Origin of the sequence: Burkholderia sp. LFS061 (genome assembly GCF_047978125.1) — a bacterium.
Classification (GTDB): Bacteria; Pseudomonadota; Gammaproteobacteria; order Burkholderiales; family Burkholderiaceae; genus Burkholderia; species Burkholderia pyrrocinia_C.
Genome location: NZ_JBFPFS010000005.1, coordinates 114171 through 229513 on the forward strand (window position 1 = coordinate 114171; position 115343 = coordinate 229513).

The 115343-nt window shown below is 65.1% G+C and carries 74 protein-coding genes, 5 pseudogenes and 2 riboswitches (2 of these 81 cut by a window edge); of the genes and pseudogenes, 40 read left to right on the forward strand and 39 right to left on the reverse strand.

All coding sequences use genetic code 11. From position 1 onward, the window contains the following. From ACNQQL_RS06295 to ACNQQL_RS06315, 5 genes and pseudogenes are all read left to right on the forward strand, one after another. Positions 1-2888, forward strand: partial view of an amino acid adenylation domain-containing protein gene (locus ACNQQL_RS06295; protein WP_347063594.1) — the 3' portion only. Its footprint begins 1027 nt before the window's first position; the window shows 2888 of its 3915 coding nt (coding positions 1028-3915); its start codon lies beyond the left edge, outside the window; the stop codon is at positions 2886-2888. Further along, positions 2885-9835 (forward strand): annotated as a pseudogene (locus ACNQQL_RS06300) (amino acid adenylation domain-containing protein); the annotation flags it as partial. The gene ACNQQL_RS06295 and the pseudogene ACNQQL_RS06300, both read left to right, overlap by 4 nt. Next, a complete protein-coding gene (locus tag ACNQQL_RS06305) occupies positions 9783-10391 on the forward strand; it encodes an acyl-homoserine-lactone synthase (RefSeq protein WP_131949441.1) in 609 nt (202 codons plus the stop codon). The pseudogene ACNQQL_RS06300 and the gene ACNQQL_RS06305, both read left to right, overlap by 53 nt. A gap of 8 nt (positions 10392-10399) precedes the next feature. Next, a complete protein-coding gene (locus ACNQQL_RS06310; protein WP_347063595.1) occupies positions 10400-11377 on the forward strand; it encodes a phosphopantetheine-binding protein in 978 nt (325 codons plus the stop codon). A 12-nt stretch (positions 11378-11389) separates the two neighbouring features. Further along, the gene (locus tag ACNQQL_RS06315) at positions 11390-11980 is read left to right on the forward strand and encodes an acyl-homoserine-lactone synthase (protein WP_038635110.1); all 591 of its coding nucleotides are present in this window, start codon (positions 11390-11392) and stop codon (positions 11978-11980) included. A gap of 31 nt (positions 11981-12011) precedes the next feature. On the opposite strand, the gene ACNQQL_RS06320 is transcribed toward ACNQQL_RS06315, so the two are convergent. Continuing rightward, positions 12012-12737, reverse strand: a complete 726-nt coding sequence (locus ACNQQL_RS06320; RefSeq protein WP_038635113.1) for an autoinducer binding domain-containing protein — start codon at positions 12735-12737, stop codon at positions 12012-12014. A 329-nt stretch (positions 12738-13066) separates the two neighbouring features. On the opposite strand from ACNQQL_RS06320, the gene ACNQQL_RS06325 reads away from it, so the two are divergent. The 6 genes from ACNQQL_RS06325 to ACNQQL_RS06350 all read left to right on the forward strand — a co-directional run bounded on the left by ACNQQL_RS06325 (position 13067) and on the right by ACNQQL_RS06350 (position 28171). Beyond that, entirely contained in the window at positions 13067-14371 is a 1305-nt protein-coding gene (locus ACNQQL_RS06325; protein WP_347063596.1) for a condensation domain-containing protein, read from the forward strand. Between the two features lie 87 nt (positions 14372-14458). Continuing rightward, positions 14459-23956: an amino acid adenylation domain-containing protein gene (locus ACNQQL_RS06330; protein ID WP_347063597.1), complete on the forward strand. Its 9498-nt coding sequence runs from the start codon at positions 14459-14461 to the stop codon at positions 23954-23956. Continuing rightward, the gene (locus tag ACNQQL_RS06335) at positions 23953-24609 is read left to right on the forward strand and encodes a glycosyltransferase family 25 protein (RefSeq protein WP_204421151.1); all 657 of its coding nucleotides are present in this window, start codon (positions 23953-23955) and stop codon (positions 24607-24609) included. The genes ACNQQL_RS06330 and ACNQQL_RS06335 overlap by 4 nt, the downstream gene beginning before the upstream one ends. A gap of 63 nt (positions 24610-24672) precedes the next feature. Further along, positions 24673-25152 carry a hypothetical protein gene (locus ACNQQL_RS06340; protein ID WP_239483162.1) on the forward strand — a complete coding sequence of 160 codons (480 nt, stop codon included), beginning with the start codon at positions 24673-24675 and terminating at the stop codon, positions 25150-25152. Between the two features lie 16 nt (positions 25153-25168). Next, positions 25169-26869 (forward strand): cyclic peptide export ABC transporter, encoded by a 1701-nt coding sequence (locus ACNQQL_RS06345; RefSeq protein ID WP_347063598.1) that lies wholly within the window; start codon positions 25169-25171, stop codon positions 26867-26869. A 465-nt stretch (positions 26870-27334) separates the two neighbouring features. Continuing rightward, on the forward strand, positions 27335-28171 hold the full coding sequence (locus ACNQQL_RS06350) for a helix-turn-helix transcriptional regulator (protein ID WP_347063599.1): 837 nt from the start codon (positions 27335-27337) through the stop codon (positions 28169-28171). Positions 28172-28189: 18 nt separating this feature from the next. On the opposite strand, the gene ACNQQL_RS06355 is transcribed toward ACNQQL_RS06350, so the two are convergent. The 3 genes from ACNQQL_RS06355 to ACNQQL_RS06365 all read right to left on the reverse strand — a co-directional run bounded on the left by ACNQQL_RS06355 (position 28190) and on the right by ACNQQL_RS06365 (position 29668). Next, the gene (locus tag ACNQQL_RS06355) at positions 28190-28417 is read right to left on the reverse strand and encodes a hypothetical protein (RefSeq protein ID WP_347063600.1); all 228 of its coding nucleotides are present in this window, start codon (positions 28415-28417) and stop codon (positions 28190-28192) included. 67 nt (positions 28418-28484) lie between these two features. Beyond that, positions 28485-29297: a helix-turn-helix transcriptional regulator gene (locus ACNQQL_RS06360; protein ID WP_347063601.1), complete on the reverse strand. Its 813-nt coding sequence runs from the start codon at positions 29295-29297 to the stop codon at positions 28485-28487. Positions 29298-29473: 176 nt separating this feature from the next. Beyond that, positions 29474-29668, reverse strand: a complete 195-nt coding sequence (locus ACNQQL_RS06365; RefSeq protein WP_143155746.1) for a hypothetical protein — start codon at positions 29666-29668, stop codon at positions 29474-29476. A gap of 978 nt (positions 29669-30646) precedes the next feature. Here ACNQQL_RS06365 and ACNQQL_RS06370 point away from each other — a divergent pair. The 4 genes from ACNQQL_RS06370 to ACNQQL_RS06385 all read left to right on the forward strand — a co-directional run bounded on the left by ACNQQL_RS06370 (position 30647) and on the right by ACNQQL_RS06385 (position 38639). Further along, a complete protein-coding gene (locus ACNQQL_RS06370) occupies positions 30647-32395 on the forward strand; it encodes a cholesterol oxidase substrate-binding domain-containing protein (protein WP_175962967.1) in 1749 nt (582 codons plus the stop codon). A 507-nt stretch (positions 32396-32902) separates the two neighbouring features. Further along, complete coding sequence (locus tag ACNQQL_RS06375; RefSeq protein WP_347063602.1) at positions 32903-34060, forward strand: efflux RND transporter periplasmic adaptor subunit; 1158 nt, start codon at positions 32903-32905, stop codon at positions 34058-34060. Beyond that, positions 34057-37248 carry a multidrug efflux RND transporter permease subunit gene (locus ACNQQL_RS06380; RefSeq protein WP_347063603.1) on the forward strand — a complete coding sequence of 1064 codons (3192 nt, stop codon included), beginning with the start codon at positions 34057-34059 and terminating at the stop codon, positions 37246-37248. The genes ACNQQL_RS06375 and ACNQQL_RS06380 overlap by 4 nt, the downstream gene beginning before the upstream one ends. Further along, on the forward strand, positions 37245-38639 hold the full coding sequence (locus tag ACNQQL_RS06385) for an efflux transporter outer membrane subunit (protein WP_347063604.1): 1395 nt from the start codon (positions 37245-37247) through the stop codon (positions 38637-38639). Before ACNQQL_RS06380 ends, ACNQQL_RS06385 begins: the two co-directional genes overlap by 4 nt. A gap of 123 nt (positions 38640-38762) precedes the next feature. Here ACNQQL_RS06385 and ACNQQL_RS06390 read toward each other — a convergent pair whose 3' ends face one another. The 3 genes and pseudogenes from ACNQQL_RS06390 to ACNQQL_RS06400 all read right to left on the reverse strand — a co-directional run. Beyond that, complete coding sequence (locus ACNQQL_RS06390) at positions 38763-39665, reverse strand: LysR substrate-binding domain-containing protein (RefSeq protein WP_347063681.1); 903 nt, start codon at positions 39663-39665, stop codon at positions 38763-38765. Positions 39666-40093: 428 nt separating this feature from the next. Then, entirely contained in the window at positions 40094-41299 is a 1206-nt protein-coding gene (locus tag ACNQQL_RS06395) for an MFS transporter (RefSeq protein ID WP_347063605.1), read from the reverse strand. Positions 41300-41457: 158 nt separating this feature from the next. Continuing rightward, positions 41458-41946 (reverse strand): annotated as a pseudogene (locus tag ACNQQL_RS06400) (LuxR C-terminal-related transcriptional regulator); the annotation flags it as partial. Positions 41947-42238: 292 nt separating this feature from the next. Here ACNQQL_RS06400 and cqsA point away from each other — a divergent pair. Beyond that, positions 42239-43516, forward strand: a complete 1278-nt coding sequence (gene cqsA, locus ACNQQL_RS06405) for an alpha-hydroxyketone-type quorum-sensing autoinducer synthase (RefSeq protein WP_347063606.1) — start codon at positions 42239-42241, stop codon at positions 43514-43516. Between the two features lie 43 nt (positions 43517-43559). On the opposite strand, the gene ACNQQL_RS06410 is transcribed toward cqsA, so the two are convergent. The 3 genes and pseudogenes from ACNQQL_RS06410 to ACNQQL_RS06420 all read right to left on the reverse strand — a co-directional run. After that, positions 43560-44585: a response regulator gene (locus ACNQQL_RS06410; protein ID WP_347063607.1), complete on the reverse strand. Its 1026-nt coding sequence runs from the start codon at positions 44583-44585 to the stop codon at positions 43560-43562. Continuing rightward, positions 44585-45955: a sensor histidine kinase gene (locus ACNQQL_RS06415; RefSeq protein ID WP_239483161.1), complete on the reverse strand. Its 1371-nt coding sequence runs from the start codon at positions 45953-45955 to the stop codon at positions 44585-44587. Before ACNQQL_RS06415 ends, ACNQQL_RS06410 begins: the two co-directional genes overlap by 1 nt. A gap of 502 nt (positions 45956-46457) precedes the next feature. After that, positions 46458-46688 (reverse strand): annotated as a pseudogene (locus tag ACNQQL_RS06420) (ISNCY family transposase); the annotation flags it as partial. On the opposite strand from ACNQQL_RS06420, the gene ACNQQL_RS06425 reads away from it, so the two are divergent. The 6 genes from ACNQQL_RS06425 (at position 46655) to ACNQQL_RS06450 (ending at position 53782) form a co-directional block, all read left to right on the forward strand. Next, positions 46655-46825: a hypothetical protein gene (locus tag ACNQQL_RS06425; protein ID WP_347063684.1), complete on the forward strand. Its 171-nt coding sequence runs from the start codon at positions 46655-46657 to the stop codon at positions 46823-46825. The pseudogene ACNQQL_RS06420 and the gene ACNQQL_RS06425 sit on opposite strands and share 34 nt — an antisense overlap. A gap of 326 nt (positions 46826-47151) precedes the next feature. Next, positions 47152-48849: a M4 family metallopeptidase gene (locus tag ACNQQL_RS06430; RefSeq protein ID WP_347063608.1), complete on the forward strand. Its 1698-nt coding sequence runs from the start codon at positions 47152-47154 to the stop codon at positions 48847-48849. 38 nt (positions 48850-48887) lie between these two features. Next, positions 48888-49196 carry a hypothetical protein gene (locus ACNQQL_RS06435; RefSeq protein ID WP_347063609.1) on the forward strand — a complete coding sequence of 103 codons (309 nt, stop codon included), beginning with the start codon at positions 48888-48890 and terminating at the stop codon, positions 49194-49196. Positions 49197-49439: 243 nt separating this feature from the next. After that, positions 49440-50930, forward strand: coding sequence for an L-asparagine permease (gene ansP, locus ACNQQL_RS06440; RefSeq protein WP_347063610.1), 1491 nt, complete (start codon positions 49440-49442; stop codon positions 50928-50930). A gap of 318 nt (positions 50931-51248) precedes the next feature. Continuing rightward, positions 51249-52604 carry a nitrate- and nitrite sensing domain-containing protein gene (locus tag ACNQQL_RS06445; RefSeq protein WP_347063611.1) on the forward strand — a complete coding sequence of 452 codons (1356 nt, stop codon included), beginning with the start codon at positions 51249-51251 and terminating at the stop codon, positions 52602-52604. A gap of 335 nt (positions 52605-52939) precedes the next feature. Continuing rightward, entirely contained in the window at positions 52940-53782 is an 843-nt protein-coding gene (locus ACNQQL_RS06450) for a formate/nitrite transporter family protein (protein WP_072439687.1), read from the forward strand. A gap of 72 nt (positions 53783-53854) precedes the next feature. Here ACNQQL_RS06450 and ACNQQL_RS06455 read toward each other — a convergent pair whose 3' ends face one another. From ACNQQL_RS06455 to ACNQQL_RS06480, 6 genes are read right to left on the reverse strand one after another with little or no spacing between them, the layout of a single operon-like run. Then, complete coding sequence (locus tag ACNQQL_RS06455) at positions 53855-54769, reverse strand: ABC transporter ATP-binding protein (protein ID WP_204421237.1); 915 nt, start codon at positions 54767-54769, stop codon at positions 53855-53857. 45 nt (positions 54770-54814) lie between these two features. Next, on the reverse strand, positions 54815-55789 hold the full coding sequence (locus tag ACNQQL_RS06460; RefSeq protein ID WP_347063612.1) for an ABC transporter permease: 975 nt from the start codon (positions 55787-55789) through the stop codon (positions 54815-54817). 48 nt (positions 55790-55837) lie between these two features. Next, complete coding sequence (atzF, locus tag ACNQQL_RS06465) at positions 55838-57688, reverse strand: allophanate hydrolase (RefSeq protein ID WP_347063613.1); 1851 nt, start codon at positions 57686-57688, stop codon at positions 55838-55840. Continuing rightward, positions 57685-61281, reverse strand: a complete 3597-nt coding sequence (uca, locus tag ACNQQL_RS06470; protein WP_347063614.1) for an urea carboxylase — start codon at positions 61279-61281, stop codon at positions 57685-57687. The genes atzF and uca overlap by 4 nt, the downstream gene beginning before the upstream one ends. After that, positions 61278-61934 (reverse strand): urea amidolyase associated protein UAAP2, encoded by a 657-nt coding sequence (locus ACNQQL_RS06475; RefSeq protein ID WP_072439681.1) that lies wholly within the window; start codon positions 61932-61934, stop codon positions 61278-61280. Before ACNQQL_RS06475 ends, uca begins: the two co-directional genes overlap by 4 nt. 11 nt (positions 61935-61945) lie before the next feature. Further along, positions 61946-62701 (reverse strand): urea amidolyase associated protein UAAP1, encoded by a 756-nt coding sequence (locus ACNQQL_RS06480; protein ID WP_175962984.1) that lies wholly within the window; start codon positions 62699-62701, stop codon positions 61946-61948. A gap of 58 nt (positions 62702-62759) precedes the next feature. Then, positions 62760-62895: riboswitch (guanidine-I (ykkC/yxkD leader) on the reverse strand. 457 nt (positions 62896-63352) lie between these two features. Next, a riboswitch (guanidine-I (ykkC/yxkD leader) is annotated at positions 63353-63475 on the forward strand. Between the two features lie 136 nt (positions 63476-63611). Between ACNQQL_RS06480 and ACNQQL_RS06485 the strand changes: the two genes are divergently transcribed. Next, complete coding sequence (locus ACNQQL_RS06485; protein WP_072439862.1) at positions 63612-64643, forward strand: ABC transporter substrate-binding protein; 1032 nt, start codon at positions 63612-63614, stop codon at positions 64641-64643. Here ACNQQL_RS06485 and ACNQQL_RS06490 read toward each other — a convergent pair. From ACNQQL_RS06490 to ACNQQL_RS06540, 11 genes and pseudogenes are all read right to left on the reverse strand, one after another. Then, on the reverse strand, positions 64583-65041 hold the full coding sequence (locus ACNQQL_RS06490; RefSeq protein ID WP_416392533.1) for a hypothetical protein: 459 nt from the start codon (positions 65039-65041) through the stop codon (positions 64583-64585). The two genes, ACNQQL_RS06485 and ACNQQL_RS06490, sit on opposite strands and share 61 nt — an antisense overlap. Positions 65042-65094: 53 nt before the next feature. Beyond that, positions 65095-66027 (reverse strand): hypothetical protein, encoded by a 933-nt coding sequence (locus ACNQQL_RS06495; protein ID WP_347063615.1) that lies wholly within the window; start codon positions 66025-66027, stop codon positions 65095-65097. A gap of 272 nt (positions 66028-66299) precedes the next feature. Further along, positions 66300-66488 (reverse strand): CsbD family protein, encoded by a 189-nt coding sequence (locus tag ACNQQL_RS06500; protein ID WP_175742599.1) that lies wholly within the window; start codon positions 66486-66488, stop codon positions 66300-66302. A 177-nt stretch (positions 66489-66665) separates the two neighbouring features. After that, on the reverse strand, positions 66666-67091 hold the full coding sequence (locus ACNQQL_RS06505) for a PRC-barrel domain-containing protein (protein WP_072439675.1): 426 nt from the start codon (positions 67089-67091) through the stop codon (positions 66666-66668). A 643-nt stretch (positions 67092-67734) separates the two neighbouring features. After that, positions 67735-67905 carry a hypothetical protein gene (locus ACNQQL_RS06510; protein WP_347063616.1) on the reverse strand — a complete coding sequence of 57 codons (171 nt, stop codon included), beginning with the start codon at positions 67903-67905 and terminating at the stop codon, positions 67735-67737. A gap of 754 nt (positions 67906-68659) precedes the next feature. Continuing rightward, positions 68660-68833 carry a CsbD family protein gene (locus ACNQQL_RS06515; RefSeq protein ID WP_072439673.1) on the reverse strand — a complete coding sequence of 58 codons (174 nt, stop codon included), beginning with the start codon at positions 68831-68833 and terminating at the stop codon, positions 68660-68662. 142 nt (positions 68834-68975) lie between these two features. Then, the gene (locus ACNQQL_RS06520) at positions 68976-69446 is read right to left on the reverse strand and encodes a PRC-barrel domain-containing protein (protein ID WP_072439860.1); all 471 of its coding nucleotides are present in this window, start codon (positions 69444-69446) and stop codon (positions 68976-68978) included. A 406-nt stretch (positions 69447-69852) separates the two neighbouring features. Next, entirely contained in the window at positions 69853-70476 is a 624-nt protein-coding gene (locus tag ACNQQL_RS06525; RefSeq protein ID WP_347063617.1) for a BON domain-containing protein, read from the reverse strand. Positions 70477-70774: 298 nt separating this feature from the next. Continuing rightward, complete coding sequence (locus ACNQQL_RS06530; protein WP_072439669.1) at positions 70775-71221, reverse strand: hypothetical protein; 447 nt, start codon at positions 71219-71221, stop codon at positions 70775-70777. A gap of 37 nt (positions 71222-71258) precedes the next feature. After that, positions 71259-71465: pseudogene (locus ACNQQL_RS06535) on the reverse strand (hypothetical protein); the annotation flags it as partial. Between the two features lie 99 nt (positions 71466-71564). Beyond that, on the reverse strand, positions 71565-71720 hold the full coding sequence (locus ACNQQL_RS06540) for a DUF3309 family protein (RefSeq protein ID WP_072439665.1): 156 nt from the start codon (positions 71718-71720) through the stop codon (positions 71565-71567). 665 nt (positions 71721-72385) lie between these two features. Between ACNQQL_RS06540 and ACNQQL_RS06545 the strand changes: the two genes are divergently transcribed. From ACNQQL_RS06545 to ACNQQL_RS06585, 9 genes are all read left to right on the forward strand, one after another. Next, entirely contained in the window at positions 72386-74368 is a 1983-nt protein-coding gene (locus ACNQQL_RS06545) for an AI-2E family transporter (protein ID WP_347063618.1), read from the forward strand. Positions 74369-74600: 232 nt separating this feature from the next. Beyond that, entirely contained in the window at positions 74601-75083 is a 483-nt protein-coding gene (locus ACNQQL_RS06550; RefSeq protein WP_347063619.1) for a Spy/CpxP family protein refolding chaperone, read from the forward strand. 71 nt (positions 75084-75154) lie between these two features. Continuing rightward, positions 75155-75553, forward strand: a complete 399-nt coding sequence (locus ACNQQL_RS06555) for a hypothetical protein (protein ID WP_347063620.1) — start codon at positions 75155-75157, stop codon at positions 75551-75553. A gap of 176 nt (positions 75554-75729) precedes the next feature. After that, positions 75730-76281, forward strand: coding sequence for a DUF1003 domain-containing protein (locus tag ACNQQL_RS06560; RefSeq protein WP_347063621.1), 552 nt, complete (start codon positions 75730-75732; stop codon positions 76279-76281). Positions 76282-77056: 775 nt separating this feature from the next. Further along, entirely contained in the window at positions 77057-77644 is a 588-nt protein-coding gene (locus ACNQQL_RS06565) for a YSC84-related protein (RefSeq protein ID WP_072439854.1), read from the forward strand. Between the two features lie 473 nt (positions 77645-78117). Continuing rightward, positions 78118-78837 carry a Crp/Fnr family transcriptional regulator gene (locus ACNQQL_RS06570; protein WP_072439659.1) on the forward strand — a complete coding sequence of 240 codons (720 nt, stop codon included), beginning with the start codon at positions 78118-78120 and terminating at the stop codon, positions 78835-78837. A gap of 1294 nt (positions 78838-80131) precedes the next feature. After that, complete coding sequence (locus ACNQQL_RS06575; protein ID WP_072439656.1) at positions 80132-80917, forward strand: PRC-barrel domain-containing protein; 786 nt, start codon at positions 80132-80134, stop codon at positions 80915-80917. 93 nt (positions 80918-81010) lie between these two features. Further along, positions 81011-83086, forward strand: a complete 2076-nt coding sequence (gene tkt / locus ACNQQL_RS06580; protein WP_347063622.1) for a transketolase — start codon at positions 81011-81013, stop codon at positions 83084-83086. Positions 83087-83257: 171 nt separating this feature from the next. Then, a complete protein-coding gene (locus ACNQQL_RS06585; protein ID WP_347063623.1) occupies positions 83258-84547 on the forward strand; it encodes a cation:proton antiporter in 1290 nt (429 codons plus the stop codon). A gap of 126 nt (positions 84548-84673) precedes the next feature. On the opposite strand, the gene ACNQQL_RS06590 is transcribed toward ACNQQL_RS06585, so the two are convergent. Next, positions 84674-84832, reverse strand: coding sequence for a DUF3309 family protein (locus tag ACNQQL_RS06590; RefSeq protein WP_089448652.1), 159 nt, complete (start codon positions 84830-84832; stop codon positions 84674-84676). 494 nt (positions 84833-85326) lie between these two features. Between ACNQQL_RS06590 and ACNQQL_RS06595 the strand changes: the two genes are divergently transcribed. Then, a complete protein-coding gene (locus tag ACNQQL_RS06595) occupies positions 85327-85506 on the forward strand; it encodes a hypothetical protein (RefSeq protein WP_072439650.1) in 180 nt (59 codons plus the stop codon). 201 nt (positions 85507-85707) lie between these two features. Here ACNQQL_RS06595 and ACNQQL_RS06600 read toward each other — a convergent pair whose 3' ends face one another. After that, the gene (locus ACNQQL_RS06600) at positions 85708-85854 is read right to left on the reverse strand and encodes a DUF3096 domain-containing protein (RefSeq protein ID WP_072439647.1); all 147 of its coding nucleotides are present in this window, start codon (positions 85852-85854) and stop codon (positions 85708-85710) included. 163 nt (positions 85855-86017) lie between these two features. Further along, positions 86018-86291, reverse strand: a pseudogene (locus ACNQQL_RS06605) (twin-arginine translocation pathway signal); the annotation flags it as partial. Positions 86292-86569: 278 nt separating this feature from the next. Between ACNQQL_RS06605 and ACNQQL_RS06610 the strand changes: the two are divergent. Continuing rightward, complete coding sequence (locus ACNQQL_RS06610) at positions 86570-86746, forward strand: CsbD family protein (RefSeq protein ID WP_204421123.1); 177 nt, start codon at positions 86570-86572, stop codon at positions 86744-86746. 113 nt (positions 86747-86859) lie between these two features. Here the strand turns inward: ACNQQL_RS06610 and ACNQQL_RS06615 are convergent, their stop codons facing one another. Beyond that, positions 86860-87195, reverse strand: coding sequence for a hypothetical protein (locus tag ACNQQL_RS06615; protein ID WP_072439848.1), 336 nt, complete (start codon positions 87193-87195; stop codon positions 86860-86862). A 535-nt stretch (positions 87196-87730) separates the two neighbouring features. Between ACNQQL_RS06615 and ACNQQL_RS06620 the strand changes: the two genes are divergently transcribed. Next, complete coding sequence (locus tag ACNQQL_RS06620) at positions 87731-88003, forward strand: hypothetical protein (protein ID WP_347063624.1); 273 nt, start codon at positions 87731-87733, stop codon at positions 88001-88003. A 75-nt stretch (positions 88004-88078) separates the two neighbouring features. Beyond that, the gene (locus ACNQQL_RS06625; RefSeq protein WP_204421121.1) at positions 88079-88258 is read left to right on the forward strand and encodes a hypothetical protein; all 180 of its coding nucleotides are present in this window, start codon (positions 88079-88081) and stop codon (positions 88256-88258) included. Positions 88259-88324: 66 nt separating this feature from the next. Here the strand turns inward: ACNQQL_RS06625 and ACNQQL_RS06630 are convergent, their stop codons facing one another. From ACNQQL_RS06630 to ACNQQL_RS06645, 4 genes are all read right to left on the reverse strand, one after another. Then, positions 88325-89506 (reverse strand): fatty acid desaturase, encoded by a 1182-nt coding sequence (locus tag ACNQQL_RS06630; protein ID WP_347063625.1) that lies wholly within the window; start codon positions 89504-89506, stop codon positions 88325-88327. Positions 89507-89595: 89 nt separating this feature from the next. Next, on the reverse strand, positions 89596-89814 hold the full coding sequence (locus tag ACNQQL_RS06635) for a glycine zipper 2TM domain-containing protein (RefSeq protein WP_072439846.1): 219 nt from the start codon (positions 89812-89814) through the stop codon (positions 89596-89598). A gap of 161 nt (positions 89815-89975) precedes the next feature. Next, positions 89976-98612, reverse strand: a complete 8637-nt coding sequence (locus ACNQQL_RS06640; RefSeq protein WP_347063626.1) for a GH36-type glycosyl hydrolase domain-containing protein — start codon at positions 98610-98612, stop codon at positions 89976-89978. Positions 98613-98662: 50 nt separating this feature from the next. Continuing rightward, entirely contained in the window at positions 98663-99115 is a 453-nt protein-coding gene (locus ACNQQL_RS06645) for a type II toxin-antitoxin system HicB family antitoxin (protein ID WP_416392544.1), read from the reverse strand. 594 nt (positions 99116-99709) lie between these two features. Between ACNQQL_RS06645 and ACNQQL_RS06650 the strand changes: the two genes are divergently transcribed. After that, entirely contained in the window at positions 99710-101080 is a 1371-nt protein-coding gene (locus ACNQQL_RS06650) for an MFS transporter (RefSeq protein ID WP_347063628.1), read from the forward strand. 19 nt (positions 101081-101099) lie between these two features. On the opposite strand, the gene ACNQQL_RS06655 is transcribed toward ACNQQL_RS06650, so the two are convergent. Further along, complete coding sequence (locus tag ACNQQL_RS06655) at positions 101100-103859, reverse strand: UPF0182 family protein (RefSeq protein WP_347063629.1); 2760 nt, start codon at positions 103857-103859, stop codon at positions 101100-101102. Positions 103860-104185: 326 nt separating this feature from the next. On the opposite strand from ACNQQL_RS06655, the gene ACNQQL_RS06660 reads away from it, so the two are divergent. Continuing rightward, entirely contained in the window at positions 104186-104605 is a 420-nt protein-coding gene (locus ACNQQL_RS06660) for a DUF1810 domain-containing protein (protein ID WP_347063630.1), read from the forward strand. A 229-nt stretch (positions 104606-104834) separates the two neighbouring features. Here ACNQQL_RS06660 and ACNQQL_RS06665 read toward each other — a convergent pair whose 3' ends face one another. Continuing rightward, positions 104835-108428: a YadA-like family protein gene (locus tag ACNQQL_RS06665; RefSeq protein ID WP_347063631.1), complete on the reverse strand. Its 3594-nt coding sequence runs from the start codon at positions 108426-108428 to the stop codon at positions 104835-104837. Between the two features lie 1145 nt (positions 108429-109573). Between ACNQQL_RS06665 and ACNQQL_RS06670 the strand changes: the two genes are divergently transcribed. Continuing rightward, entirely contained in the window at positions 109574-110380 is an 807-nt protein-coding gene (locus ACNQQL_RS06670) for a response regulator (protein ID WP_072439632.1), read from the forward strand. A 21-nt stretch (positions 110381-110401) separates the two neighbouring features. On the opposite strand, the gene ACNQQL_RS06675 is transcribed toward ACNQQL_RS06670, so the two are convergent. Both ACNQQL_RS06675 and ACNQQL_RS06680 read right to left on the reverse strand, forming a co-directional pair. Continuing rightward, the gene (locus ACNQQL_RS06675) at positions 110402-112609 is read right to left on the reverse strand and encodes a TonB-dependent siderophore receptor (RefSeq protein ID WP_347063632.1); all 2208 of its coding nucleotides are present in this window, start codon (positions 112607-112609) and stop codon (positions 110402-110404) included. Positions 112610-113108: 499 nt separating this feature from the next. Beyond that, positions 113109-114134, reverse strand: a complete 1026-nt coding sequence (locus ACNQQL_RS06680; RefSeq protein ID WP_072439627.1) for an AraC family transcriptional regulator — start codon at positions 114132-114134, stop codon at positions 113109-113111. Between the two features lie 353 nt (positions 114135-114487). Here ACNQQL_RS06680 and ACNQQL_RS06685 point away from each other — a divergent pair, with 353 nt between their 5' ends. Next, positions 114488-115343, forward strand: the 5' portion of a protein-coding gene (locus ACNQQL_RS06685; protein WP_347063633.1) for a dienelactone hydrolase family protein. Its footprint extends 392 nt past the window's final position; 856 of the gene's 1248 nt are visible here — the first part of the coding sequence; it begins with the start codon at positions 114488-114490; the stop codon falls past the right edge of the window.

Below are 115343 nucleotides of genomic sequence, written 5' to 3' on the forward strand. Positions count from 1 at the left end.
AGCGGCTGCGCTTCATGATCGAGGACGCGAAGGTCAAGGCGCTGCTGACGCACTCGGAACACCTGCCGTTGCTCGCCGATTTCTGGGCGATCCCGATGTTCGCCCTCGACTTCCAGCTCGACACGCTGGCGCCTGCATCGGCGGCGGCGCAGGTCGAGGTCCGGCCGGACGATGCGGCGTACATCATCTACACGTCCGGCTCCACGGGTGTGCCCAAGGGCGTCGTGCTCGAACACGCAGGGCTCCTGAACATGGCGCAGTACCATGTGGACACCTTCGGTTTCGATGCCGCAGACCGGTTCGTGCAGTTCTACTCGCCGGGCTTCGACGGCTCGATCATGGAGATTTTCGTCACGCTGCTCGCGGGCGCGCGCCTGGTGCTGGCGAAGCCCGCCGTGATCCGGGACGTGCCGCGTTTCGTCGAATATATCGCGCAGCAGGGCGTCACCACCATCAACGCGACGCCCGCCTATCTCGCCGCGCTCGACTGGAACGCGCTCGGCGCCGTGAAACGCGTCATCAGCGCGGGCGACAACGCCCGCGCCGCGGATCTGCGCGAGCTGGCCCGGACCCGCACGTGCCACAACTCGTACGGCCCCACCGAGGCAACCGTGTGCATCGCGGACTACGTGGTCGACCCGGCAACCGCCTATGGCGCCCGCCTGCCGGTAGGCCGCCCGATCCACAATACGCACCTGTACCTGCTCGACGAGCACGGGGCGCTGGCCCCCGAGGGCTGCACGGGCGAGATCTGCGTGTCCGGCATCGCACTGGCTCGCGGCTATGTCGGCCGGGACGACCTGACGGCCGCCGCTTTCGTCGACCACCCGTTCGACGCGGGCGAGCGCCTTTATCGCACCGGCGACCTCGGCGTCTGGCTGCCGGACGGCAACCTGGAAGTCACCGGGCGCCGCGACACGCAAGTGAAGATTCGCGGCTATCGCATCGAAATGGGCGAAATCGAAGCGGCGCTCAGGCAGCACGCCGACGTCGCCGACGCGATCGTGTTCGTGCGCGAGGACGCACCGCAGCACAAGCAGCTGGTGGCCTGCGTCGCGACGGCGACGGCCAGCGTCGCCAGCCTGCGGGAACACCTGAAGGAACGCCTGCCCGAGTTCATGGTGCCGGCGTCGATCGTGACGCTCGAACGCCTGCCGCTGACGCCGAACGGCAAGCCCGACCGCAAGGCGCTCGCCGCGCTGGAACTGGCGCCCGTGCCGGGCGAAACCGCGTATGCCGCGCCGACCAATGACGTCGAAGCGCGCCTGGGCAAGATCTGGTCCGAGGTGCTGGGCCGCGAGCCGATCGGCGTGCACGACAATTTCTTCGAACTGGGCGGCGACTCGATCCTGCTCATCCAGGTGATGTCGCTGGCCCAGCAAATCGGCCTCAAATTCACCGCCGACCAGTTTTTCGCGCATCCGACCATCGCCGATCTGGCGCAGGTTGCGGTGGAGGCGCCGTCGATCCGGATTTCGCAGGAGCCGGTGGTCGGCCCCGCCCCGCTGACGCCGATCCAGCATTGGTTCTTCGCGCAGGACGTGGCCGATCCGCACCACTACAACCAGTCGACGATGATCGAGGTGCCCGCGTCGCTGCGGCCGGACGTGATCGAACACGCGCTGGCGGCCGTCGCGACGCATCACGACGCGCTGCGGCTGAGTTTCGAGCGCGTCGCCGGCGTGTGGCAGCAATCGCATGCGGCGCCGCCGCTGGCGATTCCGCTCGGCGTCACGTCGCTGGCCGGCACGGCGCCCGCCGCACGGCAGGCCGACATGCTCGCGACCGCCACCCGCATGCAGGAAAGCTTCACGTTGTCCGTGGCGCCGCTGCTGCGCGCTCACCTGTTCCAGTTCGGCCCCGACGAACCGCAACGCCTGCTCGTGGTGGCGCACCATCTGGTGATCGACGGCGTCTCGTGGCGCATCCTGTTCGAAGACCTGTACACCGCGTGTCGCCAGCTCGAAGCGGGCGAAGCGGTGCGGCTCCCGGCCAGGACGACGGCCTGGCGCGACTGGTCGGCGCGTCTGTCCGAACTCGGCGCGACCGCGCTCGACGAGCTGGGCTACTGGCTCCGGGAGCACGCCGACGAGCACGCGTGCTTCGACGACATGCCGGTCGGCACCGTCGCCGACGCCGGCACGGCGATCATCGAGTTCGACGCGCAGCAAACGCTTGCGCTGTTGCAGGACGTGCCGCGCGCGTTCAATACCCAGATCAACGAAGTCCTGCTGACGGCCCTGCTGCTCGCGTTCGGCGACTGGACCGGCAACGCGTCGCTGGTCGTCGATCTCGAAGGCCACGGCCGCGAGGACCTCTTCGACGGCGTCGATACGTCACGCACGATCGGCTGGTTCACCGCGCACTATCCGGTGTTCCTGAACGCCGGCGACGCCACCGTGGCGGTCGAGGCGCTGCGCCACGTCAAGGAGCAGCTGCGCGCGGTGCCGATGCGCGGGCTCGGCTACGGCATCGCCCGCTACCTCGGCAACGACGCCGGCATCGCGGCGGCGCTGGAACGGCAGCCGCCGGCGCCGGTGCGCTTCAACTATCTCGGCCAGGTCGATCGCGTGCTGGCCGACGACACCGGCTGGAAACCGGTGCTCGACTTCCAGAGCCCCGAGCACAGCCCGCGCGCGCGTCGCGGCCATCTGTTCGAGATCGACGGGATGGTGTTCGACGGGCGTCTGCACCTGACCTGGCGCTATAACCGCGAGGCCTGCGCGCCCGGCGTCATCGAGCAGCTGACGCAGTGCTACCGCAGCCGTCTGCTGTCGATCGTCGCGGCCAGCGGCGACGGCCCGCGCGGGCTGAGCCCGTCGGACTTCCCGGCCGCGCGCATCAGCCAGGAAGCGCTGGACGCCCTTGTCTCAAGGATCAAATCGTGACATCCCCCACCATCGCCGATATCTACGAGCTCTCCCCGATGCAGGAGGCGATGCTCTTTCATGCCGTGCACTCGCCCGGCACGAGAAGCAGCTTCAACCAGCTCGGTTGCCGGATCACCGGCAGCCTCGATCCCGTGCTGTTCCATGCCGCATGGCAGCAGCTCATCGATCGGCATCCGGTGATGCGCACGTCGTTCCATTGGGAGGAATTCGACAAGCCCATGCAGGTCGTGCACGCGCACGCCACGCTGCCGTGGGTGCAGGACGACTGGCGCGACCTGCCGGAACACGAACAGCGCACGCGGTGGCGCGCGCATCTCGAAAACGACCTGGCCGAGGGCTTCGCGCTCGATCGCGCGCCGCTCGTGCGCTGTCGCCTGGTGCGCGTCGCCGCTGACGCATACCTGTTCAGCTGGAGCCACCATCACATCCTTGCCGACGGCTGGTGCCTGTCGCTCGTCATCGAGGAGATCTTCCAGGTCTATGGCGCGCTCGCGCGCGGCGTGCCGCCGGCGCTCCCCGCGGTGCGCCCCTATCGCGACTATATCCAGTGGCTGCAGCAGCGCGAGCCGCAAGCCGCGCAGCAGTACTGGACACGCTATCTCGAAGGTTTCCACTCGCCGACCCCGCTGCCCACGGCCGCGCGCGCGGACGCAGGCGAGCGCTTCGGCCAGGGTCTCGCGCAAGTGCGGGCCGACCTGTCGGCCGACCTGAGCGCACGCCTGCGGCAGTTCGCGGCCCGGCATCACGTCACCCTCAATACCCTCGCGCAAGCAGCCTGGGCGCTCGTGCTGTCGCGTTACAGCGGGGAGACCGACGTGGTGTTCGGCGCCGTCGTGTCCGGACGGGGCGCCAACCTGCCGGGGATCGAAACCATGCTCGGCCTGTTCATCAATACGGTTCCGGTGCGGGTGCGGGTCGATCCACGGCAGCCGCTGGTGCCGTGGCTGAAGATGATCCAGGCGCGCGTGGCCGCCCGTGCGCAATTCGAGCACACCCCGTTGCCCGACATTCAGCGCTGCAGCGAAGTGCCGCTGACGACGCCGCTGTTCGAGAGCAACATCACGTTCATGAATTACCCGCTCGACGCGTCGCTGACGCACGGCGCGCACGGGCTGGCGGTCGACGAGGTGCTGCTCTACAACCGCGCCGACATTCCGCTCGAATTCGTGGTGACGGCGCGCGACGACTGGAAGATGGAACTGTCGTTCGACCCGCGGCGCTTCGATGAAGACACCATGCAGCGGATGCTGGGCCACGTGGCCGCGACGCTCGACGCCTTCGCGGCCGATCCGAACCGGCTGCTCGGCCGCCTGCCGATCCTGCCCGAGGCCGAACGCCGGCAGTTGCTGGAGACCTTCAACGACACCGCCGTGCCGTTCGACGCCGCGCGCACCGTGGTGCATCGCCTGGAACAGGCCGCCGCGGACCACCCCGAGCGGCCCGCGGTCGAGTACCGGGACGACGTCCTGAGCGCGGGCGAACTGAATGCGCGCGCCAACCGCACCGCTCACCGCCTGCTGGCCGCCGCCGAGCTGGGGCCGGACACGCTGGTCGCGATCTGCATGCACCGGTCGGCGCGCCTGATGGAGGCGATCCTCGCCGTGTGGAAGTGCGGCGCCGCCTATATTCCGATCGACCCCAACTATCCGGCGGCCCGCATCCGCACCATTCTCGAGGATTCCGGCGCCGCCCTCGTGATTACCTGCGACGGCCTGCTTCCTCCCGAGCTGGCCGCGCTCGCACCGGTCGTGTCGCTCGACGCCGCCACCGATATCGTCGACGACACCAATCCCGGCCGCCCCGTATCGCCCGACAGCCTCGCCTACGTGATCTACACGTCCGGCTCCACCGGCAAGCCCAAAGGGGCGATGGTCGAGCACGCCGGCATGCTGAACCACATGCTCGCCGAGATCGACGAATTTTCGATCTCGGCGTCGTCGGTGATCGCGCAAACCGCGCCGCATTGCTTCGATATTTCGGTCTGGCAATTTTTCACGGCGCCGCTCGTCGGCGGCAGGACCGTGATCGTCGACGACGAATGCATTCGCGATCCCGCGAGTTTCGTCACGACCCTGGAAGCCGCCCGGATCAGCATCGTCGAACTGGTGCCGTCCTATCTGTCCGCCGTGCTCGACCGCGCATCGGAACAGCCGGCGCTGATGCGGCACCTGCGGCACCTGCTCGTCACCGGCGAGATGGTCAGCCCGGCTTTGGTGAAACAGTGGTTCGACGTGTTCCCGGACATCCCCATGGTGAACGCGTACGGCCCGGCGGAAGCGTCCGACGACGTCGCGCAGCACCGCATGACGTGCGCGCCGACCACGCCTTACGTGCCGGTCGGCAAGCCGATCCGCAACGTGCGCATCTACGTCGTCGACCCGCAGATGAACCTGTGCCCGATCGGGATTCCCGGCGAACTTTACGTGTCCGGCGTCGCCGTCGGCCGCGGCTATCTGAACAACGAAGCCGCTACGCGGGAGGCTTTCGTCGAGGATCCGTTCCATCCGGACCGCGGTGTCCGCCTGTATCGCACCGGCGACATCGGCTGCTATCTCCCCGATGGAACGATCGTGCTCCACGGCCGCAAGGACCACCAGCTGAAGATCCGCGGCTACCGCATCGAGCTCGCGGAGATCGACAACGCGCTGGCCGCCATTCCGGAAATCCGCCAGGCGGCCGCGCTCGACTATCGCGACGAGACCGGCCGCGCCGCGCTGTGCGCGTATGTCGCGTTCCGCGACGGCGCGTCGCTGAGCGACGGCGAGATTGCCGCCGCGTTGTCCGCCACGCTGCCGGACTATATGGTGCCCGGTATCTACGTGGTGCTCGACGCGCTGCCCCTGAGCAGCAACGGCAAGATCGACCGCAAGGCGTTGCCCCCGCTGGACCGGTCGCGGCTGTCCGCCGCGGCACACGCGCCGACGCTGCCCCGCACGCCCACCGAGACGCTGCTGTGCCGCATCTGGGGAGAGGCGCTGGGCATTCCGTCGCCCGGCATCCACGACAACATCTTCGCGCTGGGCGGCGATTCGATTCTCAGCATGCGCATCGTGTCGCTGGCCGCCAAGGCGGGCCTGAAGCTCACCACCCGGCTCATCTTCCAGCATCCGACGGTCGCCGAGCTCGCCGCCGTGGCTATGCGCGGCACGGTCGGCGCAGCGGAGTTCGTCGCGTCGTCCGGCCCGCTGCCGCTGACGCCCATCCAGAAGCGTTTCTTCGCACAGCGCAAGGACGACCCAGACCAGTACAACCAGGCGGTCCTGCTCGACGTGCCGGCGGATTTCGATCCGGTCCTGCTGCGCCACGCGCTGCGGCACGCGGTCAAATGGCATGACGCGCTGCGGCTGCGCTTTCGCGCGGGCGCGTCCGGCCGGGTCCAGGAAGTCGTCGACGATCCGGAGGTCCCCGTCGGCGTGTTCGACATTCCGCGCGATCGGCTCGCGCAGCACGTCGCGCAGTCGCATGCGAGCCTGAATCTGTCGGACGGCCCGGTCTTGCGCGCGGACCTGTTCCGCCTCGACGAAGGCCGTTCGCTTCGTCTGCTGCTGGTCGCCCATCATCTGGTCGTCGACGGCGTGTCGTGGGGCGCACTGCTCGAAACCATGTACGACGCCTATACCCGCCTGCGCAACGGCCAGGCGCCCGAATTCGCGGGCGGCAGCGCGACGTGGACCGCATGGACGCGTGCCATCTCGAACTGGGCCGGCTCCGGCGCCGCCGACGCCGACATCGCCCATTGGCAGGCCCTGGCGCGTTCCGCGCTGCCCGGCCTGCCGCTCAATCGCGCCGCGTCGGCCGACGCCAATACCGTGTCGTCCGCCGAAACGATCGTGGTCGAGCTGGGTGAAGCCGCCACCGCGGCCTTGCTGGGCGCGGCGCCCCGGGCCTACGACGCGCAGATCAACGACGTGCTGCTTGCCGCGCTCGCGCGTGCCGTCAGCGACTGGAGCGGATGCGCCGACGTCCTGCTGGATCTCGAAGCGCACGGTCGCGAGGAACTGATCGAAGACCTCGACATCTCGCGCACGGTGGGCTGGTTTACGTCCGTCTTCCCGGTCGTGCTGACGGTCGATGCCGGTTCGCACGATCCGGCTCGCCTGGTTGCGTCGGTCAAGACGCGACTGCGCGCGGTGCCGACCGCGGGCATCACCTGCGGCCTGCTGCAAGACCGGCTCGACGGCCCGGCTCCGCAGCCGCAACTGCTGTTCAACTACCTGGGCCAGACCGACCAGTTGTTCACCGCCGCACGCGACTGGAAACAGGCCGCTGAGCCAAGCGGAGACGGCCGCAATGCGAACCAGCTGCGCGAGCACCTGCTCGACGTCAACGCCTACGTGACCGGCAACCGCCTGCACGTCGCATGGGAATTCAGCCGGGCCTGCCACGACACGGACACCATCCGGCGCGTCGCGCAAGCCTACATCGCGGCGCTCGAAACCCTGGTCGCCGACCATGCCGTCCAGTCCGCATCGCCCCGGCCCGCGGCCGGTCTGCCGCAGGCGCCGGCCTCGGTCATGCCGGACGAGATCGCCGACGTCTACGCGCTGACGCCGACCCAGCAGGGCATGCTGTTCCACGGCCTGTACGAACCCGCGTCGGATGCCTATTTCAGCAGCCTGAATTTCCGTATCGACGGGGCGCTCGACGTCGAACGGTTCCGCAGCGCGTGGGATACCGTGGCGCACCGGCACGACATCTTGCGAACCTCGTTTCACTGGGAAGAAATCGAAAGCCCCGTGCAGGTCGTGCATCGCCGTATCGACTTGCCGTGGCACGAGGAGGATCTGCGCGCGGCGTCCGCCGTGGAGGCCGGGCAGCGTTGGGAAGCCTACGTGGCGCAAGACCGGGCGCGCGGCTTCGACTTTACCCGCGCACCGCTGATGCGGCTCGCGCTGTTCCGCGTGGGCGATCACGCATGGCGCTTCCATTGGAGCCATCACCACCTCCTGCTCGACGGCTGGAGTTCCGCCCGGCTCCTGAGCGAAGTGGCCGCCGCCTATCAGGCGCTGCCGGCCGAACGTGCCCCGGAGCGGGACGCGCCGCCCGCCTTCGCCGATTACGTGCGCTGGCTGGCGCGCCAGGATGCCGCCGCGGCGGAACGCTTCTGGAAGACGAAGCTGGCGGATTTCCCGGCGACGACGACGCTCGTGCTGGGGCGCCCCGAACTCGACGGCACGGCCGCGCCGGGCGCCTATGTGGAAGAGCCGCTGCTGCTCTCCGAAAGCGACACGCAACGGCTCGTCGCGTTCGCGCAAACCCATCGCCTCACCCTCAACACGCTCGCGCAGGGCGCGTGGGCGCAGTTGCTGAGCCGCTATAGCGGCGAAGCGGACGTCGTGTTCGGCACGATCGTTTCCGGTCGCCCCGCGTCGCTGCCGGCGTCGGACGAGATGGTCGGGCTGTTCATCAACACGCTGCCGGTGCGGGTCCGCATCGACGCGCGCCCGACGTCCGCGTGGCTGGCGCAATTGCAGATGGATCTCGCGCAGCAGGAGGAATATGCGCACTATCCGCTGGCCGACATCCAGAAATTCGCCGGCCTGCCGCCCGGCGTGCCGCTCTTCGAAAGCCTGCTCATCTTCCAGAACTATCCGGTCGAGGAAGCGCTGGCCGATGCGCTGCCCGGCCTGCGGATCGGCGAATTCCAGGTGTCCGATCCGAACAATTACCCGCTGACGCTGGTCGTGACGCCGGGCAAGCGCCTGTCGCTGCAGGTGCTGTACGACGACGGCCGGTTCGATCGCGAAACGATCGTCCGCCTGCTGCGCCATGTCGAAACCCTGCTCGTCGGCCTGGCGGGCGCGGCAGATCGCCCGAACCGCGGCGTTGCGCTCCTCACCGCCGCCGAGCGGGACGCCATCCTGCTGGGCTGGAACGATACCCACGCGCCGATTCCGTCCGACCGGACGCTGGCCGAACTGATCGAGGCCGTCGCCGCCGCTCATCCGGAGCGCATTGCGATCCGCCACGGCACGGAGGTCCGCACCTATCGGGACCTCGTCGAAGGCGCCAACCGGATCGCCGGCCATCTTCTGCAGACGGCGCCGATCCGGCCGGACGACCGGATCGCCGTCTGGATGCCGCGCTCGCCGCTGATGCTGGAAACGATCCTGGCCATCTGGAAGTGCGGCGCGGCGTATGTTCCGGTCGATCCCGCCTATCCGGCCCAGCGGGTCGAGACCATCCTGACGCTGGCCCGGCCGACCATCATCGTCGGCACCGACTGCCAGCCGCCGCCGGCGCTGGCGTCGATCCCGCTGGTCGATCCCGCCCGCCTGCCCGTCCGTCACGACGCGGGAGCACCGACGCCGCGCTGCCGGCCCGCGGACCTCGCCTACGTGATCTTCACGTCGGGTTCGACCGGCCAACCGAAGGGCGCGATGGTCGAGCATCGCGGCATGCTCAATCACGTGCTCGCGATGGCGCGCAGGGTCGGGCTCGGCGCGCAGAGCGCGGTCGCCCAGACCGCTTCGCACTGCTCCGATATTTCGGTCTGGCAGTGCTTCGCGGCGCTGGCGTCGGGCGGCACGACGGTGATCTATCCCGATGCCGTCATCCTCGAGCCCGCGCGCCTGATCGACAGCCTGCACCGCGACCGCATCACGGCGATGCAATTCGTGCCGTCCTATCTGGCGACCTTTCTCGGCGAGCTGGAACGGCACGCGACGCCAGCCTTCCCGCACCTCGAAACGCTGCTGACGATCGGCGAAACCCTGCAGCCCGCCGCCGCGCAAGCCTGGTTCCGCCTGAATCCGGCGGTCCGGCTCATCAACGCCTATGGGCCGACCGAAGCGTCGGACTCCGTCGCGCATTACCGCATGGAGCGTGCGCCGGATCTGCCGGCGATTCCGATCGGCCGACCGATCGAGAACCTGCGCCTCTACGTCGTGGATGCGGACCTTCGTTCACGAAGAAGGGCGGTTACCACACGAACTTGCAGCGGATCTCGGGCGCTACCGGCGCCGCGTGTTCGTCGAACAACTCGGTTGGGAGCTCCCGTCGGCGAACGAAAGCTTCGAGCGCGACCAGTTCGATCGCGACGATACCGTGTACGTGTTCGCGCGAAATGCCGGCGGCGACGTGTGCGGATGTGCGCGCCTGCTGCCCACGACGCGCCCGTATCTGCTGCAGTCGCTGTTCGCCGACCTGATCGCCGCAGACATGCCGCTGCCGCAATCGGCGGCCGTCTGGGAGCTGTCCAGGTTCGCGGCGACCGACGACGAAGGCGGGTCGGGCAATGCCGAGTGGGCCGTGCGGCCGATGCTCGCGGCCGTGGTCGAATGCGCGGCGCAGCTCGGCGCGCGGCAGCTGATCGGCGTGACGTTCGCGAGCATGGAGCGGCTGTTCCGCCGGATCGGCATACACGCGCACCGCGCAGGCCCGCCGAAGCAGGTGGACGGACGTCTGGTGGTCGCATGCTGGATCGATATTGATCCGCAAACGTTTGCGGCATTAGGAATCAAGCCGGGGCAGGCAGCCCGGCAAGCCATCGCCGCCTGAATGCCGACATGAATCCGTGCCCGGCCGGTGTCAAGGGCGAGATCTGCATCGGGGGCGTCGGCGTCGGGCGCGGCTACCTGTTCGACGAAGCACGCACCCGGGCGGTGTTCCGCGACGATCCGTTCAGCCCGGAACCGGGCGCGCGCCTGTATCGCACCGGCGACATCGGCTGCTTCGGGCCGGACGGCAATCTCCACTTCTTCGGCCGCCGCGACTTCCAGGTCAAGATCCGCGGGTATCGCATCGAGCTCGGGGAAATCGAAGCCGCGCTGACCAGTCTCGCAGGCATCTCCAACGCCGTCGTGGTCGCCCGCGAGACGTCGGGCCCGGAAAAGACCCTGTGCGGCTACGCGTCGGGTACCGGCTGGACGCCCAAAGGCCTGCGCGACGCACTGCGCGAAAAGCTGCCGGCGCATATGGTGCCCGACACCGTGATGCTGCTGCCGGCGCTGCCCGTCATGCCGAACGGCAAGATCAACCGCGCCGCGCTGCCGCTCCCGGATGCCGCGTCCGTCCCCGACGGCGTGCCGGCCGAACCGCAGACGCCTGTCGAAGCGGCGCTGCTGCGCATCTTCGCCGAGGTGCTCGGCCGCCGGCCGAACGGCATCGACGACGATTTCTTCGAGCATGGCGGCCAAAGCCTCAAGGCGATCCAGATGGTCAGCCGGATCCGGCGCGAACTGAAACTGAACGTCGCGGTCGCCGACATCTTCCATGCGCCGTCGCCGCGCGCGCTCGCGCAGAAGCTGGCTGCCACGCCCGTCGACGGTGCCGGCGGCGACGCGATCATCCCGGCGCTTGCCGTGCAACCGTCCTACGCGGTGTCTCGCGCACAGAAGCGGATCTGGCTCGCCAGCCGCAGCGCGGATCCGTCCACGTACAACCCCCCAACGAATGGCTTGACCTCGATTCCACCGAAGCCCCTACCAGATCTTGCAGGTGCCAAGCCTGTGCAAGTCCTCTATAAAACTGCACTCCATCCCTAAGGAACCCCAGCAATGCACATGGAAGAGCACACACTGAGCGAAATGGACGATGAGCTGAAACTCATGCTCGGCCGCTTTCGGCACGAACAATTCGTCGAGAAACTCGGATGGCGGCTGCCCGCCCATCCGAGCCAGGCAGGTTGTGAATGGGATCAATACGACACCGAACACGCCCGCTACCTCCTGGCGTTCAATGCAGACCGCGCCATCGTTGGCTGCGCCCGGCTGATTCCCACCACGCTCCCCAACCTGCTTGAAGGGGTGTTCAGCCATGCCTGCGCCGGGGCGCCGCCCAAGCATCCAGCCGTCTGGGAAATGACTCGCTTCACCACCTGCGAACCGCAATTGGCGATGCCGTTGTTCTGGAGAAGCCTCAAGACGGCCGCCCTGGCGGGCGCAGAGGCCATCGTCGGGATCGTCAACAGCACCATGGAGCGCTATTACAAAATCAACGGAGTCCACTACGAACGGCTGGGCCCGGTCACGGTGCACCAGAATGAGAAAATCCTCGCCATCAAACTCTCGGCCCACCGCGAGCACCATCGCAGCGCGGTCGCACCGTCAGCCTTCATGTCCGGCACATTATTGAAAGAGACAGCTTGATACGGGCCGAGTCGTCCTTTTTGAATGCCCCTCAGATATAGCCCATCGCGACTGCGTAAGACACTGCCTGCACGCGGTTACTGGCGCCGATTTTGCGCTGGATGTTGCGGTGATGGTAATTCACGGTATCGGTGCACACCCCCATGATCACGCCGATTTCCTCCGAGGTCTTGCCGTCGGCCGTCCAGCGCAGCACATCACATTCCCTCCCACTGAACGCCACGCCCGTATTGAAGACACGCACGTCGCTCTCCAGCTCGGAAATTTTCTCGTGGGCCGCGGCGGCAAAGGCTCTGGTCACCGGCTTCAAGGCTTCAAATTCCTGAAGGCTGATGGGGTTGTTCTTGCGCGCCAGGCTTAACACCCCGACCCTCCCCTGGGCGTTGAACGAGGGTTGTGCCAGGCCGTGGCATAAATGTGAATCCTTGGCTTCAGACCACAGGTCCGCGCATCCCCGGAACAACTCATTGCTCCATAGAATGGGGGCCGACGAGACTTTGCTGTGCTTCACCGTGGGATCGATCACCGCGTAGTTAGCCGCCTGATATCGCTGCACCCAGTCCTCGGGGTAATTGCCGTACATATAAGTCCTGGGCCGCATGAACGGGGTCACGCTGCACATGCCGTAGGCAAAAAAATCAAACCGTAGTTCGCGCAAGGCCCTCAACGCGACAGCCGTAAACTCCTGCATATCCATGGTTCGCGCAAAGATACTATAAAAGTACGCATCCCATCCCAACTGCTGCCCTAATTCCATTTTGAGCACCACTAAAGTTGAAAACAGGCCGTTAGACTAGACCAACCTGAATCTCTGTCAACAAGCAAAATCACATCGTCATAGAAGGCTTTGCGCTAGCACTAGATTCATTGCGCCTAATCCAACCAACTACTTAGAACATTGCATCCCGGCGATGTTAGTAAGCCATTACCGCCTCTCAGCCGACGAATGAACCTGCCTCTTCACAATAATGCAACAGTTCATTCGGTGGGCTGCAGCCAACCCGTTCATACGCTAATCACTACAAGATCTGGTAGTCCACCCCCAAGAAACGCAGGTGTATAAACAACACCCGCTCAGCACCGCCAATGGCAGGCGCGCTGCAGCTGGACGGCGCTGTGGATACGGCGCGCCTCGTTCGCGCGTTTGACGCGCTGGTCGATCGCCACGAGAGCCTGCGCACCGTGTTTGCGATGATCGAGGGCGAGCTGCGGCAACGCATCCTCGCCCGCGACGCATCCGGATTCCGGGTCGAGCAAATGGATCTGGCGGACGATGCCGGGCCGCAAGCGATCGATGCGCTGATTCGCGCGGAAAGCGAGCAGCCGTTCGATCTCGCGTCGGGACCGCTCTTTCGCGTCAAGCTGGTCCGGCTCTCGCCGACGAAACATCTGCTGCTGCTGAACATGCACCACGCGATATCGGATGCGTGGTCGATCCGCGTGCTGACCGACGACCTGCATGCGCTGTACGCGGGGCACCACCTGCCGCCGCTGTCGATCCAGTACCGCGACTACGCCGCGTGGCACAACGCGAGCCTCGCAGGTCCGCGCGCCGCCGCGCATCGCGCGTACTGGCTCGAGCAACTGGCGCCGCCGCTGCCCCGCCTGCAGCTGGCGTCTGACTACCCGCGTCCCGAGCGGCTCGGTCATGCCGGGCAGACGCTCGAAGTCGAACTGTCGGCCCCGCAGGTGGAAGGGCTCGCGCAGCTGGCCCGCGCTCACCATACGTCGCTCTATGCAGTGCTCCTCGCGTCGTTCTGCGTGCTGATGCACCGCTACACGGGGCGCGAGGACATCGTCATCGGCAGCGTGTCGGCCGGGCGCGACAGCGAACAGCTCGAATCGCAGATCGGGGTGTACCTCAACACCGTCGTGCTGCGCGTCCCGGTGCGGAAATCCGCGACCGTCGCCGAGGTGATCGACGGTGTGGCGAAGGCCTCCACGCAAGCGCTGGAGCACGCGTCCTATCCGTTCGACGTGCTGCTGGAAGACCTGAAGATCCGCACCCCGGCGAACCATTTCCCGATCTTCGACATTCAAGCGAACTACGTTTCGATACCCGCGCCGCAGCCCGGTCTGCACATCACGGACATCTCGCAGACGGACAGCACGGCCAAGTTCGACCTGTCCTTCCAGATCGTGGAAAGCGAAGGCAGGCACCTCATCCAGTTCATCTACAACACCCGCCTGTTCCGCCCCGCGACCATCGCCGCGATGCGCGATCGGCTGCTCGCGATCCACGACGTCTTCCGCCGCGATCCGACCACGCCGGTCGATCGCATCCCGCTCCCCGGCGACGCGCCCGCCGCCAGCGCCCGGGTCCGGGTCGGCCTGCGCCTGAAGCGCGCGCCTGAAGTCACGGCCGACGACGCGCTCGAGGAGAAGACGTGATGCGGGCCGGCCGGAGTTCGAGCAGCGGGCGCCGTGCGCGCCGCTTCGGGTTGTTTCAGGTGAACAAAACGTCTCAAGGAGTTTCCTGTGCAAGACAATAACGTGCTGGTCACCGACCATCGCTATGCGCAAACCGCGCGCTTCTGGCGCGAAAGCCTTTCCCTGGTCGCCGGCGTCTACCGGATCGCAGCGCACGCCCCGGCACAGCAGCCGGGTCGCCTGCTGTCCCGCACGGTGCCGCTCACGCCCGCGTCGCTCGACCTGTTGCGGCGCATCGGCGACGGCGAGCTGGCCGAATTCGCCGTCACGGCCGCGGGCATTGCGTTCCTGCTCTGGAAATACTTCCGGATTCCGGTCACGGTGCTCGGAACGCCGGGGCTTGCCGAGCATCCGCCGGCCCGGGCCGCCACCGTTCCGCTGATCATCGAGGTACGTCCCGACGAGCGCATCGAGGACTACCTGTCGCGCGTGGCCGGGATCGTGGAAGACAGCTACGCCGAGCACCATTTCCCGCTGGAAACGCTCGTGCGCAACGAAAAGGACATGGATCTCGCGCAGCTCACGAAAGTCGCGCTGGTGGACGATCGGGTGCACCACGCGCCGACCGGTCGGGACGACGACCTGCAGTTGCACCTGCGGCTCGCGCGCGGCGAAATCGAGCTCCGTCATACCGGCGCCATCGAGCCGTTCGTCATCGACGGTTTCGCGAACAGCCTCGGCGCGGTGCTGGAGGCATTCGAACACCTCGACAAGCCCGTCGGCGACATCGAATCGAGCCCGCCGGAAGAGCGCCGGCGGCTGGCCGCCTTCAACGAAACCGCGGCGGCCGGGCCCGGCCACCTCACGGTCGTCGACATGTTCGAGGCGCAGGTCGCCCGCACGCCGGCGGCGCCGGCCCTGGTCACCGACAGTTCGCTGATGACCTACGCCGACCTGAACGCCCGGGCCAACAGCCTCGCGCATCAATTGCGCGACCACTACGGCGTCGGCCCGGAATCGCTGGTCGGCGTCATGCTCGACCGTTCCGAATGGATGATCGTCGCGATTCTCGGCATATTGAAGGCGGGTGCGGCGTTCGTTCCGCTGGACCCGGCGTATCCGGCCGAACGGATCAATCACATCCTCGGCGACACCGGCCTGTCGCTGCTGGTGACCCAATCGAGTCAACTGGCGCAGTGGTATGAATTCTCCGGCGCGACGCTGCTGCTGGATCAGGAACTCCCCGGCTGGACGCCGCTGCCGGACAATCCGCCGCGCCGCGCCGAGCCGTCGCAGTTGGCCTACGTGATCTACACGTCCGGCTCGACCGGGCGACCGAAAGGCTGCCTGCTCGAACACCGGAACCTGGCCCACTACATTGCCTGGGCCGCCGGGTATTACTTTCCGGAAAGCACGACCGGCAGTTTCGGCCTGTACAGCTCGCTGTGCTTCGATTTCACGCTCACCAACATCTTCTGCCCGCTGGTGCGCGGCAAGACGCTGCGCATCTATCCGCAGTCGGAAAGCATCGACACCATCCTGGCCCGGATGTTCCAGCCCGGCAGCGGCGTCGACACCCTAAAGCTCACGCCCACCCACATTCACCTGCTGGAATACATGAACCTGGCACGCTCCGGCGTGCGCAAGGTGATCGTCGGCGGCGAGGAACTGACGCCCCAGCACATCGCCACGCTGCGGAAGATCGATCCCGCGATCGAAATCTACAACGAATACGGTCCCACCGAGGCGACGGTCGGCTGCATCGTCGAGCGCGTCGAGGACGCGCCGTCCACGGTGCTGATCGGCCGGCCCATCGCCAACACCCGGGTGTACATGCTCGACGACGCCCTGCGGCCGGTTCCGATCGGCGTGCCGGGGGAAATCTGCATCGCCGGCGACGGCCTCGCGCGCGGCTACCACCAGCGGCCGGACGTCACCGCCGCGAAATTCGTCGAGCATCCCTTTCCCGGCGAAGCGCGCCTCTATCGCACCGGCGACATCGGCCGCTGGTTGCCCGACGGACAGATCCAGTGTTACGGACGCGTCGACGATCAGGTCAAGATCCGTGGGCACCGTGTCGAGCTGGGCGAGATCGAGGCCGCGCTCACCGCGCATGAGGATGTCGTCGGCGCAGCGGTCATGCTGCGCGAAACCGCCCAGGGGTTGCGCAAGCTGGCGGCCTACGTCAAGGGTTCCGCGAGCTTGAGCGTTGCGGACCTGCGGGCCTTTCTGGCCGGGAAACTGCCGGACTACATGGTCCCGTCCGACATTTTCCCGATCGCCGAATTTCCGCTCAACGCCAACGGCAAGCTGGATCGCCCGGCGCTCCTGGCCATGGAGCCTGCCGTCGCCAGTCTCGACGCCGCCAGTCTCGACGCAACGCCGATCCAGCTCGAGCTGGTGCGCATCTGGCGCGAAGTGCTCGGCAATCCGGCCGTCGATCTCACCGGCCGCTTCTTCGACTACGGGGGAGATTCGCTGCAGGCCATGCAGCTCGTCTCGCGGATCTGGAGCAGTTTCTCCGTCGAGATCGGCATCGACGCGATCTTCGAACTCCAGACCATCAGCGCGGTGTCCGACCTGATCGAAGCGTCGTCGCCCCGGACCGGTTCGATGGCCGGCAACATCCTGCCCCGATCGCGCGCGAACGACCTGCCGCTGTCCTTTCCGCAGCAGCGCCTGTGGTTCCTCGCGCAACTGGAAGGTCCGTCGGCAACCTACAACATCTCGAGCGCGCTGCGTTTCGACGGCGACCTAGACATCCCGCGCCTGCGCGCCGCCGTGTCCGAAATCAGCCGGCGTCACGAGATCCTGCGCACCACGTTTCCCGCCGTCGACGGCCGCGGGGTTCAACGCATCGCCTCACCGGCACCGGTCGCGCTTGACGTCATCGACGTCGGCACCGAGTCCGACACGCTCGCGCTGCTCGCCGAGGAAGCCGACCGCCCATTCGATCTCGCCGCCGGCCCGCTCTATCGTGTCGTGCTGTATCGCGTGCACGAGCGCCTGCACGTCTTCGGCATCACGATGCATCACATCATTTCCGATGCATGGTCGTCCGGCATCCTCATCGGCGAACTGGCCGCGCTCTATGCCGGCCAGTCGCTGCCGGAACTGGCCGTCCAGTATGCGGACTACGCCGCCTGGCAGCACGAACGACTGGCGTCGGCCGACACGCATCGGGAACTGGCGCTCGTGAGCGCGGCGCTGGCGGACGCGCCGGACCTGATCGAACTGCCCACCGACCGCCCGCGGCCCGCGATCCAGCGTTTTCACGGCGCGGTTCTGCCGTTCCAGTTGAACGGTGAGCGCGCCGACGGCCTGCGCGCGATCGCGCGTGCGTCCGGCACCAGCACGTTCATGGTCGTGCTCGCCGCGTATACGCTGCTCCTTTCGCGGTACAGCAACCAGCAAGACCTCGTCATCGGCTCCCCGATCGCCAATCGGCGTTCCAGCATGACCGAGCCGCTGATCGGCTTCTTCGCGAACATGCTCGCGCTGCGCGTGGATCTGTCGGGCAATCCGACCTTCGGCGAACTGCTGGCGCGCGTGAAGCGCGTCGCGCTGGACGGCTATAGTCGCCAGGAAATTCCGTTCGAGCAGGTGGTGGACTCGCTCAAGCTCGAACGCAACCTGAGCCGCACGCCGGTTTTCCAGGCCGTGTTCGCGTATGAGAAAGCGCAGCCCCATGCGGTGAACTTCCCCGGTCTCGTGGCAACGCCTGTGTCGGTGGAGACCCACACCGCCAAGTTCGACCTCACGCTGCATATCCAGGATGCCGAGCACGGCCTCGCGGGCTCACTGGAATACAACCTCGACCTGTTCGACGCCGCCACGATCGATCGCATGGCGGAACACTTCCGCACGCTCGTCGATGCCGTGGTCGCCGATCCGGACCGGCCGCTCAGCGAGCTTTCGTTGACGAGCGATGCGGAGCGGGATCTGCTGACCGTCGAATGGAACCGGACCGAGATGGATTTCGGCGATGACGCCGCGCAACCGCTGCATCGGCTGTTCGAACAGCAGGTCGAGCGCACGCCCGACGCCGTCGCCGCCGTCTGCGACGACGCCTCGCTCACCTACGCCGAACTCAACCTGCGCGCCAATCGCCTCGCCCATCGGCTCATCGAACTCGGTGTCGTTCCCGATGCTCTCGTCGGCGTCGCCATGGAGCGCTCGCTCGACATGATCGTCGCGCTGCTCGCCATCCTCAAGACCGGCGGCGCTTACGTCCCCGTCGATCCCGACTACCCCGCCGAGCGCGTGCGCTTCATGATCGACAACGCCCAGTTGCGCTGGCTCCTCACCCAGCAGCATCTGCTTGCCGCGCTGCCCGACACCGACGCCCGCGTGATCGTCGTCGATCGCGACACGCTCGACCTCGACGCCGCGCCCGCGTCCAACCCCGCGCCTGCGCTGAGCGGCGAGAACCTCGCCTACATGATCTACACCTCCGGTTCGACCGGCAGGCCCAAGGGCGCGCTCAACACCCATCGCGCGATCACCAACCGCATCCTGTGGATGCAGCACGCCTACACCCTCGGCGCCGACGATGCCGTGTTGCAGAAAACCCCGTTCAGCTTCGACGTCTCGGTCTGGGAATTCTTCTGGCCGCTCATCGTCGGCGCGCGCCTCGTGTTCGCCCGCCCCGGCGGCCAGCGCGAGACCGACTACCTGGTCGAACTCATCGAGCGCGAACGGATCACCACGGTCCATTTCGTGCCGTCGATGCTGCGCGCCTTTCTCGACCATCCGGACCTCGACGCGCACTGCGCGTCGCTGCGCCGCGTCGTGTGCAGCGGCGAGGCCCTGCCGTTCGATCTACAGCAGCGTTGCCTCGCGCGCCTGGACACCAAGCTGTTCAACCTCTACGGCCCCACCGAGGCTGCCGTCGACGTGACCGCCTGGGAATGCCGGCGCGACGACCCGCACCGCATCGTGCCGATCGGCCGGCCCATCGCCAACACCCGCCTCTATATCGTGGACGCGCAGTTGCAGCCCGTGCCGGTCGGCGTGGCGGGCGAGTTGCTGATCGGCGGCACGCCGGTCGGACGCGGCTACCACGGCGAGCCCGAACTGAGCGCCGAGAAGTTCATCGCCGATCCGTTCTTCAACGACCCGCACGCACGCCTCTACCGCACCGGCGATCTCGCGCGCTACCGGCCCGACGGCAACATCGAGTTCCTCGGCCGCATCGACCATCAGATCAAGCTGCGCGGCCTGCGCATCGAACCCGGTGAAATCGAGGCGGCGCTGCGCGAGCATCCGTCGGTCGACGACTGTATCGTGATCGCGAAAACCGACGGAGCCCGAACGTTCCTCATCGCCTATGTCGCGACCGCATCGCCGGACATCGCCGATCTGCGCGGCCATCTGAGCGGCAAACTTGCGGACTACATGGTGCCGTCGAGGTTCGTCGCGCTCGAATCCCTGCCGATGCTGCCCAACGGCAAGATCAACCGCAAGGCGCTGCCCGTCCCGGCGGACACGGTCGACACGGCCCGGTTGCACGCGCCTGCCGTCACACCCAGGGAAGTCCTGCTGGCGTCCATCTGGCAAGACGTGCTGCAACTGCAGTCCATCGGCATCCACGACAATTTCTTCGAACTTGGAGGCGACTCCATCCTGAGCATCCAGGTGATCTCGCGCGCCAATCAGGCGGGACTTCGCGTGACGACGAAACAACTGTTCCAGTATCAGACGGTCGCCCAGCTGGCCGCCGCGCCTGAAGAACGGGCAGCGCATGCGCCGAGCGTCAGCCCGCTGGGCGATGCGCCGCTCACCCCGGTCCAGCACTGGTTCTTCGAACAGGAGATCGATGCGCCGTCGCACTACAATCAAACGGTCCTGATTCAGGTGCCGTCGGATATCGACGCGTCGAGGCTCGCCGACGCGTTCCGACAAGTCCACGAACATCACGATGCGTTGCGCCTGCGTTTCTCGCGCAGCGCCGGCGGCTGGACACAAGAAGTCGTCGCAGTTGGCGAGATGCCGGCGCTGTTCGCGAAGCAAGCGATCGCAGGCGACGCCGGCGAGCGCATGGCGGCCATGCGCGCTGCCGCTGCGCAAGCGGAACGCGGCATCGACATCACGCATGGCCCGTTGCTGGCGGCCCGGCTTTTCTGCTTTGCCGACGAGCCGCTCGCCCGCCTGTTCGTGTCGATTCATCACCTTGCGGTGGACGGCGTGTCGTGGCGCGTGCTCCTCGAGGATCTGCATGCCGCCTACCACGGCCAGCCGTTGTCCGAGAAGACGACTTCGTTCCGCGAATGGGCCCTGCACCTGCAGCAACTGGCCCGGTCGCCTGCCATCGGCGACGAAGCCCCACTGTGGCAAACCCTCCTCGCGCAGGACGTCGAGCCCATGCCGGTCGATTATCCGGCCGCGGGCGCGGCCCACAACGCGGTCGGCGACGCGGCATCCGTTTCATTCGAGCTGGACGAAACCGAAACCGCGGCGTTGCTGCGCCGGCTGCCGCGGGCCTACGAAACCCGGATCAACAACGTCCTGCTCGTCGCGCTCGCGCAAGCATGCAGCATGGTCACGGGCAACGCGCGCACCCGGGTCGATGTCGAAAGTCACGGCCGCCACGTCTGCGATGCGCCGATCGACGTCAGCAGGACGGTGGGCTGGTTCACCTCCATCTATCCGATCGTCCTCGAGGTCGACGCGAGGCAGACGCCGGAGCAAGCGTTGCGCGACGCGCAGCAACAGTTGCGCCGGATTCCGGCCGAAGGCCTCGGTTATTCGCTGCTCCGCTACCTGGGCCCCGACGACGCCGTGCGTGACAGCCTCGCCGCGCTGCCGAATGCCGACATCCTCTTCAACTATCACGGGCAGCTCGATACCGTGCTGCAGCAATCCGATGGCTGGAGCCCGGCTGCAGAAGACCTCGGTTCGCTGCGCTCCGAGCGGTCCCTGCGCACGCATGCGTTCGAGATCGTTGCCGCCGTTTCCGACGGCAAGCTTCAGGTGGACTGGCGCTACGGCGAGCGTCTCCACCAGCGGCAGACGGTCGAAAACCTGGCCGCGCACTTCAAGGACCGGTTGCTCGACTTCGCGGCGTCGGTTCCCGACACCGCGTGGGACGACCTCGAAGACAGCTACCCGCTCTCGTCCCTGCAGCAGGGCATTCTGTTCCATTCGCTATACGAGCTGGATCCCGCTGCCTATTTCCAGCAGTTCAGCTTCGTCGTCAGCGGCCCGCTCCAGGTGCCGGCGCTCCGGCAAGCCTGGGCCAATGCGCTCGAGCGCCATGCCGTGCTGCGTACCGCGTTCGCGTGGGCCAATCGCGATCATCCCGTCCAGACCGTCCGGCACACGGTCGACCTGCCGTGGACGTTCCTCGACTGGCGACACCGCGATGCATCCCGCCGCGCGCAGGACTTCGATGCATTCCTCGCCGACGACCGGCGGCGCGGCTTCGATCTGCAGCGGGCGCCGTTGTTCCGCTGCACGCTGATTCAGGAAGCGGAGGCACGCCATCGGTTCTGCTGGAGCGCACACCACATCATTCTCGACGGCTGGAGCACTGCCACCCTGATGAAGGAAGTGTTCGACGATTACCTGTCGCTCGTCCGCACCGGCGTGCCCGCGCTCGCACCGTCGGCGCCGGGATACCGCAGGTACATCGACTGGCTCGCGCGCCATCCTCGTTCGGCCGACGAAACCTGGTGGCGCGCCGAACTGGCCGGGTTTCATGCCGCCACGCCGATCGTGGCCCATCCGGCCGGGCAGATCTCCGGCGATGCCGCACGGCAGGACAAACGCAGGACCCAGCAATTCCTGCTGGACGAGGCCCTGACCGCTCGGCTGCAAGCGCTCATGCGAACCCATCGCCTCACCCTCAACGTCCTGATCCGCGCGGTCTGGGCGTTGGTGCTGCGGCGCCACGCCGGGACGGACGACGTCGTCTTCGGCGTCACCGTGTCCGGTCGCCCGCCGCAGCTCGACGGCGTCGAGTCGATCGTGGGCCTGTTCATCAACACGCTGCCGTTTCGCCTGCGCATCGCGCCGGAACGCCCCTTCATCGAATGGCTGGCGACGGTTCACGCAGCCCAGACTGCGATGGAGCCGCATTCGTACAGTTCGCTGGTCGATATCCAGTCGTGGAGCGAACTGCCCGCCCGCGACAGCCTGTTCGACAGCCTGCTGGTGTTCGAGAACTTCCCGGTTGCCGCCGCCCCCGATCTCGGACCCGACGACATCGAGATTCTCGACACCCGCGCCTTCGCGGAAGCGCATTACCCGCTGACCCTGACCGTACACCCGGATACGCGCGTCAGCTTCCAGATCGCGCACGATGCCCACCGCGTCGCCCCCGAGGTGGTCCGGCAGATGCTGGACACCATCCGCGCGTTGCTGGAACGATTCGCCGACGACCCGGCCCAACTGACCGGCCGGCTCGCCGATGCGCCGGTGCCAGCCGGCCAGCCGGGCGCGCCGCGCGGCGCGGCCGCCGCTGGCGTCGAACCCACCGCCGGTGCGGCCACGACGGCCCGCACCGGCGTGCCGACGGCGGACGAAAGCACGTTGCTCGAGATCTGGCAGCGGATCTTCAAAAGAAACGACATCGCGGTCAGCGACAATTATTTCGACCTCGGCGGACACTCGATCATCGCGATCCAGTTGATGGCCAATGTCGAAAAAGCGTTCGATCGCCGGCTGCCCATTTCCTGTCTGTTCGAGAATCCGACCGTCGAGAAACTGGCGGCGGCATTGGCCAGGAAAGCGCCGGCCGCCCCCGCCGGCGGACTCGTGCCGATCCGGGACGGCGGTCCCGCCGCGCCGCTTTTCCTCCTTCCGGGCGCCGGCGGGAACGTGGTCTACTTCCACCCGCTCGCGAACCACCTGAGCGACGCTCACGCGGTGCACGGCCTGGAAGCGCTCGGCCTCGACGGCTCCTGCCTGCCGCTCACCCGCGTGGAAGACATCGCGGCCCGTCATATCGAATCCATCTGGCCGCTGGTGGGCGCGGGCCCGTACTACCTGGCGGGCCACTCGTTCGGTGCGCAGGTGGCGCTCGAAATGAGCCGGCAGCTCGTCGCCAAGGGCGCGGTCGTCAAACTGCTGGCGATCCTCGACGCTTCCGCGCCCATCGACAGCCCGGCCGCAACCTACTGGCAAGACTGGGACGACACCGAATGGCTGGTCGCGATCGCCCACGAAATCGGCACCTTCCTCGGGACCGACCTTCAGGTGACGCGAGCAGACCTCGTCCAGCTCGACCCCGACGGCCAGGCCGGCCTGATCCTCGACCGAATCGGCAACCGCGGCAACTGGTTTGCGGATGCCGGATCCGACCGCCTGCGCGCCTATCTGCGTGTCTATCAGGCCAACTTCAAATCGCGCTACGCGCCGCAAGCCGACCCGCTTCCCGTGCCGATCGCGTTGTTCCGCAGCACCGAGCGGGATCCCGGCGACTACGATCCGTCGCCCGAGATAGCGCAGCTCCGCCTCGACCCGACCTGGGGGTGGTCCCGCTTCTCGGCGCTGCCCGTCGAGGTGACGGACGTACCCGGCGACCACCTGACCATGCTGCTCGACCCGCACGTCGCCGTCCTCGCTACCCGCATCAACCAGTTTCTGGAAAAAAAACGCTCATGAAATCCGCACAGACGATCGACAACGCTTTCGCCCGCAAGGTCTGCATCAATCTGGACCGGCGCCCCGACCGCTGGGAAGCGATGCAAAGAAAATTCGCCGAACAGAACATCCTCACGGTGGAACGACTGCCCGCCGTCGATGCAAGGCTGGTGACCGTGCCGCCATCCTTGAGCCATATGCGTCCGCAGGACTACGGCTGCACGATGAGCCATCTTGCCGCCGTGAAGCAGGCCAAGGCCGCGGGCGCGAGCGAAGTCCTGATCTTCGAAGACGACGCCTTCTTCGACCCCGACTTCGCCGCGCGCTTCCCCGAGTTCATCGCGCAAGTGCCGAAAGACTGGCACATGCTGTTTCTGGGCGCCTATCACTTCACGCCCCCCATTCCCGTCGCGCCGAACATCGTCAAGGCCGTGGAGACGCTCACCGCGCACGCCTACGTCGTCAGGGACTCGCTTTACGACGCATTCATTGCGATCAACGAACACCCGCCGGCGATCAACGACCGCAACAACCTCATGCTGCAGCAGAAGTTCAATTGCTACTGCTTCGAACCCAATCTGGTCGGACAGGAGTCCGGCTACTCCGACATCATGGACGAAGTCATGCCGGAAAAGCCGCTGACCTATTCCCTTCCGATTCCGGATGGCTGGTAACGCCTGCGGCCGGCGCGCGCTGCGATCCCCTGCGGTCCCTATCTCAACAGGCCATTGAAGCTCATGAAAACCATCACCGTTGACCTAGAAGCGGAGTTCGTAAAGTCCGCGCTCGATTCGCTCCACCGGGACTGCAAGCTCGGCGAGGCAATTTCGCTGGCTTATGGGAAATGCGAATCGACCGACGACGTGATCGATCTGATTTTTCCGTTGATCACGAAGACACGACGGGTTGATTACATCCTGATGTACAGCATAGAAAGGAATCCCCGCACCCTCCTGCAGTTTCTTCGACTGATCGAAGCGCGGTTGACACGGAACGACAGCTGGACAGTCGCGTCGGTCGAGGCTTCGTTGCGTAGCGTGGCCGATTCATCGGGCCTCGGTTGGGACCGTGCGCAGCGCTTGCTGAAGTGCTGCATCCTGTTTTCCGACTCGCCGCTGGAAATCGTGGAAAGCATCGCGTTCCTGGGCAAGCACGAAACCTCGTCGAGATTGAGATCAGCGGCAAGAAACGTCGAACTCAGTCACCTGATCAACTGAACGATATTGGCGACTCATGGATTCCGCTCAAAGTAAATCGCCGCCGTGGCATTCGGCCGTCACCCTGATGTGGCGCAGTCATCCCTGGTTGACCCTGGGCACGGTCCTTACGGGCCTCGTCAGCGGCATTGCGTCGATCGTGGGCGTCGGATTGATCAGCAGGGTGCTGCATGACCAGGACGACCGCCAGACGCTGCTGACGATATTCATTGCGGTGAACGTCATCGCGGTTTTCTGCAGGAGCAGCGCTGCCGTGATGCCCTCCTATGCCTGCATGAAAGTCATGACGAGACTGCGCGTCAATCTATGCAAAAGGATCCTGGCGACCCCACTGGATGAAATTGACAGACGCGGCGCCCCGAATATCCTGACCATGCTGACGCAGGACATTCCGCAGTTGAGCCAGACCCTGCTCACCATACCGACGATCATCGTTCAGTCCGTCGTCCTGGTATGCAGCATCGCCTATCTCGCCTATCTGTCGTGGATCGTTTTCGCTTCGACAATCACCCTGACAATCGTTGGCCTGGCGCTTTATCTGTTTTTCTATCGAAAGGCGGTCAATTTCACGGAAAGAGTTCGCGACGAATTTGTCCAGTTCAATGAATACACCCATGGCCTCGTGTTCGGAATCAAGGAACTCAAGCTCAACAGGACCAGACGACGCTGGTTCACCAGGGCCGCGATCGAATTATCATCGAAGCGCGTGGCCGGATTCAATTACATAGAACGCTTCTGGTTCATGAGCGGCGACAGCATTGGCCAGATCACGGTAGCGGTCCTGCTCGGATTTTTGCTTTTCGGCGTACCTTCGTTCGGCGTCGTGGACCCCTCCGTACTCACGGCGAGCATTCTGGCCGTTCTCTACATGATGGGGCCTTTGACCATGCTGATCAGTATCCTGCCGATCGTGGCCGAAGGCAAAACCGCGCTCGCCCGGCTGGCGGAATTCGGTTTCTTGATCGATGACAGCGAGGATTCGCGCAAGGAACCGCCCCATCCGCGCACCAGGGAATCCTCGGCGAATCCATGGCAACGCATTGAGCTGAAAGATGTGACGATGAACTATCGTGACAATGATTCGTCGGTCGATTTCGTGCTCGGCCCCATCAATATGTCGATTCATGCCGGAGAACTCGTCTATGTCATCGGTGGAAACGGCAGCGGCAAAAGCACGTTGGGCAAAGTCCTCAGCGGCCTCTATGTGCCTACCGAAGGCCATATTGCCCTTGATGGAAAAGTCGTTGACGACGATGCCAGGGAACGGTACCGCAATCTGTTTTCCGCCGTCTTTACCGATTTCCATTTGTTCAATCGCATCATAGGGCCGGACCGGGAAAATGCTGGCATCGAGCTTGCCCGCAAATATCTTGAAACACTGAAATTGGCGGACAAAATAGAGATCGATGGCAACAATTACTCGACAACCAGAGCCTTATCGACAGGGCAACGCAAGCGATTGGCGCTGCTTTGCGCCTATATCGAGGATCGTCCGATTTACATCCTGGACGAATGGGCTGCCGATCAGGATCCGGTCTTCAAGAGATTCTTCTATGAAGTGCTGGTTCCCGATCTGAAGTCCCGCGGGAAATGCGTCATTATCATTACCCACGACGATCAGTACTTCAAGCTCGCGGATCGGGTCATTCGCCTGGATAGCGGCCGCATCTTCTCCGATACGGCCATGTGTGCCGTCCGGGCCGAAGTTGCGGGATGAGCAGCGATCCTGATGCGGTGCGCGCGTTGCAGCTCCGCGCAGATCCGATCCGCCACACCGCCCCACGACCGAATGGCCGGCGTTCCTCGATCCCGGGCAACTCGATCTGCAATCGCGACGCCGGCCGATCGCTCTTCGCGTTATTTAAAGAATCGGCATCAATGCCAAAATAATTCAATCAATCAGGGCCAACCGATTTTCCTTTCATCAAGCGGCATTCAGCCGCTGCCGAGATCTCGTCGCGCGTCGACAGTGCGGCGAGCTCGCGAACGCCACCGCAATTCGCCTGTCCCGGCTATCCGTTACAGACGCGTTCGCCGCCGGGTGTTTAAATCATGCCGGCAATCATGCGCGCAAGCGCAGCTTCAACGTCTCACCAGGAATCCGTTCATGGAGTTCAGCAGATTGTTCGCACACGTCGGCGAAGCGATCTCAAGCAGCGGGAGCCGACGCTTTCCCCGAGTGATGTACAGCCTGATCTCTGCGGCCGTCCCCGTCGACGAGATCCGCATTTCGGAGCTCGCGGTCGACGCGACGCCTGACGGCGATCTCGCGGTGCGCAGCCTCGGCGCGGTCGGCGCGGTCGGCGCGGCGCTCGCGAAGGCCGGCCCGGCAGCCGCCTGTTACGGGCCGCAGATGCCGCCGCGCTCGGGCGCGAGCTGCGTGCACGTCGATGACACGCTCGCGGGCCACGGCCCGACCCACGCGCTGGTCCATCGCTTCGTCCTCATGCAGGCTGCGATCGTGCCGCCGCGTTGCGCGCAGTTCCATCTCTTGACCCGCAAGCGGGGCCACTATTACCTGATCTCGCTGTATCGCACGAACACGTTCGACGACTTCTCGTCGCGGGAGCAGACCGTCCTCAAGGAGCTCTCGCACGTGCTGTTTCCGATCGTCGAGACCCATGTCGCGGCGCTCGATTCGGCTCCGCCGCCCGCCCACGCGGCCGCGGCCGCGCCGCCGGCGACGCAATCGGGCCGGGAGCGCGTGGCGCGGCGGTTCGCCGACCGTCTGCGGCAAGCCGGCGTCAAGCTGTCGACGCGCGAGATCGAGGCATGCACGGCGCTGCTGGCCGGCGACACGGTGCCCGCCATCGCCGTGCGTTTCGCGCTGCGCGAAAGCACCGTCGAGACCTACCTGAAGCGGGCAGCCGTCAAGCTCGGCTTCGGCGGGCGCCATGGTCTCACGCGCTGGATGCTCGACGAGGCGGCAGGGGCCGCGGGCGAGGCCGCGGCTGGAGCACGCCGAGACAGCACGAGAAGCGTGCGGCGCGACTGCGCATCGCCGTACGTCGGCACCTGAAGCGTCGGCACCCGAAGGCTAGCGGTCCGAAAGCGCGTGCCGGTGCCCGCGGCGCGCCAGGAACTGCAGCCCGCGCGACGCCGACGCGGGCTGCGTGCAAAACAGCATCGGATAGCTGCCGCCGGCCACCACTTCGAGCCGCGTGCCGGCAATCAGGCCGGCGACGAAGGCCGAACCGCCGCACCCGGTGACATCGTCGTCATCGCCCGCGACGAGAGCGCCGGCGCGCACACGCGCGCCAGCCATTCCGGCACGCCGGCCGGCGACGCTGGTCGCGCGTCGGGTATCGGCGCCCGCGCCCGGCGTGACGGCATCACGCCGCCGACGCGCACGGCACGTAATCGTCGATCATCCATTTCGTGAGCCCGTGCCGGCCGCTGATGCCGAGCTTCACCGCGGCGCGCTTGATGTACGTCTCGACCGTGCTCTCCTTCACACCGAGCTCGCCGGCCAGTTCTCGCAGCATCTTGCCCGCGAGCAGGCCGAGACACACTTCGCTTTCGCGCGCCGACAGCACGACCGCCGCGCGCGCAAGCCGCGATTCGAACTCCTTGCGCAGCGCCTCGACGGCGGGCATCGTCGTGCCTTCGAGGTCGCCGTGCCGGCGCGTCGACGCATGCCACTCGACGAGCGGCAGCAGCGTATCGGCGAAATTCTTCAGGAACGACATCTCCTGCAACGAGAAGTCGCAATGCGACGCTGTTCGATGCAGCGAGATCACGTAGCGGCGATTCGCCTTGCACGACACGAGATGGCACTGAAATCCCCCGCCCGGTCCACGCGGCGGCGCGAATTCGCCGCCATTGCCGCTCCGCATCAGCGGATTGATGTGAATGAGCTGCCGGTCGCAAGCAGCCACGATCCGGTTCAACAGCGGATGTGCTGCCGGCTGCCGCTCGCCATGCGCGGCCGGCCCGCTGCTGCGCCCGTCGTCACCCGGCGCGCCGAACGCGCCGAGCGATTGCACGTGGACGACTTCGCCCGCCGGCTCGTCGAGCGTCCATTCAGTCATCCGGGTGATCGCGAGCGGAATCGATTCGACCAGCAATGCATGCATGTCGGATGCGAACCGCTCACTGCCGGCGCTCGAAATCACCTTCCCGAGCTTCGAGAACATCGCGAACATCTGACTCTCCTTGTTTCCTTGTTGTGCGTGCTTGAGGACGGCGGCGCAACGCCGGCTCGGGCGAGCCGGCGCGGTTTGCGCGGCGCGCGTTTCGGCGCGCGTCGTCATGCGTTCTCGCGTTGCGTCGCGCGCCGATGTGTCCGGCTCACGCGAAACGGCGGCGCGCCGTGCTCTGTTCAGTTCGATGCGAGATCGCCCCCGCAAGAAGCTGAAACGCCCATTTCAGTCATTGAGCGCTGCTGATTGAAAATGGGCTGCCGCCGGACGCGCTGAAGGCCTGAATCGGAAAACCCTGCGCCGGCCCGGAGCGGGTGCGTTCCCGGCGGATTCAACGAAAAATCATGAACAAAAACCGAGATAATCCCTTCCATTGAATTTGATCCACGAATACCCCAGCTGCGTATGATAGCGACGATTTAAAATATCCGCAGTTAGCGTGACATTCGTTTTTTAATCGCCGCCGCTTGCAGACCCAAAATCGATCAACTCGCAAGCCACTCATGAGCAAAATTATGGTAGATCAATAGAAATCGATATTTATTTACCCCGAAATTTTGTAATAGTCATCCGGGAACCGCCTACCATGGATTTTCGTCCAAGAGGTCTTATTCGAGAGAAGAATCGGCGAATTTCATCACATCGCTCCCGCTCACCACGCAGCCCAAAGCACTTTTCTCCGAACATTGTTTCGATTCGATCAACGATTGATTCAATCTGCGCGATGGGAAAGCATAATTTTTTTGCTGCCTACTTGAGGCAGCGCTGTCGATTACACCTTCATGCGATAAAAATCGCCGCAATCAACATACGCAGCACCGTGGATACGGGCGTTGCAAAATATCAACAAATGGCGAAATCATTGTCCGTCACAAAATATCCATATTTAATCGCACGCAATTTACCCGCCCCACCGCTTGCCGCCAGAAAAATAAATTGCTACGCTTTTCCATCGAAATAAACGACAAAACGCCGCCCGATTTTGAATTGCAAGCGGGTTTATTTAAAAAAATGAAACATGGAAATTAATATGCACGTGCAATCATCTTTTATCGATCGTCGCGGCTAGCGCTTCGTCACACGCCATTCAGTCGAATCTCCATATCCACCTGCCGGCAGGACAGGCCGACGGCCAGTTGCAAAAGTCGCCGGCGGTTTTTCGATTTTCTTCCAGACGTCCGTGATGACGCTCGGCCGCGCATTGTCGAATGCACCGTCCTCTTTTCAATCCCGGCCCGCCAACGCGCAACGCTTCCCGCACGTCACGCCTGCTCGAATTACCACATTGGCTTCAACGCGTCATTTGTCGTCTTTCCAATCTGTAAAACCATTCCGAGAAATTGGAGCACACCATGAGTCACGACTTTCGAGACGAACCTGCGCCGCGTCGCGCCTTCCTGGCCAACATGGCGAAACTCGCGGCGGCCGGCGTCGTCACCGGCTGGACACCGGTCTACCAGATTGCGGCGCACGCGCTGACGGCCGGCGCGACACCGCCCGGCTTCCCGGCCGACATCCCGCTTTACAAGCAGGCGTTCCAGAACTGGAGCGGCGAGATCGCCGTGCAGGACGTATGGACCGCCGCGCCACGCTCCGCCGACGACGTCGTTGCGACGGTCAACTGGGCCCGCGCGAACGGCTATCGGGTACGTCCGCGCGGCTACATGCACAACTGGTCGCCCCTGACGCTGGACCCAAGCGCCGGCGCCGCGAACCTCGTGCTGCTCGATACGACGAAGTCGTTGACGGCCGTCTCCGTCGACACGTCGGCGAGCCCGGCGCGCGTCACCGCGCAGACGGGCGTCTCGCTGGAGTCGCTGCTCGCGACGCTCGAGCAATCTGGCCTCGGCATGGTCGCCGTGCCTGCGCCGGGCGGCATCACGCTCGGCGGTGCGCTTGCGATCGACGCGCACGGCACCGCCGTACCGGCGGCCGGTGAAACCTTGCAACCGGGCCACACCTACGGCTCGCTAAGCAATCTCGTGGTCGCGCTGACCGCCATCGTGTTCGATCCGGCCCGGCAGCAATACGTGCTGCGCCGGTTCGAGCGCAGCGATCCCGAGATCGGTGCGTTCCTCGCGCACATCGGGATGGCGTTCGTCGTCGAAGTGACGCTGACGGCAGGCCCGAACCAGCGGCTGCGCTGCCAGAGCTTCGTCGACATTCCGTCTTCCGAACTATTTGCGCCGGCCGGCACGCCCGGCCGAACGATCGCGTCGTTTCTCGATCGAGCGGGCCGGATGGAAGCGATCTGGTTCCCGTTCACGACGTGCCCGTGGCTCAAGGTCTGGACGCCGACGCCCAGCAAGCCGTTCCTGTCGCGCACCGTCACGCAGCCGTACAACTATCCGTTCTCCGATTCGATCTCGCAGTCCATCTCGGATCTCGTCAAGCGGATCGTGATCAACGGCGAAGGCGCATTGACGCCGTTGTTCGGCCAGACGCAGCTGGCGATCACGACCGCCGGCCTCGCGCTCACGCTCAGCGGGGACATCTGGGGCTGGTCGCGCACCGTACTGCAGTACATTCGGCCGACGACGCTGCGCGTCACCGCGAACGGCTACGCGGTACTGGCGCGGCGTGCCGACGTGCAACGCGTGATCAGCGAATTCGTGCAGTTCTATCAGAATCGCATCGACGCATACAAGGCACGCGGCGAGTACCCGATCAACGGTCCCGTCGAGATCCGGGTCACCGGTCTCGACAAGCCGGCCGATGCCGGCGCCGGCGCGGTCGTTCCCACGCTGTCCGCGCTCAAGCCGCGCCCCGATCACCCGGAATGGGACATCGCCGTATGGTTCGATATCCTGACTTTACCGGGCACGCCTGGCGCCGATCGCTTCTATCGCGAGATCGAGCAATGGATGCTCGCGAACTACACCGGTTCGTATGCGACGCTGCGTCCCGAATGGTCGAAGGGCTGGGGCTATACCGACACGGCCGCCTGGCAGGATGGCACCATGCTCGCCACCACGATCCCGAATCTGCATCGTGAAGGCCAGCCGCCGTCGAGCAGCTGGGATGCGGCGCGCGCGACCCTCGAACGCTACGACCCGCACCGGATCTTCCGGTCGCCGTTGCTCGATCGGTTGATGCCGTAGCAATCCCGGCGGAAGCCGGCGCGGCGCGCTGCCATGCGCGCCGCGCGCGAGAACTCTTTTGAACATGGCGGGAAGATTCCTAGCCCCTCTCGACCGGTTCAGGTATCTGTCGGTGCATCGTTTCCGTCCCCTACCGGGGTTGCACCGATTCTTTCCGTACCTGTCTTCGCCTTCCCGCAGCAGGCGGACCATCAGCCGCCTCTTCTCCACTTCCCTCGAACCGGCAGCCCGAATTGCCTGAGCAGGCATCCGGGCCGCTCGTCGCAGCAGCACGCCCCCGCGCACCGCCATTTCCTGCCGAACCCGCTCACACACCGCCGACAAACGGCGATTCGTGACTGCGGAGTACAAGTTCTTATGCCGTTTTGTCCGTTTATCGGCCGCTCGCCACACACGATACTGCGCACCATCCGGCGCGTGGCGCCTCACTCGACAATTCGCACGAACATGAACCGATACCCAGGATTGAAGCGCGTCGCTCGACGGGCCGTGCTTGCCGCCGTTCCGATGGCCGCGCTCCTCGCATTGTCCGGCTGCCAGTCGGACGACAAGGCGGCGGCCGCGACGCCGAGCGTGATCGTCAGCCCGCCCGTCGCCCGCGACGTCAACGACGTCGACGTCTATACCGGACGCTTCGAAGCCGTCGATACCGTCGACGTGCGCCCGCGGGTGAGCGGCTATCTCGACAAGGTAGCGTTCCAGGACGGTGCGAACGTTCGGAAGGGCGACCTTCTGTTCGTCATCGATCCGCGCCCGTATCAGACGGCCGTCACGGCCGCGCAAGGCGCACTCGAACGCGCGCAGTCGCAACTGAAGCTGAGCAGGCAAGATTTCGAACGGGCCAGCGTCCTGATCAGGACCGACACGATCGCACAGAGCCTCTACGACCAACGCCGCCAGGCCGTGCAAAGCGCACAGGCCGAGGTAACGAGCGCACAAGGCGCGCTCGAGCGCGCACGGCTCGACCTGTCCTTCACGCGCATCGTCGCACCGATGTCCGGCCGCATCAGCCGCAAGCTCGTCAGCGAAGGCAACCTCGTGAAAGGCGGCGACAGCGACGCGACCGTGCTGACGACGATCGTGTCGCAGGATCCGATCGATATCTATTTCGACGTCGATGAAGAAAGCTACCTGCGCTACACGCGCGAAGCGCAGAAAAGCGGTAGCAATGCGTCGTCGCGGCGCGTTGCGATCGCACTGCCGGGCGACGCACAACCGTCGCTGACGGGCACGATGGATTTCGTCGACAACCGCCTCGACAACTCGACCGGCACGCTGCGGCAACGCGCGCGCGTCTCGAACCCGGACCGGCGTCTCAGCCCCGGCCAGTTCGGCCGCGTCTACCTGTCGAGCCGTGTCGCGCATCATGCGCTACTGGTACCCGATTCGGCCGTCGCGACCGACGCGACGCATCGCGTGCTGTATTTCGTCGACGCGAAGGGCACGGTCGCGATCCGCCCGGTGACCCCCGGCCGCCTGCACGGCAACCTGCGCGAAATCGACGCCGGGCTGAACGCCGGCGACCGCGTGATCGTCGACGGTTTCCAGCGCGTGCAGGCCGGCGACAAGGTCAAGGCCGTGCCGCGCGCGATCGATGCAACGAATACGGCCACGTTGGCCCAGGCAACCGACAAGGCCAACGGCACGACCGGGAGCGCGCAATGAACCTCGGCCGCTTGTCCGTCCAGCAGCCGGTGCTCGCGATCGTCCTGTCGATCGTAGTGACGATCGCCGGTGCGTTGGCCTATTTCACGCTCGCGGTGTCCGAATACCCGGACATCGCGCCGCCGACCGTCGTCATCCAGGCAACCTATCCTGGCGCGTCTGCGGAAACCGTGTCGCAAACGGTATCGACACCGATCGAGCTCGAAGTGAACGGTGTCGAGGACATGCTGTACATGTACAGTCAGGCAACGTCGGACGGCAGCCTCAACATCACCGCGACGTTCAAGCCAGGCACGGATGTCGACAAGGCGCAGGTGCTCGTGCAGAACCGCGTCGCGCTGGCGACGCCGCGCCTGCCGGAGCCGGTGCAGCGTAGCGGCGTGTCGGTGCGAAAATCGTCGCCGACGCAGCTCGGCACGATCTTCCTGTACTCGCCGGACCAGCGCTACGACCCGCTGTACGTGTCGAACTACGCAATCCGCAACGTCGCGGACGTGCTGAAGCGTATCGACGGCGTCGGCGACATCAACCCACTCGGCGCGCGCGAATACTCGATGCGCATCTGGCTCGATCCCGAGCGCGTCGCGTCGTTCGGCCTGAGCCCGAGCGACCTGATCGCCGCGGTGCGCGCGCAAAACACTCAACTCGCGGGCGGCGTGGTCGCACAGGCGCCGATCACGAACCAGGCATTCCAGCCGAACCTGATCTTCGAAGGGCGGCTCAAGCGCCCCGAGGACTTCAGCAGCATCGTCGTCAAGCAAGGCAAGGACGGGCGGCTCGTGCGGCTGAAGGACGTCGCGCGCGTGGAAGTCGGCGCACTCGCATACGCGACCGACAGCTACATGCTGCGCCACCCGACGATCGCGCTGCAAGTGCTGCAGCAGCCCGGCGCGAACGCAGTCGCGACGATGGACGCGGTCGAGAAGAAGATGGCGGAACTGAGCAAGGACTTCCCCAAGGGTATCGTCTACAACATCGGCTACAACCCGACCGCGTTCATCGGCGACAGCATCCACGAACTGGTCAAGACCATCTACGAGGCCGTCGTGCTCGTCGTATTCGTCGTGCTGCTGTTCCTGCAGGGCTGGCGGCCGTCCATCATCCCGATCCTGTCGATTCCGGTGTCGCTCGTCGGCACATTCGCGGCAATGGCCGCGCTCGGTTATTCGATCAACAACCTGACGCTGTTCGGCCTCGTGCTCGCGGTGGGGATCGTCGTCGACAATGCGATCGTCGTCGTCGAGAACGTCGAGCGACACCTGTCGACCGGTGCAGGGCCGCGCGACGCGACATTGTTGACGATGAAGGAAGTCGGCGGCGCCCTGTTCGCGATCACGCTCGTGCTTTGCGCGGTGTTCGTGCCGACCTCGTTCATTCCCGGCATCTCGGGCCAGTTCTTCCGCCAGTTCGGCGTGACGATTGCCGTGTCGACAGCGATCTCGTTCTTCACATCGGTGACGCTCGCGCCTGCGCTATCGGCCATGATCCTGAAAGCGCATGCCGACGAACACGATTCGGCCGCGCCCGTGTCGCGGATTGCCGCGTTGTTCGCGCCTGCCATGCGCGTCGTGCAGCGCTTCGCGAACGCGTTCAATCGCGTGTTCCAGCGCCTGTCCGATGCGTATGGCAGGCTGGTCCGGAAAGTTGTGCGAATTATCCCTGCGATGGCCGCACTGTACGTCGTACTGATCGCCGCGACAGGCTATCTGCTCGTATCGAGCCCGAAGGGCTTCATACCGGCGCAGGATCGCGGCTACCTGGTCGTGCTCGTGCGGATGCCCGACGGTGCGACGCTCGAACGCACGAGCGCGGTCGCGCGCAAGATCGAGGACATCGCACTGTCAGTGCCGGGGGTCGCCCGCGTGCCGGTTTTTTCCGGCGTCAATGCGGCGACCGGTACGAATTCGTCGAACAGTGCCGGGTTGTTCCCTGTATTCAAGCCGTGGCCGGAACGCAAGACGCAGGGACTGACGATCGAGAAGATTGCAGCCGAGATGCGTCAACGGCTGGCAAGCGTCACGGAAGCGTCGATCGTCGTCGCGATGCCGCCGCCGGTGCAGGGCCTCGGCAGCACAGGCGGCTTCGCGATGCGACTCGAAGACCGCAACGGCCTCGGCACCGCCGCGCTCGCCAAGGCGACGCAGGAGCTCGTCGCCGCCGCCAAACGCACGCCCGGCATGGTCGGCGTCTATACGCCCTACTCCGCAACGAGCCCGCAGGTGCATGTCGAACTCGATCGCGAGAAGGCCGAGATGCTCGGCGTGCCGAGCCAGGAAATCAACGACGCGGTCGAAACGTATTTCGGCTCGACCTACGTCAACGACTTCAACATCGTCGGGCGCACCTATCGCGTCACCGCGCAGGCCGACCTGCCGTTCCGCGTCGACGCATCCGATCTCGCTCGGCTGAAGGTGCGCAACCGCGACGGCGACATGGTGCCGATCGGCAGCGTGACACGCATCGACGATACGCTCGGCGTCGATCGCGCGCCGCGCTACAACCTGTACCCCGCCACGGAAATCAATGGCGATACGGCACCGGGCCTCGGCTCCGGCTTCGCGATCAAGACGATGGAGACGCTCGCCAAACAGGTGCTGCCGCCCGGCATCTCGTTCGAATGGACCGATCTGTCGTACCAGGAGACCACGGCCGGCAACACGGGGCTGCTCGTGTTTCCGCTGTGCGTGCTGCTCGTGTATCTGGTGCTCGCCGCGCAGTACGGCAGCTGGAGCCTGCCCGCATCGATCCTGCTGATCGTGCCGATGTGCCTGCTTGCCGCATCGCTCGGCGTGCGCGGGCTCGGCCAGGACGTGAACATCCTCACGCAGATCGGCTTCATCGTGCTGGTCGGGCTTGCCGCCAAGAACGCAATCCTGATCGTCGAGGTCGCGCGGCAGCTGGAGGCCGACGGCATCGAACTCGTCGACGCCATCGTCGAAGCGTGCGTGCAGCGGCTGCGCCCGATCGTGATGACGTCGCTTGCGTTCATTCTCGGCGTCCTGCCGCTCGTGATCTCCGAAGGTGCCGGCGCAGAAATGCGGCAGGCGGTCGGCGCGGCCGTGTTCTTCGGCATGATCGGCGTGACGTTCTTCGGGCTGCTGTTTACGCCCGTCTTCTATGTAATGGTTCGCCGGCTCGCGATGCGCAAGACCGCTGTCGCGGCCGTCGCGACGGAGGTGGTGCAATGAAGTTCATTCGACTAGTGGCCGTGCTGTCCGCGGCGGCCATCCTGACCGCGTGCACCAGCGCGCCGGTCGCCGACGTCACACCGCCGCCGCTGGCTTCGACGTATGCGAATGCGGATCTGTCGGCCGGCGGCCCGGCGGCCGACACCGTCGCATGGTGGCACGGTTTTCACGATCCGATTCTCGACCGGCTGGTCGACATGGCACTCGCGAACAACCTTGACCTGAAGGCCGCGGTCGCGCGCATTGACGCGGCGCGCGCGGTACGGATCGGCGCGGCGTCGCAGTGGCTCCCGTCACTCGACCTGAATGCGGGCGCCGGCCGCCAGCGGCAATCGGCATCGCAAGCGTTCCCGACCGATACGCCGACGATCGGCAACGCGTTCGATCTCAATGCAAGCCTTGCATGGGACATCGATATCTTCGGGCGCATCCGTCAGGGTGTGTCGGCCGCCGACGCGGACATCGCGTCCGCGCAGAACGATGCGGCGGCCGTGCGGATCGCGACGATCGACGAGACCGTGCGTACCTACGTGACGGTGCGCGGCCTCGAGCAGCGCCTGGCACTGGTCGAGGCCAACGCGCTGAGCCAGCGCAGCACCGAGGAATCGACGCGGCGCCTGTTCGACGCGGGCGTCGTACCGATTGCCGACGTCGACCGCGCCGCCGCGCAGACGGAGACGACGCTGGCCGAACTGCCCTCGCTGCAACTGCAGCGACAGGCAGCGATCCACCGGCTGTCGATCATCAGCGCATCGACGGTGCAGGACACCTACGCGCAACTCGATCCGCCCGCGCCATGGCCGACATGGTCGGCTCCCGCGCCGGGCATCGGCACGCCAGCCGATCTGCTGCGCCGGCGACCGGACGTCCGCGCAGCCGAGGCGCGCGTCGTCGCGGCCTATGCGCGGATCGGCGTGGCCGAGGCCGACTTGAAACCGCACTTGCAACTGATCGGCGTGATCGGTGCGGCAATCGATGGCTTCTCGGGGGCCACGCTCGCGCGTTCGCTGGCATGGATGGCCGGCGCCGGCGCCAGCGCGCCGCTGTTCGACGGCGGGCGGCGGCGCAGCGTGGTCGCGTTACGCCGCGCAGAGGCCGATCAAGCGGTCGCCGCCTATCGCACGGCGGTGCTGACGGCAGTCAGCGACGTCGAGACGTCCGTCGCGGCGACCGCCCGCAATCACGGTCGCACCGAACGCCTCGAACGCGCGGCGGCGAATGCGCGCGGTGCTTATACGCAGATCAACCGGTCGTGGCGCAGCGGTGAATCGGCGTTCATCGATACGCTGGAAGTGCAGCGCTCGCTGCTCACGGCCGAGGATGCGCTCGCGCAGGCACGGACCGACGAAATGCTCAGCAAGGTCAGGCTGATGAGCGCGCTGGGGCAATAAGTGTATGCGTCCGGATCGATCGATGCCGCACATTGACCGATATACGCAAAGGGCGACGGATTCGATCGAAGCCGAACCCGTCACCCTTTGTTTCCTGCGTGACCGATCACGCACGGGCCATGCTCAGTCGATGTCGCCGACGTCCTTCAACTGCGCGCTGACGTAGTCGAGAAAACTGACGATCCGCGACGATAGCGTCGCGTTGCGATAGAAGACTGCATGGATCGGCTGGCGGAATTCGATGGTGTCGTCGGCGAGCAATTCGACGAGGCTGCCGTCGCGGCGATGGGCGCCGGTCATGTAGTCTGCCAGGCACACGATACCGGTGCCATTAAGCGCCAGCGTCAGCAGCGTCTCTCCGCTCGATGCCTGCAACGCCGGCTGAACTCGATACACATTGCCGTCCGCGTTACGCAACGGCCAGTGGTTCAGCGCCTCCGGCTGCACGAAACCGAGCACGGTATGGTTCGCGAGGTCAGCCACGCCGGCAGGCACGCCGGCCTTCTCCAGATAGCCCGGGCTGGCGAGAATGCGTAACCGACTGCCGCCGAGCTTCCGCGCGTGCAGCGTCGAATCGCGCAACTCTCCGATCCGGATCGCAACATCGGTGCGCTGTTCGAGCAGGTCGATGATCTCGTCGCTGGTATGAAGTTCAACCTCGATCGCCGGATACGCGTCGCGAAACCCCGGCATCATCGGTGCGATCACGTGCTGCATGAAGGGCATCGCAGCATTGATCCGCAGACGGCCCGCCGGCATTTCGTGCTGCCGCGCGATTTGGTCCTCGGCAAACTCGACCGATGCAATGATGTCTCGCGCATGGTCGAGAAAAACGTTGCCCTCTTCCGTCAATTCCAGCCGACGCGTCGTGCGTCTAATCAGCGTCGTATCCAGTTTATCTTCGAGACGCCGCAGGACGCGGCTCATCACAGAGGTCGGCTGATGCAATCGGTCCGCTGCACCTGTCAGCGAACCAATGTCCGCGATCGTCACGAACGCGAGCATTTCGTCTAGTGTGGTCTTCATGGGAACAGAATCAGGCACCAATCGTAAACCGCTACGATAGTGTGGCTTTGTTCCGCTGATAACCATAAGTCGAAGCGAATCACATTTGATTTCCAGTCAACAAACTCGATGAAACCCGGATGTCCGAGGTGTATGGAGTTTGTGATCGACATGCATGCCTTCGCGTTCCACCAGGGCGTGCAGGCGGAGGTACCCGTACCGACGACGCTCGTACGCCGGCTCCACCAGACGCGGCGCCAGCAATTCGTTCTCGTGGTCCGGCTGCTTGTTGTCGTGCAATACGTGCGAGAAAGCCCGGCGGGCCGGCGGCGCGGCGCTCGGAGATGTCGACCTTCTCCCGAATCGCCGCGACCGCCTCCCCTTTGACCTGCGGGCTCAGTGTTGTCCCTTGACGACTCCGGCTGGCCCTGTTTGCCGGGGCCAGGTCACTAGGCGTCCAGCCCCTTCTGTACGTAGCGCGATAACGGGAGTGTCAGCAGAAGGATTGACGCCAAGGCGAGCAGCGCGGTTGGGACACCCGCAATGTCGCCCAGACGGCCGAACAGGACCGGCGACAGAGCGCCACCGCCGATAGTGCCCGTATAGAACAACGCGAACGCCTGCTCGCGCTTGCCGGCCCCCGCCAGCTCAGGCACGACCCCGTAGAGCACCGACGACGTCCCGTTCAGCGCGAGTCCCAGCAGCGGCAGAATCGCCATCATTGCGAAGAGTGGCGAGAACACCGCGACCACGATCAGCAGCGACGTGGCAGACTCAGTGAGCCACACTGTCTTCATCATCCCGATCCGCACGCCCAGATAGCCGCAGAACAGCTTTCCGAATGCACCGCCTACGAACAGCAACGTCAGCGCGAGACCGATACCGGCGGTGCCGGCACCCTTGCTTTTCAGCAGGAACGGCAGGAACGTCAGAAAGCCCATCCGCACGGCACTGTCGAGGGTGCCGGTCGCGAGCAGCGCGCGCAAGCCGCCGGACGAACCGCTGCCGATGGCCGCTTTCGGTATCGTCTCGCGCGCCGCATGCGGCGCGCCGCGCGACGGAATCAGCCACCACAGCAGGCCTGCTGAAACCACGCCAAGCACACCGATCAGCGTTGCGCCTGTGCGCCACGTCACGACCGTCAACAGAAGGCCGATCAGGCCTGGTATCAGCGTCTTGCCGATGTCGCCGGAGAAGTTGTACTGGGCCAGCGCCTCCTTCACGCCCCCGCCTGCCTCGTAAGAATCGGTGATCATCGAGGACGCGAGCGGGTGCTGCGTGCTCGCGCCCAGTCCGCCCAGCACCAGCGCGACCAGCAGCACCGCCAGCCCGGCGGCCTGACCGGCGATCAGGTAGGCAACGCCAGCGAGCGCGGTCCCCGCCACCAGCATGCGCTCCCGCCCCCATCGCCGCGCTGCCCGACTCGCGAGCAACTGGAAACCCGCCATCACGCCGGAATAGAGCCCGCGTAATAGGCCGATCTGCGCGTAATTGATAGCGAACTGCACTTGCCAGATGGGCAGCAGCACGTAGATGACGTCCGTCAATCCGTCGTGTGCGGCGTGCGCGACGCATGCGGCCACCAGCGAGCGGCGACGGGACGCATCGGGGTGATGCTGGGTCCCCAAAGAGGCTTCGCTTTTCAAATCGCTCATTTTGTCTATTGTTGTGCGGAATGTCGGTTGCGTGCGCTGTAACTCGTGGGGGTGATCTGCTTGAACAATACTGCTGCTTGAACGGGTCGGGCGTCAGGTATGACAGACTCGAATGCGGTCGGACGACATTGTAGTGACACCAAGGCGCCTCGCCTCCATCAGAGCATATCGATGAGCCCCGCCGAGACCGCCTTGACGACCGCCTGCACCTTGTTGGTCGCGCCAAGTTTCATGAGGACGTTGTTGACGTGAAAAGTCACCGTCCGCTCCGCGATGCTGAGGATCTGACCGATCTCGCATGCCGTCTTGCCTTCGGCGGTCCAGCACAGCACTTCGCGTTCCCGCGCCGTCAGCACGACGCTTGCCGCCGGCGCGAGCTTCTGCACCATGAAGCCGCTCATCAGCGAATGTGACAGGTTCGCGAGCCAGTGGGTCTGCAGCGTGAGCACATTGATTTCGGCAGGCGTGAGGCGATCCGCATGGCGCGCGATGCTCAGCAGGCCGAACGCGCCGCGCGCGGCCCAGCTCGACTGCGCGATGCCGACCGACAACCCGGCCTCACGCGCATCTTCCCACAAAGGGCATGGCGCGACCTCGTCAACGTCCGGCCAGACGACTTCGACACGGATTCCGTAACAGCAGTACTCGCAAGGGCAACGCCACGCCAAGCGCTCATCGGCAATTATCGCGGAATCCGGCGCGGCGATCGCCAGGCCTGACTGCCTTACATAGATATTCCAGATATCTCGGCGAACGAGATTTACCAGCCCATCACTTTCTTACAAAAATAAATGAAAAATCCTTTAATGGTATAAATTTTACGATACGAAAAGGATAGACGACATCTCTCTTTTAAGAGTATCTCGACTTTTTTATAACAAGCAGGTGGCTCATTATGCAGCGCTGCACAACCGTGCAGTTGACCATAAGGAGCTTAAAGTGTACGAACATTACGAAGGGAAATCCAAGTCGAACGTTGGCGAAGTCTCGCTTCCGGCATTCGTTGCCGAACGTGTCACACGCTATTATCGCGAACGCGTTCAAGGGAACTGGAACGGTGGCCATATTATGCGAGGGCGTATGCCTGGCCCCGGCGCGTTGCATTTGTCGAGCAACGATTATTTGTCGATCGCCCGACACCCCGATATCCTCGAATCGATGTGCGCAAGCATAAAGTCGGAGGGCAATGGGATGCTGATGTCCGGCATATTTCTGCACGGGGCATGTCCGTTGCTTGAGCTCGAAGACAGGTTCGCCCGCTTCATGGGCTCGGAATCAGCCATACTTTGTCAATCCGGCTATGCAGCGAATACCGGCTTGCTTCAGTCAATCGCTTCCGCTGAAACGCCCGTATACCTCGACATGATGGCCCATATGTCGCTATGGGAAGGCGTGCAAAGCTCAGGCGCGAAAGCTGTCGCCTTTGCCCACAACGATGCTGACCATCTCGCGCGGCAAATCCGTCGTCATGGACCTGGCATCGTAGTCGTCGACTCGATCTACAGCACGAACGGCAGCGTTTGTCCGTTGGCCGACGTCGTCGACGTGGCGACAACGGCCGGCTGCGTGCTAGTCGTCGACGAATCACATTCGCTCGGCACGCATGGGCCGGATGGCGCAGGGCTCGTCGTCGAGTTGGGGCTGACCGATCGTGTGCACTTCCGCACGGCGAGTCTCGCAAAAGCGTTCGCTGGCCGCGCGGGCGTGATCAGTTGCTCGAGCCGATTTCAGGAGTATTTCAAGTTTGAATCGCGTCCGGCGATCTTTAGTTCGACATTGCTTCCGCATGAAGCCGCCGCCCTGGAGGCCACGATCCTCGTGATCGAAAAGGAAGCGTGGCGGCGCACGCAGGTCGCAGAAAATGCACGGTACCTGCGCGAGCAACTCACGCGACTCGGTTATAACCTTAATGGGAGTGAAACTCAAATCATCGCACTCGAGTCCGGCACGGAGCAACGGACGATCAAACTACGCGACGCGCTCGAGTCGCATGGCATTTTCGGCTCGGTCTTCTGCGCGCCTGCCACGGCGAAAAACCGCGCGCTAATCCGGCTCTCCGTTCATGCGGCACTTACTCACGACGAGTTGCGGCGGATCGTCCAGGTCTGCGAAGCGATTCGCGATGAGGTCGAGCTCGATGACTGGCCGTCAACACAGCGGATGTACGCCAGCGCACGCGCGATCGACCGGATAGCGGCCGTCAGGCAAGCAGTGTAAGCGACATAAACGCCTAAGCGTCAATCACATTGATGCGGGGGATTCACGCCAGTGAATCTCCTTTTTCATCCATATGTCGATCAAGGCGGTCGAGATAGTCGTCGTAGGAAACGACGGAACCCAGCTCGAGGCCAGGCGGATTCTTGATGACGCTGCACGTATAGACTTGCTGGCCTCGCACGACCGTCGCGGAATGCATGTACGGCTGCCACGACGCGCACCCGATCGGATAGTACCCTTCCGAATCCGGAAAGTAAGGCGCACGATGGCCATTGTCGAGCTCGGCGAGAAACGCGGCGGGCGCGCCGCGCTCGACGGCGATTTCGCGGGTCGCGCGCAGCGCATCCTCGGTGTGCACGAGAAGCAGATAAGGTGTGCCTGCACTATCGAGCATCACGAGCCCCGTCGGGCGCGTTGACAGGTAATGCTCGACAATGCCGAGCTCGCGAAAGATTTCCGTCGCCTTCGCGGCGAATGCCGGATCAGCCAGAAACCGGTACTCGGACAAGCCGAGCGCCTCGATGACCGTGCGTTGCGTCTGGTGCAGATACGCACGCTTCAGCTCGTCGATCGCTTCATTGAGGACGGGAACGACGTGAACATCCTGTTTACGAATGAACCGGTCGATGAGGCCTTCGTTGAAGCTCTTGACGGCCAGCTGTTCATTGGCCTTCCCGGTAAGAATGATCTTCTTGATGGCCGGATTGACGATGCGCCGGCAGACTTCCAGGCCGTTCATGCCCGGCATGTCATAGTCGACGACGACAACCGACGTCCTCTCGAATCGCCGCGCGTTGTGCATTTGGCGTCGGATCGCGTCGATCCGAATTGCGATCACCTCGTGGGCGTCACTCTGTTCCGTCCGATCGTGATAGCGGCAGAGGAAGTCTTCGGCGGCGAGCGGCTGGATCGCTTCGTCGTTGATAACGCTGATCGCGCGCTTTGCCGAATGGAAGAAGCGAAATGCCAATTGTGTGTCGAGCTGCAAGCTCAGATTGGCGAGAAAGGATGCACTGTCGTCAATGAAGCCGACCGTGGTCGGGAATGCGAAGGGTTCGATCATGATCATTAGGGCAACGGAAAGGTCAGTACAAACTGTGTGTACGCGTTCTTTGTCGACGTGCACTCGATCGTCCCACCGATTGCCCGCATCACATCACGACAGAAGGCCAATCCGATTCCGGCACCGAGCGAGACATCATCGTTGATCACCGAAGAGGTGCAAAAACGCGTAAAGATGTGGGGCAGCGCGTCGGGCTCGATTCCCGACCCGTTATCGCGAAACACAAGACGGTTCGCTCGCTCCGAGCGGTGGAGCCGAATCGAAATGTTGCCATTGTCGATGCCGCTCAACGAGCGCAGCGCATTTTTGATGAGATTGAACAGCACGTGTACGATCAGCGTCTCCGAACCGTGAAATTCGAAGTCGTCAACGAGATCACAGCGGATTTGGTCGCGCTCGACTCCGCGGAACGGGTAGCGATGCAGGGTCGTTTCAACACAGCGCGCGATTGAGCAGCGCTCGGCCCCTTGATTGAAGCCGCCGGTAAAACGCGCATTGACGAGTAACATGTCGATCACCGAATTCGACAGCAAAGCCTCTTGTTCGATCCGTTCAAGCACGCCGTGCATCGACGACAGATGCGCGAAGCGGATTTTCGGAATGTGAAGGCCGCTGCGCTGCGCGAGGTCGTAGCTGGCGAGCAGCTGAGGCAGAAAGCGGCTTAGTCCCGCTGCGCCGGCACGGATCGCCAGGAGCGGCGTGCGAAGCTCATGCGCGACGCTGCCCGCGGTGGCGACCATCGCGCGCTCTTGCTCGAATCGAATGCGTGCCGTGTCGTAGTTGGCTACGGCACCGATGAGGATCGCGAACGCAAGGATAGCGAGATGCGAGAAATATGGCGTATCGAGATGAACCGGCGTCGTAGTCAGGCAATAGGCGACGACGGCCAAGCCGACGCCCGCGACGAAGCTAAGCAGCAGCATGAGCCAGTCAAGCAGCAGCACCGCCACGAACGCGGCGATCAAGCTGCTCTCGACCCAAACCTGTGAGCCATCATTTTTCAACAACATGAACGTGAAGAAAAATGGCAGAGCATAGAGAATAATGGCGTACCAATAGTAGGGCAGAAACCCGCGCACGACAGCCGGCCAGCGGTGATGAAACAAGACGGGCAGAAAGAGTATCGATCCGATGAGCCGCAGCGATAGATTCTCGTAGCGTTGCGGAAAGACTTCGTGCCAGATGTAGTAATAGAGCGGGAAGCCGATAATGGCGACGATCGCGAACGGACGCAGGCGCCCCTCGACATATTGCATATTGCGCAATGCCGGTTCAAACGCCTTATGGATGCTGCGCTGCAGCGAATTGCTTCGGCGCTGAACGTGCATGCTGCTTCTCTCTCCAAATTTGTGTTTTTGATATGCCTTCAGCCCCATTCGTCCCTCGTCGAAATTTGAAGAATTCAGGCATTGGCAAATATACTGGCTTCCTGCAGTTCCCTCGCCAGCATGCTATCAGCAAAACCTCGCCACAAACGTCCCGCGCGGCTGATTAGTCGGCACCGGCAGAGCTTCTGCCTCGGCCGACGAGTGTTGTTGCCGATTGATTTTAGAAGCCAGCGGCGTTTTTACCCTTCGACCCACTTTAGCGTGGGTATCTCGATGGTCGACAGGTTACGCCACGGTCCCGGCGAATGCCAAGCTGCGTGAGGATTAGTTAACACACTCGTATTGACATAGATCGGCAGCTTCGCGGCCAGGCTTGCCACACGTGGCCACGATGGCGCTACCCGGTCAGCTTCGTTTCCTTGTCCGCATACTCGCCCGGCAGGCAGGCGCAGCCGCGTTGCGCTTGCCAGTGCGCGTGTCCGCGATCGTCTGCAGGCGCTCATGAATATGCGAAGCTTCGCATATTGCAGAGTTTTTTTGGTTAGCGGTCGCGGCAACACTTGAAGTAGCTGAAGGTCGATTCGGTCTGCGTGAAGTGCAGCATCATCAGTCGGATCGTCGCGTCGTCCACATACACCAGCAGCGTGCAGGCCGGCGTCCGTTCCTCGAACCATCGATGATCGCTGCCAGTCGATCTGGCTCGACTCGCCCAAGCACGCCCGGCGCACCCTCGGCTGGAAACCTTGGATGGACGCTGCCGGCGCGGAATCCACAGGCCGGAAGCCATCACCAGCGTACGAATCGATCATTGCGCATCCAAAGACACTCGCCGTCACAAATGACAAACACATCGCCATTAATCAATGGCATGACAACAAAAACAACAGCAACAATCAAATCGAATATTTAATGAAGTAAATTATGGCCGTCGTTGTCGCTCCGCTCCACATCAGCCGTTCCGCTCGAGCAGCGCCCCGCCCCGTGCCCCCTCCCCCCAAGCGCACTTCGCCAGCGCGATGTCACCGATGCCGCCCAATCGACCGACAAGATCATTTCATATTTCTCACCAAATCCCGACTTGATTAACATCGAAATAATAAAAAATTAATCCATCAGAAAATATCTTGTAATTACAAAAACGACCTTCTAGCATGCCCCTGCGGTTCGCGACATGTCTCATATCAAAGTTTGTCCTTGATGCATTCCTCGAAAATCACGCTTTTATTCATAATCTGGGGGATTACATGAAGAAACTGTCTCGTCTGCTGTCCATCACCGCGATTACCCTCGCCAGTCTCAGCGCTTTTGCCCAAGCCGGCGACCAGCCGGCCGCGGTCGACAGGGCGCTGCAACTGATCCAGCAGAACCCGTCCGCCTTCAGCCTGGCTACCGGCAGCGCCGCTCGCACCTTGAAGTTCGCGGCGCCGCAGGCGAGCGCGCCGACGGACGGCGACCAGTTCCAGGTACGCGACGTGATCGTCGATCCCGACGGCACCGAACACGTGCGCTTCGACCGCTTCTACGCGGGTCTGCCCGTAATCGGCGGCGACGTCGTCGTCCATTCGAACCAGGGGCAGCTGAAGCAAGCGAGCCTGACCCAGCCCGCGCCGATCGATCTCGCCGGCAAGATCGGCAAGGTCGGCGACCGCTTCGTGGTGCGCAACGCGCCCGACGTGGGCGCGGCCAGGGTCAAGCGCATCGCGGCCGCGCGTTTCAACTCGGACGTGCGCCGCATCGATGACGCGGAGCTCGTCGTGTTCGCGCGCGACGTCACGCCGACGCTGGCCTACGCGGTGGGCGTATACGGCAAGGCGACCGACGCGCACGGCGACGCCGTGCTGTACTACGTCGACGCGCGCACGGGCACCGTGCTCGACGCGCAGGACCTGATCAAGACCGCCGCCGCGACCGGCACCGGCCGCTCGCTGTACTACGGCAACCTGACGCTGACCACCGACCAGACCGGCACGAACGCGTACCGGATGCTCGATCCGACCCGCGGCAGCGGCTCCGTCTACGACGGCCGCGGGCTGATCGCGGAGGACGTCGAGCAAGCGACCGACCTGCCGATCTTCACGAGCAGCACGAACGTGTGGGGCAACAGTTCGACCACCGACCGGCAAACCGTCGCCGCCGACATCGACTACGGCCTCGCGTTGACTTGGGACTACTACAGGACTACGCACAACCGTAACGGCATCTTCAACGACGGGCGCGGCGTGAAGAGTTTCGCGCACGTGGTGTTCGACACCGGCAGCGGCACGACCGGCGCGAACGCGGCATGGATGCCGTCGCACATCATGGTGTACGGCGACGGCCAGTCGGGCACGAGCCTGCCGAAGCCGGTCGTATCGGTCGACGTGGCCGGGCACGAGATGAGCCACGGCGTGACCGAGGCCACCGCCAACCTGAACTATTCGAGCGACGCGGGCGGCCTGAACGAATCGACGTCCGACATCTTCGGCACGCTCGTGAAGTTCTACGCGAACAATCCGAACGATCCCGGCAACTACGTGATCGGCGCGCGCGTGGTGAGCGGCGGCCTGCGCAAGATGTACAAGCAGGACCTCGATGGCCGCTCGTTCAGTTGCTATCCGTCCGGCGGTTTCTCGTGGTCGAATCCGCGTCACGATCCGCACTTCACGTCGGGCGTGGGCAACCGCTTCTTCTACCTGCTGTCGGAAGGCCCGGCGGTGCCGTCGACCGACACCGGCCTGTCGAGGACGCAGCTGGTCTGCAACGGCGACACGACCTTCAGCGGCCTGGGCCGCGAGAAGGCCGGCAAGATCTGGTACCGGACGCTGACCGTGTACCTGAACGCCAACTCGAGCTACCCGAGCGCGCGGCGTGCGTCGATCCAGGCGGCGAACGACCTGTATGGAGCGAACTCGGCCGAGAGCGCAACGGTCGCGCGCGCATGGAGTGCGGTCGGGGTGAATTGATCGCGCTTGGGTGGGCGTATTGAACGCCGGAAGGTCGCGTGGCGGTCCTTCGCTTCGGAGGAAAGCGAACCGATCGAGCTCACGCGGCGCTCGGGCATGAGCAAGGCACGTGTCGATCAGCCGCCTGCGATTGCAGGCGGCCGATTGGCTTCGGACTCGGCCCGACGCTGATTGCGCTCGTCGCCGATCGCGTGTTCGGCCATCCGATGATGATCGGCAACGCGATCGGCATCATCTGCATGATCGCGGCCGCGCTCGCCATCGAAGCTGCGGTTGACGAAATTCGGCGCACAAGCCGAAACGGTGCACCGTCGAAGGCAACGCACCCCAAACGGGAAGCCATATAACGAAAAGCTTTCCATCAAACCCTATGCACGGATTCGAACAGGTTCAGTCCAAATTTGCATGCTGTTTGTGAGCGGAATTACGGCTGAATACTTTCGTGTCTGACCGTGCCCCTCGCCGTTGCCGGCGAGCCGCGACCAGGACGCCCGACGTGTCTCCACGCGTCGTGGTCGCAGGTGCCGGTGGGTCCTGATCGTCACGCGATCCGGATGAAAGCGATCACGCAAATGCAAGAGGGTGCAGCCATGGCATCGATTCCTGAACCGTCGCCGACCGGCGAAACCAACAAACGCAGCTGGCTCGAATCCCACGAGGCCGGCTATCACAAGACGCTCGGCAATCGACAGGTACAGATGATCGCGATCGGCGGTGCGATCGGCACGGGGCTTTTCCTCGGGGCCGGCGCGCGACTGCAGGCTGCGGGGCCGTCGCTCGCTATCGTCTACCTGGTGTGCGGCGTGTTTTCGTTCCTGATCCTGCGTGCGCTCGGCGAGCTGGTGATGCACCGGCCGAGCAGCGGCAGCTTCGTGTCGTACGCGCGCGAATTCCTCGGCGAGAAAGCGTCTTTCGTCGCGGGCTGGATGTATTTCCTGAACTGGGCAATGACCGGCATCGTCGACATCACCGCGGTCGCGCTCTACATGCATTACTGGACGCCGTTCGCCGGTATTCCGCAATGGATCTTCGCGTTGATCGCGCTCTGCATCGTCGCCACCATGAATCTGATCGGCGTGAAGTGGTTCGCCGAAATGGAGTTCTGGTTTGCGTTGATCAAGGTCGCTGCGATCGTGCTGTTTCTCGGCATCGGCTCCGTGATCCTGGGCACCGGCGGACACGTCGCGGGCCATGACACGGGCATGCACCTGATCACCGACAACGGCGGTTTCTTCCCGCACGGACTGATGCCGGCGCTCGTGCTGGTGCAGGGCGTGGTGTTCGCGTTCGCGGGCGTCGAACTGGTCGGCACGGCCGCAGGCGAATGCAAGGATGCGCGCAAGGTGCTGCCGCGCGCGATCAACAGCGTGATTTGGCGCATTGCGATCTTTTACGTCGCGTCGGTCGTCCTGCTCGTCTGCCTGCTGCCCTGGAGCGCGTACAAGGCAGGGCAAAGCCCGTTCGTCACGTTCTTCGGCGCGCTCGGCGTTCCCGGTATCGGCTCGGTGATGAATCTGGTGGTTTTGACGGCGGCGCTGTCGAGTCTCAACTCGGGGCTGTATTCGACCGGGCGCGTGCTGCGTTCGCTGTCGATGGGCGGCTCGGCGCCTGCGTTCCTCGGGCGGATGAGCGCGCAATCCGTGCCGTACGCGGGCATTCTCGTGACGGTCGCGATCTACGTGATCGGCGTGCTGCTCAACTATCTCGTGCCGTCGAGCGTGTTCGAGATCGTGCTGAACATCGCGTCGCTCGGCATCATCAGCACGTGGGGGTTCATCATCGTCTGCCAGATGAAATTCCGGGCAGCCGTCAAACGCGGCGAAGTGGACGACGTGCCGTTCAGGATGCCCGGCGCGCCGGTGACGTCGTGGCTCACGCTGCTGTTCCTGCTCGGCGTGCTGGTATTGATGGCATTCAACTACCCGAACGGCACGTGGACGATCGCGTCGATTCCGCTGGTCGCACTGCTGCTCGTCGCCGGCTGGAAGTGGTTAAGCGGCCGCGCGCGCCGTGCGTCGCTCAAACCGACGATTCCGTCGGTCACGCTCACGCAGAGCGTCCTCGAAAAGGGCGACGACTAGGCGACGCCCGATAGCGGGTGGCGGCCGGCCCTAGATCGGCGGCCACCCCGCACGGCTCAGGGTAATCCCACGACACCGTTTGACGAAATGCTGGCGGGAGAGCAGGTTCGCCCGCGCTACTCGCAAGTCAAGACGCGGCTCGACACGCAGAATCCCGCGAGCCTCGCCCGGAAATCCCACGACGGGGAGGACATGTTCCGCAAGGCGGAACCAAAACGCGTCAGTGGCGCCCGGCACAGCGACTCCGCCCTCCTGCGACACCAACATTTATTGTCCGCACTACACTGCACTTAGCCCCTGCCGCCGTTCAACGCCGCCATGTCCGCCACCGCCCTGCAATTCGCGCTGCTCGCCAAGCAGCAGGAAATCGCGTCGCTGCGCCGCGTGGCCGAACAGATCGAGCTGATCGACCTGCTCGGCCGCCTGATCCACGCGCTGCAGCGCGAGCGCGGCGCGACCAGCATCTATCTGGCGTCGCTCGGCAAGCGTTTTGTCGCGGAACGCGCGGCGGCACGCGACGAATCCGCACCGCTCGTCGCGCAGCTGCGCGAGCGCCTGGATCTGGAACTCGCGCCCGCGCGCGGCTCGACCTCGCGCCTGCTGTCGCTGATCGCATGGGTGCTGCTCGACCTGGAATCGCTGGATGCGCTGCGGGAACGGATCGACCGCATCGCGCTGTCCGCGCCGGACTCCGTCCAGGCGTTCAGCACCGTGATCGGCGGCCTGGTGGAGCTGATTTTCCAGCTCGCCGACAGCGCGGCGGATCCGTCGGTATCGCGCATGCTGATCGCGCTCGTCCACGTCGTCGAAGGCAAGGAGGAAGCGGGGCAGGAACGCGCCGTCGGCGCGCACATGTTCGCGGCAGGCGCGTTTTCGGCGGACCAGCAGCAGCGCCTGCTGTATCTGATCGCGGCGCAGGAGCGCAGTCTCGAAGTCTTTGCGAATTTCGCGAGCGCCGAGCAAAACGCATGGCGGGAGACGCGCATGACGGGGCCGCACGTGGCGGCGCTCGAGAAGCTGCGACGCATACTGTGCACGGCGCAGGCCGGCGACACGCTCGATGCGGGCCTGAGCGAAGCCTGGTTCGACGCCGCAAGCGCCCGCATCGACGATCTCTGGCACCTTCAGATCGCGCTGACGCTGCAGGTGCAGGAAACGTGCGACGCGCGGATCGACGACGCGCATCGGACGCTGCGCGACTCCGAGCGCCTGATGGCGCAATTGCGGAACAACCCGCCGCCGCATATCCAGGCGCTCGCCCATTTCTTCGCCGGCGATCCGCTGTCGGCGCGCGCGGCGGTTCACGAACTGCCGGAGCGCCTCTCCGGCGCCGATTCGTCGACGCTCGCCAGCCTCAAATCCCTGCTGGAATCGCAATCCGCGCGACTGGCCGGCGCGGAGGTCGAACTCGACGCCGCACGTCGTGCACTTTACGAACGCAAGCTCGTGCAGCGCGCGAAAAACACGCTGATGACACGCTTCAAGCTGCGGGAGGACGAGGCGTACCGGATGCTGCAGAAAGCGTCGATGGACCGCAACCGGCCGCTTGCCGATATCGCGGAAGACGCGCTGACGTCGCCCGAGCGATTCGTCGACGAGCACGCGCAGCCCGCCGCGCGGCGACGTGCGCAGCGAAGCGCGCCGAAGGCACCGCGCGACGACGGCACGACCTGACCTGTCCGGAGCGCGCGCCGCGCCACGCACCGCGGTAGCGCCCACAGCGCGTGCAGGAGGCGCGAATTGCACCGCGCGAGTGCGATTCGCGGCGATCGGCTCGCGAGCACCGCCCCCGGCATGTCGCGCCCCGCCTGCCTGCATCGCGATTTCCCCGCCACTGGTATGAAAGTTGCGAACAACACGTTCGTCGGGCTAATGGCGGCCTGACGGTCGCGCCATGTCGAACCATGGCGGACGATCCCGTGGATAACAGCGTCCGCGCCGGGCACTCGCATGTCGAGCGAGTGCCCGGCGCGGTTTTTTTTGCCCGTCCAACCTTACGAGCGCACACCATGGCCTACCTCACGCCCAACGAGTTCGTCACCAAGATGGTCGACGCCGGCGAATCGAAACTGTCGATGTCGACCCGCGATACGCTGATCCGCGCGTACATGGCGGGCGCGATCCTCGCGCTCGCGGCCGCGTTCGCGGTCAGCATCACGATCAACACCGGCAACGCGCTGGTCGGTTCGCTGCTGTTTCCGGTCGGATTCTGCATGCTGTACCTGCTCGGCTTCGACCTGCTTACCGGCGTCTTCACGCTCGCGCCGCTCGCGGTGATCGACCGCCGACCCGGCGCGACCTGGGGCGGCGTGTTCCGCAACTGGACGCTGGTGTTCTTCGGCAATTTCGCGGGCGCGCTGACGGTCGCGCTGTTCATGGCGATCATCTTCACGTTCGGCTTTTCGGAAGCGCCGAACGCGATCGGACAGAAGATCGGCGGCATCGGCGAAGCGCGCACGCTCGGCTATGCGGCGCATGGCGCCGCCGGCATGCTTACGCTGTTCGTGCGCGGCGTGATGTGCAACTGGATGGTATCGACCGGCGTGGTCGCCGCGATGATGTCGACGTCCGTTCCCGGCAAGGTGATCGCGATGTGGATGCCGATCCTCGTGTTCTTCTACATGGGCTTCGAGCACTCGGTCGTGAACATGTTCCTGTTCCCTTCCGGCCTGATGCTCGGCGCCCACTTCACGATCGTCGACTATCTGCTGTGGAACGAGATCCCGACGGTGCTCGGCAACCTGGTCGGCGGGCTGCTGTTCGTCGGCGCCGCGCTGTACAGCACGCACTACAAGACCGCGCCGAAACGCGTGCCCGCTTCGCCGGTAGGCGTCGTCGCGCGCAAGGCCTGATCCACCCACGGCCCCGCGGCAACCCGTGACAGGCCGCCCCGCCGCGTTCGTCGCGCAGCGGGGCGGCGGACGTCATTCGACGTTGTCCGCGACGTCCGTCATCCGGATCATGTGCGGGCGCACCGCGTCTTCGTCCGGCGCCTCGTCCGTCGGCTCCGGATGGATCAGCGCTTCGAGCCGCGCCTTGGTCGCGATGAATTCCGGCGTGTTGAACTGCGAATAACCGCGCGGGCGCGGCACCGGCACCTCGATCAGCTCCTGCACTTTGCCCGGATTGGCCTTCAGCACGAGAATCCGGTCCGCGAGCAAAATCGCCTCGTCGAGATCGTGCGTGATGAACAGCACCGTCACGTCGATGTTGCGCCAGATGTCGAGCAGGTGCGCCTGCATCTTCGCGCGGGTCTGCGCATCGAGCGCGCCGAACGGTTCGTCCATCAGCAGGATGCGCGGCCGGTTCGCGAGCGCGCGCGCGATCGCGACGCGCTGCTTCATCCCGCCCGACAACTGGTGCGGATACACGTCCGCGAAGCGCGTGAGCCCGACGAGATCGAGCCACTGCAGCGCCTCGCGCTCCGCCTCGCCGCTGCTGCTGCCGTTGCGCTTCAGGCCGAACATCACGTTCTTCTTCACGGTCAGCCACGGAAACAGCGTATAGCCCTGGAACACCATCCCGCGATCGGCACCGGGGCCCTGCACGGGCTTGCCGTCGAGCAGCACGTCGCCGCTCGTCTGCGACTCGAGCCCGGCCAGGATGCGGATCAGCGTCGACTTGCCGCAACCGGACGGCCCGATCACGCAGACGAACTCGCGCCGGTGGGTGCGGAAGCTGATGTCGTCGAGCGCGACCACTTCGCCCTGCGGCGACCGGAAGCGCTTGCCGAGATGGCGCACATCGAGGATCACGTCGCGCGCCTTCAGGCGTGCGAAGCGTTCGCTCACGGCGTCTGACTGGAGCAGGTAGTCGGGAAGGCTGTGCGGATTCTGCATGATCGTTTCTTCCGAAAGGATGCGGTAGGTCATCGTCTTCAGCCGTCACGCCTTCAGCGTGCGGTCCCATGGAAACAGCCTGCGGCCGAGCAGCGCGAGCACGATGTCGGTCCCGAGGCCGATGATCCCGATCATCAGGATCGCTGCATAGACGTTGTCGAAATGCTGGTAGCGCGCCTGCTGGCTGATGTACCACGTGATGCCCGAACTGGTGCCGACCAGCTCGGCGACGATCAGGTAGGTCCACGCCCAGCCGAGCAGGATCCGCTGGTCGCGATACAGGTCGGGCAGGATGCCCGGCACGACGACGTGCGCGATCAGCCCCGGCTTCTTCGTACCGAGCGTCAGCGCCGCCTCGAATAGCCCGTACTCGAGCTTGCGCGTGGTGTTCGCGACGATCAGCACCTGCTGGAAGAACGTCCCGATCACGATGATCGCGATCTTCGGCGCATCGTAGATGCCGAGGATCGCCACCATCAGCGCGCCGAATGCCGGTGCGGGCAGATAGCGGAAGAACTCGAAGAACGGCTCCTGCAGCCGCGCGAGCGCACTGAAGGTGCCGCACACGATGCCGATCGGCACGCCGATCGCCGACGAAATCACGAAGCCCCAGAAGATGATGCGGATGCTGTGCCACAGGCTTTCGTGAAGCCATACGCCGTCGCGCGAGGCCGGCGGCGTCGTGAACGCCGTGTAGAACGCGCGCAGCACCTGATGCGGCGCGGGCAGGTATACGGGGTTCGCGCGCTCGCCTTCGGGCACGGCCGCGTGCGTCGCGCGCGCGTGCGCGAGCTCGTCGTCGAACACGTCGCGGTCGATCTGCATGCCGGGCTGGAAATAATCGACGCTGCCGGGGTTCGTGATGCGCACCTGCGGATGCCAGGCGAACGGCACGTAGCTGAGCACGCACCAGACGGCGAGCGGCAGCAGGAAGGACGCGACGCCGAGCGTCCACTTGCCGCGGGTCGACAGCTCGCGGCGCACCGCGAGCCAGTCGGTCGTATTGCGGGTCACTGACATGGTGAATCTCCGTATCGTGTTGCTTGCCGGTCGCGGGCGACCGGGCGTTCAGCGCGGCGCGCCGTTCGCACGGTAGGCACGCCAGCCGCCGAAGCGCGTGATGTCCACGGCGCCGTCGAGCGCGGCGGGTTCGCATAGAAAGCCCTGCACCTGCGCGCCGTCCGCGAGCGTCAGCGTGCCGATGCCGAGCGGCGCGCCGATGCCGGCGACGAAGCTGCCGTAGGCCGCGACCGGCATCTCCCAGATCTCGACCGCGATCGCCGCGCCGTCCTCCGGCACGCGCACGAGGCCCGGCTTCGCGACGCCGCCCGACACGGCCGCGCTCAGCGCGTAGAGGCGATAGGCGGGCGCGGTGGTCGTCGCGGCGACGAAGCGCGCGCCGCGCTGCGTGAGCTGCCCGTTCAGCGGCTCGCCACGCAGATGCGCGCCGACCACGGCCACGCGCACGACGCCCGCCGGCGCGGCGAGCGGGCACGTGGCGGTGACGTCGCCCTCGCCAGCCTGCGCAGCACCCCACGCGTCGGCCAGATCGAGCAGCATCGCGTCGTCGTGCGCACGGCCGACGAACGTGATGCCGAACGGCAAACCCGCATGCGGACCGGTCTCGCAGAGGCCCGCCGGCACCGCGATCGCGGACAGGTCGAGCAGGTTCACGAAGTTCGTGTAATAGCCGAAGCGCGCGTTGACGCCGATCGGATCGGCTTCCAGTTCGTCGACGGTCGCGGTCATCGCCGACGTCGGCATCACGATCGCGTCGATATCGTCCCAGGCGCGGGCCGCGTCGACGCGCAGCGCGGCGAGCCGGTCGAACGCCGCGAACGCGTCGGCGGCGCTGAACCGCGCCGCGCCGCCGACGATCTCGCGTATCACCGGATGCAGCGCGTCGGGCCGCTCCGCGAAGAACGCGCCGATCGCAGCGAGCCGCTCGGCGACCCACGGCCCTTCGTACAGCAGCCGCGCGGTCGCGAGGAATGCGCTGAAATCGATCTCGACGATTCGTGCGCCGGTCGCACGCAGGCGTTCGATGGCCGTCTGCCACGCGGCCCGATACGATGCGTCGCCGAAGAACTCGAGCTGATCGGCGCGCGGCACGCCGAAGCGCATGCCGGCGAGCGGCCGGGCGTGCCGCGCATGGCTGCCGTCCGCGTCGAGCAACGGCTGCCACGCGCGTCCGTACGGATCGCCGTCCGTGACGCCGTGCGCAACGGCGAACACCGCGCGCGCGTCGCCCGGCGCATGCGCGAACAGCGACACGCAGTCGAGCGACCGGCAGGCCGGCACCACGCCGAGCGTGCTCAGCACGCCCTTGGTCGGCTTGAGCCCGACGAGCCCGTGAAACGCGGCCGGCACGCGGCCCGATCCGGCCGTGTCGGTGCCGAGCGCGAACGCGGCGACGCCGAGCGCGACGGCCACGGCCGATCCCGAACTCGATCCGCCCGACGCATAACGCGGATCGAGCGCATTGCGGCACGCGCCGTACGGCGAGCGCTGCCCGGACAGCCCCGTCGCGAACTGGTCGAGGTTGGTCTTGCCGATCGGGATCGCGCCGGCGGCGATCAATCTCTCGACGACCGGCGCGCTGCGCGACGGCACATACGCGTAAGCAGGACACGCCGCCGTCGTCGGGATGCCGGCCAGGTCGATGTTGTCCTTGATCGCGAACGGCACGCCATACAGCGGCAACGCGGCGATGTCGCGTCCGGCCAGCGCATCCGCGTAGCGCGTCATTTCGTCGTGCGTCAGCGGCCGGATCCACGCATGGTGCGGATCGCCCGCGTCGAAGTGCGCGGCGATCGCATCGACGAGCGCATGCGGCGTCAGGCTGCCGGCCTCGTACCGCGCGCGCAGCGCGGCGATCGAGCGCAGGTCGGGTAGCGGATGACGATCGAAGGGCTTCATGCGACCTCCTCGGCCGCGCCGGCCTTCATCACCATCAGCCGCTGCCCGGCGACAACCGCCGCGCCCGGCACGCAATCGACCGCCTCGATCACGCCGTCTTCCATCGCCACCACGGACACCTCCATCTTCATCGATTCGAGAATCGCGACGACCTGCCCCTCGGTCACCCGCGCGCCGGTTTCGACCAGCACCTTCCATACGCTGCCCGACACGTCGGCGGTAATGCCGCGCTGTGCGTCGGCGAGCGTGTCGCCGGCCGCCGCCGTACCGGCACCGGCATCGCCCTGCCCGGCTTCGCCTGCAAATTCGGCGTGGCCGGCGGCCCGCCAGCGCTCGCGCTCGTCATCGAACGCGGCCTGCTGCATCGTCTTGAACGCGGCGATCGAGTCGGCTTCGTCGCGCAGGAAGCGGTTGTACGCGCCGAGATCGAACACGGATTCCTCGATCTTCAGTTCGGCACGGCCCGCGATGAAATCCGCGCGCAGTTCCGCCAGCTCGGCTTCGCCGACCTCGTAGAAACGGATCTCGTCGAAGAAGCGCAGCAGCCACGGCTTGCCGGGCTCGAACGCGCGCGTCGTCCGGTGACGGTTCCACATCTGCACCGTACGGCCGACGAACTGATAGCCGCCGGGCCCTTCCATTCCGTACACGCACAGGTACGCGCCGCCGATGCCGACCGCGTTCTCCGGCGTCCACGTGCGCGCCGGGTTGTACTTGGTCGTCACGAGCCGGTGCCGAGGATCGAGCGGCGTCGCGACGGGCGCGCCGAGATAGACGTCGCCGAGCCCCATCACCAGATAACGCGCGTCGAACACGATGCGCTTCACGTCGTCGATGCTGTCGAGGCCGTTGATCCGGCGGATGAACTCGATATTGCTCGGGCACCACGGCGCATCCGGCCGCACCGACTGCATGTAGCGCTCGATCGCGACGCGCGTCGACGGGTCGTCCCACGACAACGGCAGATGCACGATCCGGTTCGGCACGCGCATGTCGGCGACGTCGGGCAACTCGCGCTCGGCCGCCTGCAGATGCGCGAGCAGCACATCGAGCGGCAGCGCGTGCGCATCGAAATGCACCTGCAGCGAACGAATGCCGGGCGTGAGGTCGAGCATGCCGGGCAGCCGGTGCGCATCGAGCCAGCACATCAGCGCGTGCACGCGAAAACGCAGGTTCAGGTCGAGCACGAGCGGGCCGTATTCGATCAGCACGTTGCGGTCGCCCGAACGCCGGTAGACGACGCCGATGCCGTTGCCGGCCGCCGGATCGCGGTACAGCACGCAGTCGTTCGGTGCAGCCGCGTTCGACAAGGAAGCCGGTGCCGGCGATGCGCGCTCGGGAGCCGCCGCCACGCGCGCGAACTGCACGGTGTCGCCCGGCCGCAACTGCCCGAGCTTCCACAGCTCGTCGCGCACGACCGTCACCGGACACACGAAGCCGCCGAGGCTCGGCCCGTCGGGTCCGAGTATCACCGGCATGTCGCCGGTGAAATCGACCGCGCCGATCGCATACGCGTTGTCGTGGATGTTCGACGGATGCAGGCCCGCCTCGCCGCCGTCCGCGCGCGCCCATTGCGGCTTCGGGCCGATCAGCCGCACGCCCGTGCGGCTCGAGTTGTAATGGACCGTCCAGCGCGTGTCGTACAGCATCGCGATGTCGTCCGCCGTGAAGAAATCCGGCGCGCCGTGCGGGCCGTCGAGCACGCCGAGCGTCCATGCGTGCGTCAGCGCGGGCCGGTCGGCTTCGGCGAGCGCCGCGCCGGCTTCGCCGCGCCCCGCGTCCGCATGCAGGTGCAGCACGTCGCCCTTGCGCAGCGCGCGGCCCGCGTGGCCGCCGAACTGGCCGAGCGTGAAGGTCGCCTTGCTGCCCAGATAATCGGGCACCTGCAGCCCGCCCTTCACCGCGAGACACGCGCGCACGCCGGCGCCCGTCACGCCGCCCAGCTTCAGCACCGCGCCGGGCGCCGCGCGCAGCACCTGCCAGAACGGCGCGGGTGCGCCGTCGAGCGTCGCCGCGAGCGGCGCGCCGCCGAGCACGAACAGCGTGTCGGCGTTGAAGCGCAGCGTCGCGCCGACCATCGTGAACTCGAGGCCGGCGGCGTCATGCGGATTGCCGAGCAGCGCATTCGCGAGATCGAACGCGCGGTCGTCCATCGGACCGGACGGCGGCACGCCGACGGCCCAGTAGCCGACACGGCCCGGCGTCTGCTGCACGGTCGTCTGCACGCCGCCGTCGAGCACGTCGATCGTGTGCGGTGCGAATGCGAAACGCGACAGGAACGCGGTCGTTTGCGCACCGCGCGCGAACGTGTCGGAACCGGCGATCGCACGCAGGTAGTCGAGATTGGTCTCGATCCCGTACAACTCGGTGGCGGCCAGCGCGTCGCGCAATGCCGCGAGCGCATCGCGGCGCGTGTCGCCGCGCACGATCAGTTTCGCGAGCAGCGGATCGTAATACGCGCTGACCTCGGTGCCCGCGTCGATCCACGTATCGACGCGCACCGCGTCCGGAAACGCGACATGCGTGAGCACGCCCGCGCTGGGCCGGAACTGCTGGTGCGGGTCTTCCGCATAGAGCCGCACCTGGATGCTCGCGCCGCGCGGCGCGACGGCGAGCGTATCGAGCGGCGGCAGGTCGCCTTCGGCCTGCAGGATCATCCATTCGACGAGATCGATGCCGGTCACGGCTTCCGTCACGCAATGCTCGACCTGCAGCCGCGTATTCACCTCGAGAAAATAGCAGCGGCGCTCGCGCGCATCGAACACGAACTCGACCGTGCCGGCCGACGCATAGGCAACCGCGCGCGCGAGCCGCACCGCGCTCGCGTGCAGCGCGGCGCGCTCGCCGTCGGCGAGGTCCGGCGCGGGCGTTTCCTCGATCACCTTCTGGTTGCGCCGCTGCACCGAGCAGTCGCGCTCGCCGAGCGCGATCACGCCGCCGCGCCCGTCGCCGAAGATCTGCACCTCGATGTGCCGCGCGTGCTCGACGAACTTCTCGAGATAGACGCCCGCATGCGCGAAGTTCGCGCTGCCGAGCCGCACGACGGATTCGAACGCCGCCGCGAGCTGCGCGGCGTCGCGGCACAACGACATGCCGATGCCGCCGCCGCCCGCCGTGCTCTTCAGCATCACCGGATAGCCGATCGCATCGGCTTCGGCGAGCGCCGTCGCGACATCCGCGAGCAGCCCGGTGCCCGGGAGCAGCGCGACGTCGTGCGTGCGCGCCAACTCGCGCGCGGTGTGCTTGAGGCCGAACGCGCGCATCTGCGCGCCGCTCGGCCCGATGAAGCGCAGGCCGGCGGCCTCGCATGCATCGGCGAACTCGGCGTTCTCCGACAGGAAGCCGTAGCCGGGATGCACGGCTTGCGCACCGGTCGCGCGCGCCGCGGCGAGGATCGCGGCGACGTTCAGGTAGCTGTCGGCCGCCGGCGCGGCGCCGACGCAGACGGCTTCGTCGGCGATCGACACGTGGCGCGCATCGCGATCGGCTTCCGAGTAGATCGCGACCGACGCGATGCCGAGTCGCTTCAGCGTGCGGATGACGCGGCAGGCGATTTCACCGCGGTTCGCGACGAGGACTTTGGCGAATCTCATTGCGGTCCCCAGATCGTCAGCCGCACCGGCGTCGGGTTATAGCCGTTGCACGGGTTGTTGAGCTGCGGGCAGTTCGAGATCAGCACCGTGACGTCCATCTCCGCGCGCATCTCGACATACTTGCCGGGCGCGGAAATGCCGTCCTCGAACGTCAGCCCGCCGAGCGGCGTGACCGGCACGTTCATGAAGAAATTGACGTTGCCGACGAGATCGCGCTTGGTCAGCCGCGCGCCGGTGCCGCATGCGCAATGCGCGATCGCGTTGAGGAAGCTGTCGCGGCAGTTATGCATGTGGCGCTTGTCGAGCGCGTAGCGCACCGTGTTGCTCTCGGCCGCACACGCGCCGCCGAGCGTGTCGTGGCGGCCGCAGGTGTCCGCAACGATCGTCACCATCGGGTTGCCGAGACTGGACAGCAGCACGCTGCCCGCGCTCAAGTACAGGTTGCGCTGCTCGCGGATCGTGTCCTGCGCGCTGTAGCGCTCGTCGGGTGCGTCGGTGCGATAGAACAGCGTATCGACGGCCTGGTTGCCTTCGAGATCGAGAATGCGCAGCACCTGCCCGCGCTTCACGTCGTGCAGCCATGGTTCGCCGGCGTTCAGCGTGGTGTCGTAGATCGCGTGCCGCGGGTCGAGGCGGCTTTCGATGATCGGCATGTCGGGTCTCCTTACGCGAACAGTCGGTCGGTGTTGACGAAGCCGCGCGTGTTCTCCGCGCACGCGGTGCGGCACGGATCGTCGTCCGGCGCGGCACCGTCGGCGGGATACGCGCGGTATGCGATCAGCTTCACGGGTTTCGGCGCATAGGCCGGCTGCGGATCAAGCGGATGCGGCGCGGTCGAAAACGCGGCGAGCGTGTTCATCTCGAAGCGCAGGTCGAACGCGCTGCCGGCCGGCGAGTGGCCCGCGACGAAGTCGAGCGACCCATCGTCGCGCGGCGCGAGCTTGCTGAAGAAATTGACGTTCGCGACGAGGTCGCGCGCGGACAGCCCGTATTTCGCGAGTTCGAGCACGAGGCTGTCGCGGCCGTTGCGGATCATCGCGTTGCGATCGGCCTGATACGACGACGGGCCGTACTTGCGCGCGAACAGCCGCGCATCGCCGATGCCGCCGAGCGGATCGTGCCAGCCGAGCGTATCGGCCGTGATCGATGCGATCACGCGGCCCATGTCCGTATACAGCGCGTGGCCGCGCGTCAGGTGCGCGGTGTGCTGCGCCTTCAGCGTATCGGCCATGTTGTAGCGTTCGAGCGGATCTTCGTGACGATGAAACACGGCGGACAGGTTCGCGCCGCCGTCGAGATCGACGACGCGCAGCGCGAGACCGCGGCGCAGGATGCCGGACCAGTGGGTTCCGGCGGGAACGACCGTTTCCCACACGACGTGCGGCAACGGGGCAAGCGGGGCTTGGGGGCTCGGCGACATGGCGGCTCCTCGGATCGGTTGGACAAAAGGCGTGAGAGGGCGACCGAACGACATCGCGACCTCCCGGGCTTTTGTCCCTCCGTGGAGCCTCGCCGGATCCTCGCAACAAGGCAGGCGGCAAGACCGGATTGCTCTCGGACCAGGCATCGCACGGCGTGTGACGCCGCGCGACCGGAACCCTAGCGATCCTGAAGATGATGCAAATTGCTTCGCACCTCTCGGACGACGAATAAGCGAGTTGCATGCCAGCGCGTGCATCCGAGCACGCGCGGCCCCGTTCGGCGGGGCATGGGACGGCGAACGGCACGCCATGCACGCGCATCGGCCCGCCCTCCCGTTGGGCAGCGTGCGCACCACTCGAACGCGGCCGGCACCAGCGCGGGGCAGCGTTACGCACGCGCACCGCGTGCGATCGCAATGGCACGGCCATTGCTGAATACGCACACCGTCACTCTGTCCACCGATCGCTCATGAACAAACTCGACCTGCTTCGGCGCGCGCTGGCCGCGCTCTTCTCCGCGCGTTTCATCGAACTGCAGCGTGCCGCGCGCCGTCGCTGAGCGGCGCGTTTCCGACACACGTCAGCCGCCGGTTCACACCGCTGGCATGCTTCTCGCTCGCTCCGATGCCGAGAGGTGCGGCGGTGTCGCATCTTAGGGATGCTAGGGTTCCGGTTCGTCGAACGTCTGGTCCGAGAGCAGCCCGGCGTCGGTGCGTACGGTCGTCGGACCGCGCGCGCATGGCGCTACACGGCGGGACAAAAGCCCGGGAGATTGGCGATGGCGACGGCCGTCGCGCCTCTCCGTGGCCGGTCGTTCGTCCCGCATCCGCAGGAACCGGTCACGCGGCCGGATCGCGCATGGGCGCGACCCGTGCCGACGATCCCGATCCCGGTCTCCTGGAGAAAACGATGACCCGCCTCGCCTCGCCGTTCCGCCGCCTGCTGTCCTCCCGGCACCTCCGTTCCGTCCGCCATGCGCTCGCCGCCGTCGCCGTCACGACGTCGCTGTTCGCCGCGCCCGCCGCGCATGCGGCCCCGCCGCTGAAAATCGGCTACAGCGACTGGCCCGGCTGGGTCGCGTTCCAGGTCGCGCTCGACAAGGGCTGGTTCAAGGAAGCCGGCGTCGACGTCGATTTCGAATGGTTCGATTACTCGGCGTCGCTCGACGCATTCTCCGCGGGCAAGCTCGATGCGGTCGCGGTCACCAACGGCGATGCGCTCGTCACGGGCGCGTCCGGCGCGAAGAACGTGATGATCCTGCTCACCGACTATTCGGCGGGCAACGACATGATCATCGCGAAGCCGCCGCTGCGGACCGTCGAAGGCCTGAAGGGCAGGAAGGTCGGCGTCGAGCTCGGGCTCGTCGATCACCTGCTGCTCGAAACCGCGCTGCAGAAGCACGGGCTGAAGGACGGCGACGTCACGCTCGTCAACGCGAAGACCAACGAACTGCCGCAGGTGCTCGGCGCGTCGTCCGACATCGCGGCGGTCGCGGCGTGGCAGCCGAACGCCGGCGAGGCGCTGAAACGCGCGCCGGGTGCGCGCGCGATCTTCACGTCGGCGGATGCGCCGGGGCTGATCTACGACGCGATCACGGTGACGCCGACCAGCCTCGCCGCGCGCCGGGCCGACTGGGCGAAGGTCGTCAAGGTCTGGTATCGCTGCGTGGCCTACATCAACGATCCGAAGACGCAGGCCGACGCGGTGAAGATCATGTCCGCGCGCGTGGGCCTCACGCCGGCGCAATATCTGCCGCTGCTGAAGGGCACGCACCTGCTCGATGCCGCTGCAGCGAAGCAGGCGTTCCGCAAGGGCGACGGGCTCGACTCGATCTACGGATCGACCCGCAACGCGAATGCATTCAATGTGCGCAACGCGGTCTACAAGCAGTCGCAGGATATCGACGCGTATATCGATCCGCGTCTCGTCGAATCGCACTGACGGCGGTGGGCGGGGGCCCGCCCGGAACGATGTCGTTTGTCGATATCGAGCGGCAGCCGCCGGGGTTCGAACGATGCCGAGGATTCCGGCGCAAGCGTGAAGGCGGTGGATTGCCTGGCTAACACCCGGGCGCCTGCCTCGTCGGTCGAGACCGAACGACGCCTGCCCGAAGAGCCGCTCGAGTAGACGCTGCTGATGTTGATACCGCCAGGAAATGCCGCACGCCCATCGACGATCAGAAGCTTGCGGTGATCGCGATGATTCAACGCCCAGGGCTTGCGCGTCGACAACGGATTCACCGGATTGAATTCCAGTACGCATACTCCGGCGGCCCGCAGTCGATAGAAATAGCTGCTGGGCGTGCCGAGTGCACCCACGCTGTCGTAAATCAGGTTCACCTGGACGCCACCGGAGCCGGCGCGTGCGCATCTCGCCGGCTCGTCCCCCAAAGCTACTGCTTGGTCTGCTGACGCTGGTATTCGTCGTATTTCATCTGCATGTACTGCTGCCGATCCATTTCATGCAGTTGTCGCGGATATTGTTCGCTGGCGTCGAACCAGTCGGTCAGGCGTTGCTCCAGTCGCTTGTCGGGCGGGCTGGACAGCGCGCCGAGATACGCAACGATGGCCAGGTAGTAGCGCATCGTGTTGCGCTCCATGAGGCCGCGCATCCCGCCGATGTATTCCGCCTGGGGCGCGGACGGCTCGGCGATGTCGGTGAAGCCGACCTTGCCGCGCCCGAAGGCGGCCAGATAGGTCTTCATCGCAAGACGCCCGATCACGCCGTAACTATAGGCATAGGTCAGATGCAGGAACGTGCGGTCGCCGTCAAGCGCCACCGCTTCCAGCGCGATCCGGTAATCGCGGGTGTTCAATGGTCCCTGGTCCGCATGGAGCTTGACCTGCAAGTATCCCGGACCGGTGGTCGCCGCGTCGTATTCGAATTGCACCCGGTAGGTCGTGCTGAGTTCTTCGGCAACTTCCTTCTTGCTGACGTTCACGATCAGCGTATTGCCGCCGCTGGTGGTGCGGCAATACTTGATGTTGGGGTGCAGGATCAACGCATCGCACCAGTTGGACGGGCCTCGCACAGGGTCATTGAACGCGCCGTTGACCGTCGCGAACGGGTACGCCATCACCGCGTAAACCTCGCCTTTGAGCGTGGAAGACGATTCCTCGGAATCGAGATACAACGGACGCTTGAACTGGTTGTGATCGAGCCGGGGAATCAGCTTCTGGTACGCATCGCGCAAGTTGGCTGCCTCGTCCGCACCGTCCGCAGGCGTCCCGCCCAGGCATGGCAGGGAGCACGCCATCAGCGCCGACGCCATCAGCGCCGCCTTGCGTAGCGGGCGGCTGGTTGGGCTTCCGGCAGACGCACTCATCGTTATGCTCCGGCTCGTGACGGTTGACGGGTTGGGCGGGTCGAACGCGAGACACTTCATGCGTGCCGCGCCGCCGGCGAATGTCGCCGCGCGGCACGGCACGCACGGGCGTCCGTGGCGCCGATACATAGGACGAAAAGCCTTCGCGTGCCCCGTGCCCCTACGTCCCTTCCTGCAATCCGCGATACGCGGGTAACGCCAGGCTGCGGCGATTGTGCCGCGATCGGATGCCGCGGTATTGCGGTGTCCCTGTGTCGCGACTGACGCGGCGATCAATGCGTCTTCTTCGCCTGATTTTTGATTGCTTCCTTGGCGTCGCCATACTTCTTCTGCACTTCGCCGACTGCTTGCTGGACATCGCCTTTGACTTCCTGCTTCGTGTCGCCAGTGGCTCGACCAACCACCTCGTTGACCTTGCCCTTTGCCTTCTCTGCGACACCCTTGACTTGATCCTTGTTCATGATGAATGCTCCGGTCACACCTGCTGGCTGGATAACCTGCCGCCCGTCGAGATCGGCGCGTTGACCGATGCACGCGATACGGCAGAATCTGAAAAAGCAGCAATCGCTCACCGCATACCGCAGTCACGCTGACGCGTGCATGGCGGAAAGCCGGCCGAGCCTCCTGCTGACGTGTCACTACATCGGCGGCGTGTTACCCGAATGAAGCGCCCACCCCCATTGCGAATCCGCCATCGCAGGCCAATGGTCCTTGTCGAATCCGGAGGCGCTCTTCATCCGCTCTTCCGTGGCGTCGAGCCGGAAGCATTTCTCGTCGGTATCCAGGGTGAACGCTCCCCAAGGCACGGCAAAAAGTTTGTCGCCCATCCCGAGAAAGCCGCCACACGACAGCACGACGTACGCAATCCGGCCGCTGCATACGTCCAGCATGATGTCGATAACCTTTCCGATCTCCTTGCCATCGGACGATAGAACCTTGTCGCCAGTCAGCGTGGTGGCCGCCATGACGTTGGGGCCGGCCCCGCCTGTGCTGGTTGCGTGACCGATGATCCGGGCGCCGCTGCTGTTGCTCGGCGGCTGATTGCTGGGAGAAACGAGTGTCATGACCTGCTCCTGTGTTCATTGATCGAAATGCCGGCGCGCGGCGCCGGCTAGCGTGACGGTGCGACGCTCGCGCCGATCCGGCTCTGTTTCGAGCCAGCGCGCCGCGCGCTTCGCCTGCAATCGCCCGCCGTCATGCGGGCCGAAAAACATGCCCGATTCGAGTGTTTCGTGCCGGCATGCGCGCGGGTAGCCGTGACATGCTCACTGCCTGAGCATCGCTTTGAGCGCCATCGTTTCGCGGCCGCGGTATCCGTTGCTGTCGAGGCGATGACATTGGAAGCGCGGCGCATCAACGATGCTCGTCGAGGTGCCCTGCCGAGGGGGTTCGGCGCCGATGCGTGCTCTGTTCGCATAGCGCGCATGAGGCAGGAGAACACTTCCGAACGGGCGCGACATGCGTTCCTGTCAGGTCAACCAACCCTATGCGCGACCAGCCCTGAAGTCGGTACGCTGCCGTACCCATGCGGGAGCGGCTGTGAGGCGATCGCGGCCGCCTATGGCGGCGCTGTCGCGACCTCAAGCGTCGATTGCAAATGGCAAGCCGATTTTCGAAGCATGCGGGCATCGAGAATGGCGAACACACCTCTCTGCCCGTCGAATGCCGGAGTCTCTCCAAATATGTCGGGAACGGTAAATCGGTGACTTAACTGAAGCGATTCAGCGATCCGGGGTTGGAAATCGTGTTGCCAGTCAGCCCCTGTCGATGCACATCGCGAGAAATCATGCCGTCCTCTAGGACCGCGCACATCGCGACGAACAACATGATCGCGATTGCCATAAGGCCGGCGTAGCCGATGATCCTGAGCGTCTTCATTTCGCCTCCTGCCATAAGCGATGGCTGTCGCGATCCGGATCATCTTGCGGCTTCACTGCCGCGGATGAGATCGGCGTCGTTGACCAGCCATCGCGTGACGAGCACGTGAACGAGACGCCCTATCTCAATCCGAAATAGCCGAGGACGAACAGAACGATGACCACGGCTCCAACGAGCCAGACTATGTTGTACATGACAACTCTCCTCGAGCGAGACACTGACCTGCTCAGTTGCGCGACCGGTGGGCCACTGGGCCACACGGACGGAACTTGCAGCGAAACCCGGCGTTCTGCCGCAACAAAGGCTTGCTCGGTCGCGCCAGTTATCGGTTCGAATGCGCGCCTCGCGACCGAGATCCGGGAATCCCGGTGCGCGAAGGACACGCCGTCACGTTCTCGCATGCGGCAGCGCATGTCTGTACGGTAGTAGCCGAAGTGAGGTCCCGATGCGTTCCGTGCGATATGCATTCGCCAACTCCGCTTGAGGGCATCCGTCGCTAGGTATACGAATCCAAGTGGCCGTGACCGCCGGCCGGCTGCGTCAATAGAGCATGCGGCGCTCGTCGACGAGGCACATTCGCGAGGGGTGCCTGGTCCCGCTGCCGTTGCCGTGCCAGGGCTTCCATTTTTATTCTTCCGATTCGCGTCGCGATGTCCGATCGCACACCGCCGACCCCATGCCAGTTAGATGTAACCCGTTGCATGAAGCACGGTGCGAGGGGGAATGGCCCCCCCCGTGAAGCCTCCGTGTTCAATCAGGTTTTTTTGACAGATTCCTTCGCGTCGCCAAGACTCTTTCGGGCCTGGCCGGCCGCTTGCTGGAGATCGCCTTTGACTTCCTGTTTCGTGTTGTGCGTGGCCCGGCCAATGGCTTCATTCACCTTGCCTTTTACCTTCTCCGCAGTTCCCTTGACTTGATCCTTGTTCATGGTAGAGCTCCAATACGTAACTGGTTCGTGGATGACGCAGCGATCTTTTGCCGTCAGGTGATGACACCGTCCGACCGATGGATCGGTATTTGATGAAAATCCTCTGTTGTTCAGATCGTTCGCCCGGCTTGGCGAGTGCGCTTCAGTGTTCCGGCGGACGATTCGTGACAACGTCGCGCGTCGCCAGCCAGTACGGCTGCCGATTGTAGAACTGGTGAAGCGACGACCCCCACTGCTCATCCGCCATCGAGGGCCAATGGTCCTTGTCGAACGCGGGGGCATTTTTTACGTGGTCCGCGGTAACGTCGAGCCGGAAGCATTTTTCGTCCGTATCCAGGGTCAGCGCACTCCACGGGATGGCGTAAAGTTTGCCGCCAATGCCGAGAAAGCCCCCGCTTGACAGCACGGCATAGGCGATCCGACCGCTGCGTACGTCCAGCATGATCTCTGAAATCTTCCCGATGTCCACCCGGTCAGACGTGAAGAGCTTATTGCCCTTGAGCGTATCGGCCTCCATCACGTTGGGGCCCGGTCCCTCGCCGGTCCCGCTGCCGACGATCGAGGCACCTGTATCGCTGGTCGATGGCCGATGGGTCTGGTCTGGTATCGTCATGATTCCCTCCTGGTTCGTTTCTCGGGACGCCGGCGCGGATCGCCGGCTCGCCGTGATGGACGGCACATACACCGGTCACGCGATATGCATCGCATGACCGCCGTTCGCGTCGCCCGCCAAATGCCCGCCACTACACGGGCAAAGTCGAGTGTTACGTTCAAGCAGCCTTTCCGCAGCGGCACGCGCTACCGGAGCAGTCGTTGCCCTCCGCCCGGTTCGCAGACCTGTCGTTGACGACGGCATCAGAATTCGCCAGCTGCCGCGGCCGTGATGGCGTCGGGTACACATAATGCCGACGGTTACGTGTCGTACAGGCATCGCATCTCGCCGCTTATCCGTTGCGCGCCCGCCGTTCACGCGGGAGATTCAGGACATTGAAGATGGAGAGCGAACTTGCGCCGGAGGCCTATTTCCCCGCGACAACGAGTTCCCCGGTATTCACATGTCTGACGCCCTTCACGCTTCGGGCAATATTCCTGACATGATCGATCGCATGCTGGCTCGCCAACGAGCCTTTCAGCGTCACCACGCCGTGTGTCGTCATCACGCTCACATCGAAGCCCTTGCTGACGCTGTCCGAAAGAATCCTTGATTTCACCTTGGTGGTGATCCAGCTATCGGACACCGCGCGCTCCGTCTTCGCGACGGCGCCATGTTTGACCGGTGTGCCAGCACCCGTCGGCACCTCGAGGTTGTCACTGACACGCTGAACCCCGTCGACCGACCGGGCCGCCGATTCGGCCACCGACTTCGCATGCAAGCTGCTTACCACCCCGTCGAGTGTGACCACGCCGTCGGCGGTGGTGACGCTGATATCGGATTTTCCGAGACCCTCTTCACCCATCAGTTTGGCTTTAACCTTCGCCGTGATAGCGGTGTCATCGATCGTGGTGCCGACGTTGCTGGCAGTTTTGGATATCGAACTGTCGCCTGTGGCGAAGCAGGTCGTGCCGATGCCCAACCCGGCCACCAGCCCGATCGCAATCAGTGCGGTGCGAATCGACGTATGACTCGACAAGATTCTTTTCATTCGCTTTCTCCAATGCGTCGTATGAACGACTTGATCTGAACAACGTGCGCGATCCCGGTATCGAAACGTATGGTTCAATCGGCATCCGATGTGCAACGATGCCGCGGCCCGTTGGTGGGCGACGAAATCTTCGCGAATCTCCTGACGACAGAATCGCATCATTGCCCGCCAATCTCGGCCCGGTCGGGTAGTTATGCACGGGATGTACGGGCTCAGTCTGTCCGATGCCGGACGGTTTGCTCGCGCGCGTGGCACGCGGAACCGGAGCGGCCTCCGTACTCGCTCGGGCCGGCCAGTCTCAGGGCCTTGCACAGACGACGGCAGTGAGGATGAACGGAATGACCTGATGCGCGACGGCCTTGCTGCCCGCTAACCGAGAATGCGCTTCGACCGAATCGATCGGCGCCTTGACGACGACGCCGTAAATCGAGCCCGGCAGAGGTTGGCCGGTCCCCGGCCTGAACAGCGCGTCATACTGCGCATAGGCGAACACGGCATAGACGTTGAAGCCAAACACCGTGAGCGCGGCGTTGCGGGTAGGCCGGAACGCGTTGACCGAATTCTGTTCGACCCGCATCGGATCGCGATCGATATAGCCGTGATTGAACAGGCGCACGATGAACGCGTGCGCGTCGGTTTTGCAGTCGAACTGCGCGTCCAGCGCATAGGCGTGGCTCGGCGCGGGGGCAAGCCCGACTCCGCCTGCGAAGAATGCGGCCAGCATATTGAGGAGGGTTTTTCTCATGTCAGTTTGCGCGGACCTGATAAGTCCGCCATGCTCGTTACCCGTACCACCTGCCCGGCCGCCTTGCGTCGGAATCGATTGCGGGCGATCTGCGCAAGGTGGCGCTTGCCGCGTCATACCAGGCAACCGCAAGCGCGAGCGCCGGATTCAGGTTCTCCACCTTCGACCTCGGGATCAGGATCGTCGCGCCGCGCGCCTTCGTCGTTTCATGGGCAATGTTCATCGCCCGCAACTGAAGCGCGCCTACCCGGTCTCACGGATGCGCGCCGGTCGCCCGTTTCGAGATACAACGGTACGGCAACGATGATCCACGAAGGGACCTTTCCTGACAGGATTCTCGAGCCTATATCCGCCCCAGGAGGAGGAGCACAACTACGACGATCAGCACCACGCCCAGCAAGCCGCTGGGCATATAGCCCCACGAACGGCTGTGCGGCCAGGTCGGTATCGCACCGATCAATACGAGCACCAGCACGACAATCAGTATTGTTCCCAACATGGACCTTCTCCTTTCGACTGAGTGTTTCAACGAACCCGTCGCCGCCCGCGCTTGGGACCCGGAACCTTCCGGGCCTTGCGCGAGGTATCGCCGCACAGTTCAACTTGATGTCGTTGGACATCTGCAATGTGTGTGAGAAACCTGCCCGGCAAAGTGAAATTGACATTGATCAGCCACGCAGTCGGTACGGTGGAGGACATCGAGATATCCGTTTTGCCGCCCCGAGATCTGGAGCGCCGCAGAGCGAACTCGACTCCTCGCGTCGTCAGCGTGCCCTCGGCATGCCTGTGTCGTTGGCACAGCTTGATTTGAATCGCAGGTCAGGCCGCCGCCGCGCTGACGAAAAGGGGAACTTTGCGAAGCCGGGTACGGCACCGTACCGACTTCAATCCAGACGGCGAGCAACGTAGGCCGCACGCTCGAAGTGTCTGCTTTAGCGCGTTCGATACGGATCGTCCCGTTTTACTTTCATCGTTCCCGCCGCGCCGCATGACATGCACGAGAGCAATCGCTGACACAACGCGCCGATTGCCCGTCGCAGTACCTGAATCGACCGGCTGATCGCCAATGGGGTCGGCACGTCGAGTTTTTCGGCTTGCATGGGACGCATCCGCACCGGTCCGAAGCACCCACCAGAATGGACGATATCGCGGGCATTAGCCGTCATGTTCGATTTCAAGGAATCGCGCCCCGCGAGACCAGCGGCGCGCATCGAGCCTCCTGAAACACCCGGCGTGCAGGGTTTGATTACGCTTGCCGTTGGCGTCACGGTCGTCGCGGCCCTCTATTTTGCGCGCGAGATCCTGATCCCGGTCACGCTCGCGATTCTGCTCAGCTTCCTGGTCGCTCCGCTGGCCAATCTTCTTGGCCGCATCAAGCTCGGCCATGTGGTCTCGGTTCTCCTTGCGGTGACGATGTCGCTCTCGGTGATCGTCGTCCTTGGGGGAGTGATCGCCGCCCAAATCACGGATCTCGCCGTTGGCATCCCGCGCTATCAGGCGAGTATCGACAACAAGATCTCTGCCGTGCATGGATTCACGATTGAAAAATTGAACCGGCTGGCGGGTGCCGCTGGCCAGGCGCTTCAACGAGCAATCGTGGATCAGCCGCAAGCGACGCGCGAATCGGCGCCATCCGCGTCCGGCGTCCAACAGCCCGCGGTGCTTCCCGTCGAGGTGCGCGAGCCATCCCAGACACCATTCCAGCTTGCACGGCGCATACTATCTCCCGTCGTCCGTCCGCTCGAGACGGCTTTCATCGTATTTGTCGTCACCATCGTCATTCTGTTGCAGCGCGATGATCTTCGGGACCGCGCTATCCGGTTGTTTGGTTCGCGAGATCTCCATCGGACCACCAACGCAATGGACGAAGCCGCGCGGCGCCTCAGTCGATATTTCGTTTCGCAACTCGGCGTAAACGCCGGCGTGGGCATCGTGATCGGGACCGGGTTGTTCATCATCGGCGTACCCAGCCCGGTGCTGTGGGGAATTCTGGCCGCGCTGTTGCGCCTTGTCCCCTATGTCGGAATCTGGATCTCTGCCATTCTGGCTACCGCGCTCGCCGCAGCCGTCAGTCCGGAATGGTCGATGGCGGTCTGGTCGCTGGTGCTTTTCGTGACCGTCGAGCTGCTGGCCGGTCAGGCCGTCGAGCCACTCCTATACGGCCATAGCACCGGCCTTTCCCCGTTTTCGGTCGTCGTCGCTGCGATTTTCTGGAGCTGGATATGGGGGCCGATCGGGCTCATCCTGTCCACTCCGCTGACACTTTGCCTGCTGGTCCTCGGTCGCCACGTTACGCGGCTCGAATTTCTCGACGTGCTGCTTGGCGACCAGCCCGCGCTGACGCCAGTCGAAAACTTTTATCAGCGAGCGCTCGCCGGCGACCCCGACGACGCAGTAGAGCAAGCCGGGGTACTGCTTCGCGACCGGCCGCTCTCCTCGTATTACGATGAAATCGTCCTCAAGGGCTTGCAGCTTGCGGCCGACGACGTCTTGCGCGGTGGCGTAACGCCCTCACAACTGGCGCGAATCGAGACCACGGTCAACGACCTCATCGAGGGCCTGGATGGCTTCGCGGATACCGATCCGGCTGTCGACGCAGCAGCGCCCGACTGGGGCGCACTGGCTCCGCGTGCTGCCGGACAAAAAGCATCGAGCCAATCGGCTTCGAATGCTTCTTCGCCCAGCATCGAAACACCCCCGGTTCGGCGTGCTGACAATCAGGTCCTTTGCATAGCAGGCCGAGGGCCCCTCGACGAGCTGGCATCGGCCATTCTCGTCCAGCTTCTCGGCAAGCACGATCTCGATTGCCGGGTGGTCAACCATGACGCGGCCTCGCGCGTCCGGATCGACGGTCTGGACGTCACCGCAGTGACAACGGTGTGCATTTTTTATCTACGCATCAATGGAATCCCGTCCCATCTGCGTTACCTTTTGCGACGCGTGCGGCAACGCTTGCCGGACGCGTTGATCGTCGTCGGCCTCTGGCCGGCAGGCGATACCGATCAGTGGGGCAAAGATCTCCAGAGTGCGATCGGCGCCGATCACTATGCCACTTCGATCAGGGACATGGTCAACGCATGCATTGTCTCGACCGGCACGGCAAGCACGTTCGGCCCTGAGCCGAAGCCCGACGCCGTTTCAGCGTAACGGGCATACGGCGACAAGGACGTGCGGGTGCTTGCATTTGCAGCACGGGCACCGTCCTCGAGTTGGGTCACTTGCTGCTCCCTCGATTCAGTAGTGCAACGCCCGCGCGCAAGCGTCCGGCACCGGACAGACGTCGATCGGGAGTCAGCGCACAGATGATCCATTCGATCGAACTCGGCCGCAATGACGGCAATCCCCTCGTGAGTCCGTCGAATTCCTTTGGAGATCGATCATGAGACGCATTGCCCCTCCATCCCGACCGCGAGTTGCACCGGCACTCGCGATAGCGGTTTTTCTCGCGATAACGGCACTCGCCAATCCTGCGAGCGCTGCCTCCCCCGCGCAGACTCAAGCACCTGCAAGCGCGATGACCGTTGCGACCCACGACCCGATCGAGACGCGCATCAACAACCTTCACGACAGGCTTCAGATCACTGCTGCGCAGGAAGGACTTTGGCACAAGGTCGCGCAAGTCATGCGCGACAATGCGGCCACGATGGACTCGCTCAGACAGGTGCGAACCAGTCATGCAAACAGCATGAGCGCCGTCGATGATCTCAAGTCCTACGGCCAGGTCGCCGACGCTCATGCGGACGGCATCAGAAAGCTCACTCCAGCGTTTCAGACGCTGTACGACAGCATGTCCGACGCCCAGAAGAAGAATGCCGATCTGATTTTCCGGACTGACCATCACCACTCCGCAAAGAAGGGGTGATCTCGAGACACCCGAGGCAGAAAGCAGACCGGTGCCGCACGCAGGTCCCGGATCTCGGACAGGAGAACATCATGAAAACCCCAGAAGTACGCGACGCGTTCATAGGCTCGATAATGACCAGCATCACGACGATGGTCAGCTTGGCCTTGGCTATCGGCGGCATGTCCATGGCGCCGGCTTTCGGCGCAGACTACGGCAATTACGAGAGCCAACAGCAGCATGGCGCGAACGATGGCTATCGGCCTTATGAAAGCTATCCACAGCAACATCACATGGGTAACGGCTATCTGCAGAACCACAGGCATCAGTGGAATCACGGCAATCGGCAGGCTTATCGACATCCGGGCAATGACTACCGTCGCGGCGACTACTACGACAATCAGGACTATGTGTATGCGCCACCACCCGTGGTCTATGCCCCTCAGTCGACGCCAGGCATCAACCTGTTCATACCGCTTCAGTTCCGATAGGGTGCGAGATCGCACGGGGCTTTGTCCGCTGGGTTGGATGGCAACGAAACCGGGAGAGGCCGCTGTTCGGGCTGTTTCGGTTTCGTTGCTTCGCGATTGTTGCGCAACCAGCTTTTTTCATGACCTTACCGAGGTTCTATTCTGTTCTGATTGTGCGACCGCGCGCGGAGGGCAGCATGCATAAACCTGCGGAGCTTGCCGAAAAATTCTTTGGCATACCCTATGAATCATTGGACGAGCGCACGAAGAAGGTTGCACGTCTCGTCTCGGAACGAAAGCACATAGCGAGAGACGCCACGAAAGAGCTGGATGCAACGGCGACGCGCGGCCAGCGCGCAGCAGATGCCGTTGCCGCCTTCGGCGGGTCGTGGATATTCATCACGTGCTTCATTGTCATCATGGTCGTCTGGGTCAGCCTGAATTCGCTGATTCTGGCAACGTACAGCAAAGCCTTTGATCCTTACCCGTATATCTTGCTCAACCTGTTTCTCTCGATGCTGGCAGCTATCCAGGCACCCATTATCCTGATGGCGCAGAACCGGCAGTCATACAAGGATCGGGTCTCTGCCGAGCACGACTACGAAATCAATCTGAAGGCCGAACTCGAGATCATGTTGCTCCATGAAAAGCTGGACGGGTTGCGCGAGGAGCAATGGAATGAATTGCTGAACATGCAGAAGGAACAGATGGCGGCGCTGAAGAACCTGCTCGAGTCTGGCAGGACGTAAGCGACGGGGCATCAGGGTCGCCAGCTTCGCGAAACGACGCGATCGAATCACGATGACGCGTGCCGGAAGGACGCTGACCGGCCATTTTCATGTGATGACCGCGGCCGACTTACCATCCTTCCCGTTGCCCCGGCCTATGCGCCCCCTGGTCATCGGGATGCCAGGAACGATTCATGTGATCGCGGGACGTGTCGCCTCGATTCCATCCGCTTTCGTGACCACCGCCATACGCACCGCCATACCCCCCGTTTCGATCACCACGATAGCCATCGCCGGGCACCCAAAGGCATCCGGCAAGCACGGTCGCAATAGCCGCAAGACAGACATAAATAGACGCACGCATGTTGCTCTCCTTGCCAGTCGCATTCGAGTGCGGTGCTTCGTTCGATCGACCGGAGACGAATGACGGAATCATTCACCACTGATGTAAACCACATCGATGTTCGTGAAAAGATCACGCACAACTGGATGGTTGCAGGAGACATGCTCGTTTCAACGAGATTGCGTGTCTGTACGGTGAAAGACGGTTGTCGAAGCGGACAGGTGCAGGATCCTGGTCGCCATCGTGAATCTCTGCAATTTGATTTTGCATACGTTGTCGGACCGGCTGCGCGGCATCGACGGGTTGAGTCCGCAACCCATACAAGACGCACGTGCAGCGAAGCTGAACGAGACACGGGCCGAGGATGATGTCGCGTCTTTGTACGCTGTCGTACCGCGTCCACGGCCGGCCTGGCGTAGCTTCGAAAGCTCCACGAACAACCAGGAGACGATGATGCTGCGAAGAACATTTCTGTGGGGGACGCCTGGCTCCATCCTTGCCATTTCCCTCGCGGTTTCAGGTTGCACGATGACCGGAACATCCGATGCCAGCGGCCACCAGATCGACAAGCGCCACACTATCGACGCAGGTGTCGACTCGACCCTCGCGCGTCTTTACTCCAGCGCCAACGGCTCGCGTGAACTCGTCGGCAAGGCGCGCGGCGTGCTGGTGTTCCCGTCGGTCATCGCGGCCGGCTTCTGGATTGGCGGCCAATACGGCGAAGGCTCGCTGCGCGTTGCCGGCAACACGGTCGGGTACTACAGCACCACGACCGGCTCGATCGGGCTGCAGATCGGCGCGCAATCGAAAGCCATCATTTTCCTGTTCATGACCCAGGACGCGCTTGACCGGTTCCGTAGCAGCGAAGGCTGGTCGGTGGGCGGCGATGCATCGGTGGCAGTACTGAAAGTGGGCGCGAACGGCAATGTCGACACCAGCACCGCGACCGCGCCGATCGAAGCGTTCGTGCTGACGAACAGCGGGTTGATGGCGGGTGTGACGCTTGAAGGAACGAAGATCACGAAGCTGACGACGCTGTAGTGCTCGAAGCCGGCCGGGCGAGCAAGTCGGCCAACGCGGCGATCCGACGGCGCGGTGGCGGATCTGAACTAAACTCGCCTGATCCGCACGTCGGCGTGCCCGTGCCCGGCGCTTGTCCGCCAACGTACCGAACGCACACGAATCATCGCTTCGCATCATTCAGTGGTCGACGCCGCGCAGGCCTGGCCACCTCGATTTCCCGTCAATAGCGCCGTGAAATATCGGCTCCGTATCGAGCGCGCGCGATTGCGCACACCTTGATGAGACATGTGCCGGCACTATAATTTTTGAAGGATGATTCGCATTCGAACGGTCATTCCGAAGTCATTGGGAAAAAGGGACATATTGCCGCCCCCCTTCCGTCCGGTCGTCGGATCGGTAAGGTATGATGGTTGCCCATTCCGCCGATTCCCGCTGCGCCCACATCGGCCGAATTCTCCATCGTCAGCCGAGCGCAAGCGTAGGAGCCATGCATGCAGGACAACCCGCCCCTTACCGAAAATCACCTGCTTGCCGCGCTGCCGGAAAACGAACGCGCGCACGTCGCTGCGCACCTGACGCTCGTCGAAATGCCGCTGGGAAAAGTGCTGTACGAGTCGGGCGGCCAGCTTCATCACGTCTATTTTCCGACCACGTCGATCGTTTCCCTGCTTTATGTGATGGAGGACGGCTCGTCCGCCGAAATCGCGATCGTCGGGCATGAAGGCATGATCGGCGTATCGCTGTTCATGGGCGGCGAGACGACACCGAGTCGGGCCGTCGTGCAAAGCGCGGGGCATGCCTACCGGCTCGACGCGAGCATCCTGAAAGAGGAATTCCGGCGCGGCAACGCAATGCAGCGCCTGTTGTTGCGCTATACCCAGGCGCTGATCACGCAGATGGCTCAGACCGCGGTATGCAACCGGCATCACTCGATCGATCAGCAACTGTGCCGCTGGCTGCTGCTCAGCCTCGACCGCCTGCCTTCGAACCAGCTGCGCATGACGCAGGAGCTGATCGCCAACATGCTGGGCGTGCGCCGATCGGGCGTGACGGAAGCGGCATTAAAGCTGCAGGACGCGGGCCTCATCCGCTACAACTACGGCCATATCGAGGTGCTGGATCGGCCGGGGCTCGAAAAACGCGTGTGCGAATGCTACAGCGTGGTCAAACGTGAATTCGATCGCCTGCTTCCCGATCTGAAGCGACTCTAGCCGCTACCGCGCCGCATCGTACCGGCCTTTGCCGCAGATGCCCTTGACGCCTGCGAAGGCGTGCAAGCGGCGGATCGACATGTATTGGCCGGCACTCGATCTGACAGGTAGTCGGGCCTACAAAGAACGAGCCGTCAACGGGGACGAATTTCTCCTTGGACAAGATCCGGGAATATCCATCTCGTGCACGGTCTCGACATCGAAAACGGTCCTCGGCGCACGATAAAACGCTGCGCGCCCGGCATTGGAAATCGGTGCGGTTCCATACCTGGGCACGTCGGAAATATCGTCTTGCCTTCGCTCCGATCGATACCCCGGCGTTCAGCGATATCGCCGAATACCGGCGACGACTCGATGGATCGCGGTCACTCAGGGCACTGACCCGCGCCGCGCAACCTGCGCTAACGGTGCTTGATGTGCGACGACCTCCGGTGATGCTTTCGGTGGGCCGGTCTGGAAATCATCCTGGTGACACCGCCGATCGACGGCGGATCGCTGGCGGGGAACGTCCCCTCCACCGCGTCGTCGACATTGCGCTCGCTCTTGCCGCCGTTCGTATGCTGCTCCCGATACCTGCTGCGCATAACCGCCTCCATGGAGCTGAAGATCAGACCGGACTGGCCCGGATTCGACTGTCCGGCGTGTGTACGGCACGCCAGCGTATAAGGCCGTCGGTCACGACCAGCATAGACCCGATTCGGACATCCCGCCGGGCACGAGCGTGATTCGCCGCAAAACGCCGGACATCGCGCGACGAGCACGCCGATGACGTCGAAATCAAGGTCGGGACCAGGGCAATCCCGCGCGCATGACGCATCAGGGCGGTCGCCACTACGACCATTACCGGTATGGAAGCAACGGCTATTGCTGTGGCGAGGAGGATGCCTATGGCGCGCCTCCGATGGTGTACGCGCCGGCACCGGTGCCGGGCCTGTCGCTGTTCATACCACTGCGACTGCATTGAGGCGCGAACCGAATCCGGCCGCCCCGTGTACCCGGCAGCCCGTCGACAGGGGCGGTCCACACTGCTTCGCGATCCTGATGACGATGCTCGGGAGGATGTCTCGCGACATGCCGGGAGGGGGGCCGCCCGATCGCCCCCTTGCGCGCTTTGTACGGTTTCGTACCGCATCGGCCGTTCGTCGCGTGTAGCGTCTCAAACATGCCGGCCGTCCGAGGGGACGCGATCGGCAGGAATCGTTCCGCATCGGCGGACGAACGGCTGGATGCCACCGCACGGCAGGCATGTCAGCAGAATCACCGACGTGCCGGGCATGGATCTGGCGAGGACATCATGTTGCGAAGCATCCGAAGGTTGCATGGAGACACGGTTCGAGCGAAGGACGGCGATATCGGGCGCATCCATCAGGCTTACTTCGACGACGACAACTGGTGCATCCGTTACCTCGTCGTCGAGACGGGGGACTGGCTGCACGACAGGCAGGTACTGATCTCGCCGTATTCCGTCACGCATGCCGATCCCGAAACGCGCACGCTATACGTCAGCCTCACGCAACAGCAGGTGAGGGACAGCCCGAATCTGGACACGCACAAGCCGGTATCGCGCCAGCACGAGATCGAGTACCTGCGGTACTACAACTACCCGACTTACTGGGGCGGCCCGAACCTTTGGGGGATGGGCGCGTACCCGGCTTTCGATCCCGCGGGGCCGTCGCAGGACCCTGAAGCAGGCGACCCGCTTTTCTCGCACACCGCGCCGGCCAGCGCACCGGCGGATACACATCTGCGCAGTACCGGCGAGGTCGACGGATATCGGCTCGAAGCCACGGACGGGCATATCGGTCACGTGTCCGACTTCATTTACGACGATGAAGCGTGGGTGATCCGCTATCTGGCGATCGACACGTCGAGCTGGTGGTCGACCGGCAAGGAAGTGCTGATCGCGACTCACTGGCTCGACCAGGTGGACTGGTCGACGAAAACGGTATCGACCACGCTCGCGCGCGATGCAATCCGCCGGAGCCCTCTATACGACGACTCGCAGCTCGTTCATCGAAGCTACGAAATCGAGTTGCATGAGTTCTACGGCAAGCACGGATATTGGAACGGAGACCGATAACGGAAACCGATAACGCAGCCCCGCGCAATCGGCAGCCAACGCAACCCGATCCCGTGCGGGATATGGCGTGACCGGACGCCAAGGAGCATCCGCATGACCTCAACCTGTTTCCCGTCGACCGAAGATTCGACACTCGATGCGCTCTGTGTCAATACGCTGCGCTTCCTGTCGATCGATGCCGTGCAGAAAGCGGCGAGCGGCCATCCGGGCTTGCCGCTCGGCGCCGCGCCGATGGCCTATGCGTTATGGACGCGCCATCTCAAGCATCACCCCGCCAATCCGGCATGGCTCGATCGCGATCGCTTCATCCTGTCGGCCGGACATGGTTCGATGCTGTTGTACAGCCTGCTTCACCTGACTGGCTACGATCTGGCACTCGACCAGATCGAGCGCTTCCGACAATCGGGCAGCCTCACGCCCGGTCATCCGGACCGCGGCCTCACGCCGGGTGTCGAGACGACGACCGGCCCGCTCGGCCAGGGCTTCGCCAACGCCGTCGGCATGGCGATAGCGGAAGCGCAACTCGCCGCGCGCTACAACCGTCCCGGCTTCGAGATCGTGGATCACCACACCTATGCACTCGTCAGCGATGGCGACCTGATGGAAGGCGTCGCGGCGGAGGCGGCATCGCTTGCCGGCCATCTCCAGCTCGGCAAGCTGATCTGCCTGTACGACGACAATCGGGTCACGCTGTCCGCCGGCACCGCGATCACCTTTACCGAAGATCGCGCGCGACGGTTCGACGCCTACGGCTGGCATACCGAAACGGTCGACGACGGCAACGACCTGGCCGCCATCGACGCGGCGCTGGTCAACGCACGTGCCGAGCAGTTGCGTCCATCGTTGATCCTCGTGCGCACGCATCTCGGCTATGGCTCGCCCAACCGGCAAGACACGTACCAGGCACACGGATCGCCGCTCGGCGACGCCGAGGTGCGCCTGACCAAGCACAACCTCGGCTGGCCGCCCGACCCCGCGTTTCATATCCCCGCACCGGCGCTCGCGCATTTTCGTCGCGCGCTGACGGAGGGACGAGTACGGGAAGAGCACTGGAACGCGCGGTTCGCAGCCTATGCGCGCGCGTTTCCCGAGCTGGCGGAGATGCTGCTGAATACGGCGCGCGGCACGCTGCCCGACAGGTGGGACCGCGATATCCCGGTCTTTCCGGCCGATCCGAAAGGCATGGCGACACGGGTCGCATCCGGCAAGGTGCTGAATGCCCTCGCCTCCCGCGTACCTTCGCTGGTCGGCGGATCAGCCGATCTGAATCCATCCACTTTCACCGCACTGACCGGGCTCGGCGATTTCGAGGCCGCCGGCATGAACGCGCTTGATCGGCAAGGCTCCGAAGGCGGAGGCTGGAGCCGCAGCGGCCGCAATCTGCATTTCGGCGCGCGCGAGCATGCGATGGGCGCGATCCTGAACGGCCTGGCAACCCACGGCGGCATCCTGCCGTTCGGCGCGACCTTCCTGATCTTTTCCGACTACATGCGTCCGCCGATCCGGCTTGCCGCGTTGATGCGCCTGCAGGTGATCTATGTGTTCACGCACGACAGCCTCGCGGTCGGCGAGGACGGTGCGACGCATCAGCCGGTAGAGCAGCTCGCCGGCCTGCGCGCAATCCCGGGCCTGCTGGTGATTCGACCGGCGGATGCCAACGAGACGGCCGTCGCGTGGCGTGTGGCGCTCGAAGCCCGCGAGCGGCCGACGGCGCTGGTCCTGACTCGCCAGGACGTGCCGACCATCGATCGCCTCCGGTTCGCGCCGGCCGAAGGCTTGCAGCGCGGCGGCTACGTGCTGGCCGATGCCCCCGATGGACGCCCCACGCTGATCCTGATCGCGACGGGCTCGGAAGTCGGGCTCGCGCTGGCGGCGCACGCCGAGCTGCTCGCGCGCGGCGTGGCGGTTCGGGTCGTGTCGCTGCCCTGCTGGAGATTATTCGACGCTCAGCCGCAGCCGTATCAGGATGCCGTGCTGCCGCCGTCGGTCGGTGCGCGGCTGGCGATCGAAGCGGGCGTGTCGCAGGGCTGGCACCGCTATGTCGGCGATCGTGGCGACATGCTCGGCGTCGCATGCTTCGGTGCGTCGTCCCCGGGCGCCGAGCTGATGCGCGACTTCGGCTTCACCGTCGAGAACGTCTGCGACCGCGCGCTGAAACTGCACGCGTGATCCGCGGGCGGCCGGTGCGCATATCAGGCGCTCGGGCCGCCGCCGGCACGCACCCCTGCCAGGGACGATCGGCGCGATACTAGGCGATGAATGCGGGGGCGTGTCGACGCCACATGGCGACCTGCGCTCGACACGCGGCGAGCGCGACGTTATCCATGCAAGGGATACAACGTGACCGAAACCATCGGATGCCTCATCTTCGGAGCCCTGCTGATTTTCATGGGACTCATCGGATCGTCGCTCAAGCGCCTGCCGCTGAGCGCGGCCATGGTGTATCTCGGGATCGGCTTTCTGATCGGACCGGCCGGTACCGGTTTCCTGTCGATGACATCGCCGGATGACGTCACGCACTTGCGCATCGCCGCCGAAATCGGCTTGCTGATCTCGCTGTTCGCGATCGGCCTGAAGCTGCGTGTCCCGCCCGCCGATCCCCGCTGGATGCTGCCGCTGCGGCTCGGCGTCGTCGCGATGATCTTCACCGTCGCGTCGATCGCCGTGCTCGGCGTGCTGGTGTTGCATTTGAGTCTCGGCGTCGCGGTACTGTTGGGCGCGATGATCGCGCCGACGGACCCGGTACTTGCTCATGACGTCGGCGTGCGCGACGCGGGCGATGTCGAGCTGGTGCGTTTTTCGTTGTCCGGCGAAGGGGGGATCAATGACGGCACGGCCTACCCGTGCGCGGTGCTCGGCCTGCTTTTGTGCGGCTCCGGCACGACGTCGGAGCTTCACTGGAGCATGGTCGGCGGCATTGCATGGGGCATCGCATCCGGCGTGGGCACCGGCTGGCTGTTCGGCTTCGTCACAGCCCGGCTCGTCGCATTCCTGCGCAGTCATCACGGACAGGCCCTCGGCTTCGAAGGGTTCTTCGCGCTGGGTCTGATCATGCTGTCGTACGGCGTGACGCTCGCCATTCATGGCTACGGGTTCCTGGCCGTATTCGCCGCGGGCGTCGCGATGCGGCGCGTCGAACATCGAACGAGCGGCCGGAAGACGCCGAAGGAGACGGTCGGCGTCGTGGACAGCGAGGATGTCGAGGCCACCGCCACCGATCCCGACAAAGCCCATGCGTTCGTCGCGGAATCGGTCATGGGATTCACGGCCGAGCTGGAACACATCGCCGAAGCCGTGCTGATCCTGCTGATCGGCGCGCTCGTCTCCCGCTATTGGGCCGATATGCTCACCTGGACGGGCGCGGCCGTGGTCGCGACACTGCTGTTCGTCATCCGGCCGGCAGCCATCCAGCTCGCGCTGATCGGCTCCCGCGCGTCGCACCGCCAGCGCCGGCTGATCAGTTGGTTCGGCATTCGCGGCGTGGGTTCCCTGTATTACCTGATGCTCGCGCTCGAGCAAGGACCGCGCGCGGAACTGTTGCCGCTGGTTCCGTGGGTACTGGCCATCATCGCCGTGTCGATCGTGCTGCACGGCATTTCAGCCGCGCCGCTCATGCGTCGTTATGCGTGAGATCCATCGCGGGCGCAGTGGCACGATGCGTGCCTCGGTCGAACGGTTTGGCGCGATGCCCCCCCGACACGCAAGGTGCCGGGCGGCCGTCTTTCCATGAACCTGCAGCATCGATGATGTCCCGCGTCACAGCCTGCCCAGCAGCATCAGGATGAGCAACACGACCAATACCAAGCCCAGTAATCCGCTTGGTCCATAACCCCAGCCGTTGCTGTAGCGCCAGGTCGGGATCACCCCGACCATCAACAGCACGACAACGATCAGTAGAAGAAGTCCCAATGACATGCCGTCTCTCCTCAATCAATCCGGCCGGCCATGTCGCGATGCGTCCGCACCGATGGCCGCCGAATGCAATCGAACCGATGTTTCCGTCGACACGCTCCCGTGCGCTCACGCCTCGACGCGCGCACGCGCCATTCGTCGCCTGTCGCGTCGAAATTGGCGGTTACGCATCTCGAATGCCGGAGTAGCCGGGACGTCAGTCGTCCTGCTCCTTCATGCAGGACGCGTGCTCGATGCACCCGGTTCGGAACGTGCATCGGCTCTTTCGATATCAAGCTAGACGGACGCGGGCGTGGAGTCTGTCCGGCAACGTACCGGACGCACGCGGGCCCTCGCGGACATCGCCGCGAATCTCCTGCCTGCCGATCTGAAGTGACGCCAACCGCCACTGCACGGCATCGTACCGACTTCCCCCTTTCGCTCGCCCATTCTGTGTCGGCACGCATTCGCGGCATTGGTCGATATCGATACGCAGTACGCTCCAGTCAGGAGGATCTATGAAACATCATTCAGGCACGACACTTGATCAACGCGATCAGGCTACCCGGCAAAAGCAGCGGGAAGATCTCGCCCGCGCCGACATCGAACGGTCCGAAAAGCGCACCCGCGATGCCGCCGGCATCAACTCCAACGCGAGCAAGTGGCGTTATTCGCGTCCCGACAATCGGGCGAGATAAGCGGCGCGCGCAACGCGCCTCACGGCCTCCACGAGGCCAGGCCGGCGTTCAGCCGCCATATCGCGAACCGTGCGTGGCCAGTGGGCTAGCTCGTCACGTTGTGCAGCACGTTGCCGCCCGCCACTCGACCTGTCAACGGGCCGATGATCGCGGGTGCTGCGTGCAATGTTCGCCACCCTGCTTTTTCGTGAGGGGCCCGGTTCAGTGGAGATGTCCTCCGAACAGCCCGAGCAACCCGATGACGATCAGGTAGATCGCAACGATGTAATTCAACAGACGTGGCACCACCAGAATCAGAATGCCGGCAATCAGCGAAACCAGCGGGCCCGCGCTCGTGAGAATGTTCATACGCCCTCCGCAAGATTGAAAACAACACACGAATACAAAACCGCCCGGCCTCCGCCGCTGATTACAGCGACCTGAGCCGGGTGACCTTCGTGCCTTCGAGCGTCACGCCGGCCATTCACCCGTTGTGCGTCAGCCCGATCGAACCGGTCGTGGTGCTGTCTTACCCCACGGTACTGCCGCCGACGCGCAGCGAGCCTTCACCCTACCGGCCGCCGACGAAAAAACCGGCTGCGATGACTGATGGGAATACCAGCACGTTGCGTGCCTTGCCGGCGAGTTCGCACGAGTCTTTGGCTGTCGTGTAAGGCGAGCAAGGGTCGATGCGACGCCTGCATCAATGGTGCGACGTTTGTCGATCTGGTGGCCACGAGCGTCGGATGCGTCGCCGGTCAGACCGATAGCCAGGAACGATCCCGGCGTACATCCCATAGAAATATTCGTCACACCATGATTCGCCCCGGGTGGCTCGTGAATACCCTGATGCCGTACATAGGCGAATACGGGACGAAAGCGTACCAAGCGTGTAAAAAAGACAATATGGACAACCCATCTTCGCGGCGATTCGCGTACGGCATCGTACCGACTTCCGTCACGATGGCGCGCAGGGTGTCTTCGGGCACCCTGCTTCTCCGGCGCTAAAGCGCCCGATACGAAGCTTCGATGGTTCCGGGTTTCGTACCGGTGAAACAGGCGACCAATGTCAAGGAGCAGTGTCATGAACAGGGATCAGGTGAGAGGCCGCATCGCGGAAGCAAAAGGCAAACTGAGGGAAGTGGTCGGCAAGGTCATGGGAAATCGAGTGACCAGAATGCAGGGCAAGGTCCAGCAGGTCGTCGGAAAGACACGAGCGTCGTTCGGCGACGCGAAAGAGCAATTCAAGAAGCGGCCGTAGGGTGTTGGCGCGAACCGCTCCGAAGCGCCGCGCGATCGAGCAAGGTGCCGCGGACTCGCCGGGTGTCGATGGCGCACGTACGCGTCCGGCGAGATCCGTTTCCCAGCCGACCGTCACGATCCTTCAGTGGGTCGGGTATCGTCGCTGTGCGCGGCGGCAAGTGGTTTGTGCTGCTCTGCTCCCACGCCGGGAAAGAACGCATCCCACGCATCTCGGACACCTTTCGCTGCGGTCGCATCCGCGGCAATCGTCTCCTGGTCGCCCGACTTGGCCGGATCGGAGCGCAAGCCTCGCCAATGCGTAAAGGTGAGCACCGGCTTTTCCGTCCATTCGCCGGCGCCAAACTTCGCAAATGCCGTGTCTCCGCTCACCAGCCGCACCTCATACCATCCGTCGCGAACAGGCGCATATCGGTTCAGCGTAAACCATCGTGTAGATTGGATTTTCATCATTGCCTCACTTGTCCATGGAGCGTTGTACGCGACAAAACTCCCGTCTCGTCCGGTCGACGCGTGCGCGCTTCTTAATAATCGGCGCACCGATTCAGCCACAGCCGGCCTGCGGCCGTCATATTGATCGAACCGCCGGTGCGCGACTCGTATGCGAGCCCGTGATTCAACAGTTCATTGGCTATGGCGCGTGGTATATCGGCTTGGGAATCCGGAATTCGATCAAGCGATTTGAGGGTCTCGACGACCTCGGGTGAAAGTGGGATGCACATGGCGGCCTCCTCGGTATCGAGTTTATCTTGAACCGGACGACACGCGCGGGTCTGTACGGTATCGACTATTTGGAAGTCGCACTCTTCAGAAACCGCATTGCAGCCGGGCCATTTTCCCGCATCGAAAATATGATTCGGTATCCGATGTTTTTATTGCGTAACCGGTATCGGGCGCGCACACTACAGATACATGCCCGTTTTTTTCGAAGCATCGGCGCCCTTGAATCCTTCGGCGCCAACGATTGCTCTGTCAGGAGCACATCATGACCATCCCCACTCTCGAATATCGCGGACGTGAACTCCGTGTCTATTCGCAAATCCTGTTCCCGCCGTTCGGCGATCCCCACGCCCCCGGTCCGAAGCGCTTCGGTTCGATCGTGCGCATCGATACGATCCCGGCGACCTCGGCAACGGCGCCGCGTTACTCGACCATTTTCGAGCATGGCGCTCCGCAGACGGCAGCGCTGGCACTCGACCTGGCGATGCAATTCGGCAAGGACATCGTGGATGGCAAGATCGCTCCCGCAGCGATCTGATTCGTCCGCCGCATCCGGCTCGACGCCGCGTCTCGCGACGCGAGCACACCTAGCACACCTCACTCCGGAGGATCCATGAAATATCATTCAGGCACCTCGATCGATCGGCGCGATGACGCGACCCGGCAAAAGCAGCGGGACGATCTGACCCGTGCCGACGTCGAACGCGCCGAGAAGCGCATCCGCCAGAATGCCGGCATCAATTCCAATGCGAGCAAGTGGCGTTATTCGCGTCCAGACAATCGGGCGAGATGAGCGGCAGATGCGCACCGCGCACTGTTGCACGTCGGTCGCGCATGGCAGGCCACCGGCGTGCCGGGATCACGCATACCGGCGCAGGCGCATCGAGAAATCGGCGATCGCCTTGATGCCGCTCTGCTCCGCGCAACGGCACCAATCCTGCAACTGAGCCAGCAATTGCTCGTGCGATGCGTGCGACCACGTCCATAGCTCGAGCAATGTCTCGTACATATCCACGTACACGCGTATTCGCCGGTTGGCACTGGTGCTCGTCAGCGCACGCAGATCGGGCTTGTCCCGATGGCCCCAGGCCTGGCGCAGCCAGCGTTTCATGCCGAGCGCGAACGCGCGCTTGTCGTCGCGGCTCATGTCCTTGATGCGGCGCAGCTCCCGCCGGCAGGCGGGTTCGAGCATGCGCGCATAGGCGGCCATCACCGCATGCCGGTTGCGGATGACCGCTTGCAGCGTGGCGTCGTCGGCCACTGCCTTGTTCGGGAGCAGCCGCGGCTTCGTCGCGACTCGCCGAATCGTCGCCAGTCTCAACGCCGCCAGCAGGCGAATGTACAGCCAGCCGATATCGAACTCGAACCAGCGGTTCGACAGCCTGGCGGACGTCACGTACGCGTGGTGATTGTTATGCAGCTCTTCTCCGCCGATCAGGATGCCGAGCGGGAACAGGTTGGTGCTCGCATCGGACGTCGCGAAATTCCGATAACCGCTGAAATGGCCGCAACCATTGACCACGCCGCCGGCCCAGAACGGAATCCATATCATCTGGATCGCCCACGCCGCGACGCCGGGCAACCCGAACAGCGCGACGTCGATCACGGCCAGCAGCCCGACGCCGAGATTCGGATAGCGGGCATAGACCTGGCGTTCCAGCCAGTCGTCCGGCGTGCCCGATCCGTATCGGCGCAGCGTTTCCTCGTTCCGCACTTCCGCACGGTACAGTTCCGCGCCGCGAAGCAGCACGGTCGCGAGGCCACGGGTTCGCGGGCTATGCGGATCTTCCGGGGTCTCGCTCCTCGCGTGATGCTTGCGATGCACCGCGACCCACTGCGTGGTCAGCATGCCGGTCGTCAACCACAGCCAGAACCGGAAGAAGTGACTGACGCCCGGGTGCAGATCGAGCGCCCGGTGCGCCTGACAGCGGTGCAGGTACACGGTCACGCTGATGATGGTGACATGCGTGAGCGCGAGCACGACCCACGCAAGCTGCCACCAGGACAGCCTCAGCTCACCGTTCAGGAGAAATGCCGACATACCGGTCGCACTCCCGGGTCACGCTCGTATCCGCACGCGCTTCGTCGTGACGGCGCGTGCGCGTGCCGATTCCCTGCCCTTCGGCCGGCCTATTTCCCGACCTGATTGCCGACCACCCCGCCGACGGCCGCGCCGCCAACCGTGCCCAACGCACTGCCGCCCGTCAGGACCGCACCGGCGACGCCGCCGACACCCGCCCCGATCACCGTATCCGTTCCGCGGCGAGACATACCGCCGCAACCTGCCAGCACGACAATCGCCATCGTGACTATCGCCATCTCGACTGCCACTGAATGTAGCTTTCTCATGATCATCTCCTCGGGTTGCCGCTGCGCCGTCCGATCCGGCCCGACGCATGGAAGCCCATGCGCTGACGTCTCGATGGAATTCGAAACATCGGTTCATGATCGGACGTAATTCGCGCGCAGTCCGTCCGCTAACGTACCGGCCCGAGCGCCAACCTGCCACCTCACAGCAGCACCGCCTGTGCGGCCCCCAGCGTCACGACCACGCTGTGACGCCGACCGTCGTCCACGAGCCGCACCGCCGCTTCGCCGGCGGCGAGCCGCGCGCCATCCACGACGAGACGGGACACGCCGCTGCTGACGTTGCCCGGATTCTCGACGACGATGTCGTAGTGCGACGCCCCATGGCGCAACGTTGCCCTGAAGCCCGGCCAGGATCGCGGGATGCACGGTTGAATGGATAGCCTGTCGCCATGCCTGCGCAGGCCGAGCAGGCCTTCGACGCCCGCGCGATACAGCCAGCCCGCCGAACCGGTGTACCAGGTCCATCCGCCGCGACCGACATGCGGCGCGACCGAATAGACGTCGGCGGCGGCCACGTACGGCTCCACCCGATAGCGATTCGCGCCGCTGCGCGTGCGGCTGCGATTGACCGGATTGAGCATCGCGAACAGATTCGCGGCGCGATCGCCGTCGCCCATTTGCGCGAACGCAAGCACCGACCACGTGGCGGCATGCGTGTACTGGCCGCCGTTTTCCCGGATGCCCGGCGGATAGCCCTTGATATAGCCGGGATCGACCGGCGAACGATCGAACGGCGGCGCGAACAGCAACGCCAGGCCATCGTCGCGGCGGATCAGCCGCGCTTCCAGCGCGTCCATCGCCTGCGCGGCGCGCGCCGGGTCCGCCGCGCCCGACAGCACGCTCCACGACTGCGCAATCGCGTCGATCGAACATTCGGCGCTGCCGGCCGAGCCGAGCGGCGTACCGTCGTCGAAGTAGCCGCGCCGATACCACTCGCCATCCCATCCCGCATCGGCGAGCGCATCGCGCAACGCGCCGGCGCGCGTCAGCCAGCGCGCCGCCAGTTCGCCCAAGCCGCGCGCCGTGGCGAGCGGGGCGAACGCCGTGAGCGTTGCATGCAGGAACCACCCGAGCCAGACGCTTTCGCCCCGCCCGGCCTCGCCGACCCGGTTCATGCCGTCGTTCCAGTCTCCCGTGCCGATCAACGGCAGGCCATGCTCGCCGACATGCGCCAGACTGGACTCCAACCCGAGCACGCAATGCTCGAACAGCGAGGCGCTCGTTTCCGAGATGCGCGGAATGAAGAACGCGTCCTGCTCGTCGGCGGCCAGCGCCCGCCCGTCGATGAACGGGATCGACGCATCGAGAATCGCCCGGTCGCCGCTGACGTCGACGTAGTGCGCAACCGCATGGGCGAGCCAGACACGGTCGTCGGAGATTCGCGTGCGTACGCCGCTGCCGCTTTCCGACAGCCACCAGTGCTGCATGTCGCCGTCCGGAAACTGGCGCGCCGCCGCCCGCAGCAGATGCTCGCGCGTCAGGGCCGGGCGGGCGACCGCGAGCGCCATGCCGTCCTGCAGCTGGTCGCGAAAGCCGTACGCGCCGCTGGCCTGATAGAAGCCCGCACGCGCCCAGATCCGGCACGACAGCGTCTGGTACAGCAGCCAGCGGTTCAGCATCAGATCCATCGCACGGTCCGGCGTCTCGACCTGGAGCGCGCCGAGCGTCTCGTCCCAGAACGCCGTCACGGCGGCGAATATCGCGTCGAGATCCGCCTGACGGTAATGCTCGATCAACTGTCGCGCCGCCGCAGCATCGGCGCCTTCGCCGAGCAGCAAGACGATTTCGACGCTATCGCCGGGTTCGAGATCGACCGTGGTCTGCAACGCGGCACACGGGTCGAGCCCGGCGCCGACGCGGCCCGACAGCGGCGACGCGCCGATGCGGCCCGGGAAACCGGCGGGATCGCCCAGGACGCCATTGCGGCCGATGAACTCGCGCCGGTCCGCGCTCCAGGAAGTTTGCAGGCCGCACAGATCGGCGAACGCCACCCTGCCGCGATACGCCTGGCTCCAGTCGTTGCGGGCAAACAGCGCGCCGGTGGGCGGATCGATCTCGCTCGCGGTGTGCGGCGCCGCGACGCTGCGCGACGCGCCCAGCGCCCACTCCGCATAGGTTGCGACAGACAGCCGGCGGGGCCGGTCCGACAGGTTGCGCAAGGTCAGGCGGGAAATCTTGACGGGATCGGCCAGCGGCACGAACTGCAGCAATTCGACGGCGACCTCGGCGGCGGTATGCGCAAACCGGCTGTAGCCCTGGCCGTGACTCGCCACGAACGGGGTCGCACCCGGCACATCGTCGCCGATCGAGTTCGCCTGCGGCCCCCAGCGCATGCCGGTTTCGTCGTCGCGGACATAGAACACCTCGCCGGGCGGATCGGTGACCGGGTCGTTCGACCACGGCGTCAGCGGATGCTCGCGGCTGTTCGTCACCCAGGTATAGCCGCCCCCTTCCGCCGAGCTCAGGAAGCCGCACGACGGGTTCGCGACCACGTTGACCCACGGCATCGGCGTGCATTGACCGGGCTGCAGGATCACGACGTATTCGCGCCCGCCGCGCGCGAAACCGCCGATGCCGTTGAAGTATTCGAGACCGGCGCCGGCCTGCGCCCCCTTCGGCGGCAGTAACGCGGGCGGCGGCAGCGGCGGGCGCGCGGCATCCGCGCGGGCGGGCAGCGGTGAACCCGCGAGCCGTCGCAACTGGTCCACCAGCCGGCCGTTGCGCGCGGCGAGCACGGCTCGCGCGGCCGACGGAAACAGCGCGCGCGCCGCCGCCGCCATCAGGTCGTCGCGCAGCACGAAAATACTGCCGCGCCCGGCTTCGCCCGGCTGCTGCCGGGCCCGCACCAACCCCTCGAGCGCCGCCTGCAAATCCTGAACATACGACGACGCGCGCTGGTTGACGATGACCAGGTCGACCTCGAGCCGCTTCGTCCGCCAATACTCGTGCGCGCGGATCAGCTGCCGCACCATGGCGATGTGCTCGATGTCGTCGATCCGCACCAGCAGGATCGGCAGATCCCCCGATACGCCATGCGTCCATAGCGGCGACGCGCCTACGCCGCCCGCCGCCGACACCGCCGCCGCATGGCGCAGCAGTGCGGCGGAACCCGGCCGCATCGACGCATCGCTGTAGAGCATGTATCCGGCCAACTGCTGGAACAACGCGGCCTCGTCGAGGCTCACCGCGCTATGCCGCAATTGCACCTGCGCCTGGGTCCACGCGAGCATCGCAGCACGCGCGAACGATTCGCCGTCGCGATGCTTGTCGACCAGGTCGAGCAGCTGCGCGCGCGAATCCGCGACGATGGTCCAGTAGACGACGCTCGCCTTCGCGCCCGGCTCGATGCGCAGCCGCCGCCGCAACGTGAACGCCGCGTCCAGCACCGCGCCTTCGCAAGCGCCCAGCGCACGCCGTTCGGTCAGCGCAAGCGGCAGTCGAACGCCGCGCCCGCGCCCGATGAAGCGCAATCGATCGGTGTCGAATTCTTCCGCGCCGACGGTTTCGCCGGAAGTCACCGCCAGATGGGCGGCCCAGACCTCCGCCTCGTTCGGCGCGCGCTTGCGCCGCGTCGCCAGAATCGCGCCGGACGCCGGAACGTACTCGGTCTCGATGAACAGTTTCGAGAACGCGGGATGGGCGTGATCGGCGGCGGGCGGCGCGAGCACGATTTCCGCGTAGGACGTGAATTCGATCACGCGGGCCCGGGTGCCCGCATTGGCCACCGACACCCGCCGCACCTCCGCGTCGTCCTCGGCGGACACCACCACCTCGAGCGACGTCGTCAAGGTGCCGTCGCGACGAACGAACTCGGCGCGATCCTCGGTGAACGTCACTTCGTAGCTGTCCGGCACCACGCCGGTGGGCTGCCATGCGGCCGACCAGACGTCGCCGCTGTCGACGTCGCGCAGATACAGGTAGCTGCCCCAATCGTCGCGCGTCGCGTCTTCCCGCCAGCGCGTGACGGCCAGATCGTCGCGGCGGCTGTAGCCGGAGCCCGCGGCCGTGAGCATCACGGCGTAGCGGCCGTTGGACAGCAGATGCGTGACGGGCGCGGGATCGTCCGCCGACAGCACGCGCCGCGCGACGCCGGCATCGATGCCATGCATCCTGCCGGCCGGGCTCGCGTCGGCCCGCGGCCGCCCGGCCGCGACCCGGCCCGGTACCCGCTCCTGCAACAGCAGCTCGGTGGCGCGGACGGCCGGCTCGCCGTGGAAGAACGCGCGAATGCGCCCGCCCAGCAGCGCATTGGCGATCGACACGATCGACATGCCCTGGTGATGCGCCATGAACGCCCGCACGATGGCCACCGGCATGCCTTCCGGCACGCGCGCGGGCGTGTAGTCGAGCGCTTCGTAGAAGCCGAAGCGCCCGCACGCGCCAGCCGCGCGCAGCCGCTCGAAGTTGCGCGCGGCGGCGTCCGGCGCGACCATCGCCGCGAGCGCGGTCGCATAGGGCGCGACCACCAGATTCTGGTCGAGATCGCGCTTGAGCCCCAACTCCGGCACGCCGAAGCTCGAATACTGATAGGTCAGCTCGATGTCGCGCGTGTTGTACGCCGATTCCGACATGCCCCACGGCAGGCGCAGCCCGTCGCCATAGGCGATCTGCCGACGCACCACCAGGTGATTGGTACGCGCGAGCAGGCTGCTGTCCGGCGCGCGCATCACCAGCGACGGCATCAGGTATTCGAACATCGATCCCGACCACGAGATCAGCGCCGCGCCGTGCCCGATCGGCGTCGCCAGGCGGCCGAGCCGGAACCAGTGCCGCGCCGGGACATCGCCCTTCGCGATCGCGACGAAACTCGCCAGGCGGGCCTCCGACGCCAGCAGATCGTAGTTGCCCGGATCGAGCCGTCCGTCGGCCACCGCATAGCCGATCGACAGCAGATTCCGCACCGGGTCGAGCAGAAAGCCGAACTCCATCGCATAGGCCATCTGCAACGCGGTATCGGCCAGCGCATGAAGACGCTTGTTCAGCACGTCCGCTTCGTCCGGCGTGCGCGTCGCGTCGCGGCAATGCCCCTGCACCGCGTGCTCGAGCGCCTGCGCCCAGAACAGCACGTCGTCGACGTCGCCGCCCCGCACCCGGCCGACCTCGTCCATCAGCGCGCGCGCGACATCGGCGACCGTCGCGGCGAGGATCGTGATCGCAGGCCATTCCGCCGCGGCGCGGCCGTCCGCTGCACCGTCGTCTTCGGCCGCCGGTGCGGCGAGCGTCTCCTCCAGCTCGGTCGCAGCCCGCTCGAATTCGCCGTGCAAGGCCGTCCGGGCGTCGCCATCCCGACACACGGCCCTGCGCAACAGCGCCAGCGTATCGCCGACTCCTTCGTGCGCGGCCTGCCGCCCCACGCCGGCGGGCTGATTCGCCCACGCGCGGCAACCGTTGCCGAGCGCGATCAGGTGGCCGGCGAGATTGCCGCTGTCGACCGACGACACGTACCGCGGCTCGAGCGGCCGCAGGTCACGGGTGTCGTACCAGTTGTAGAAATGGCCGCGATAGCGCGACATCAGCCGCATCGTCGCGAGGGTCGCCTCCAGCCGCGACACCGCGTCCAGCGTGCCGAGCCAGCCGAACTCGCGGGCGCTGACGGCGGACAACAGGTACAGCCCGATATTGGTGGGCGAAGTCCGGTGCGCGCCAACGGGCTTCGGGTCCTCCTGGAAATTGTCCAGCGGCAGCATCTGATCGTCGGCCGTCACGAAAGTCTCGAAATAGCGCCAGGTCCGGCGCGCGTCGCGCCGCAGCTGGCGCGCATCGTGCGGCGCCACCGCCAGCTCGCCCGCCGGCCGCGGCGCGCGACTCAGCCAGTAGGCGATCGCGGGCGCCGCGAACCAGACCAGCGCGAACGGAGCGGCCAGCCAGCCCGCATGACGATCGAAGCGCCAGCCCGCCAGCAGGCTGGCGGCCGCGGCAAGCAGCGCGAGCGTCACGCCGCCGCGCATTTGCAGATAGGTGAGCGCCAGGGTCCGCCGGTCGCGCGCGCCGGCTTCGGCCGCCGTGGTCCATTCGAGCAGATGGCGACGGCTGATCCCCACGCGAAACAGCGTGCGCGCGATCGCGTCGCCCATCGACCATGCCTGCTGCGGCAGCATGACGATCGACAGGCCGAACCGCGTCAACGCGAACTGCAGCTCCGTCGACCACGCATGGAGCACGCTGCGCGTGGTCATCTTGACGTGCGTGCGCCGCCAGCGCGGCACCAGCCCGCTCAAGACGGGCAACAGGAACGGCAGCGCGATCGTCACCAGCACGAACGCGCTCCACGCGAGCGACACGGGCAGCGGCAGCATCCATCCGGCCAGCAGCGCGACCAGCATGGCGGGCGCAGTGAGCGTGCGGCGCAGGTTGTCCAGCATCTTCCAGCGGCCGACCGCCGTCAGCGGTTCGCGGCCGAAAATCAACCACGGCAGGAGTTGCCAGTCGCCGCGCGCCCATCGGTGCAGGCGTCCCGCCGCGACGTCGTAGCGGGACGGCGATGCTTCGACGACCTCGATATCCGACGCCAGCCCGGCCCGCGCGAATATGCCTTCGAACAGATCGTGACTGAGCACCGTGTTCTCCGGCACGCGGCCGGCGAGCACCGCCTCGAACGCATCGACGTCGTAGATGCCCTTGCCCGCATACGAGCCTTCGTCGAACAGGTCCTGATAGACATCCGATACGGCCGACACGTAAGGATCGATGCCGTGCGCGCTCGACGACACGCGCTGGAACAGCGAGCCCTCGTCGCCGCTCGCGAGGGACGAAGTCACGCGCGGCTGGAGCACGCCGTAGCCCTCGACGATGCGCCGGCTCGCCGAGTCGAATACCGGCCGGTTGAGCGGGTGCGCCATCTTGCCGACCAGGCGGCGCACGGTATCGCGCAGCAGCCGCGTATCGGCATCGAGCGTGATCACGTAGCGCACGTCCGGCGGCACGTGCGGCGGCCGGCCTTCCGGCGCGATGAACGACGTGTCCGACGCCCCGCGCAGCAACCGGTTCAGCTCGTGCAGCTTGCCGCGCTTGCGCTCCCAGCCCATCCAGCACCGTTCGCCGTCGTTCCACACGCGCTTGCGGTGCAGCAGCAGAAAACGCTCGCCTTCGCCCGGCGCCGCCGGATAGAGGCCATTCAACCGGTCGATGCCCGCCGCCGCGGATGCCAGCAGCCCGTCGTCGCTGTCGGCGTGCGGAGTGGGCGCGTCCACCCAGTCGGAGAGCAATGCGAAGTACAGCGCGCCGTTGGGGCTCGCCAGATGATGAATTTCCAGTTGCTCGATCTGCTCGGCGAGCGCCGCTTCCGTCGTCAGCAGCACCGGCACGGCGACCATCGTGCGCAGGCCCGGCGGGATGCCGTCGAGCAACGCGAGGCCGGGCAGGATGTTCGCGCCGACATCGCGCATCACGCTGCGATTGACGAGCGCGAGCGCGGCATCGAGCGCGGGCAGCAGGCCGGCCAGACCGAGCCAGATCAGCCAGTGGCCGGGCGGTTCGACGCGCGCGAGCCACGCCATCATGCCTGCCAGCAGCAGTGCGGCGATCAGCCCGGTACGGCCGAGATAACCGCCGAGACCGGCGTTGCGTGTCAGACGCCGCAGCCACAACGCAACGGGCGGCCGATAGCCGATCTCCGCTTCGAGCGCGGCGCGGCCGTCCGCCAGCAGGTAGTAACCGGGGTCCGTCTCGCGGCCCGGCACCGCGCCGGCGGCCGGCGCGCGGGCTGCCGCATCGGCGACGACGCGCCGGGCAATCTCGAGCTCGCTGACCGGCGCGCCGCGCGCAAGCGCTTCGACCGCGTCGCGATACAGGTTGCGCGTGGGGAAATCCATCTCCGCGAAGCCCGGGTGGCTGCGCAGCACCTGATCGACCAGGCTGATGCGCTCGAACAGATCGGTCCAGTCCACCTCCGAAATCAGCCGCATGCTGGTGATCACGTTGCGCACGGTCAGGCTGGCGGCGCCCTGCTGATGGTTGACGGACGCAACGATCTGGTCCGGCGTCGCGCCGCGCGCCGCCAGGTGCCGATGCAGCCACGCCAGTGCCGGCACGACGGCCGGATCGGGATCATGCAGCCGCTGAATCAGCTGCACCGCGAACGTATCGTGCAATACGGCCTGCTCATAACGGGCGACGAGCGGCGCCGTCTCCACCCGCGCCTGCCCGCCTTCGCCGAGCAGGCGATCCGCGAGCGCGTCGGCGTCGAGCCGCGCGCGCCGGTCGTCGATGATCTGATCCGCGAGCCGCCGCAGGTTTTCGATCAGCACGATCCGCAGCGTGATCGCCACCGCCCACAGTTCGCCGATCGTCAGCGGTTCCACGGCCTGATAGGCAAGCATGAAACGGCATAGCGCATCGGGATCGAAACGGCTGTCGGTATGGGCGACGAATGACCAGTTGATCCCGAACACGCGCGGATAACCGGCGAACGGGCCGTTGCTCAGTTTGGGCAGTTGCCGGTAATAGCGAGGGGAAAGATCGTCGCGGATCTGCCGCACCTGTTCCGCGACAAGATAGTAGTTGTCGAGCAGCCACTCCGCCGCGGGCGTGATTTCTTCTCCGCGCGCGTCCGCGGCCACCGTGTTCCGGTAGGCCTTCAGCAGATGATCCGCGTTGTCATTCAGCCGTGCGGCCAGCGAGGGGCCCGACGCCGCACCGGTCAACACCTTCTGCGCGCGAGCCAGGCTGCCCGCATGCTGCGCGAGTCGCTCGTCGCCGAAGAACTCCTCGCGAATCGGCCGGGCATTGCTCCATGGCGAGGTCCGGCGTCGCGAAACGCGCGCAACGTGAATCTTCAAGAGACGTCCTCCCAGATGGCCGCACCGCTCGGCCACGCGCGCCCGGGCCGTCAAACCGCTTCCGACAGCGATGTCGCGACGGGTTCGCCACGCAACCCGCCGTGCTGCGCGGACCGGTCGGCGGCGTGCTCGCACGCCATCGACACGAACTCATCGCGAGTCGTATGCAGCGCGCCCGCCGTCCGATCGATGTCGTGCACGATGCGCTTCGGCAGGCACAGCTCGATCCGCACGGAACTCGACGTCATCCGGGTCAGGTCGATGTCGAAGAAGCGCCAGATCCCGTCGCCGGCATCGACCGCCGACGCCTGCAATACGGACATGTCCGTGGTCGGCGGCGGAACGAGACGCGCGGACCGGTCATAACGGGCCATGACCCGTTGCGCGACGGCCGCCTGCAACTCGCCATACGAGTCGCCCTCCACATCGACTTCGGGAAAATCCGGAAGCGCGCCGCGATAGCGGGGATTCCCGTGCCGCGTGATATAGATCGGATATTTCATGGTCCGCTCCAGACAGAAGAATGCGACGAACGTCATCGTGCATCGCGACGGCCCGATGAGTCGGTACGCTGAAGAACAGTCTTCGGGGCAGGTTTCGTGGTGACTTGCCCGTCGCGCACGCACCGGGTCGCCGGATGCCGCGCGATCCCCGCGTGGCAAGGGCAACACGCCCGATCCACGTACGGCACCGTACCGATGATTTGCACGGCGATCGAGCGCGTTGCTCGCATCGGGCGCGTCGGCCTCCTCTGTTGCCGGCACGCCCGGGACGCCTCGGGATGCGGCGCGTTTCATCGCGCATGCGCCAGGTTATTGCGATCGAAGCGGAGCGTCACCGTGAATCCCGTCACACTCGTTCGATCTGCCGCGCTCATCCTCGCGACATTCGCCGTCGGCGCGTGGGGCTGCCTGTGTCTCGCGGCCCCAATGCGTCATCGTCGCGGTCCTCGTCGCGCTCGTGCTGTCCACGCGGGTCGCCGACGTCCGGCATAAGTTCGCAATCCTTCGGATTGGCAAGCTGCAGAGCGACTTGCCGGAACCAATCGCCGGGCGTATGGTTTATTTCTCTGTCGCCCTTTTCCGGGAGATATCAAAATGGCTGCCATGCAATCCGCGGCCACGCCCCTCTCCGACGAGGAAGCCCGGCGCCAGTTGCGCCGCGCCGTCATAGCCAGCACGATCGGCACCACGATCGAATGGTATGACTTTTTCCTCTACAGCACGGTCACCGGCCTGGTCTTCGCAAAGCTGTATTTCCCGCAGTCCCACCCTCTCGTCGGCACGCTGCAGGCGTTCCTGATCTATGCCGTCGGCTTTGTCGCGCGGCCGGTCGGCGCCGCGATCTTCGGCCACTACGGCGACCGCATCGGACGCAAGGCCACCCTGATCGTGACCCTGTTGCTGATGGGCCTCGCCACGTTCGCCGTGGCCTTCGTCCCGACCTACGCGACGATCGGCATCTGGGGCGCCGTTCTCCTCACGGTGCTGCGCTTCATCCAGGGCGTCGGCGTCGGCGGCGAATGGGGCGGCTCGGTCCTGATGTCGATGGAGTGGGCGCGCACCAATGCGCATCGCGGCTTCGTCGCGTCGTGGCCGCAGTTCGGCGTGCCGGCGGGATTGTTCCTCGCCAACCTCGCCGTGCTGGCCATGAGCTGGTTTTCCGGCAGCAGTTTCCTCGCGTGGGGCTGGCGCGTGCCGTTTTTCCTCAGCATCGTGCTGGTCGCGATCGGGCTCTATATCCGCCTGAATATTCTCGAGACGCCGATCTTCGCGAAGCTGCTGGCCGAGCGCCGGATCGAGAAGACGCCGATGCTCGAAGTGCTGCGCAAGCAGCCGAGGGATATCGTGCTGTCGGCGTTTGCGCGGATGGCCGAACAGGCGCCGTTCTATATCTTTACGGCGTTCGTGTTCACTTATGGGATCACGGCACTCGGCGTCACGCGCGAACTGCTGCTGACGGCGGTGCTGGTTGCATCCGTGGTCGAATTCGTCACCATCCCGCTGTTCGGGCACGTGTCGGATCTGATCGGACGGCGGCGGATGTACATGATCGGTGCGGCTGCCGTCGGTGTATTCGGATTCCTCTACTTCGCGATGGTCGACAGCCGGAATCCGGTATGGATCTTCGCGGCCATCGTGCTGTCGCTGGTCCCGCATTCGATGATGTACGGGCCGCAGGCTGCGTTGATTGCCGAGTCGTTTACCGGGCGGTTGCGATACAGCGGTGCGTCGATGGGTTATCAGCTCGCTTCGGTCATCGCAGGCGGCCCGGCACCGCTGATCGCGACGGCGCTGTTTGCCTACTACCACTCGGGGTATGCGATCGCGGTATACGTGCTGGTATGTGCGGTGCTGAGCCTGGTCGCCGCATCAAAGCTCGGGGATTACACGAACAAGGATATTTCGCGGGAATACGACGAAGCGCGGGATCTGGGGGATCATGGGCACGCGCCGCCGGTGACCTGACGGGTTGGCCGCGCGCCAATCACTTCTTGTTGTCCGCGCGAACGGCGCCCAGCGCTTCGAGCAACGGCCGGAGCGCATCGAGTTCCGCGCCGAAGCCGGCCCAGTCCCCCGCCTTCATCCGCTCGATCGCGCGGTCGTAATGGGCCAGCGCTTCGCGGGCGCGCGCATCCGCCGCGCCGCGGGCCGGCGCCGCCACCGGCCCCGGCCCCGTCTCCTTGAAGAGCGCCGCAAGCGCCTCGCTCAGGTTTTCCTCCATCACGACGCGGTCGCCGTAGGCCGCGATCACCCGCTTCAGCTCCGGCAATTGACCCGACGCCGCGCGCAGATAAAGCGGCGACACGTAAAGTATCGAGTTCTCGATCGGCACGACCACGAGATGGCCGCGGATCACGCGCGAGCCCATCTGGTTCCACAGCGAGATCTGCTGCGAGATGTCCGTGCTCTGCTGGATGCGCGCCTCGATCTGGTACGGCCCGTAGATCAGCTTGTCCTTGGGGAACGCGTAGACGATCAGCTTGCCATACCCGGGCGGATCGCAACGCGCGGCCAGCCACGCGATCATGTTCTCGCGCTGGCTCGGCACCATCGGCAGCATCAGCACGAAGCCGGCCTGCGCATCGCCGGGCAGCCTCATGATCGTGTAGTACGGCGCCATCTGCGCGTTCGCTGCGTCGCCCCCGTCGATATCGCCCAGCGCGCGAGGAAACTGCCAGAGGTCCTCGCGGTTATAGAACACTTCCGGCGCATCCATGTGATAAGCGCGGTAGAGGTTCGCCTGGATCAGGAACAGATCCTCGGGGTAGCGGATATGCTGTCGAAGATCCGGCGGCATCGCGTCGAGCGGCTTGAACATGCCGGGGAAGATGCGCGCGTAAGTCCGAACCAGCGGATCGGAAGGATCGCTGACGTAGAAGTCGACCGTGCCGTTGTACGCGTCGACCACCACCTTGACCGCGTTGCGAATGTAGTTGGCGCCGTCGCCGACTCCGGGCGGCGCATACGGAAACCAGCGGCTGGTCGTATAGGCGTCCTGCATCCAGAACAGGCGTCCGTTGCTTGCCACGACATACGGGTCGTGGTCCAGCGCGAGAAACGGCGCAATCGTGCGTATCCGGTCCCGGATGTTGCGGTGAAACAGGATCCTGCTGTCGTCCGTGATGTAGTGCGTCAGCAGGATGTTGGGATCGCCGAACTGCCATGCGAAGAGGCTGCGCCGCGCCGCGCCGCCGATTGCGACACCGTCGCGCCCGCTGTAGGACGTGTAGACGTTGCTGTCGCCCTTCGGGTAGTCGAATTCGGGCACGCTGCCCTTCACGATCACATAACCCTGCCCGCCTTCGCCAAAGTAGATGCGCGGTTCGTGGATCGCCGGCCCGCCGTCCGCGACCGGCGGAATGTCGCGCAGATACAGCGACGGCAGGCCTTCCGTGGATTTCTCGGTGACCGGCGACATCACGACGCCGTTGCCGTGGGTAAACAGCAGATGCAGGTTCACCCAGGTTCGGGCGTTCTCCGGCAGCATCGTCTGCTCCAGTTCGCGCGCCGACAGCATGACCTGCCGGTAGCCGGAGTCGAGCCGGTAGCGATCGATATCCACGGAGAAGAACTTGTAGTAAGTCCTGATCTCCTGCAACTGCGCATAGGTATCCATCAGCGGCTGCACATCCCACAGGCGGATGTTGTCGACGGTCGCGCGATTGGCCTGCAGCGCCGCGAGATTCAGGCCCTGCCCGGCCGCAAACGGCTTGACCTCGATCTGCGCGAGACCGTAAGCCTGCCTCGTCAACGCGATGTTGTGCTGGATATAGGGCGTCTCGAGCTGCAGCTCGCTCGGCTTGACGTAGAAGCGCTGGAACAGCGCGGGATAGACGATACCGAGCGCAAACGAAGTGCCGAACACCAGCAGCACCGCAGCGGCCGGCAGCCGATAGCCGGGCCGGCGCAGGTTGACCAGCATCGCAACGGCCGACGCAACGGCGAGGCCGACGAGCAGCCACAGCACCGGCAGCATCACGTGGACATCCGTATAGCCGGCGCCGACCACGACACCGTTGTTGTCGTAGAGCAGCAGAAAGCGTTCGAGCCACCAGGACCAGGCTTTCAGCAGGAAGAACAGCGCCAGCAGCGCCGAACCGTGAACGGCGGCAGCCGACGAAAGCCCCTTCCGCGGGCGCAGCATGATGTCGCCGCGCAGCCAGTAGACGCTGGCCGCGACGATCGCGCAGCAGACGACCACTTGCAGCAGCAGGTTCTTCAGTACGATCCAGACGGGCAGCGCGAACAGATAGAAGCCGATGTCCTTGCCGAAGATCGGATCGCGCGCGCCGAACGGCACCCGATGCAGAAAGCGCAGCGCGACATCCCAACTCGACATCGCACCGGCGGCGATCGCAAGCCCGAGGAAGACGGCACCCGCGGCGATGACCGCGCGCCATGGAACGCGCGATGCGACCTCCGCTGCGAGCGCCCGAAGGACATCCTCCGCACGCGTCGACGAAGCTTCCTCTACCTGCCAGACATCGACGGACCTTGCAAAACGATGCGCGAGCAACCCCGACGCGCCGATCGCGGCCGCCGACACGGCGAGCACCGCGACGAACAGCAGCACCCTCGCGGACAGGATCGTCCAAAAGACGCCGGCATAGCCGATCGACGAGAACCAGAGCCAGTCGACCAGGATACCGGTGATGCGCCCGATGACGATCAGGCACGCGACGACGACCGCAGCCATGATCCCATAGCGCCTCAGGCGCGAGACGGACGTTGCTTGCGAGCGCATCGAGGCTCCTTTGCCGGGCCGTCATGCGAGGCCGGCTGCGGCCGGATCGGGGGGTGCCGCCGATCCGTCGGTCAGGATCGCGGCCGGCCGCATGTCATGTCTGAATGCTACGCCGGTTGCCGGCACGTCGCCATCCAACGGCATGCGCGACGTCACTTGCGGGCGATCGATCGCAGTGCACTGCAGCAAATCCGATCGCTCCCACTCGCGGGACGCGATGCGAAGCCGGGTGAGCATACGGTCAACGGGGCGTTTGCACACCATCCGGGTCACGCTCACAATGAGTGCTCGGGCGGCTTTCCGCACCGGCACGGACGGAGGGCGAAATGGACGATCCCCATGATCTTCAGCGCTTTGTCGACGCACAGGATCCGGTGTATGCGCAGGTATGTGACGAGCTGAAGAACGGACACAAGCGAAGCCACTGGATGTGGTTCGTGTTTCCGCAGATCGAAGGGCTTGGCGACAGCGCGATGGCGCAACGGTATGCGATCATGACACTGGCCGAAGCCGTCGCGTATCTTCAGCATCCGCTGCTCGGCGAAAGGCTGCGGGAATGCACGCGGCTGGTCAATCAGGTCGAAGGCAGTTCGATCCAGACGATTTTCGGGTATCCGGATTACCTGAAATTCCGGTCGTCGGTCACGTTGTTCGCGCATGCGACTGCCGATAACGCGGTGTTCGTGGAGGCGCTCGAGAAATATTTCGGCGGTGAGGCCGATCACAGCACGCTCGCGAGAATCTAGGCGGTGTCGGGCCGAATAAACCTCCACGCCACGACGGGTCGTTGGTCTTCCGCCCGTGTGTATCCGTTGAGGAGATTCGGTATTTCCCGATGCCTTGATTTTAAGCACCGCGTCGAACATCGATGGCCCGAGGTCAGCCGACTGACCCCGGGCCAAGGATTTCCCGCTGGTACCAGGCATCACAATCGCTGCCCGGCCCCCCCGGCCATTCGATGCTGCGCGACCTGCGTCAGAACTGATAACCCGCGCCCACCACCGCGCCGAAGTCCGACCGGCTGTTGCCCGTCACCGACGCCTTGACGACCCAGCGATTGCTCTCCGTCACGTACGAGTAGCCGGCGGCAAACCCCTGCTGACCGTGATAGTTCGAGGTCGCCGCCGACACCATCGAGCGGCCCGCGCCCGTCGGCTGCGGCAGGCCGGCCACCGCCATCGCCGACGCGACGCCGCCGTACATGTCCTTCTTCAGGTCGTTGAACGAGTTGTACACCTGCCCGATGCGCTGGTCGGTGTAGCTCTTCGCCTGCGTCGAAGCGGCCGTGAGGTTGTCGTTCAGCTGCTGCACGTTCACCGCGTCGGTCGGCGCCGTCCCGGCCGCGACGTTCGTGATCTGGCGCTCGCTGCCCTTCGCGCCGACCGAGAACGAATTGTCGCGATCGGCGACGGAGCCCTGGCCGACCGCCACCGCGTTCTTGCCGGTCGCGGTCGCCGTCGATCCGATCGAACCCGCATCGGCACGCGCGATCCACGTCGTGTTCGCATCGGTCGCCGCCGTGCGGATCCTGTCGTTGGCCGCCACGCTCTTCATCGCGTTGTTGAACTGGCCGACGTTGACCGCATCGTTGTCGTTCACGCCCGCCGCGACACCGGTCAGCGTGCGGTCGCCCGTCGTGCCGGAGAAATTCACGCTGGTGCCGCCCGTGTCCTTCCCGACCGTGATCGCGCCGTTCGGGTCCTGCTGCTGCACGAGGCCGGCCTTGCCGTTCGCGATGTTGGTCACGCTGCCCTGCAGGTTCGAGATGTCGGTCGTGTTCTTCGACACCTGCTGGTTGGTCGCGTAGAGCTGGGAGCCGTTCACCGCGTCCGTGCTGGTGGCGCTGAGGGTGCCGGCTTGCACGTTGGTGATGCGCGTGCCGCCGGCGCCGCCGAGCGTGATCGTGCTCTTCGAGCTGTCGTCGTACTGCACCGCGAGCGCGCCAAGCTGGTTGAGATTCGACTGCACGTCCTTCAGTTGCTTCACGTTCACCGCGTCGGTATCGCTGGTGCCCGCCGCGACGTTCTTGAGCACGACGGCCGAGTTCGTGTCGCCGCCGACGAGCGAAACCGAATTCAGCCGGTTGCCGTTCGCGTCGACATCGTATTTGACGACGTTCTTCACCGCCTCGCCGGTCTGACTGGACACCTGCGTGATCTGCTGTTCGAGAGCGGATTTCACGCCCGACAGCTGGCCGCCGTTCACCGCGTCCGTGCTGCCCGAGGCGACGTTGCCGTCGGCCACGTTCGTCAGCTTCGTCGGCGCGCCGGCGCGCGCCGCGCTGTAGGCGCCGAGTTTCGGGTCGAACTGCAGCGCGTCCTGCTGCAGCCCGGCGATCGCGGCCGTATTGCCGGCGATGTTCGTTTCGGCATTGCCGAGGCGCGTTTCGTGATTCTCGAGCGTCGTCGTGTTGCTGCCGACGCGGCCGTCGAGGTTCGTCAGCGCGTCGCCGACGTTGTTGAACGAGCCGCCGCCGACCTTATAAGCCGGCGCGCTGATCGAGCCGTCCGGATTCGCCGTTGCGCCGCCGCCGAGTGCGGCCGCGGTGCCGTCGATCGCGCGGCGCAACTGCGCGCCGTTCACCGCGTCCGTGCTGCCGGACGCCACGTTGCCTTCCGCGACGTTGGTCACGCGCACCGGGCTGCCGCCGTTGCCCGCGCCGAGCGAAACCTGCCGCTTGCTCGCATCGTCGTACTTCACGGCCAGCGCATCGAGCTGGCTCGTGCCGTCGTGAATCGCCGCGGTCAACTGATCGACGTTGACCGCGTCCGTTCCGTTCTTGCCGGCCGCGACGTTGCTGATGAGTTGCGGGCCGTTGCCGCCGTGGCTCGCATCGTACGCGCCGAGGCCCGCATTCCACTGGAGCGCATCCTGCTGGAGCGCGGCGATGTTGCCCGTGTTCGTCGTCACCTGATTGCCGACGGTCGCGATCGACTGATTGAGCGTGTCGGTCGCCTTGCCGAGCTGGCCGACGTTCACCGCGTCGCCCGCGGCAATGCCGTCCGCGACGTTGTGCAGGCCGACCGGCGCCTGCGCGCCCTGGCCGCCGAGCGTGACGCCGCCGTGCGCGTCGTCGTCGTACTGCACGGCGTTCTTCGTCGCAGCGCCGATCTGGCTGGTGATCGACGTGCTCAGGTTGCCGAGCGTCGTGCTGAGGTTGTTCGTCACGCTCGTGCTGAGCGATGCGAGGCCGCCGTTCAGTTGCCCGACGTTGACGGCGTCGTGCATGTCCTTGCCGTCCGCGACGTTGTGCAACGTGGTGCCGTTGGTGCCGGCGAACGTCACCGAGTCGAACCCGCTCGCGCCGTCGTACTTCACGTTGCGCGTATCGGCCGCCTGCAGGTTGCCGATGTCCGAGGCCGCCGTGCTCAGCGACGTGTTGATGCCGGAGACGCTGTTCTGCAGGTTCGCGATGTTCGAAGCCGCCGTCGAGATGGACGTTTGCAGCGGCGCGACGCTGCCCTTCAACTGGCCGACGTTCACCGCGTCGGTATCGGCCACGCCGGCCGCGACGCCGCCGATCGTGGTGCCGTTGCTGCCGTCGAGCGCGATCGCCGCATGCGAATCGTCCGTGTATTTCACGACGTTCTGCGTTGCCGACACGATGCTCGTGCTGAGGCTGTTGCCCACATTGGTCACACGCTGGTCGACGTTCGTGATCGACGTCGACAACGAATTGCCGACCGACGTCACGCGCGCGTCGACATTGCCGATGCCCGTGCTGAGCGTGCTGTTCACGTTCTTCAACTGCTGGACGTTGACGGCGTCCGTATCGGCCGCGCCCGCCGCGACGTTCCTGAGCTGGCGTTCGTTGCCGAGCGCGCCGAACGACACCGCGCCGCCGACCGGCGCGGCCGTGCCGCCGAATACCGGCGTGCCGCCGTTGTTCGCGCCGACGCTGCCCGAGCCGATCGCCACCTGGTTGTTGTCGTTCGTCTGCGCGCCCGCGCCGATCGCCACGGATTGCGTGCCGCCGGCGCGCGTCTGAGTCGCCGCGTCGTACGCGGCGCCGTTCGATACGCCGTCGCTCGACGTCGGGTTGGCGCCGCCGATCGCAATCGAGCGATCGCCGCTGGCCAGCGCCGAGTGGCCGAGCGCGATCGAGCTCGTGCCGTGCGCATCCGCGACGTTGCCGAGCGCCATCGAGAAATCGCCGACCGCGGCCGACTGGCGGCCGACCGCGAGCGACGTATTGCCTTGCGCGACCGCCACCGTGCCGATCGCCGTGGCCGAGTTCGCCAGCGCCTGCGAGCCGACGCCGATCGCAATCGCGCCGCCGCTGCTGGTGCCGCCCTTGCTGCTTGCATTCGACTGATCGCCGATCGCGATACCGCTGGTGCCGGCCCTGGCATTCGTTCCCTGCGTCACGTTCGAGGTGCTCACCGCCACGTAGCTCCCGCTCTTCGTTGCCACGCAGAGCGGGTTGGTCCCGTCGATGCACTGGCCATTCAGCGCGTTGTCCGGGTTGCCGCGGTCGACGAAATTGTCCGCGTGCGCGACGCCCGCGATCAGCACACCTGCACCCGTGAACATGGCGGCGGCAAGCGCCGAAATCTGATTCCTCTTCATGCTGTTCTGCTCCGTTTTGTAGCGTCTGGTTTGAATACGGACTACTTACTTTTATTGACAGCTTCGACTTCGACTGCGATTGCGACTTCAGTGCGGAACCTGTTCCCGATGCCCGGCCCGGGCGTGTCGAACGCGACACGCACCGACCGCGCAAATCGACAGGGCGTCCGATAGCCCGGGCACGCCGTCTCTTTGCGGCCCGTTCCGTTAATTCGTTACGTACATTAGGAATACGTAGTGTTATTTATGGACGAACTCTCCCCCGACTGAATCCGGAGATTCAACCCGTCTTTATAACTACCCCGAATCCGACGTCGCGCCGACCGCGACCAACCTCGTCTCTTTTATTTCATCTCCGGCAACCGGATTTCCGCTTCGATGCCCAGAACATCCGCTCGGACATACATCGACCGATGCTTCGGACTTGAATCGCGCAACGTCCATCGCGGTTCGCCGAGCCTTCGGTTGTTCCGTGCCATCCGGCGCCCAAAGTTCGGACGAATTATGAGACACGAACGATGATTATCAAAGGCGACATTGTTTATAGATTGCAAAATCCAATATATTCAATGAGTTACTTAAAATATTTCCGCTTCGCAAACGATTGCGCGCCATTGCGATTAATGGGAATGTTTTTTGCAGCAGATAAATACTTTGCCGAAGCGGATTTGAATTAAATGCAATCGAACGACTCGCGACCACGGAGTCGACTCGACCGAGCCATTGCGTGCCGGACACACATGGAGTCAGCGCGCTTTGACGAACATCAACATGGCGACACTGCAGGCAAAAACCACATCACATCCTGAAAATGCGTAAAACGACATGACGCGAATATCGACAAGCCATCTGGCGGGATTCGAAATATGCTCCTACAATTCCGCTCGCATCGATACCGGCAGCCGCGACCATTCACGACGCGACCACGGCAATTCTCCGCGCCTTTACCGGCTCAGCGATCAAAACAACGAACGCCGGGTATTGCGCCGAGCGGTTGCCTGCCGCGCAGTCCGGCCCATTCCGATTGTCGATGCGAGCGTGCGATGCGTTTTGCGCGTCGTCATAGAGCGGCTTCCGACGATTCCCCGCACCGGGCAGGCCACCCGCGGGATCACAGCCAGCCGCCTTTCCAGAACAGGTGCACGATGCCCCCATCGATCTCCGCATTGAGCGACGCCCATCTCCTGATCGTCGACGATCAGCCCGACCAGCTGCGTTTGCTGATCGACATCCTGCGCAGCACCGGCTGCCGGATCAGCATCGCATTCGACGGGGCGCAGGCGTGCGAGCGCGCGCAGGCGCTGATACCCGACCTGATCCTGATGGATGTCCGCATGCCGCGCATGGACGGTTTTACCGCGTGCCGGCTGCTGGCCGCCGATCCGCTGACGAGCGCGATTCCGGTCATCTTCCTGACCGTGGCCGGCGAATTGCACGAACGCCTCGAGGGGCTGGAGATTGGCGGCGTCGACTATGTGGTGAAGCCGTTCGAGCCTGCCGAAGTGCTCGCGCGAATTCGCGTGCAGCTCGCACGGACCCGGCGTGAGCGGCCTGTCGACACGGAGAGTCCGTTACCGGACGGCAAGGACGACGACATCATCGTGCGCGCGGCCATTCGCCACCTGTCGCGTACATTGAACGATCCGCCGACGGTCGAGCAACTGGCGCGCGCGGTCGGCACGCATGAAAAGCGGCTGTCACGCGCGTTTCGCGACAATCTCGGCCAGACGGTGTTCGAATATCTGCGGCACGAGCGGCTGCGGATCGCGCAGAATCTGCTGGATTCGACGTCGCTCAGCATCGCCAGCATCGCGAAGGAAATCGGCTTTGCCACGCCGGCGAACTTCGCGACCGCCTTCCGCGAACGTTTCGGCATCACACCGACCGAATGGCGGCGCCAGCGCCACGCGGGCCGGCGCGCCGCGACCCGCGAACCGCAACGCGGCGCATAGGCCGGGGCGGCGCGAGCGCGATTACCAGTTGTATTTCGCGCTGGCCAGCACGGTCCGCTCGTTGCCGAACACGCACACCGTGTACGACGTGCAGCCGCTGACGTAACGCCGGTCGAACAGGTTCGCGACGTTCAGCGCGAACCGCCAGTGGCGCATCTCGTAGTGCATCGCCAGGTCGTACAGCGTCGTGCTCGGCACCGTCAGCGAGTTGTCGGGGGCACCGGCCGACGCGCTCTGGTAGCGCACGCCGGCGCCGATCCCGAGGCCCGACAGCGCGCCCGTATGCCAGGTCCAGTCGGCCCACATCGACGCCATCTGCCGCGGCAGCGGCACGGACACCGGCCAGTGGTTCAGCGACGCGTCGTTCGCCCGCACGTTCTTGACGTCCTGATACATATACGACGCGACGATCGACAGCTCGCGTGTCACCTTGCCGACCGCGCTCAGCTCGATGCCGCGCGAGCGCACCTTGCCGGTCTGCACGGATGTCGTGCCGGTGGGATCGAGATTCGCCGGTGTCGGGGTCACGACGTTGGTCTGGTCGATCTGGTAAATGGCCGCGTTCAGCATCAGGTTCTGGCCGGGCGGTTGCCAGCGCAGCCCGGCTTCCGTCTGCGTGCCGCGCGTCGGCTTCGGCAAACCGCCGCCGGCCATCCGCACGCCGATGACCGGATCGAACGACGTCGAATAACCCACATACGGCGACAGCCCCGCATCACCCTGATAGGTGAGCCCGACGCGCCCGGAGAACGCACTGACGTCCTGCCGCGTCTGCGTGCCGGCCGTCCGGTCGTCGAACCGCGCATTCACGCGGTCCTCGCGGCCGCCGAGCGTCAGCGTCCAGCGCTGCCAGCGAATCTGGTCCTGCGCGTACACGCCGACCGCGTTCATCGCCGTGTACTGGTCGACGTGGCCGAGCGACGTCGGGCCGGAGAAGATCGCGGCCGTCACGGGCCGATAGACGGGGTGGTACAGGTTCAGCGACGGCGCCAGCGCGAGCCACACGCTGTTGGTCGTCGTCTGCCGGTCGAACTGCAGGCCGAACAGCAGCGTGTGTTCGAACGGCCCCGTGCCGAAGCGCGCCTGCGCGCGGTTGTCGATATCGAGCCGGCTGTAGTTGAGCTGGAACAGCCCCGCGAAACGCATCATGTTGGTCGTGCTGCGGGGCGCCAGGCCGATGCCGAACACAGTCGCGTCGTCGAGCGACAGGTGCGACCAGCGCACGTCCTGGTGCAGCGTCCAGATCGCATTCACGCGATGCTCCAGCGCGTAGCCGAGCGACCATTGCTTCTTCCGGTAGTCGTTGAACGCAGGGTCGCCCATGTAGATGTCCTGCGACAGGCGGCCGTTCGGGTTCGGCAGCACCGTGCCCGACGCGGGCAGGAAGTTCGACGAGATGTCGCCGCTGTCCTGCAGGAACGACGCGGAAAACGTCAGCGACGTATCGGCGTTCGGCCGCCATCGGAACGACGGCGCCAGCGCGACGCGCCGGTCGCCGTTCGGGCCGGTCACCGCATTGCCGTCGCGCGCAACGCCGACGAAGCGATACGCATACCGGCCGTCCGGGTCGAGCCGGTCGCCGACGTCGAACATGAACTGCTTGCGCGCATCGTTGCCGATCTGCACGCCGGCTTCGCGCACGCGCTCGCCGTCGGCGAGTTTCGTGTGCGCGTCGACGATCGCGCCGGGCTCGCCCGCGCCGTACAGCACCGACGTCGGCCCGCGCAGCACCGCGATCGAGTCGATCGTGTACGGGTCGACGCGCCAGTTCGCGATCACGGCCGTATTCGGCGTCGGCACGCCGTCGACGTACAGCGTCGGCGTGAAGCCGCGCAGCGCCGCATACCAGTCGGTCCGGCTGTCGGCGCCGAACGTCGCGAAACCCGGCACGTAGCGCAGCGCCTGGTTCAGGTCGGCCGCGCCGGTCATCTCGATCTGTTGCGCGGTCACGATGTTGGTCGTCTGCGGGATCTCGGCCACCGGCGTGTCGGTCTTCGTGCCGGCCGTGGTGCGCAGCCCGACGAGCCCGACGGACGATCCGCCGGCCGTTCCACCGGCCGTTCCTTTCACGTCGATCGGCGGTAGCACGGCCACCGCCGCTGCGCCGGCCTGCTGCGGCGCCGCTGCGTTCGACGCCTGCGCGTGCGCGCCGCCCGCTGCGGCCACGCACAACGCTCCCCCGGCAGCGATCGCCCATGCGCGTCGCGCCGCCCCTGTCTCCGTCAACATCGTTCAATACTCCGTCGTGCTGTCTTGGCCCGTTCGGCCGGATCGAGGCACGGTGCGCCGCCGGCGTCCGTCCTGCGCTGTCTTGATGGTCGTGCTGGTGATGTCGGTCGCGCGCGAGTCGCCCTGCACTGGCCGGCACTGGCCGATGGCGCAATTCGCGAGCGCAGCGATCATACCGGTCGAACGTGGCGCGGTCTTTAAAAAAAAATGCGCTTCCAGGCGAATCACGGGTTCGACGCGTTGGGGGCAGGCGAGGAAACGACGCGTGACGGATCGTCCGCCGTTCGGCAGCAGGCCGGCGCAACGGATACCGGCCTCGGTCGCGCAGGCTTCGCTAAAGCGGTGAAGGGAGAAGGTTCGGGGGCCGACCGCGCTGCATCGCGTTCTGGCGGTCGTGCCGGCCGGCTGCGCACCGTGCCGGGGGCAACTTGTCGTCAGGGCGACCCGGTAACGTCCGGGGAGCCGCACGGCGCGTGCGCGCCGGCGGTTCACTACGGGTTCAATTCCGCACGCGCCGCAACCTGAGCGTTGCCGACGGCGACTCGCCGAACGCCCGCTTGTACTCGATCGCGAAGCGCCCGAGGTGCGCGAATCCCCATTTCAGCGCGATGTCGGTGACCGACGCGAGCCCCGGCGTGTCGTCGGCCAGCAGCGCCTCGCGCACATGCTGCAGCCGCAACTGCCGCACGAAGCCCATCGGCGTGATCCCGTGGCGATTGCGGAAACCGGCGAACAACGTGCTCGGGCTGACACCGGCGAGCTCGGCGAGCCGTTCGATCGTCAGCGGCTCGTCGAGATGCGCACGGATGTATTCCTCGACGCGCCGCACGTAGAACGGCGCGAGCGCCATCGGCACGTGCCGCGTGCCGTTGCGCGCGCTGTTCGGGTGGCCGTGCAGCAGCAGGTTGAGCAACGTCGATTCGAGCTGCTCGAACGCGAGCGGGTGACGCAGCGGATGCGTATCCGTCGCGATCGCACCGGCGAGGATCGGCAGCATCTGGGCCAGACACGTCCCCTGCTGCGACGACAGGCTGAATTCAGGTTCGAATTCGACCGGCGCGCGCCGATCGTCGCCGAAATGCCGCTGCGCGTGGCGCTCCATCACCTCGCGCTCGATGCGCAGGATGACTTGCGGGCATGCATCGCCCCACCGCATCTTGAGCGGCAGCGTCGGCGAGATCAGCGACGCAGTGCCCGGCGACGACACGAAGCGCGTCGAGCCGCACTCGATCTCGGCGTCGCCGCGCAGCGGGATCTGCAACAGGAAGAAGTGTTCGAGCGGCCCCGGCTCGATGCTGACGCCGCCGCCGTAATCGAGCAAGTTCAACGACAGGTTGCCCCAGCGCGCATGGTGCATGCAGCTGTGCAACGCGCGCGACTGGCCGATAGGCGTGAGGCGGTGCGGCTTGAACACATCGGCGACGCGTGCGCGCACCTCGTCGACATCGTCCGACTGCAGCAGCAGGTTGTCGTGATTGAAACAGGCGGCGTCGGCAAGCCAGCCGGTTTCGCAAATTTGCGCCATCGAAGTTCTCCCGTCATGCTCGATCGCACTCGCGCCGTGCATGTGTTCCCGGTATTGGGGAATCCCGCTGCACGATCCGGATAGCGCCCGGAGTATCCGGACAGTCCGGCCATCCGAACCCGCAAGTCCCGCGCAAACGACGCAAGAATCGGACCGTTCGCGCATCGTAGAAAACTGTGCGGGGCTTCCGTATCCGCACATACCCGCAGTCGGCCGCGCGCCCGCCCTGGCGCGGCGGCCGGATCGTCAGGTTTCCGGAGTTCACGGATACCGGCCGAAGAAAGCGGATAGAAGCGCGCGTTTCGTCCGCCAATACTGGGCCCGTCACTGAAACGAACAGCATGGAGGGACACATGAAAGGACGTTACATCGAGATTCCGTCGCCGGAAGGCGGGACGTTTCGCGCATACCTGAGCACGCCGGCCGGCGGCAGCGGGCCAGGCATCGTGCTGTGTCACGAGATCTTCGGCGCGAACGCGACGATGCGGGAAACGGCCGACTACTACGCGGAGGAAGGCTACGCGGTGCTCGTGCCCGACCTGTTCTGGCGCCAGTCGCCGGGGATCGAGCTCGGAGATTCCCCTGCCGATTTCGAGCGCGCGATGGCGCTTTATCGCGAGTACGACGAGAACAAGGGCGTCGAGGACGTCGGCGCCGCGCTGCGCGTGCTCACGCAACGGCCGGAATGCACGGGCGAAGCCGGCGTGCTCGGCTACTGCCTAGGCGGCAAGCTCGCGTATCTCGCCGCATGCCGGCTGCCGGGCGTGGCCGCCGCGGTCAGCTACTACGGCGTCGGCATCGAGCACGCGCTGGACGAGGCCGCGCACCTGCGCGGGCGGCTCGTGCTGCAGATCGCGGCGCAGGACCGCTTCTGCCCGCCCGACGCGCAGCAGCGCATCGCCGAAGCGCTGTCGGGGCGCGAAGGTGTCGAGGTGTATGTCTATCCGGGCGTCGATCACGCGTTCGCCCGCATCGGCGGCGACCATTTCGACAAGGCCGCGGCGATCATGGCGCATCAGCGCTCGATCGCCGCGTTCCGCGCCGCGCTCGGGCCGCGCTACGACCTCTCCGCGCTGTGGGAAGCGCATCTCCTGCACGAGTTCGACACGCGCAACGTCGACGCGACGATGGCCACGATGGTGGCCGAGCCGTACGTCAACCATATTCCGACGCTGACGGGCGGCGTCGGCTACGACGAGCTCAAGCGTT

Bases quoted from the DNA above. Each gene is read 5' to 3' on its own strand.
- ACNQQL_RS06305 (WP_131949441.1), top strand. From the start codon at position 9,783: ATGCGGACCTTCGTTCACGAAGAAGGGCGGTTACCACACGAACTTGCA.
- ACNQQL_RS06310 (WP_347063595.1), top strand. From the start codon at position 10,400: ATGAATCCGTGCCCGGCCGGTGTCAAGGGCGAGATCTGCATCGGGGGC.
- ACNQQL_RS06315 (WP_038635110.1), top strand. From the start codon at position 11,390: ATGCACATGGAAGAGCACACACTGAGCGAAATGGACGATGAGCTGAAA.
- ACNQQL_RS06320 (WP_038635113.1), bottom strand. From the start codon at position 12,737: ATGGAATTAGGGCAGCAGTTGGGATGGGATGCGTACTTTTATAGTATC.
- ACNQQL_RS06325 (WP_347063596.1), top strand. From the start codon at position 13,067: ATGGCAGGCGCGCTGCAGCTGGACGGCGCTGTGGATACGGCGCGCCTC.
- ACNQQL_RS06335 (WP_204421151.1), top strand. From the start codon at position 23,953: ATGAAATCCGCACAGACGATCGACAACGCTTTCGCCCGCAAGGTCTGC.
- ACNQQL_RS06340 (WP_239483162.1), top strand. From the start codon at position 24,673: ATGAAAACCATCACCGTTGACCTAGAAGCGGAGTTCGTAAAGTCCGCG.
- ACNQQL_RS06345 (WP_347063598.1), top strand. From the start codon at position 25,169: ATGGATTCCGCTCAAAGTAAATCGCCGCCGTGGCATTCGGCCGTCACC.
- ACNQQL_RS06350 (WP_347063599.1), top strand. From the start codon at position 27,335: ATGTACAGCCTGATCTCTGCGGCCGTCCCCGTCGACGAGATCCGCATT.
- ACNQQL_RS06355 (WP_347063600.1), bottom strand. From the start codon at position 28,417: ATGGCTGGCGCGCGTGTGCGCGCCGGCGCTCTCGTCGCGGGCGATGAC.
- ACNQQL_RS06360 (WP_347063601.1), bottom strand. From the start codon at position 29,297: ATGTTCGCGATGTTCTCGAAGCTCGGGAAGGTGATTTCGAGCGCCGGC.
- ACNQQL_RS06365 (WP_143155746.1), bottom strand. From the start codon at position 29,668: ATGGAAGGGATTATCTCGGTTTTTGTTCATGATTTTTCGTTGAATCCG.
- ACNQQL_RS06370 (WP_175962967.1), top strand. From the start codon at position 30,647: ATGAGTCACGACTTTCGAGACGAACCTGCGCCGCGTCGCGCCTTCCTG.
- ACNQQL_RS06375 (WP_347063602.1), top strand. From the start codon at position 32,903: ATGGCCGCGCTCCTCGCATTGTCCGGCTGCCAGTCGGACGACAAGGCG.
- ACNQQL_RS06380 (WP_347063603.1), top strand. From the start codon at position 34,057: ATGAACCTCGGCCGCTTGTCCGTCCAGCAGCCGGTGCTCGCGATCGTC.
- ACNQQL_RS06385 (WP_347063604.1), top strand. From the start codon at position 37,245: ATGAAGTTCATTCGACTAGTGGCCGTGCTGTCCGCGGCGGCCATCCTG.
- ACNQQL_RS06390 (WP_347063681.1), bottom strand. From the start codon at position 39,665: ATGAAGACCACACTAGACGAAATGCTCGCGTTCGTGACGATCGCGGAC.
- ACNQQL_RS06395 (WP_347063605.1), bottom strand. From the start codon at position 41,299: ATGAGCGATTTGAAAAGCGAAGCCTCTTTGGGGACCCAGCATCACCCC.
- ACNQQL_RS06410 (WP_347063607.1), bottom strand. From the start codon at position 44,585: ATGATCATGATCGAACCCTTCGCATTCCCGACCACGGTCGGCTTCATT.
- ACNQQL_RS06415 (WP_239483161.1), bottom strand. From the start codon at position 45,955: ATGGGGCTGAAGGCATATCAAAAACACAAATTTGGAGAGAGAAGCAGC.
- ACNQQL_RS06425 (WP_347063684.1), top strand. From the start codon at position 46,655: ATGGACGCTGCCGGCGCGGAATCCACAGGCCGGAAGCCATCACCAGCG.
- ACNQQL_RS06430 (WP_347063608.1), top strand. From the start codon at position 47,152: ATGAAGAAACTGTCTCGTCTGCTGTCCATCACCGCGATTACCCTCGCC.
- ansP (WP_347063610.1), top strand. From the start codon at position 49,440: ATGGCATCGATTCCTGAACCGTCGCCGACCGGCGAAACCAACAAACGC.
- ACNQQL_RS06445 (WP_347063611.1), top strand. From the start codon at position 51,249: ATGTCCGCCACCGCCCTGCAATTCGCGCTGCTCGCCAAGCAGCAGGAA.
- ACNQQL_RS06450 (WP_072439687.1), top strand. From the start codon at position 52,940: ATGGCCTACCTCACGCCCAACGAGTTCGTCACCAAGATGGTCGACGCC.
- ACNQQL_RS06455 (WP_204421237.1), bottom strand. From the start codon at position 54,769: ATGCAGAATCCGCACAGCCTTCCCGACTACCTGCTCCAGTCAGACGCC.
- ACNQQL_RS06460 (WP_347063612.1), bottom strand. From the start codon at position 55,789: ATGTCAGTGACCCGCAATACGACCGACTGGCTCGCGGTGCGCCGCGAG.
- atzF (WP_347063613.1), bottom strand. From the start codon at position 57,688: ATGAAGCCCTTCGATCGTCATCCGCTACCCGACCTGCGCTCGATCGCC.
- uca (WP_347063614.1), bottom strand. From the start codon at position 61,281: ATGAGATTCGCCAAAGTCCTCGTCGCGAACCGCGGTGAAATCGCCTGC.
- ACNQQL_RS06475 (WP_072439681.1), bottom strand. From the start codon at position 61,934: ATGCCGATCATCGAAAGCCGCCTCGACCCGCGGCACGCGATCTACGAC.
- ACNQQL_RS06480 (WP_175962984.1), bottom strand. From the start codon at position 62,701: ATGTCGCCGAGCCCCCAAGCCCCGCTTGCCCCGTTGCCGCACGTCGTG.
- ACNQQL_RS06485 (WP_072439862.1), top strand. From the start codon at position 63,612: ATGACCCGCCTCGCCTCGCCGTTCCGCCGCCTGCTGTCCTCCCGGCAC.
- ACNQQL_RS06495 (WP_347063615.1), bottom strand. From the start codon at position 66,027: ATGAGTGCGTCTGCCGGAAGCCCAACCAGCCGCCCGCTACGCAAGGCG.
- ACNQQL_RS06500 (WP_175742599.1), bottom strand. From the start codon at position 66,488: ATGAACAAGGATCAAGTCAAGGGTGTCGCAGAGAAGGCAAAGGGCAAG.
- ACNQQL_RS06505 (WP_072439675.1), bottom strand. From the start codon at position 67,091: ATGACACTCGTTTCTCCCAGCAATCAGCCGCCGAGCAACAGCAGCGGC.
- ACNQQL_RS06510 (WP_347063616.1), bottom strand. From the start codon at position 67,905: ATGAAGACGCTCAGGATCATCGGCTACGCCGGCCTTATGGCAATCGCG.
- ACNQQL_RS06515 (WP_072439673.1), bottom strand. From the start codon at position 68,833: ATGAACAAGGATCAAGTCAAGGGAACTGCGGAGAAGGTAAAAGGCAAG.
- ACNQQL_RS06520 (WP_072439860.1), bottom strand. From the start codon at position 69,446: ATGACGATACCAGACCAGACCCATCGGCCATCGACCAGCGATACAGGT.
- ACNQQL_RS06525 (WP_347063617.1), bottom strand. From the start codon at position 70,476: ATGAAAAGAATCTTGTCGAGTCATACGTCGATTCGCACCGCACTGATT.
- ACNQQL_RS06530 (WP_072439669.1), bottom strand. From the start codon at position 71,221: ATGAGAAAAACCCTCCTCAATATGCTGGCCGCATTCTTCGCAGGCGGA.
- ACNQQL_RS06540 (WP_072439665.1), bottom strand. From the start codon at position 71,720: ATGTTGGGAACAATACTGATTGTCGTGCTGGTGCTCGTATTGATCGGT.
- ACNQQL_RS06545 (WP_347063618.1), top strand. From the start codon at position 72,386: ATGTTCGATTTCAAGGAATCGCGCCCCGCGAGACCAGCGGCGCGCATC.
- ACNQQL_RS06550 (WP_347063619.1), top strand. From the start codon at position 74,601: ATGAGACGCATTGCCCCTCCATCCCGACCGCGAGTTGCACCGGCACTC.
- ACNQQL_RS06555 (WP_347063620.1), top strand. From the start codon at position 75,155: ATGAAAACCCCAGAAGTACGCGACGCGTTCATAGGCTCGATAATGACC.
- ACNQQL_RS06560 (WP_347063621.1), top strand. From the start codon at position 75,730: ATGCATAAACCTGCGGAGCTTGCCGAAAAATTCTTTGGCATACCCTAT.
- ACNQQL_RS06565 (WP_072439854.1), top strand. From the start codon at position 77,057: ATGCTGCGAAGAACATTTCTGTGGGGGACGCCTGGCTCCATCCTTGCC.
- ACNQQL_RS06570 (WP_072439659.1), top strand. From the start codon at position 78,118: ATGCAGGACAACCCGCCCCTTACCGAAAATCACCTGCTTGCCGCGCTG.
- ACNQQL_RS06575 (WP_072439656.1), top strand. From the start codon at position 80,132: ATGTTGCGAAGCATCCGAAGGTTGCATGGAGACACGGTTCGAGCGAAG.
- tkt (WP_347063622.1), top strand. From the start codon at position 81,011: ATGACCTCAACCTGTTTCCCGTCGACCGAAGATTCGACACTCGATGCG.
- ACNQQL_RS06590 (WP_089448652.1), bottom strand. From the start codon at position 84,832: ATGTCATTGGGACTTCTTCTACTGATCGTTGTCGTGCTGTTGATGGTC.
- ACNQQL_RS06595 (WP_072439650.1), top strand. From the start codon at position 85,327: ATGAAACATCATTCAGGCACGACACTTGATCAACGCGATCAGGCTACC.
- ACNQQL_RS06600 (WP_072439647.1), bottom strand. From the start codon at position 85,854: ATGAACATTCTCACGAGCGCGGGCCCGCTGGTTTCGCTGATTGCCGGC.
- ACNQQL_RS06610 (WP_204421123.1), top strand. From the start codon at position 86,570: ATGAACAGGGATCAGGTGAGAGGCCGCATCGCGGAAGCAAAAGGCAAA.
- ACNQQL_RS06615 (WP_072439848.1), bottom strand. From the start codon at position 87,195: ATGAAAATCCAATCTACACGATGGTTTACGCTGAACCGATATGCGCCT.
- ACNQQL_RS06620 (WP_347063624.1), top strand. From the start codon at position 87,731: ATGACCATCCCCACTCTCGAATATCGCGGACGTGAACTCCGTGTCTAT.
- ACNQQL_RS06625 (WP_204421121.1), top strand. From the start codon at position 88,079: ATGAAATATCATTCAGGCACCTCGATCGATCGGCGCGATGACGCGACC.
- ACNQQL_RS06630 (WP_347063625.1), bottom strand. From the start codon at position 89,506: ATGTCGGCATTTCTCCTGAACGGTGAGCTGAGGCTGTCCTGGTGGCAG.
- ACNQQL_RS06635 (WP_072439846.1), bottom strand. From the start codon at position 89,814: ATGAGAAAGCTACATTCAGTGGCAGTCGAGATGGCGATAGTCACGATG.
- ACNQQL_RS06645 (WP_416392544.1), bottom strand. From the start codon at position 99,115: ATGAAATATCCGATCTATATCACGCGGCACGGGAATCCCCGCTATCGC.
- ACNQQL_RS06650 (WP_347063628.1), top strand. From the start codon at position 99,710: ATGGCTGCCATGCAATCCGCGGCCACGCCCCTCTCCGACGAGGAAGCC.
- ACNQQL_RS06655 (WP_347063629.1), bottom strand. From the start codon at position 103,859: ATGCGCTCGCAAGCAACGTCCGTCTCGCGCCTGAGGCGCTATGGGATC.
- ACNQQL_RS06660 (WP_347063630.1), top strand. From the start codon at position 104,186: ATGGACGATCCCCATGATCTTCAGCGCTTTGTCGACGCACAGGATCCG.
- ACNQQL_RS06665 (WP_347063631.1), bottom strand. From the start codon at position 108,428: ATGAAGAGGAATCAGATTTCGGCGCTTGCCGCCGCCATGTTCACGGGT.
- ACNQQL_RS06670 (WP_072439632.1), top strand. From the start codon at position 109,574: ATGCCCCCATCGATCTCCGCATTGAGCGACGCCCATCTCCTGATCGTC.
- ACNQQL_RS06675 (WP_347063632.1), bottom strand. From the start codon at position 112,609: ATGTTGACGGAGACAGGGGCGGCGCGACGCGCATGGGCGATCGCTGCC.
- ACNQQL_RS06680 (WP_072439627.1), bottom strand. From the start codon at position 114,134: ATGGCGCAAATTTGCGAAACCGGCTGGCTTGCCGACGCCGCCTGTTTC.